The 115343-nt window shown below is 66.9% G+C and carries 102 protein-coding genes, 4 tRNA genes and 3 pseudogenes (1 of these 109 running past the window's edge); 54 read left to right on the top strand and 55 right to left on the bottom strand.

Translation table 11 applies throughout. The features are described from left to right. Positions 1 to 506: 506 nt before the first annotated feature. Both NFL01S_RS34885 and NFL01S_RS29190 read right to left on the bottom strand, forming a co-directional pair. On the bottom strand, positions 507 to 659 hold the full coding sequence (locus NFL01S_RS34885) for a transposase (protein ID WP_084493348.1): 153 nt from the start codon (positions 657 to 659) through the stop codon (positions 507 to 509). Positions 660 to 834: 175 nt separating this feature from the next. Further along, the gene (locus tag NFL01S_RS29190) at positions 835 to 2094 is read right to left on the bottom strand and encodes a hypothetical protein (RefSeq protein ID WP_245670937.1); all 1260 of its coding nucleotides are present in this window, start codon (positions 2092 to 2094) and stop codon (positions 835 to 837) included. 636 nt (positions 2095 to 2730) lie between these two features. Here NFL01S_RS29190 and NFL01S_RS29185 point away from each other — a divergent pair. Further along, positions 2731 to 3192 carry a MarR family winged helix-turn-helix transcriptional regulator gene (locus tag NFL01S_RS29185; protein WP_062979509.1) on the top strand — a complete coding sequence of 154 codons (462 nt, stop codon included), beginning with the start codon at positions 2731 to 2733 and terminating at the stop codon, positions 3190 to 3192. A 96-nt stretch (positions 3193 to 3288) separates the two neighbouring features. Here NFL01S_RS29185 and NFL01S_RS29180 read toward each other — a convergent pair whose 3' ends face one another. Continuing rightward, entirely contained in the window at positions 3289 to 5343 is a 2055-nt protein-coding gene (locus NFL01S_RS29180) for an alpha-amylase family protein (protein WP_062979508.1), read from the bottom strand. 337 nt (positions 5344 to 5680) lie between these two features. On the opposite strand from NFL01S_RS29180, the gene NFL01S_RS29175 reads away from it, so the two are divergent. Next, complete coding sequence (locus tag NFL01S_RS29175; RefSeq protein WP_084493347.1) at positions 5681 to 6475, top strand: alpha/beta fold hydrolase; 795 nt, start codon at positions 5681 to 5683, stop codon at positions 6473 to 6475. On the opposite strand, the gene NFL01S_RS29170 is transcribed toward NFL01S_RS29175, so the two are convergent. Beyond that, positions 6467 to 7483, bottom strand: a complete 1017-nt coding sequence (locus tag NFL01S_RS29170; RefSeq protein WP_062979506.1) for a LacI family DNA-binding transcriptional regulator — start codon at positions 7481 to 7483, stop codon at positions 6467 to 6469. The genes NFL01S_RS29175 and NFL01S_RS29170 overlap by 9 nt on opposite strands. A 201-nt stretch (positions 7484 to 7684) precedes the next feature. Between NFL01S_RS29170 and NFL01S_RS29165 the strand changes: the two genes are divergently transcribed. Beyond that, positions 7685 to 8623: an NAD(P)-dependent oxidoreductase gene (locus NFL01S_RS29165; RefSeq protein ID WP_280507942.1), complete on the top strand. Its 939-nt coding sequence runs from the start codon at positions 7685 to 7687 to the stop codon at positions 8621 to 8623. 103 nt (positions 8624 to 8726) lie between these two features. On the opposite strand, the gene NFL01S_RS29160 is transcribed toward NFL01S_RS29165, so the two are convergent. From NFL01S_RS29160 to NFL01S_RS29145, 4 genes are read right to left on the bottom strand one after another with little or no spacing between them, the layout of a single operon-like run. Next, entirely contained in the window at positions 8727 to 9575 is an 849-nt protein-coding gene (locus NFL01S_RS29160) for an ATP-binding cassette domain-containing protein (protein WP_062979504.1), read from the bottom strand. Between the two features lie 5 nt (positions 9576 to 9580). Further along, complete coding sequence (locus tag NFL01S_RS29155; protein WP_084493346.1) at positions 9581 to 11383, bottom strand: dipeptide/oligopeptide/nickel ABC transporter permease/ATP-binding protein; 1803 nt, start codon at positions 11381 to 11383, stop codon at positions 9581 to 9583. Then, on the bottom strand, positions 11380 to 12321 hold the full coding sequence (locus NFL01S_RS29150; RefSeq protein WP_062979503.1) for an ABC transporter permease: 942 nt from the start codon (positions 12319 to 12321) through the stop codon (positions 11380 to 11382). The genes NFL01S_RS29155 and NFL01S_RS29150 overlap by 4 nt, the downstream gene beginning before the upstream one ends. 6 nt (positions 12322 to 12327) lie before the next feature. Then, entirely contained in the window at positions 12328 to 13878 is a 1551-nt protein-coding gene (locus tag NFL01S_RS29145) for an ABC transporter substrate-binding protein (protein ID WP_062979502.1), read from the bottom strand. A gap of 467 nt (positions 13879 to 14345) precedes the next feature. Between NFL01S_RS29145 and NFL01S_RS29140 the strand changes: the two genes are divergently transcribed. Beyond that, positions 14346 to 15356, top strand: a complete 1011-nt coding sequence (locus NFL01S_RS29140) for a D-2-hydroxyacid dehydrogenase (protein ID WP_062979501.1) — start codon at positions 14346 to 14348, stop codon at positions 15354 to 15356. Next, positions 15334 to 15963: a hypothetical protein gene (locus NFL01S_RS29135; RefSeq protein ID WP_062979500.1), complete on the top strand. Its 630-nt coding sequence runs from the start codon at positions 15334 to 15336 to the stop codon at positions 15961 to 15963. Before NFL01S_RS29140 ends, NFL01S_RS29135 begins: the two co-directional genes overlap by 23 nt. A 128-nt stretch (positions 15964 to 16091) precedes the next feature. Here the strand turns inward: NFL01S_RS29135 and uidA are convergent, their stop codons facing one another. The 3 genes from uidA to NFL01S_RS29120 form a co-directional block, all read right to left on the bottom strand. After that, on the bottom strand, positions 16092 to 17894 hold the full coding sequence (gene uidA / locus NFL01S_RS29130) for a beta-glucuronidase (protein ID WP_062979499.1): 1803 nt from the start codon (positions 17892 to 17894) through the stop codon (positions 16092 to 16094). A 54-nt stretch (positions 17895 to 17948) separates the two neighbouring features. Beyond that, entirely contained in the window at positions 17949 to 19307 is a 1359-nt protein-coding gene (locus tag NFL01S_RS29125; protein ID WP_062979498.1) for an FAD-binding oxidoreductase, read from the bottom strand. A gap of 122 nt (positions 19308 to 19429) precedes the next feature. Further along, positions 19430 to 22003: a hypothetical protein gene (locus tag NFL01S_RS29120; RefSeq protein ID WP_062979497.1), complete on the bottom strand. Its 2574-nt coding sequence runs from the start codon at positions 22001 to 22003 to the stop codon at positions 19430 to 19432. Between the two features lie 319 nt (positions 22004 to 22322). Between NFL01S_RS29120 and NFL01S_RS29115 the strand changes: the two genes are divergently transcribed. Together NFL01S_RS29115 and larC are read left to right on the top strand one after the other, a co-directional pair. Continuing rightward, the gene (locus tag NFL01S_RS29115; protein ID WP_062979496.1) at positions 22323 to 22829 is read left to right on the top strand and encodes a gluconokinase; all 507 of its coding nucleotides are present in this window, start codon (positions 22323 to 22325) and stop codon (positions 22827 to 22829) included. Then, a complete protein-coding gene (gene larC / locus NFL01S_RS29110; RefSeq protein ID WP_062979495.1) occupies positions 22826 to 24058 on the top strand; it encodes a nickel pincer cofactor biosynthesis protein LarC in 1233 nt (410 codons plus the stop codon). Before NFL01S_RS29115 ends, larC begins: the two co-directional genes overlap by 4 nt. A 14-nt stretch (positions 24059 to 24072) precedes the next feature. Here larC and larB read toward each other — a convergent pair whose 3' ends face one another. From larB to NFL01S_RS29095, 3 genes are all read right to left on the bottom strand, one after another. Further along, complete coding sequence (gene larB / locus NFL01S_RS29105; RefSeq protein ID WP_062979494.1) at positions 24073 to 24747, bottom strand: nickel pincer cofactor biosynthesis protein LarB; 675 nt, start codon at positions 24745 to 24747, stop codon at positions 24073 to 24075. Further along, positions 24744 to 25592 carry an ATP-dependent sacrificial sulfur transferase LarE gene (gene larE / locus NFL01S_RS29100; protein WP_062979493.1) on the bottom strand — a complete coding sequence of 283 codons (849 nt, stop codon included), beginning with the start codon at positions 25590 to 25592 and terminating at the stop codon, positions 24744 to 24746. Before larE ends, larB begins: the two co-directional genes overlap by 4 nt. A 115-nt stretch (positions 25593 to 25707) precedes the next feature. After that, positions 25708 to 26979, bottom strand: coding sequence for an MFS transporter (locus NFL01S_RS29095; protein ID WP_063916092.1), 1272 nt, complete (start codon positions 26977 to 26979; stop codon positions 25708 to 25710). 222 nt (positions 26980 to 27201) lie between these two features. On the opposite strand from NFL01S_RS29095, the pseudogene NFL01S_RS34880 reads away from it, so the two are divergent. Beyond that, positions 27202 to 28122: pseudogene (locus NFL01S_RS34880) on the top strand (LacI family DNA-binding transcriptional regulator); the annotation flags it as partial. A 38-nt stretch (positions 28123 to 28160) separates the two neighbouring features. Here the strand turns inward: NFL01S_RS34880 and NFL01S_RS29085 are convergent. Then, positions 28161 to 29450: a lactate racemase domain-containing protein gene (locus tag NFL01S_RS29085; protein WP_062979491.1), complete on the bottom strand. Its 1290-nt coding sequence runs from the start codon at positions 29448 to 29450 to the stop codon at positions 28161 to 28163. A 123-nt stretch (positions 29451 to 29573) separates the two neighbouring features. Here NFL01S_RS29085 and uxaC point away from each other — a divergent pair, with 123 nt between their 5' ends. From uxaC to NFL01S_RS29070, 3 genes are all read left to right on the top strand, one after another. Further along, complete coding sequence (gene uxaC, locus NFL01S_RS29080) at positions 29574 to 30998, top strand: glucuronate isomerase (protein WP_062979490.1); 1425 nt, start codon at positions 29574 to 29576, stop codon at positions 30996 to 30998. Next, entirely contained in the window at positions 30995 to 32281 is a 1287-nt protein-coding gene (locus NFL01S_RS29075; RefSeq protein ID WP_157117054.1) for an MFS transporter, read from the top strand. The genes uxaC and NFL01S_RS29075 overlap by 4 nt, the downstream gene beginning before the upstream one ends. Positions 32282 to 32344: 63 nt before the next feature. After that, positions 32345 to 33700, top strand: coding sequence for a mannitol dehydrogenase family protein (locus NFL01S_RS29070; protein WP_062979489.1), 1356 nt, complete (start codon positions 32345 to 32347; stop codon positions 33698 to 33700). An 81-nt stretch (positions 33701 to 33781) separates the two neighbouring features. Here NFL01S_RS29070 and NFL01S_RS29065 read toward each other — a convergent pair whose 3' ends face one another. The 3 genes from NFL01S_RS29065 to NFL01S_RS29050 form a co-directional block, all read right to left on the bottom strand. Continuing rightward, positions 33782 to 34450 (bottom strand): MspA family porin, encoded by a 669-nt coding sequence (locus NFL01S_RS29065; protein WP_062979488.1) that lies wholly within the window; start codon positions 34448 to 34450, stop codon positions 33782 to 33784. A gap of 63 nt (positions 34451 to 34513) precedes the next feature. Continuing rightward, positions 34514 to 35197 carry an MspA family porin gene (locus tag NFL01S_RS29060; RefSeq protein ID WP_062979487.1) on the bottom strand — a complete coding sequence of 228 codons (684 nt, stop codon included), beginning with the start codon at positions 35195 to 35197 and terminating at the stop codon, positions 34514 to 34516. Between the two features lie 591 nt (positions 35198 to 35788). Further along, a complete protein-coding gene (locus NFL01S_RS29050; protein ID WP_062979485.1) occupies positions 35789 to 36718 on the bottom strand; it encodes an alpha/beta fold hydrolase in 930 nt (309 codons plus the stop codon). Positions 36719 to 37028: 310 nt separating this feature from the next. On the opposite strand from NFL01S_RS29050, the pseudogene NFL01S_RS29045 reads away from it, so the two are divergent. Together NFL01S_RS29045 and NFL01S_RS29040 are read left to right on the top strand one after the other, a co-directional pair. After that, a pseudogene (locus NFL01S_RS29045) lies at positions 37029 to 38123 on the top strand (UPF0182 family protein); the annotation flags it as partial. Positions 38124 to 38527: 404 nt separating this feature from the next. After that, on the top strand, positions 38528 to 39418 hold the full coding sequence (locus tag NFL01S_RS29040) for an alpha/beta fold hydrolase (protein WP_168433922.1): 891 nt from the start codon (positions 38528 to 38530) through the stop codon (positions 39416 to 39418). 48 nt (positions 39419 to 39466) lie between these two features. Here NFL01S_RS29040 and NFL01S_RS29035 read toward each other — a convergent pair whose 3' ends face one another. Then, the gene (locus NFL01S_RS29035; RefSeq protein WP_062979483.1) at positions 39467 to 39955 is read right to left on the bottom strand and encodes a GbsR/MarR family transcriptional regulator; all 489 of its coding nucleotides are present in this window, start codon (positions 39953 to 39955) and stop codon (positions 39467 to 39469) included. A 90-nt stretch (positions 39956 to 40045) separates the two neighbouring features. Between NFL01S_RS29035 and NFL01S_RS29030 the strand changes: the two genes are divergently transcribed. After that, entirely contained in the window at positions 40046 to 40960 is a 915-nt protein-coding gene (locus NFL01S_RS29030; RefSeq protein WP_062979482.1) for an ABC transporter ATP-binding protein, read from the top strand. After that, positions 40957 to 42627 carry an ABC transporter permease gene (locus NFL01S_RS29025; protein WP_245670936.1) on the top strand — a complete coding sequence of 557 codons (1671 nt, stop codon included), beginning with the start codon at positions 40957 to 40959 and terminating at the stop codon, positions 42625 to 42627. The genes NFL01S_RS29030 and NFL01S_RS29025 overlap by 4 nt, the downstream gene beginning before the upstream one ends. Positions 42628 to 42726: 99 nt before the next feature. Here the strand turns inward: NFL01S_RS29025 and NFL01S_RS29020 are convergent, their stop codons facing one another. The 3 genes from NFL01S_RS29020 to NFL01S_RS29010 all read right to left on the bottom strand — a co-directional run bounded on the left by NFL01S_RS29020 (position 42727) and on the right by NFL01S_RS29010 (position 46135). Further along, complete coding sequence (locus tag NFL01S_RS29020; RefSeq protein ID WP_062979557.1) at positions 42727 to 44169, bottom strand: sodium/glutamate symporter; 1443 nt, start codon at positions 44167 to 44169, stop codon at positions 42727 to 42729. Between the two features lie 282 nt (positions 44170 to 44451). Further along, the gene (locus NFL01S_RS29015) at positions 44452 to 45246 is read right to left on the bottom strand and encodes a DUF2705 family protein (protein ID WP_062979481.1); all 795 of its coding nucleotides are present in this window, start codon (positions 45244 to 45246) and stop codon (positions 44452 to 44454) included. Beyond that, positions 45236 to 46135 (bottom strand): ABC transporter ATP-binding protein, encoded by a 900-nt coding sequence (locus NFL01S_RS29010; RefSeq protein ID WP_062979480.1) that lies wholly within the window; start codon positions 46133 to 46135, stop codon positions 45236 to 45238. Before NFL01S_RS29010 ends, NFL01S_RS29015 begins: the two co-directional genes overlap by 11 nt. A 73-nt stretch (positions 46136 to 46208) precedes the next feature. On the opposite strand from NFL01S_RS29010, the gene NFL01S_RS29005 reads away from it, so the two are divergent. Further along, positions 46209 to 46760: a GbsR/MarR family transcriptional regulator gene (locus NFL01S_RS29005; RefSeq protein ID WP_063916081.1), complete on the top strand. Its 552-nt coding sequence runs from the start codon at positions 46209 to 46211 to the stop codon at positions 46758 to 46760. On the opposite strand, the gene NFL01S_RS29000 is transcribed toward NFL01S_RS29005, so the two are convergent. After that, positions 46740 to 47483, bottom strand: a complete 744-nt coding sequence (locus NFL01S_RS29000) for an MBL fold metallo-hydrolase (protein WP_062979479.1) — start codon at positions 47481 to 47483, stop codon at positions 46740 to 46742. The genes NFL01S_RS29005 and NFL01S_RS29000 overlap by 21 nt on opposite strands. Before the next feature lie 132 nt (positions 47484 to 47615). On the opposite strand from NFL01S_RS29000, the gene NFL01S_RS28995 reads away from it, so the two are divergent. Beyond that, the gene (locus NFL01S_RS28995; RefSeq protein WP_245670935.1) at positions 47616 to 48794 is read left to right on the top strand and encodes an NADH:flavin oxidoreductase; all 1179 of its coding nucleotides are present in this window, start codon (positions 47616 to 47618) and stop codon (positions 48792 to 48794) included. 47 nt (positions 48795 to 48841) lie between these two features. Next, entirely contained in the window at positions 48842 to 50014 is a 1173-nt protein-coding gene (locus NFL01S_RS28990; protein ID WP_062979478.1) for an acyl-CoA dehydrogenase family protein, read from the top strand. A 51-nt stretch (positions 50015 to 50065) separates the two neighbouring features. Here the strand turns inward: NFL01S_RS28990 and ctaD are convergent, their stop codons facing one another. Then, positions 50066 to 51799: an aa3-type cytochrome oxidase subunit I gene (gene ctaD / locus NFL01S_RS28985; RefSeq protein WP_062979477.1), complete on the bottom strand. Its 1734-nt coding sequence runs from the start codon at positions 51797 to 51799 to the stop codon at positions 50066 to 50068. Between the two features lie 309 nt (positions 51800 to 52108). Here ctaD and NFL01S_RS28980 point away from each other — a divergent pair, with 309 nt between their 5' ends. The 5 genes from NFL01S_RS28980 (at position 52109) to NFL01S_RS28960 (ending at position 58926) form a co-directional block, all read left to right on the top strand. Beyond that, the gene (locus NFL01S_RS28980) at positions 52109 to 52894 is read left to right on the top strand and encodes an enoyl-CoA hydratase/isomerase family protein (protein ID WP_062979476.1); all 786 of its coding nucleotides are present in this window, start codon (positions 52109 to 52111) and stop codon (positions 52892 to 52894) included. Between the two features lie 16 nt (positions 52895 to 52910). Next, on the top strand, positions 52911 to 53912 hold the full coding sequence (locus tag NFL01S_RS28975; protein WP_245670934.1) for an ABC transporter substrate-binding protein: 1002 nt from the start codon (positions 52911 to 52913) through the stop codon (positions 53910 to 53912). Positions 53913 to 53975: 63 nt separating this feature from the next. Then, complete coding sequence (locus NFL01S_RS28970; RefSeq protein ID WP_062979475.1) at positions 53976 to 56315, top strand: CaiB/BaiF CoA-transferase family protein; 2340 nt, start codon at positions 53976 to 53978, stop codon at positions 56313 to 56315. Positions 56316 to 56358: 43 nt separating this feature from the next. Further along, positions 56359 to 57306 (top strand): quinone oxidoreductase family protein, encoded by a 948-nt coding sequence (locus NFL01S_RS28965; RefSeq protein WP_062979474.1) that lies wholly within the window; start codon positions 56359 to 56361, stop codon positions 57304 to 57306. Positions 57307 to 57315: 9 nt separating this feature from the next. After that, complete coding sequence (locus NFL01S_RS28960; protein ID WP_371851872.1) at positions 57316 to 58926, top strand: AMP-binding protein; 1611 nt, start codon at positions 57316 to 57318, stop codon at positions 58924 to 58926. Here the strand turns inward: NFL01S_RS28960 and NFL01S_RS28955 are convergent. The 13 genes from NFL01S_RS28955 to NFL01S_RS28895 all read right to left on the bottom strand — a co-directional run bounded on the left by NFL01S_RS28955 (position 58903) and on the right by NFL01S_RS28895 (position 72776). After that, a complete protein-coding gene (locus NFL01S_RS28955; RefSeq protein ID WP_084493341.1) occupies positions 58903 to 59787 on the bottom strand; it encodes an IclR family transcriptional regulator in 885 nt (294 codons plus the stop codon). The two genes, NFL01S_RS28960 and NFL01S_RS28955, sit on opposite strands and share 24 nt — an antisense overlap. Positions 59788 to 59918: 131 nt before the next feature. Beyond that, positions 59919 to 60776 carry an alpha/beta fold hydrolase gene (locus NFL01S_RS28950; RefSeq protein WP_063916080.1) on the bottom strand — a complete coding sequence of 286 codons (858 nt, stop codon included), beginning with the start codon at positions 60774 to 60776 and terminating at the stop codon, positions 59919 to 59921. Further along, positions 60776 to 61096 carry a DUF362 domain-containing protein gene (locus NFL01S_RS28945; protein ID WP_062979473.1) on the bottom strand — a complete coding sequence of 107 codons (321 nt, stop codon included), beginning with the start codon at positions 61094 to 61096 and terminating at the stop codon, positions 60776 to 60778. Before NFL01S_RS28945 ends, NFL01S_RS28950 begins: the two co-directional genes overlap by 1 nt. 2 nt (positions 61097 to 61098) lie before the next feature. After that, entirely contained in the window at positions 61099 to 62109 is a 1011-nt protein-coding gene (locus NFL01S_RS28940) for an NAD(P)/FAD-dependent oxidoreductase (RefSeq protein WP_062979472.1), read from the bottom strand. A 145-nt stretch (positions 62110 to 62254) separates the two neighbouring features. Then, positions 62255 to 63478, bottom strand: coding sequence for a M20 family metallopeptidase (locus NFL01S_RS28935; protein WP_062979471.1), 1224 nt, complete (start codon positions 63476 to 63478; stop codon positions 62255 to 62257). Between the two features lie 29 nt (positions 63479 to 63507). Continuing rightward, on the bottom strand, positions 63508 to 65052 hold the full coding sequence (locus NFL01S_RS28930) for an AbgT family transporter (protein WP_157117052.1): 1545 nt from the start codon (positions 65050 to 65052) through the stop codon (positions 63508 to 63510). An 8-nt stretch (positions 65053 to 65060) separates the two neighbouring features. Further along, positions 65061 to 65885: an ABC transporter permease gene (locus NFL01S_RS28925; protein ID WP_062979470.1), complete on the bottom strand. Its 825-nt coding sequence runs from the start codon at positions 65883 to 65885 to the stop codon at positions 65061 to 65063. Continuing rightward, positions 65882 to 66748 carry an ABC transporter ATP-binding protein gene (locus NFL01S_RS28920; RefSeq protein WP_062979469.1) on the bottom strand — a complete coding sequence of 289 codons (867 nt, stop codon included), beginning with the start codon at positions 66746 to 66748 and terminating at the stop codon, positions 65882 to 65884. Before NFL01S_RS28920 ends, NFL01S_RS28925 begins: the two co-directional genes overlap by 4 nt. Further along, positions 66745 to 67698 carry an ABC transporter substrate-binding protein gene (locus tag NFL01S_RS28915; RefSeq protein WP_245670933.1) on the bottom strand — a complete coding sequence of 318 codons (954 nt, stop codon included), beginning with the start codon at positions 67696 to 67698 and terminating at the stop codon, positions 66745 to 66747. Before NFL01S_RS28915 ends, NFL01S_RS28920 begins: the two co-directional genes overlap by 4 nt. A 407-nt stretch (positions 67699 to 68105) precedes the next feature. Further along, positions 68106 to 68978 (bottom strand): alpha/beta fold hydrolase, encoded by an 873-nt coding sequence (locus tag NFL01S_RS28910; RefSeq protein WP_062979467.1) that lies wholly within the window; start codon positions 68976 to 68978, stop codon positions 68106 to 68108. A gap of 51 nt (positions 68979 to 69029) precedes the next feature. Further along, positions 69030 to 69983, bottom strand: a complete 954-nt coding sequence (locus NFL01S_RS28905; protein WP_062979466.1) for a DODA-type extradiol aromatic ring-opening family dioxygenase — start codon at positions 69981 to 69983, stop codon at positions 69030 to 69032. Beyond that, positions 69983 to 71323, bottom strand: coding sequence for a M20 family metallopeptidase (locus NFL01S_RS28900; RefSeq protein WP_062979465.1), 1341 nt, complete (start codon positions 71321 to 71323; stop codon positions 69983 to 69985). The genes NFL01S_RS28905 and NFL01S_RS28900 overlap by 1 nt, the downstream gene beginning before the upstream one ends. Before the next feature lie 130 nt (positions 71324 to 71453). Then, entirely contained in the window at positions 71454 to 72776 is a 1323-nt protein-coding gene (locus NFL01S_RS28895; RefSeq protein ID WP_062979464.1) for an aromatic ring-hydroxylating oxygenase subunit alpha, read from the bottom strand. Between the two features lie 387 nt (positions 72777 to 73163). Between NFL01S_RS28895 and NFL01S_RS28890 the strand changes: the two genes are divergently transcribed. The 6 genes from NFL01S_RS28890 to NFL01S_RS28870 all read left to right on the top strand — a co-directional run bounded on the left by NFL01S_RS28890 (position 73164) and on the right by NFL01S_RS28870 (position 79726). After that, on the top strand, positions 73164 to 74015 hold the full coding sequence (locus NFL01S_RS28890; RefSeq protein ID WP_174555732.1) for an alpha/beta fold hydrolase: 852 nt from the start codon (positions 73164 to 73166) through the stop codon (positions 74013 to 74015). Beyond that, positions 74012 to 75268, top strand: a complete 1257-nt coding sequence (locus tag NFL01S_RS28885) for a multidrug effflux MFS transporter (RefSeq protein WP_084493339.1) — start codon at positions 74012 to 74014, stop codon at positions 75266 to 75268. The genes NFL01S_RS28890 and NFL01S_RS28885 overlap by 4 nt, the downstream gene beginning before the upstream one ends. 201 nt (positions 75269 to 75469) lie before the next feature. Beyond that, positions 75470 to 76660 (top strand): APC family permease, encoded by a 1191-nt coding sequence (locus tag NFL01S_RS28880; RefSeq protein ID WP_371851874.1) that lies wholly within the window; start codon positions 75470 to 75472, stop codon positions 76658 to 76660. 323 nt (positions 76661 to 76983) lie between these two features. Then, on the top strand, positions 76984 to 77142 hold the full coding sequence (locus NFL01S_RS35815) for a hypothetical protein (protein WP_156052373.1): 159 nt from the start codon (positions 76984 to 76986) through the stop codon (positions 77140 to 77142). A 198-nt stretch (positions 77143 to 77340) separates the two neighbouring features. Further along, positions 77341 to 77775 carry a hypothetical protein gene (locus NFL01S_RS28875; RefSeq protein WP_062979462.1) on the top strand — a complete coding sequence of 145 codons (435 nt, stop codon included), beginning with the start codon at positions 77341 to 77343 and terminating at the stop codon, positions 77773 to 77775. Between the two features lie 310 nt (positions 77776 to 78085). Further along, on the top strand, positions 78086 to 79726 hold the full coding sequence (locus NFL01S_RS28870; RefSeq protein ID WP_062979550.1) for an ABC-F family ATP-binding cassette domain-containing protein: 1641 nt from the start codon (positions 78086 to 78088) through the stop codon (positions 79724 to 79726). Between the two features lie 71 nt (positions 79727 to 79797). Here NFL01S_RS28870 and NFL01S_RS28865 read toward each other — a convergent pair whose 3' ends face one another. Beyond that, the gene (locus tag NFL01S_RS28865) at positions 79798 to 80625 is read right to left on the bottom strand and encodes a Vgb family protein (RefSeq protein ID WP_063916079.1); all 828 of its coding nucleotides are present in this window, start codon (positions 80623 to 80625) and stop codon (positions 79798 to 79800) included. Between the two features lie 306 nt (positions 80626 to 80931). On the opposite strand from NFL01S_RS28865, the gene NFL01S_RS35810 reads away from it, so the two are divergent. From NFL01S_RS35810 to NFL01S_RS28850, 3 genes are all read left to right on the top strand, one after another. Then, positions 80932 to 81111, top strand: a complete 180-nt coding sequence (locus tag NFL01S_RS35810) for a hypothetical protein (protein WP_062979461.1) — start codon at positions 80932 to 80934, stop codon at positions 81109 to 81111. A gap of 120 nt (positions 81112 to 81231) precedes the next feature. Next, a complete protein-coding gene (locus NFL01S_RS28855; protein WP_062979460.1) occupies positions 81232 to 82398 on the top strand; it encodes a hypothetical protein in 1167 nt (388 codons plus the stop codon). Positions 82399 to 82444: 46 nt separating this feature from the next. Continuing rightward, positions 82445 to 83035 carry a TetR/AcrR family transcriptional regulator gene (locus NFL01S_RS28850; protein WP_062979459.1) on the top strand — a complete coding sequence of 197 codons (591 nt, stop codon included), beginning with the start codon at positions 82445 to 82447 and terminating at the stop codon, positions 83033 to 83035. 65 nt (positions 83036 to 83100) lie between these two features. On the opposite strand, the gene NFL01S_RS28845 is transcribed toward NFL01S_RS28850, so the two are convergent. Continuing rightward, complete coding sequence (locus tag NFL01S_RS28845) at positions 83101 to 83580, bottom strand: Dps family protein (RefSeq protein WP_062979458.1); 480 nt, start codon at positions 83578 to 83580, stop codon at positions 83101 to 83103. 224 nt (positions 83581 to 83804) lie between these two features. Between NFL01S_RS28845 and NFL01S_RS28840 the strand changes: the two genes are divergently transcribed. Both NFL01S_RS28840 and NFL01S_RS28835 read left to right on the top strand, forming a co-directional pair. Continuing rightward, entirely contained in the window at positions 83805 to 84395 is a 591-nt protein-coding gene (locus NFL01S_RS28840; RefSeq protein ID WP_062979457.1) for a type 1 glutamine amidotransferase domain-containing protein, read from the top strand. Positions 84396 to 84507: 112 nt separating this feature from the next. After that, positions 84508 to 84747: a type 2 periplasmic-binding domain-containing protein gene (locus NFL01S_RS28835; protein ID WP_157117050.1), complete on the top strand. Its 240-nt coding sequence runs from the start codon at positions 84508 to 84510 to the stop codon at positions 84745 to 84747. Between the two features lie 12 nt (positions 84748 to 84759). On the opposite strand, the gene NFL01S_RS28830 is transcribed toward NFL01S_RS28835, so the two are convergent. Together NFL01S_RS28830 and NFL01S_RS28825 are read right to left on the bottom strand one after the other, a co-directional pair. Next, positions 84760 to 85416 (bottom strand): CoA transferase subunit B, encoded by a 657-nt coding sequence (locus tag NFL01S_RS28830; protein ID WP_062979455.1) that lies wholly within the window; start codon positions 85414 to 85416, stop codon positions 84760 to 84762. Further along, positions 85413 to 86159 carry a CoA transferase subunit A gene (locus NFL01S_RS28825; protein ID WP_062979454.1) on the bottom strand — a complete coding sequence of 249 codons (747 nt, stop codon included), beginning with the start codon at positions 86157 to 86159 and terminating at the stop codon, positions 85413 to 85415. The genes NFL01S_RS28830 and NFL01S_RS28825 overlap by 4 nt, the downstream gene beginning before the upstream one ends. A 150-nt stretch (positions 86160 to 86309) precedes the next feature. Between NFL01S_RS28825 and pcaH the strand changes: the two genes are divergently transcribed. The 6 genes from pcaH (at position 86310) to NFL01S_RS28795 (ending at position 92949) form a co-directional block, all read left to right on the top strand. Next, positions 86310 to 87032 carry a protocatechuate 3,4-dioxygenase subunit beta gene (gene pcaH, locus NFL01S_RS28820; RefSeq protein WP_062979453.1) on the top strand — a complete coding sequence of 241 codons (723 nt, stop codon included), beginning with the start codon at positions 86310 to 86312 and terminating at the stop codon, positions 87030 to 87032. Further along, entirely contained in the window at positions 87025 to 87651 is a 627-nt protein-coding gene (gene pcaG, locus NFL01S_RS28815; protein ID WP_062979452.1) for a protocatechuate 3,4-dioxygenase subunit alpha, read from the top strand. The genes pcaH and pcaG overlap by 8 nt, the downstream gene beginning before the upstream one ends. Positions 87652 to 87659: 8 nt before the next feature. Beyond that, the gene (locus NFL01S_RS28810; RefSeq protein ID WP_062979548.1) at positions 87660 to 88988 is read left to right on the top strand and encodes a lyase family protein; all 1329 of its coding nucleotides are present in this window, start codon (positions 87660 to 87662) and stop codon (positions 88986 to 88988) included. 621 nt (positions 88989 to 89609) lie between these two features. Continuing rightward, a complete protein-coding gene (pcaDC, locus tag NFL01S_RS28805; protein ID WP_084493337.1) occupies positions 89610 to 90941 on the top strand; it encodes a bifunctional 3-oxoadipate enol-lactonase/4-carboxymuconolactone decarboxylase PcaDC in 1332 nt (443 codons plus the stop codon). After that, positions 90938 to 91717 (top strand): IclR family transcriptional regulator, encoded by a 780-nt coding sequence (locus tag NFL01S_RS28800; RefSeq protein ID WP_062979451.1) that lies wholly within the window; start codon positions 90938 to 90940, stop codon positions 91715 to 91717. Before pcaDC ends, NFL01S_RS28800 begins: the two co-directional genes overlap by 4 nt. 20 nt (positions 91718 to 91737) lie before the next feature. Beyond that, the gene (locus NFL01S_RS28795; RefSeq protein ID WP_062979450.1) at positions 91738 to 92949 is read left to right on the top strand and encodes an acetyl-CoA C-acetyltransferase; all 1212 of its coding nucleotides are present in this window, start codon (positions 91738 to 91740) and stop codon (positions 92947 to 92949) included. A gap of 160 nt (positions 92950 to 93109) precedes the next feature. Here the strand turns inward: NFL01S_RS28795 and NFL01S_RS28790 are convergent. The 5 genes and pseudogenes from NFL01S_RS28790 to NFL01S_RS28770 form a co-directional block, all read right to left on the bottom strand. Beyond that, positions 93110 to 93928 (bottom strand): annotated as a pseudogene (locus NFL01S_RS28790) (alpha/beta hydrolase); the annotation flags it as partial. Positions 93929 to 94230: 302 nt separating this feature from the next. Further along, the gene (locus NFL01S_RS28785) at positions 94231 to 95142 is read right to left on the bottom strand and encodes a sterol desaturase family protein (RefSeq protein WP_371851873.1); all 912 of its coding nucleotides are present in this window, start codon (positions 95140 to 95142) and stop codon (positions 94231 to 94233) included. A gap of 60 nt (positions 95143 to 95202) precedes the next feature. Continuing rightward, positions 95203 to 95868, bottom strand: coding sequence for a TetR/AcrR family transcriptional regulator (locus NFL01S_RS28780; protein ID WP_062979448.1), 666 nt, complete (start codon positions 95866 to 95868; stop codon positions 95203 to 95205). A gap of 328 nt (positions 95869 to 96196) precedes the next feature. After that, positions 96197 to 96511 (bottom strand): hypothetical protein, encoded by a 315-nt coding sequence (locus NFL01S_RS28775; protein WP_157117046.1) that lies wholly within the window; start codon positions 96509 to 96511, stop codon positions 96197 to 96199. A gap of 32 nt (positions 96512 to 96543) precedes the next feature. Beyond that, complete coding sequence (locus tag NFL01S_RS28770) at positions 96544 to 96828, bottom strand: hypothetical protein (protein ID WP_062979446.1); 285 nt, start codon at positions 96826 to 96828, stop codon at positions 96544 to 96546. Positions 96829 to 97210: 382 nt separating this feature from the next. Between NFL01S_RS28770 and NFL01S_RS28765 the strand changes: the two genes are divergently transcribed. From NFL01S_RS28765 to NFL01S_RS28755, 3 genes are all read left to right on the top strand, one after another. After that, entirely contained in the window at positions 97211 to 98092 is an 882-nt protein-coding gene (locus NFL01S_RS28765; RefSeq protein ID WP_245670932.1) for a helix-turn-helix domain-containing protein, read from the top strand. Beyond that, on the top strand, positions 98089 to 98295 hold the full coding sequence (locus NFL01S_RS28760; RefSeq protein WP_062979444.1) for a DUF397 domain-containing protein: 207 nt from the start codon (positions 98089 to 98091) through the stop codon (positions 98293 to 98295). Before NFL01S_RS28765 ends, NFL01S_RS28760 begins: the two co-directional genes overlap by 4 nt. A gap of 150 nt (positions 98296 to 98445) precedes the next feature. Further along, positions 98446 to 99099 carry a Uma2 family endonuclease gene (locus NFL01S_RS28755; protein WP_062979443.1) on the top strand — a complete coding sequence of 218 codons (654 nt, stop codon included), beginning with the start codon at positions 98446 to 98448 and terminating at the stop codon, positions 99097 to 99099. A 90-nt stretch (positions 99100 to 99189) separates the two neighbouring features. Here NFL01S_RS28755 and NFL01S_RS28750 read toward each other — a convergent pair whose 3' ends face one another. From NFL01S_RS28750 to NFL01S_RS28740, 3 genes are read right to left on the bottom strand one after another with little or no spacing between them, the layout of a single operon-like run. After that, positions 99190 to 100557: a DUF6297 family protein gene (locus tag NFL01S_RS28750; RefSeq protein WP_062979442.1), complete on the bottom strand. Its 1368-nt coding sequence runs from the start codon at positions 100555 to 100557 to the stop codon at positions 99190 to 99192. Further along, positions 100548 to 101183 (bottom strand): ABC transporter ATP-binding protein, encoded by a 636-nt coding sequence (locus NFL01S_RS28745; RefSeq protein ID WP_245670931.1) that lies wholly within the window; start codon positions 101181 to 101183, stop codon positions 100548 to 100550. The genes NFL01S_RS28750 and NFL01S_RS28745 overlap by 10 nt, the downstream gene beginning before the upstream one ends. Positions 101184 to 101239: 56 nt before the next feature. Then, positions 101240 to 101569 carry a DUF6412 domain-containing protein gene (locus NFL01S_RS28740; protein WP_063916089.1) on the bottom strand — a complete coding sequence of 110 codons (330 nt, stop codon included), beginning with the start codon at positions 101567 to 101569 and terminating at the stop codon, positions 101240 to 101242. A gap of 344 nt (positions 101570 to 101913) precedes the next feature. Between NFL01S_RS28740 and NFL01S_RS35805 the strand changes: the two genes are divergently transcribed. The 6 genes from NFL01S_RS35805 to NFL01S_RS28715 all read left to right on the top strand — a co-directional run bounded on the left by NFL01S_RS35805 (position 101914) and on the right by NFL01S_RS28715 (position 103845). Then, positions 101914 to 102453, top strand: coding sequence for a hypothetical protein (locus NFL01S_RS35805; RefSeq protein WP_062979440.1), 540 nt, complete (start codon positions 101914 to 101916; stop codon positions 102451 to 102453). A gap of 104 nt (positions 102454 to 102557) precedes the next feature. Next, positions 102558 to 102627, top strand: a tRNA-Trp gene (locus NFL01S_RS35800). Positions 102628 to 102676: 49 nt separating this feature from the next. Then, positions 102677 to 102750, top strand: a tRNA-Met gene (locus tag NFL01S_RS28730). Between the two features lie 87 nt (positions 102751 to 102837). Then, positions 102838 to 102911 (top strand) — tRNA-Leu (locus NFL01S_RS28725). Position 102912: 1 nt separating this feature from the next. Further along, a tRNA-Leu gene (locus NFL01S_RS28720) sits at positions 102913 to 102986 on the top strand. An 88-nt stretch (positions 102987 to 103074) separates the two neighbouring features. Further along, positions 103075 to 103845: a class I SAM-dependent methyltransferase gene (locus NFL01S_RS28715; RefSeq protein ID WP_168433923.1), complete on the top strand. Its 771-nt coding sequence runs from the start codon at positions 103075 to 103077 to the stop codon at positions 103843 to 103845. A gap of 135 nt (positions 103846 to 103980) precedes the next feature. Here the strand turns inward: NFL01S_RS28715 and NFL01S_RS28710 are convergent, their stop codons facing one another. The 3 genes from NFL01S_RS28710 to NFL01S_RS28700 all read right to left on the bottom strand — a co-directional run bounded on the left by NFL01S_RS28710 (position 103981) and on the right by NFL01S_RS28700 (position 108340). Next, positions 103981 to 105195, bottom strand: coding sequence for an SfnB family sulfur acquisition oxidoreductase (locus tag NFL01S_RS28710; protein WP_062979438.1), 1215 nt, complete (start codon positions 105193 to 105195; stop codon positions 103981 to 103983). Continuing rightward, complete coding sequence (gene sfnG, locus NFL01S_RS28705; RefSeq protein ID WP_062979437.1) at positions 105192 to 106310, bottom strand: dimethylsulfone monooxygenase SfnG; 1119 nt, start codon at positions 106308 to 106310, stop codon at positions 105192 to 105194. Before sfnG ends, NFL01S_RS28710 begins: the two co-directional genes overlap by 4 nt. A gap of 656 nt (positions 106311 to 106966) precedes the next feature. Continuing rightward, positions 106967 to 108340, bottom strand: coding sequence for a styrene monooxygenase/indole monooxygenase family protein (locus tag NFL01S_RS28700; protein WP_062979436.1), 1374 nt, complete (start codon positions 108338 to 108340; stop codon positions 106967 to 106969). 149 nt (positions 108341 to 108489) lie between these two features. Between NFL01S_RS28700 and msrC the strand changes: the two genes are divergently transcribed. Further along, a complete protein-coding gene (gene msrC / locus NFL01S_RS28695) occupies positions 108490 to 108981 on the top strand; it encodes a free L-methionine (R)-S-oxide reductase MsrC (protein ID WP_062979435.1) in 492 nt (163 codons plus the stop codon). Between the two features lie 306 nt (positions 108982 to 109287). Here the strand turns inward: msrC and NFL01S_RS28690 are convergent, their stop codons facing one another. After that, complete coding sequence (locus NFL01S_RS28690; RefSeq protein WP_062979434.1) at positions 109288 to 110718, bottom strand: LLM class flavin-dependent oxidoreductase; 1431 nt, start codon at positions 110716 to 110718, stop codon at positions 109288 to 109290. Then, a complete protein-coding gene (locus tag NFL01S_RS28685) occupies positions 110715 to 111932 on the bottom strand; it encodes an acyl-CoA dehydrogenase family protein (protein WP_062979433.1) in 1218 nt (405 codons plus the stop codon). Before NFL01S_RS28685 ends, NFL01S_RS28690 begins: the two co-directional genes overlap by 4 nt. Before the next feature lie 224 nt (positions 111933 to 112156). On the opposite strand from NFL01S_RS28685, the gene NFL01S_RS28680 reads away from it, so the two are divergent. The 3 genes from NFL01S_RS28680 (at position 112157) to NFL01S_RS35795 (ending at position 114748) form a co-directional block, all read left to right on the top strand. Beyond that, a complete protein-coding gene (locus NFL01S_RS28680; RefSeq protein ID WP_062979432.1) occupies positions 112157 to 113302 on the top strand; it encodes an LLM class flavin-dependent oxidoreductase in 1146 nt (381 codons plus the stop codon). A 68-nt stretch (positions 113303 to 113370) separates the two neighbouring features. After that, positions 113371 to 114237: a class I SAM-dependent methyltransferase gene (locus NFL01S_RS28675; RefSeq protein WP_062979431.1), complete on the top strand. Its 867-nt coding sequence runs from the start codon at positions 113371 to 113373 to the stop codon at positions 114235 to 114237. A gap of 325 nt (positions 114238 to 114562) precedes the next feature. Beyond that, positions 114563 to 114748, top strand: a complete 186-nt coding sequence (locus tag NFL01S_RS35795) for a hypothetical protein (protein ID WP_157117044.1) — start codon at positions 114563 to 114565, stop codon at positions 114746 to 114748. Here NFL01S_RS35795 and NFL01S_RS28665 read toward each other — a convergent pair. Next, entirely contained in the window at positions 114729 to 115079 is a 351-nt protein-coding gene (locus NFL01S_RS28665; protein WP_210744920.1) for a hypothetical protein, read from the bottom strand. The two genes, NFL01S_RS35795 and NFL01S_RS28665, sit on opposite strands and share 20 nt — an antisense overlap. A 159-nt stretch (positions 115080 to 115238) precedes the next feature. On the opposite strand from NFL01S_RS28665, the gene NFL01S_RS28660 reads away from it, so the two are divergent. Next, a protein-coding gene (locus NFL01S_RS28660; RefSeq protein ID WP_062979429.1) for a class I SAM-dependent methyltransferase crosses the window boundary here: on the top strand, positions 115239 to 115343 show its 5' end (the start). Its footprint extends 660 nt past the window's final position; the window shows 105 of its 765 coding nt (coding positions 1–105); its start codon is at positions 115239 to 115241; its stop codon lies beyond the right edge, outside the window.

The following is a 115343-nucleotide window of genomic DNA, read 5'->3' as shown; positions in this document are numbered from 1 at the left end:
TAGTCACCTGGCGACTCGGCCGGGAGCCCGACCGGCACCGGTACCACGATCTCCATGCGGGATCGGTCGTCATCACCGCGGTCCCGGCCGGACGAAGCCGGTGGGCCGCGGACGAATATGCCTTGCCGGCCAGGAACCGATCCGGCCGCGACCGGGTACTACCCACGCCCAGCCGCGACACCCGGATCTCGCCGAGCACGGTCGTGACTGCGGACAGTCGGCCCACTGACCAGGCGTCACCACCAGCGCCGGCGGCCGCCGGCACTGATCGACGGCCAGGTGCAGTTTCGTGGTGACCCCGCCTCGCGACCGCCCGAGACCGTGATCGGCAGGCTCGTCGTAGTCGACGCCGCCCGCGGGCTCGACCTGCCGGTCCGGGACGCGGCGCGCACCGGCTGCGTGCTGGTGTGCTCGAGCGATGGTGGAATCCACGCCCACCGTCCACTCGCTCTCGCCTGCCGCATCGGCGTGCGCTTGACGCGGTCAGCATCGACTCCGACACCCCGTCACGCCGGCCAGCGCCGGAACAGCCCGCACACGGTCTGCCACGGCCCATATACCGACGGGATATCGCGCCATGGGCTGCCGGTGCGGATCCGCCACCGGATCCCGTCGATCAACCCGCGTTTCGACCACCGCGACGGCCTGCCCGATTTCATACCGGCAGGTTGTGCTCGGTCGTTCAACCACCTGCCGGAGACCTCGCGCTGTCACCAACTTCTCTACCCGCACAAGGGGTTCCGCGCTCGAACCGGCCAGGCTGGTGAAACGCGGCCCAGCAGGGTCGAGAAGATCGTGAAGTCGGCACACCGTATCGCCGTGCATTCGGCTGGGTTACGCGGTTCGCTGCTTCTCGGCGATCCGGTCGGGGTCCAAGAGGACGAGTACATCTCCGTCCAATTCCGAGGTGATGGCACTGGTGGGCGTGGTGGAGCGTATTTCCCGGATGGTCTTGTCGATGGATACGTCCCCGCGTAGATAACCGGTGTGCGCTCCCGAGACGTCGAGGTCGACGATGTAGCGAATACGGGTCTCACTCGCATTCGCGCTCGTCGACTCGGTACCGTTCAGGGTCATTCCTTTCTCGTTGACGTAGTCGGTGTAGGCGACGGTGCGGAGGGTGTTGCCGTCGACCTCCGGGTCCGGGGCTTCACTCACCACCGCGGTGCCGCCGCCGGCACCGGGATACTCCCCGGGCTCCGGCAGCGGTGCCGGCTCCGGGATATAGGTACGCAGTTCCGGCGCCCAGGCCGGTTCCGGGGTGATTCGATCGCCCTCGACGGGCCCGACGCTGGTCGTATTCTTCACATTCGCGATCACCAGCCGTGTATCCGTGCGGTCGGTGGTGCTGAGCTCGAAGAACGCGACGGCCTCCCCGGTCGGGTTCCAGCTGGGCATGCTCCGGGCGACGTATCCGTCGTTGTCGACGAACAGTGGAATACCGTTCTGTCCCGAAAGGTCGTCTTCGACGGAGACCAGCCATTCTTGGTTGGTGACATTGACCGGTTTCGCGTAGGCCTCGTACACGCTCCCTTGGATGTGTGCCGCCAAGAAGGCCGGCCGTACGATTCTCGACATCGGGGTCAGCGCGTCGAGACCTCGCATGCTGCCTACCGCCATCCACTTCTGGTTGGGCGAGAGGTCCATGTCTTCGTCGTAGTCGAGATTGGCGGTCAAACGGGTCACCTCGCCGGTGGCCAGGTCCACGGCAATGTTGTCGACGTTGCCCGCCTCGTAGTGTCCGCCGATCACCACCACACCTTTTCCGTCGGGCGTCCATTGCTTGCCTTCACCCGTTCCGTAGATCACCCGGGCATCGACGACTTCGTATCCCTTGTCCGTTCGGCTCAACCTGCCTACGACGGGAACGGCGGCGATGAAGCCATTCGGAGCCACCTGGATCTGGGTGAACAAGACGTGCCCACCATCTGGTGACACCCTCATCTCGCGGGTGGCGTCCACAACGCGCGCTCCGGCCGGAGGCGCATGAACCGGCACCAACTGTCTGTCGCTGCCGTTTATTTCGAGAACAACCCACTCGTTGTCCCCGGCTTCCAGCAGAACCTGTCCGGAGCCGTCTTGGAAGGTCGTCATCTTGCCGAGATCAGCGGTGATCTCTGGTGAAACGCCACAGGTGACGCACTGAACGTTCGAGCCGTCAGTACCGATTCGGTAGATTTCCCTGCGGCCTCCATCGGCCGGCCGCGCATGGAAATATATCGTCCGCCCGTCCTCGGCGTACCGCGGATTCATCGGATTTGTGATGCCTTGGGGCATCTCCGGAATGATGCGTTCGATGGCCGGCGCCGGGGTAGATCCTCCGCCCTCGGAACAACTCGAAACAGCGATCGCCATGATCGCAGCCGTGGCGATCTGTGCATACTTCGATGCGCTTCTCATCGAGAAACCGTCCTCTCAACCTTGGTGATACGGGCCATACGCAAGCGCATGCCTGCGTAACGTGGCCGGCTTGTCGACGAGCGTGCGCAGGACCTTCGTGCGTACTGCCGAAAACGACGGCGAGACCACAGCTTCAGGCGGACGGAAGTCCACGCCGGTCCTGGTTGCGCCGGTCACCTGCCGGTTCGACAGGGTCGCGTGGTCACTCGGTTCCGCCGACTGTGGGCCCGGTGTACGGGATGTGACGGCGGGAGACGTCGGCATCCGGGATCGCACATAACACCTATATCAGATGTATCGGAAACGATGTATTGGTTTTAAGATCACAACATGGACGGAAGGCAGCTGAACAGACTCGGTCGGCGACTGATCGCACTGGCCCGCCAGGCCAACACGATTCCCGGCGACCGGATCCCGTCGTCCGGGGAGGCCGCGGTCCTGGGTGAGGTCGTCGAAAGCCCGGGCTGTTCGATCCGGCAGCTCTGTGAGCGCACGGGATTCGTGCAGAGTCACGTTTCTGCCATCGTGGCCGAGCTCGTCGGACGAGGCCTGCTGCGCACCGAAGCCGATCCCGCCGACAGGCGCCGCACTCTCGTCCATCCGGCCACACCGCTCACCTGTGGTGTCGATCGGCGGCAAAGCCCCATCGACGAGACGCTGGCCACCGCACTCGGGGACTCGGGCAAGGCCGAGGAAGCTGCCGCACTCATCGACAGGCTCGCGGCATTACTGCTGACCGATCGAAAGTCGGCAGCGCCGACCCCGGTCACCGCGCCGGCGAAGGGCTCGTAGCGCCACCGTGACGTCACCATTCGCCGGGCCCGGCCCGACGGCAAAGGTGGGAGGTAGCACTACGCCGCGCGGTGGCCGGGTGACCTCACCAGGCCCTCAACGTTCGGAAATGCAAATCACTTCGAAAAGGTCGATATCGGGCAACTCGACGATGAGCGAGGTTCCGGTGTGCCGGGTGCTCAGATCTCGGCGGGATACCAGGGCCGTTGCGTGAGTCCCGGGGTTCGCGCCGCGAATTGCCAGGCGACCGCCTGTGAGGGGAATGTGCGGGCCGAAAGATCGGCGGCGCGCTCCCGTCTGATTCAGTATGTGCGCCACGTAGCCCTTGTGGTCGCGGCCGAGGATCAACTCCGCCTGCTCGGGAAGTTCGGCGCTCACCGCGATATCGGCCATCGGGTGAAGTACGCGAAGCAGATGATCTCTGACCTCGGTTTTGCCGAATTCGCGGTATGTGCGCCCGATGGTCCAGGTGATCATCGAGTGAGTGCCGGAGCCGAACCGCATCGTGGCAACAGCCGGCTCGCTGCCGGGGCGGTGCCCGTAGGCGAGTTCCGGTGGCCCCCATGGCGCCTGGGCGAGCAGCTGACCGGCCGCAGCGGCATCCCGCTTCCAGGCGTACCGGGTGTTCGTGCCGAAAACCGGCACGATCGAACCCTCGTACCGGAAATCGCCTGCCCGGTGTTGCTCATCCAGCGTGGCGTAGGTGGACCACACGTCCGAGCCGGACTGTACCGGTCCTGTTTGCCGCAGTGCCGGACTGGAGGCCATCTCGACCGAGCCATCCGCGGTAACTCCACTATGTCCGGTGGTGAGCAGATTGCCACCGCGCCGGACGAACTCGTCGAGTACTTCGGCGATCTCCGAGCCCACAGCGCCGGCACCGGGGAGAACCACCAGCCGATAGCGGTCGATGACTCCATCGTCGGCCAAGGCCGTGACATCGTCGATCGGCAGCACATCGAAAGGGAGATGCCGCTGTTGCAGGGCCAGGTAAACGCCACGGAACTCCTCGATCGAGTCCAGATAGCCGGCGGAGACACCGCGGGCACCGGGCCGGATCAGCACTATGGACGCCGCGGGGCGTAGTGCCGCATAGAGATCGTGATGTGCGCGGTGGAATCGTGTCACCTGTTGGGCCAGCGAGACGCCGGCCATCGGGAGCCGGCCAGGTGCCCCGAGAATGTAGGTGGACGGATTCGCACCGCGTGCGATCGCCTGAATCAAATACTGGGCGACGTGCTCCGGCTGCTCGGCACCCATCCGGTAGGTCGAGTCGATATGGGCTACCGCGTTCAGGATGATCGGTGTCGCGGGCCGGGCCGTGGTCTGTGCGCTCACGTTCTCCGCGGTCGCGTGGGGCCAGAAGTCCTTGCCCGGCATATGACGGAAGGCATTGTTGCCCTCCTGGTACACGATCGGGGCGCCTCTGCGCAAGATCATCGCTAGGTCGCGATCGCGGATTGCGGTGTGCTCGCTGTATTTTCTCGCCAGCACTGCCAGCGTTGTCTCCGTGTACCGGCGCCACAACGCATAGCCGGCGGAGCGGTGGTCGTCCGGGAAGGCGCTTCCGCCGCTTGCCTCGGCGAATCCCCGTAAGCAGGACGCACAGTGGCAGATGCCGTGCACGACTTCGCTGTAGTCGCGTTCGCTGAAGTTGAACCAGTTGAAGAAGAAGCCGTCGACCGGGTAGCGGTCGAGGATCTCGTCGAGTATGTCGAGCGCTCGCTGCTGGTAGTACTGCCCGGAAGGACATGTGCTGTACAGCCCGTTGTAGATCTGCGGTTGTCCGCCGCGCGTGCTGAACAGCCAGTCGGGATGGTCGGCGGCGGCGCGCGGTGAGACCTTGGAAAGGTCGAGGCGGGCGAGAACTCGTATCCCGCGCTGGTTCGCCGCTGCCACAGCGTCGCCCAGGAAATCGCCGGAGGGGCGCTGGGCGAGGTAGGGATTGCGTGTGTGGTAGGGCAGGTCGGTTGGATAGAACGCGGCGATCCCGCCGGCATTGACCAGCCAGGTATCGGCCCCGTGCCGCTCGATGACGTCGAGAGCAGGTTCGATATCCATGGTGGCGTCGATTTCCTGCAGGTTGGTCTGGAAGACCGTGAACGGTTTCTGCCATCGACTGTGCGTACCGTGTGCGGGGCTTGCTGACATGCGGGCGATCTCCTTCGAAACCTGCTGGACGGGTGCCGGTCCGGCCGGTCGCGCAGTGGAAGCACGGTCGTTGCGGTCCGGGACGCGGTGCCGTCGCGCTACAGTCAATCAGCGGCACCATATTTTGGCAATCGGATGCCGCTACCTATATACCCATTCACCTGCGCAAATACTCGACTTTTCATCGAAAAGTCGCGATTGCAGGGAAAGCAATGGCAACCGATTGACACACCACCGGTTGCGTGTGAGCGTGGTCGGAGCAGTCGGCGATCCCGGTAGACCGGATCCCGTTCCGCGATGAATTCGCGCAACTTGTCACGAGGATGGTGTCGGTCCGATGCACAGAAGCCCTGCCGAGGGGGCCGTTCTCGAGCACGCACGCTCGGATGTGGCAGCCGGAACCATCGCGCTGCTGAACTCTCTCGGTACGACACTGGAACTGTGGGACGGCGTGGTCTCGCGCCTGCGGGAGTCCTTCGATATCGTCCGGTTCGACCAGCGCGGACACGGGCGATCCGGCATGGGAGACGGTACAGCCTCGATCGATGCCCTCGTCGACGACTTCCTCGCTGTCCTGGATCGTTTCGATATCCGGCATGCACATATCGCCGGGGTGTCGATCGGCGGAATGATCGCGATCCGGGCCGCCCGCCGTGCACCGGACCGCATTTCCTCGCTCGCTGTCTTGTGCAGTGCAGCCGTGTACGAGCCGCGGGGATGGAACGAGCGAGCGCGATCGGTCCGGCAGGCCGGCCTGGAGCCGATCGTGCCGTTCGTCATGGACCGCTGGTTCGCGCCGGAATTCCGGCAGCGGTATCCCGGGGTGGTCGCGGAATATGCCGATATGCTGCGGTCGATCGATCCGGAAGCCTACGCGGTGGGCTGCGATATTCTTGCGACCGCCGATGTACGAGGTGATCTACCTAAGGTGTCGGTGCCGGCAGTTGTTGTCGGTGGTGGTGGAGATATCGCGACGCCGCCTGAACAACAGCGTGCCATCGCCCGAACGATTCCCGGTGCGGGTCTGGAAATTCTTTCCGGGGTGGGGCATCTGGCACCCGCCGCTGCTCCTGTCGACGTCGCGCGGATCATCGCGGCGAATGCCCTCGGAGCTCGGGCGGGATCAGGATGAGGGTGCGGTCGAACCGCGCTGGACGAATGCGGTCGCGAGTGGTGTTTCGTTTCCGCCCGGTTCCTCGTCGTCGATCTCGGCGATGAGCCGCCGGACGGCCTCTTCGCCCATGGTGCCCAGCGGGGTGCGGATGGTGGTGATGGGCGGTGTGGTGAAATCGGAGCCGAAGATATCGTCGAACCCGATGATGCTCAACCGCTCCGGCACGGCGATGTCTGCGGCTTTGCTCGCTTGAAGCAAGCCGATGGCCATCAAGTCGTTGTAGGTGACGACAGCGGTCACCCCGGAGGCGAGAACTCGCCGCAGGCTCTGCCTGCCGCCTTCGGTGGTCGGTGCACCGGGTCCTATCTCGACGATCGACATCGAGCGCCGCGGAGCTTCGTCGAGCAGTATGTCCCACCGCAGGCCGCTCATCCAGGAGTCGGCGGGACCGGACAGGAAAGCCAGCGCTCGATGCCCGAGAGCGGCGAGGTGGTCCAAGGCTGCGCAAATGCCCGGGAGAACATCGGGCACGATACCGGCAACACCGGGCACCGCTCGGTTCACCATGAGCAGTGGCCGTTGCTCGTCGAGTCGCTGGACCTGATCATCGCCGAGACGTGAAGCGACCAGGACGAGTCCGTCGACCACGGGGAGCAACCGGCCGGCCGTCTCCAGCTCGAGCGCGGCGGTCTCCTGTGATTCGGCGACCACCAGGGTGTACCCCTGCCGGGCGGTGACCCGCTCGGCACCCCGTACCAGGTCGAAGAAGACCGGGTTGGTGATATCGGACAGGATCAGTGCCAGCATCCGGGTACGACCGGTGGGTAATGCGCGAGCCAAGGGGTTGATCCGGTAGCCGAGCGTCTGGGCCGTATCCCGGATATGTTGCGCGGTCGTGGCATTGATGCGGCCCGGCTTGTGCAGAGCCCGGGACACTGTGGAGGGGCTGACGCCGGCTGCCCGGGCGATATCGTAGATCGTGACACCCGCACCGCGATTGTGGCCGGCCCGCCTTCGCGAAGTCACGTGCTCTCCTTGTCGGGTTCGTCCGGCGGTCCTGTCGTGCCGACGGTCGGTCGATTATGGCAATGGGTTGACCTGGTGGTGCGCCGGCATCGCCGGATCGGTCCTCCCGCAGCCGCCAGCAGGGCAACTGGGCGCAACAGATTGCGGTCTGCCGGGCCGGGTTGATTCGGTGGAACAGGCGTTTTCGGTGATGGCCGAATCGTGGACCGAGCCGTACGCGGTCGTCGTTCGGCACCGTGGAGTTGGGAGAGCATCTCGATGACGAAGATCGGGTTCGTGGGTTTGGGGATCATGGGTGGTCCGATGGCGGTGAATCTGGTGGAGGCCGGTTTCGAAGTCACCGGATACAACCGGAGCCGTGACAAGCTGGATCGTGTCGTCGCGGCAGGTGGAAAGGCCGCGGACTCCCTCGCCGGAGCAGTGCGTGATGCCGAGGTGGTCGTCACGATGTTGCCGGACTCACCCGATGTCCGCGAGGTGGTGCTCGGCGCCGGGGGTGTCCTCGCCCATGCGGCACCCGAAACGCTGCTGATCGACTGCAGCACCATCCGGCCCGACGTGTCGCGTGAGATCGCTGCCCGGATGCGGGCGGTGGACGCGCCCGTATCCGGCGGAGAACAAGGGGCGGTCGACGGAACCTTGTCGATCATGGCCGGCGGAGCAGACGCGGACTTCGCCACTGCGAAGCCGGTGCTGGATGCCATGGGCACCACCGTCGTGCACGTGGGCGCCGCGGGCGCGGGCCAGACCGTCAAAGCGGCGAATCAGTTGATCGTGGCCGGGACGATCGAACTGGTCGCGGAGGCGCTGGTCTTTCTGCGGGCCCACCAGGTCGACACCGAGGGAGCGATTCGGGTCCTGGCCGGGGGGCTGGCGGGCAATCGGATCCTCGACCGCAAAGCGCGGGCCATGGCCGAGCGCCGGTTCGACCCCGGCTTCCGGGTCGATCTGCACCACAAGGATCTCGGAATCGTCCAATCCGCGGCACGAGACGCCGGGGTGGCGATCCCACTCGGCGCCGTGATGGCGCAACTCATGGGAGCTCTCGTCGCCCAGGGATACGGTGGCCGGGATCACGGCGCGCTGATCGACCTCGTCACCAGGCTTTCCGGAGGCGAGCCGACACCCGATGCCTGTTGAACACGAGCGCCACGCCCACCATGTCCAGTGGGCGTGGCTGCCGGGCGTCGATCGGTCCGTGATCGTGCGCCGCCCCTGTACGACGAACCGGTGAGCAGGCGGTTCAGTGCCGATTCCGGTCGGCGGAACCGATGTCGGCAAGCCGCCGGCGCTCCTCACGGCGGCGGCGCTGCTCGACCGGGTCGGTGACCGGAGCCGCCAAGAACAGACGTTGCGTGTACGGATGGGTGGGATTGCCAGTGACGGTGGCGCCCGCGCCGGTTTCCACGATATCGCCACGGTAGAGCACGGTGACCCGGTGGCTGATATGGCGGATGACAGCGAGATCGTGGGAGATGAACAGGTAGGCCACCCCGGTGTTCCGCTGGATATCGACCAACAGGTCCAGTACCCGTGCCTGTGTCGACAGATCGAGTGCGGAGACAGGTTCGTCGCAGACGATGAGCTTCGGTTCCGGGGCCAGCGCCCGCGCGATTGCGATACGTTGCCGCTGACCACCGCTGAATTCACGTGGTAGTCGCGCGGCCGAATCGGCCGGTAGGCCGACCTGATCCAGCAATTCGGCGATGCGGGCACGGGCGGCGGCCGGTCCGGTGCCCTGGACGACCAGCGGCTCGCTGAGAATATCGCCGATCGTCAGCGAAGGGTTGAGGGAACCGTAGGGGTCCTGGAAGACCACCTGCAGATCGCGGGCCAGCGCGCGCCGGGCAGCGCCGCCGAGCGAGGTGATATCCGAGCCGTCGAACCGGATACTTCCGCCACTCGGGCGCACCAACCCGAGCACCGCCCGCCCGATGGTGGTCTTTCCGGATCCGGATTCGCCTACAAGGCCCAAGGTTTCGCCGGCGGCGACCGTCAACGACACCGCATGTAGCACCTCGACCGGGCGCGGGCGGAATCCGCGGCCCGGGAACTCGACACGCAGATCGGTTACTTCGAGCAGGGGGGTCATAACACTCACTCCGCAGCGATTGTGGTCGGGCCGGATACCTCGGCATATCGGCCGGAGGGCGGATCGGTGCGCGCCGTGCTGCCGTCCAGGATGGAATCGAGAAGCATGCGGGTGTACTCGTGCCGGGGTTCGGTGAACAGTGACGCGGTGTCTCCGCATTCGACGATAGTGCCGCGGCGCATCACCGCGACGCGGTCGCACAAGTCCGCCACGACGCCGAAGTTGTGGGTTACCAGAAGTACCGCCATGCCCAGTTGCTGCTGCAGGTCGCGGAGCAGGTCCAGGATTTCGGCCTGGACCGTGACATCGAGCGCGGTGGTCGGTTCGTCGGCGATGAGTATCCGGGGCCGGGAGGCGACCGCACCGGCTATGAGAACGCGCTGCGCCATCCCCCCGGAAATCTGGTGTGGGTAGGAGGCGAAGACCCGCCGGGGGTCCTGGATGCCGACTTGGCCGAGTAGCGCGATGACTCGTTGCCGAGCCGCCCGGCGGGACATGGGGGTGGCGGCGCGTACTCCCTCGGCGAGTTGCGAACCTATGGTGACCGACGGATCGAGGTTGGTCATCGGTTCCTGCGGTACATAGGCGATATCCCGGCCGCGCACGGTGCGGAGTTGCTTCTCGCCGCGTCCGAGTAGTTCGTACCCGTCGAGGGTGATGGAACCGGCGGTGACGACCGCTTCTGGGGGAAGGACACCGAGCACAGCGAATGCGGTCTGGGTCTTGCCGGACCCGGATTCTCCCACCAGCCCCAGGGTCTCACCCGCGTCGAGATGAAATGACACATCGCTGACCACTTCCCGGAGGTTCCCGGACGGTGAGGGGTAGGCGATGGTCAGACCCTGGACCGTCAGCAATGCGGGTGAATCGGGTGAATCGCTGCAGGGAAGAGCGCGTATGCGCGTCGCGCCGGGTGCTTTCGCAGGTTTGTGGCATGGCCCTTCGAGTGTGTCGCGCAGGGCATTGCCGAACAACACCAGAGAGGCTGTCATTATCCCGAGACCGAGGCTGGGCCAGACGAATTGGAGTGGCTCGACATACAGGTTGATGAACCCGTCGGCGATCATGGCACCGAAGCTCGGGACCGTACTGGAACCGACGCCGAGGAAGGCCAGCCCGGCCTGTACTCCGATGGCGGATCCGGCGAGGAAGGCGGTGGCGATGATGATCGGTCCGCGCACGACGAACAGTACGTGCCGGGCCAGGATGCGCCGGTCCGGGAGACCGGATACCCGCGCGGCATCGACGAACAGTTCGTTCTTGACACCCAGCACCTGATTACGGGTGATGCGGTAGACCGCGGGCGACAGCAGGACGCCGAATATTGCCATGGTGAACCTGAAGTCACCGTGGGTCACCGGCATGAGAACAATCAGCAGTAGAAGCCCGGGAAAGGTCATGATCAGGTTGAACACCCATTCGGTGACCACGCGGGTGCGGGTACCGAAGTAGCCACCGGCGAGTCCGGAACCGACGCCGATCACCAGTGCGATACCGGTACCGATGAGCGCCGACACCACGCTGGTGTTGATCGAATGCAGGAGGCGAGCGAAGATATCGCGCCCGTTCTGGTCGCCGCCGAGCGGGAATCCCGGCGTTCCGATATCGGCGTTGATGGCGTCCAGGGAAGCGAAGTTCGGATCGTGGCCGGCCAGGACGGGGGCTGCCAGGCCCAGTACCACCAGGACGAGGAGGAGGCCGGCGGTGGCGACGGCCTGGGGGTCGCGGAGCAGGCGGCGCAGCGTTGCGGTGCGAACATCCGGCTCATCGGTGGTGGCCGCGCCGGTAGGAGGAAGTGCCGCGTTCAATGAATTCTCGCCTTCGGGTTGAGCCAGCCGTTCACGAGGTCCACGGTCAGGTTGATGCCCACGACCAGCATCACGGCGAACAGCGTGATCCCCATGATGACCGGCACGTCGCCCTGGACGGCCGCGGTGAAGGCATAGGAACCGAACCCGGGCATCGCAAAAACGTTTTCGATGATGAGCGCTCCGCCGAGCATGGTGATGAACTCCAGCGAGAGCACTGTCAGCGCGGGCCCGGCGGCATTGCGCAGGGCATGGCGCAGCACCACCGACCGGGTGGAGATCCCGCGAGTTCGCAGCGTGCGGATGTAGTCCTTGCGCAGTTCGTCGATCATCGCGCCGCGTACCTGCGCACTGAGATTGGCTATCCCGTTCACTACCAATACGATCACGGGGATCGTGATGGTGGCGGCCCAGCGTGCCGGGTCCTCGCGGAAATGCGTGAAGCCGGTGGCGGGCAGTAGTTTCAGTTCGATGGCGAGGACGTAGACGAGGATGATCGCCAGCAGCAGGTTCGGCAGCAGCGTCCCGGTCAGTGACACGCCCTGCGCCATACGGTCGATGGCGCCGCTGCGGGTGGCCGCCAGGACGCCGAGGGCGGCGCTGACGACGGCGGTGATGATCAGTGCGACCACCACGATGGACAAGGTCACGCCGAGGCGGGTGGAGACGGCCGGCCCGACCGGTTCGCTGGTGAAGTAGGAGACGCCGAAATCACCACGGACCGCCCGGCTCAGCCAGTCCACATACTGGACGAGCACCGGGCGGTCCAATCCCATATCCGACTTGCGTTCCGCGATTGTCTCCGGAGTCGCCGCCGGGCCGACGATGCCGTGCACGATGCTGTCGAACGAACCGCTCAGCAGCACGTAGGTGATGAGGGTGACCAGCACGGCCAGTATCGAACCGATAGCCAGTCGCCGGAGCGCGTAGAGGACCAAGGCAGATCACGTCCCGAGATCGAACTGTCGTACGGTGCTCAGCCCGCGCGCGCCGAGCGATACGTATTCGATGCCCTTGCTGGTTACCCAGTTGATCGTGACGTGCAGCAACGGCGCATCCCAGGCGTAGCGCACGGTGAACGCGTTGATCTCCGCGGCGAGTTCGCCGGCGCGCACCGGGTCGAGTTCCCGGTTGAACCGGTCGATCAGCGCGGTGAGCTCGGGTTCGGTGGTGTGGAAAGGGTTACGGGCGTGCTCCGGGGTGAACCCTTGCAGTTCGCGCGGGAACGGGGCGGCGGCGTCGATGGCGAGTACCAGTGGAAACCGTTTGGATGCCACGGCGGCGGGTGCCTGCTGCTGGGGTATCGGCTCCCAGTTCACGGTGATGCCGATAGCCGCGAGTGATTGAGTGATGGTCGGTGCGAAAGTCTTGGCATGGGTTGTCTCCGGCATGGTCACTGCGAACCCGTCGGGGTAGCCGGCCTCGGCCAGCAGCCTTTTGGCACCTTCTACGTCGAAGGGGTACTCGTTCGCCAGCGCGGGATCGTATGCCGGTCCCTGCGGGCTGAACGTCTGGACCGTAGGTTTACCGGAACCGTGATTGAGTTGTTCGACGATCTTCGTACGGTCGAAGGCCATATTGATCGCGGCGCGCACGCGCTGATCGGCCAGGGCGGGAACGAGTTCGCCCTTGCGGTCGGCGATCACCACGCTGACCAGCGAGGCGCCCTCGACCGGCGTCACCTGGAAGCCACTGGCCTCGAGCCGGCTCAGATGTGTGACTTCGACGCTGCCTGCATTGAGTTCTCCCGCCTGCAACGCGTTGAGAGCAGCCGTACGGTCTGGTATCACGCGGATCTTCACTGTGGAAAATGGGTAGGCGTCGGCATTCCAGTAGTCGTCGCGCCGTTTCAATACGTACGTCGTGCCGTGTACGGTCTGTGCGGTATCGAGGGTGTAGGGCCCGGACCCGACCGGGTTCAGCGCGGTGCGAGATTCCGCCATGGTCGCCGGGTCACCGATAACACCCGGTCCCATCGCCAGGGCAGGCAGGAGACCGGCGTCGGGCCTGGTGAGTTCGAGGACGACTGTCCGGTCGTCCGGTGTGCGGACGGTCTCGACGATATCCAGCCAGTTCTGCATCGGGCCGGCGGTCGCCTTGGTGCGTTCCATGGTCGTCTTCACCGCGGCCGCGTTCACCGGGGCGCCGGAACTGAAAGTCATACCTGGGCGCAGAGTCAGCGTGACGGTGCGGGCGTCCTCGCTGACCTGCCAGCTCTCGGCCGCGTTGGGCTGTAGCTCACCGTCGTTGTCCAGATACAACAGGGTGTCGTAGATCCCCGACCACACATACGCTTGCTGGCCTTCCATCAGCTGGGCGGGATCGAGGGAGTTCGGTGCACCTTGGACGGCGAAGGCGAGCGTTGTCTCGCCCGAGGTCGCTGACGGTCCGGTGGCTTGGTCGTAACCGCAGGCGGCGACCGCGGACCAGATGACCGCGGCGATCAGTGCGGCCAGTATGCGCGGTCGGCGCGCGCGGGGCGATTGACAAGACATATACGAACTTCCTTGTTCTGTGATGTGTGTCAATTACGCGGGTCCACGGCCGGAACCCACAAGCGGTTGCCGCGGGTTGCCGCCGTCCTCGATGGCTGCGAATCCGGCAGTTGGGTGCGCAGTCACCCGGTTTCTACCTGCGCATTGCCAGAATCTGCACATATCTTCTCCATTTAAGGAAGTTACATTCTCGAACCGGTGGATGAGACCTGTGCGCGGGAGCCGGCGAGCTGCCTTCTGGTTGCCGGTGAGCGCATGCGGTGTTGCGGGGGGAAGGGCACTTCCTCTCCGCTTCCGGCCGGCAGGTGACAGCCGGGGTATCGACCCGCGATGACCCGCGGTTTCCCGGGCTCATGCCGAGGGCGGCGATACCACTGGACAAGTCTTGGCAACCGATTGACGCCCCTGAGGTCCTATGCGACGGTGACCCGACGTAGCCGACGATCACCACGAGGAAGTGGGCACTGATGAACGACGACCGTCGCCCCCGGGAGGTGCACAGTGTGCTCGCCACCGTCATGTACACGCCGGACGAGATCGAGCAGCTCCGGCAGGCGTTCGCACCGGCGGAGTTCGCCCACCTCCACCCCGGCGACGCGGCGGGTATCGCCGCGACACTCGAACATGCGGATGTTGCGGTCCTGGTAGGAGATATCGACAAACGGCATCTCGACGCTCCGCATCTGCGCTGGGTGCACTGCGACCATTCCGGTCTCACCAGATCCGCGGTGCCCGAACTGTTCGCCCGCAACCTCGTGGTCACCGGCTCAGCGGGCAGATCGGCGCCCGCACTCGCCCAGCATGGTTTCTACTTCGCGCTTGCACTCACCTTCGACGCCCGGCGACTGTTCGAACAACAGGCCGCGCATCGGTGGCAGAGCTTCCCGGGCGCCGAACAGCAACTGGCGCTCTACGGCAAGACGCTCGGGATCGTGGGCTTCGGCCATACCGCGAAAGAGATGGCACGCCTCGGCAAGGCATTCGGGATGAATGTCATCGTCTACCGGCGCAGCGCGGCGGAACCCGCGCCGGATGTGGACGTCATGCTGTCCGCCACCCGAGGCGACAGCCTGGATCGACTACTCGACGCAGCGGATGTCGTCATGCTCGCGGCGCAGCTCACGGACGCGACCCACCACATGTTCTCCACCGCGCAGTTCGCCCGGATGAAGACATCGGCTTTCCTCGTCAACATGGCACGCGGCCAGCTCATCGATCAGGAGGCATTGGTCGAAGCGTTGCACTCGGGGCAGATCGCCGGCGCGGGCCTGGATGTCACCGATCCCGAGCCGCTGCCGCCGGAATCCGCGCTGTGGGAGGCGCCGAATGTAGTCATCACTCCGCATTCGACACCGCGCTTACCGGATCGGACGCAACGCTCGATCGATATGATCGTCGAGAACCTCCGCCGTTACCGCGCGGGCGAACCGATGCTGAACGCGCTGACGGAGCGAGATGTCTACACTCCGCGGCGCTGAAACACAGGACGAACCCGCAGTGGTACACCTCCTCGATGCCTCCCGCACCGCCGGAGAGCCGCGCGGTCCGGGTGCCGGATCGGTGACCGGCATCCGAAGGCATCCGGTACGTCCGCATCTGGTCGTGCTGGCTCCGGCGGTGGCCGGAGTCGTCCGCGCCGCGGGCGGCTGGCTGTTCGACCGGGTGGCAGCGGGATGGGAAGTGGTGGTACTCGTCGCCGATCACACCGAATCGCGGCCGCTGGACATCCTCGGAGTCCGGGTCGTCGACCTGGCGGCCGGTCTGGCCGCGAAACGGCGCGGACTGGTTCCGCACGCGCTGGCACTCGATGCCGAGCTCTGGGCAGCAGACGCCCGGGTGCAGGAGGGACTGTCCTGGGTGCTCGCGCACGATCTGGCCGACGAAGTGCGGTGGTGGGGGCCCGGCTCGTCCGCGGATTTCGGCCGTTCCGCCTGCCCGGTGCTGCACCGTGCGAGCGTGGCCGCGCAGGCGTTCAAGGCGCAGGCGCTGGCCGCGGTCGAATTGCCGGGCGTGAACAGCCCGGTCGAGTCGTTCTACAGCTGCGTGCCCGGATCCGAACAGCGCGATCTCGTCCCGGTGCCGTGATCCTGCCCGGCCGATCGGCCACAAGCGTCCGGCGGTACTGCTCCGGCGGAAGCCCTTCGGCGTAGTCGACAGCCGGGGCTTCGGCGGTGGCCCGGCCGGGCAGGCCACCGCCGAACGCACGCCTCGGATCAAGCACGCGATCGCGGCGCCTGTGGCTTGGTGCTTCCGATCTGCCGCCAGCGGCGGCGCAGCATATGCGCGGCGGCCTTCGGCAGGCGATCGCGGGTGAACACGCCCTTTTTGTTGCCGTCGACGCGGTGGATACCGTTCGAGGTGCGGAAATCCGCGAAGTTCCAGACGTGCTCACCGACCATCGCTTCGATGCGGTCGAAGACGCGATGATGCATTTCCAGGAAGGCGGTCTGGTATTCCTCCGTCCAGGGAATGTCCCAGACCGAATGCAGACCCGGCATGGTGTCGGCGCCGTACTCGCTCATGATGATCGGTTTGCCGTGCGCGGCCGCCCAGGCGGTGAGTTCGGCCTCGAGATCGGCTTCGGCGGTGGCGAGGTCGCCGTTGGCCATGTACCAGCCGTGGTAACGGTTGAGACCGAGAACATCGAAGAGATCGGCGATCCGGTCGTTGCCGGGGGTGGCGAACATGAAGCTGGCGTAGGTCACCGGTCGCGTGGGGTCGAGTTCCCTGGTGAGCGCGACGAGCGGCGCGAAATACTCGCGGGCGCCCTCCTCGATCGACGACGGCTCGTTGGATACACACCACATCACCACGCTGGGGTGGTTCTTGTCGCGGGCGATGAGTTCCCGCAACGCCTGAGCATGCGCGTTTCTCGTCTCGTCGTTCATCGTCTCGGGCGAGAACGTGGGGCGTTTGTCGCCGCGGCCGATCCCGCCTTCGATGAAGAGGTTGAGCCCGACGGCCGCCGTTTCGTCGATGACGACGATTCCGTGCCGGTCGGCGAAATCCATCACCTCCTCCGCGTACGGGTAGTGCGAGGTCCGGAACGAATTCGCGCCGATCCAGTCCATCAGCTGGAAATCGTGGACGAGGTAGGCGTTGTCATGGCCCTTTCCGCGGACGGCCGTATCCTCGTGCTTGCCGAACCCGGTGAAGTAGAAGGGTTGTCCGTTGATCAGGAACTGGGTGCCGCGTACTTCGACGGTGCGTACGCCGACCGGCATCCGATACTGGTCGAGCACGGTGTCACCGTCGTGGATCTCGACCACGAGTTCATACAGATACGCCCGCCCCGGCTGCCACAGGGTGACTTGGGGAACACGTAGTGATCCGCGCTCCCCCGGGCCGGCGGCCACTTCGTCACCGGCGGCATCCCGCAGGGACACTCGGACGGATGCGGGGGCAGTCGTGGTGACGGTGTAGTCGATGACACCGGTGCGGCCGTCCACATCGGTGACCACGGCGATATCCGAAACCCGGACCGGCGGAACACTGTACAGCCATACCGAGCGGGCCAGCCCGGAATAATTGTAGAAGTCGTGCAGGTACTTCTGCTGACGGCGCCCGTCCGGCGTGACCGTGATGGTGCCCGGCGGAATCGTTGTATTCGTGAGCTCGTTGCTCACACCGATGGTGAGCCGGAACTCGTCACCCGCGGCAACTACGTCGGTGATATCGGCCTCGAAGGGGGTGTACCCGCCCGAATGCTCGGCGACCAGCCGGTCATCGGCGTAGACCTTCCCGGCATGAGTCGCAGCATCGACCCGGACGAGGATCCGCTCGCCGGCCCAGCCGCGCGGCACGCGGACGGTGCGCTGGTACCACACCCAGCCGACGTGGTCACGGATGGCGGGATCGACGAACAGGTCGTTGTAGCTTGCCGGGACAGCGGCTTCCAGCGTGCCGTCGAATGGACCCAGCCAGGGCTGGTCACCGGCCGCTGTACCGACGGCGAAACGCCAGAGCCCGTCCAGTGATACCAGCTCACGAGTAGCTGTGGCCGTGGGTTTGAGCATGGGAATTCTCCTCGGGGGTGTCGGGTCGTCGCGGTATCGGTGCGCTGGAACGGGCTACAGCACCACACCTGGGTTGAGGATGCCGTGCGGATCGAGAGCCGCCTTGATACGCCGGGTCACGTCCATGACTTCGGGGCCGACCTGGCCGGGCAGCCAGGCCTTCTTCAGCCGTCCCACTCCGTGTTCGCCGGTGATGGTGCCGCCCAAGGCGACGGCCAGGTCCATGATCTCGCCGAATGCCTCGTGAGCGCGCGCCGTTTCGTCGGCATCGTCCGGATCGTGCACGATGAGCGGATGGGTGTTGCCGTCGCCGGCATGGGCGATGACCGAGACGACAACCTTGCGGCGTTCGGCGATCTCGGCGATTCCGGTGATCAGCTCGCCCAGCCGCGGTAGTGGCACACCCACGTCCTCGAGCAGCAGCGGACCTTTTCGTTCCACCGCGGGGATGGCGAATCGACGGGCCGCGCAGAATGCTTCGCCCTCGTCCGGATCATCGGTGCGGAAGGCCTCGGTGGCTCCCGCGTTTTCGCAGGCGGTGAGCATCCGGTCGGCCTCGCGCCCGGCGTGATCGCCAGGCGCGTCGGAGCGGGCGATCAGGAGACCGGCCGCGTCACGGTCCAGTCCCATCCGCAGCTCGTCCTCGACGGCGTTGATCGCGACTGCGTCCATGAACTCCAGCATGGAGGGCCGTAGGGCGCCGGTGATGGCGAGAATGGCGGCGGTGGCGGCGGGCAGGGTCCGGAAGGTGGCCACGACCGTGGACTGCGGGGGTTGCGGGGGCAGCAGACGCAGCGTGAGCTCGGTGATGACCCCGAGCGTCCCTTCGCTGCCGACGAACAGTTTGGTCAGCGAGAGACCGGCGGAGTCCTTGAGTCGCGGACCGCCCAGCCGTACCACGGTGCCATCGGCCAAGACCACTTCCATGCCCAGTACGTAGTCGGTGGTCACACCGTATTTCACGCAGCACAGCCCACCGGCGTTGGTGGCGGCATTGCCACCGATGGAGCAGATCTCGAAGGACGACGGGTCCGGTGGATACCACAGGCCCCGGTCGGCGGCGGCCCGTTTCACTTCGGCGTTGAGCAGGCCGGGCTGCACCACGGCCGTGCGGGTCACGGTGTCGATCGTGATCGCACGCATACGTTCGGTGCTCAGTAGCAGCGCGCCGTTCTGCGCGGTGGCGCCACCGGAGAGCCCGGTCCCGGCGCCGCGCGGCACCACGGGAACGCGGTGCTCGCCGGCCCATCGCAGGGCCGTGGCCACGTGCGCCGTGTCGGTCGGCCGAACAAGGGCGAGGGCGGTTCCGGCGGCGGGATCGAGCGCCCGGTCCTGCCGGTAGCCGGCGAGGATATCCGGATCGTTCACGACCGCGCCCGCGGGCAGCCGGGTACGGAGGTCGTCGATGTTCACAACGCGTTTCCTTCACTGGCGGAGCCCTGCCGCCGATTCGAAGTGGTTCTTCCCAACGAAACAGCCCGGTGCGGGCGGCCGCAATCGGTTGCGGTCAGTTGCCTGCCCAGGCGCCCACCCCGCTACGCGGTTTCGGCCGGGATGACGAAATAAGGTTGATTCGCCAGGGATTCGTCGAGGCCGGGCACGATCCAGGCCGTTCGGGCGGTCCGGTCCCGTGCGAGGAGGAAGAACTGGATGGCATAGGGACTGTCGGTGTACTCCGCGGGGAGCGTGGCCGTGAATCCGGCCTCGTCCTCGCGTGTCATGGGCATTTCCAGGTAGTGCTCGGATTGATCGAGGTGCCGAGCGTGCACGGTCACCTCCACGCCCGCGGGTGCGTGCGCCCGCAGGGTCAGCCGCTCACCGGGTACGAAATTGTCCGGCGGAGTGCAGCGGATCTGCGTGACCGGTGCCGAGCGCTGGTCCGGCGGTACCAGGGCGAGGATCGGCCGGTTCGCTGCTTCCGCCGCCGCGAGTTCGTCGAGGAGGTCGGCGATATCCGCGTCGATTGCGGGCAGGCGGTCGGTCCAATGGCCGTGTTCTCCCGGCCGCCTGCCGAATGCCAGATCCGTGACGTATACCTCGCGGGTCAGCGCGATGAGCTCGGTCAGCGCGGCGCGGCCGTCGTGGTACCGGTCGATACCTTCCCGCAGATGCCGGGTGTCGCCGGTGAGCCGGAACAGCGCGTATCCCACACCGGCCCGTATCTTGCCGGCGAAGAACCTGCCGAGTAACGCCTGTGCCCGTACGTCCACTTCGATACGCCGGAACTCCGCCCCGTGGCGATCGGGGGTACTTTCCCGGGCCTCGCCGATCGCGGCTTCCGCAACGTCGGCGAAATGTTCCAGCCAGGACGCCACCTGGACCGGCGTATGCCGGCCGCTCGGCCGACCGTCGATCAGGCCCCGCGCGTAATCGTCTGCGCTCTCGAACAGCGCGGGATCGAGCGGGCTGATCGTGCCCCAGGTGCGTGGGGGAAGTAGATCCCACGCGTAGATCGACCGGCGCTCCTGTCCGGCGATGGGATGGTCGGTGAACACCTCAGGCCAGAAGAAGTTGTTGGATGCGCTGGCCGGGACGGCGATCGTCACCAGCGGCAGCACCTTTCCCGCCGCGCCCAGCGCGCGCTCGACGAGTTCAGCCGCGGTACCGAACCTATCCCCCAGGTAGCGGAGCCAGGACTCGCGGTCGGCGTCCGGATCGAACAGCAACCGGCCCCACAGGCGGTACTGGTAGGAGTACTTCCGCCAATCGGCGCGGCCGAGCGACAGCGCGGGATCGGCGTAGAGATCGCGGGGCATACCCGCACGCCCGGTGTCCTTGCGGCCGCGGAAGGTCAGTGGTTCGCACAATTCGGCGCCCACCGCACCGCCGAGTGAGCTCATCCGGCCGTAGCCGGCGAAGATCTGCGGGTCCGCCCACAGCAGGAACCGCTGGGAGCCCGGCCAGATCCGGAAGAGCAGGTCGAACTGTCGATCCCGGCGCAGGAAATCGGCATATCCGTAGCGGGTGAACCGTCGGGCGTTCTGGGTGACACCGCGTAAACCGTCACCGTCACCGCGCCGGATGAACTCCATCGGGCGTATCGCCGCCTGGTGATAGGGCAGCCCCTGGTGCTCAGCCCAGTATTTGGCCGAGATGACGACCCGGCCGCCGGTGCCGGCGGCAGTCGTGAGCAGTTCCCCGTCGACGCCCTTCGCGTGCAGATCGATCTCCAGCGGCCGGCCGGTATCGCGCACACCGCCCAGGACAGTGCGCCAGAACGTGCTGCGCTCCGTTTCGGCGACACCGCCCTCGTAGTGCACGCGCAATGTCAGCCCGGCGATCGCCGGGCATTCCCGCAACAGCAGGCGCAACGCCGCCGCGCTGTACTCGGCGATATCCCGGTCGGCCAGTCCCGTGATGCGGTAGCGCAGGTTCGGGCTTTCCCCGAGCTCCGGGCGAACGGCATGATTCCACAGGCCGAGCTGGAAATGAATCCCCCGGCGCGCGGCCTCGTCACCGGCGAACCGCAGGGCCGCGAGATTGGCCGCCCGGTTCGCGTCGGAAACGCCGGTGACACGGACGTTCTCCCAGCCCGGCACCTCGAGGAGAAATGGGTACGCGAAGCACAGGTAGTTGTCGCGCACGTCGGAGTCGTGGGAAAAGTTGTATTGCATTCCCAGGGCCAGGTGCAGCCGATTGATTCGCTGGGTGGCCAGTTCGTCGAGGTACTCGGTCCAGAAATCGTGGTCGCGCAGCCAGGGCAGGTCCAGCACATCGCTCGAAAACGAGCGCAGCACACTCCGTACGGGTACCGCGGGTGACCGCAGGGCACAACGTGCCGAACGGATCGCCTCGACGGGATCCTCGCCGTACCGAACCCGGTCGGCGAGCTCGGACAAGCCATACGCTGCGCCGCGCGCTTCGGCTGCGCGGACTACTACCTCGGCCGGTGCCGGACCGGATTCGATCAGGAAGGACTCGTCCGGCCCCAGCGCTCGGTCCACACGAACACGGATGACCGCGCCGGTGATCGAGGCGGTGGAATTCCCGATATCGGTACGGACGCCCCTGCGGTTCAAATCTCCGGTCAGCGTCGCCAGTGCCCAGGGCACCGGAGCTCCGAGTCCGGTGGGAACATCGATCGATACGGCGGCTGCGGAAGCGGGCATCGGTTTCCTTATGCGGTTGCCCGGCTCATACGTTCGCTTCCCGCCAGCGTGCGATTCGCGCCGGTAACTCCTGTGCATGCGAGGTCGTGGTGGGTCTGCTGCGACGATACGGACACGGTCCTGTCGAGTCCGGCGCCGGGCGCGGGAGGAGGTTCGATCCTGACTCGGGACGACCGGTGGCGGCAACCGATTGTCATGAGTTGCCACCACCGGCACCGCGAGCTGGAGCGGGCCGCCCCGGATATGCGATTCTCGGCCCGCACGGGACCTACTGCGTCACTCCTGCTGGGACGCGGGCTCCGCGCGGTGAGGACGGGCAATGACTGTGATCGTCGTGATGGGTGTAGCGGGCTCCGGGAAGACCACGGTCGGGACGATGCTGGCCGAGCGCCTCGGGGTGGAATACGGTGAGGCGGATACTTTCCACCCGCCGGCCAATATCGCGAAAATGGATGCCGGGATTCCACTGACCGACGCGGATCGAACGCCGTGGTTACGGACCGTCGCCGAGTGGACGTCCGCACACGATCCCGGCGGCGGTGTGGTGTCGTGCTCGGCGCTGAAACGGCGATATCGCGATGTCCTGCGGGCCGCGGCCGGAATCTGGTTCCTGCATCTGCACGGGGGCCGTGATGTCATCGCCGGGCGGATATCGGCGCGCGCCGGCCATTTCATGCCGGTGTCGCTGCTGGACTCGCAATTCGCCGACCTGGAACCGCTGTCCGCGGACGAGGAGGGAATGATGCTGGAGGTGGCCGAGGCTCCGCAGCGGATCGTCGATATCGCCGCACAAGCCTTCACCTCGTATCTCGGGGGTGCACGATGAAGCCGGCATGGCTCGATGTCTCCGCCGGTGTGGCCGGGGATATGTTGCTGGGCGCACTGGTCGATGCGGGGGTACCACCACAGGTGGTCCAGGCGGCAATCGATGCGGTCGTGCCGGGATCGGTGCGAATCGAATGTTCTGAGGTCGTTCGCTGCGGTATGCGCGCGTGCAAAGTGGATCCGGTCGTTCGCGTGGACGATCCACCGCATCGGCATTGGTCCGATATCCGGGCTCTGCTCACGACGGCAGCCTTACCGGAGGCAGTGCGCACGGACACGTTGCGAGTGTTCGGCCGTCTCGCGGAGGCGGAGGCCGGTATCCACGGCGTACCGGTCGACCGGGTGCATTTCCACGAAGTCGGCGCCCTCGATTCGATCGCCGATATCGTCGGTGCCTGTGCGGCGCTGCACTATCTCGGTATCGAGCGGGTGACCGCGGGGCCGCTTTCGCTGGGTTCGGGCAGCGTGGTGGCAGCGCACGGCACAATACCTGTGCCCGTACCCGCGGTGCTGGCGATGTCCAGCGGCCGACGGGTTCGCGCCGGCGGCGACGGGGAGTTGGCCACACCGACCGGGGTGGCCTGGGTGACCGCCTTGGCGGATGAGTCCGCGGCCCTGCCGTCGATGCGGCTGGAGCGGGTCGGAATCGGCGCGGGGACAAAAGATTTCCCCGACCGCCCGAACGTCGTCAGGGTCCTGGTCGGTGCGAGCGAGGCCACCGGAGCCATCGGTAGCGACGGGACCGGAGCCGCCGCCGAGAACGTCGTCTTGGAGGCCAATGTCGACGATCTCGATCCACGGGTCTGGCCGGCCGTCCTGCAGCGGCTCCTGTCCTCCGGAGCCGATGACGCCTGGCTGACGCCCATTCTCATGAAGAAGGGCCGGCCGGCCCACACAGTTCACGCCCTGGTCGCCGTCCAGCACGTGGAGCAGGTGTCGGCGGTATTGCTGACCGAGACCAGCACGATCGGCCTGCGTCGGCTCGTGGTCGGGAAAACCGCGCTCGCGCGGGCCTGGCGGCCGGTCGAGATCACGGGGGGCCGGGTGCGGATCAAGGTGGCGCTAGACCTGGACCGCATCATCCAGGCCACGCCCGAATTCGACGATGTCGCGGAGCTGGCGCGGGCGACCGGGCGGCCGGTGCGTGTCGTTCTGGACGAGGCGGTGGCGGCCGCGGTGTCGAAGGGACTGGCGACCGGGCAGCGGCTACCGGACGAATCCGTGCCGTAGCGTCACGGCTCGGATCACGCGGGTGCGGAGGCGATTTGGGCGGCGATATGCCCGGCGCCGTAACCATTGTCGATATTGACCACCGATACCCCGGGCGCGCAGGAATTGAGCATGGTCAGCAGTGGTGCGACGCCACCGAAGGCGGCCCCGTAGCCCACCGAGGTGGGTACGGCGATCACCGGCGCGCTGATCAGCCCGGCGACCACACTGGGTAGTGCGCCGTCCATACCGGCGGCCACGACCACGACCCGGGCCGAACGCAGCAGTTCGAGCCGGCCCAGGACCCGGTGCAGGCCGGCGACACCGATATCGGCGACCAGATCGCAGTGCCGGCCGAGATGCCGGGCGGTCATCCACGCCTCTTGCGCCACCGGGAGATCGGTGGTTCCGGCCGTGGCGACGACGACCCGTCCTCCGCTGGTGGCGGGTGGGTCCGGCGGCCAGGCCAGCATCCGGGCGGCCGGTTCGTAGCGTGCCTCGGGCAGCGCCCGCCGGATGGCTCGGGCTTGCTCGGGTTCGGCACGGGTGAACAGCACCACGCCCGGGTGTTCGCGTACTTCGGCGGCGATCGCCGCCAACTGCTCGGCGGTTTTACCCGGGCAGAAGATCGCTTCGGGGTAGCCGCGCCGGGCGGTGCGATCGTGATCCAGTTCGCTGAACACCGAGGGAATCGACCAGGGCACGGTCATCGGACAGACACCAGGGGAAGGGTGAACGCACCGGACTGAATTCCGGCCAGATCGACGGCAACGAACTGGAAACCGTTTGCACGCACCACATTGCGGACCAGGTCACGCAGCGGTGGTGTCACCGCCCGGCCGATCTCGTGGGGAGGCAGTTCGATCCGCGCCACCTCGCCGTGGTGCCGGATACGCAGATCGCGAAAACCCAGCTCCCGCAGTGCTTGCTCGGCTCTTTCCACCTGACCGAGCTTCTCCGGTGTCACTTCGGCGAAATGAGGGATCCGCGACGCCAGACAGGGCGCGGCGGGTTTGTCCGCATTCGGCAGTGCGAGTGCGTGTGCCAGCCGGCGGACGAGGGCTTTGCCTACTCCCGCGTCGGCCAGTGGTCGCAGGACGGAGAAATGGGCCGCGGCGCGGGCTCCCGGCCGGTCGGTCCGGCGGGCATCGTCGGCGTTTTCGCCATAGGCGATCGCGGCCAGCCCCTCACGCTGTACCAGATCGGCGGAAATGCGTTCGAACAACTCGTATTTGCAGTGGAAACAGCGATCGGGCCCGTTGGCTCGGTATTCGGGACGGTCACCCTCGTGGGTCGACAGCGTCACGGTACGGACACCGAGCCCGGCGCTCACCGCAAGGGCAGAGTCGAGCTCGGAGCGGGGAAGGCTCGGAGATACCCCGATGATCGCGCATACGCGGCCGGTTCCCAGAGACCGGGCGGCGAGTGCGAGCAGAACTGCGGAATCCACCCCGCCCGAGTAGGCCACACCGAGCGGATCCTGTCCGTGCACGAGTGCGGCGACCTGCTCAGCCGCGAGCGCGAGTTCACCCGTCAGGGATGCGGTGGCGGTCATTGCTGTACTCCTGTCGTCGCCCTCATTCAGCCGGGTGGCCGCACCGTGTGGCAAGCGGTTGCCCTGACTTGTTTCGAGGCAGCGTCGAGCCGCGGATCGGCCGCTGGAGCTGGGTTCACCGGGCCCCCTTGACCCGGAAGCGGATCACCAGACCCCCGGCCAGCACCAGCGACCCGCCGGTCAGGTACAGGAGGGTGTAATTATGGTCGGTCCCTACGGCCAACAGGAGTGGAGCGAGCAATGGCGCGGTGGATCGGGACACGGTGTTGGCGAGACCGGCGATGGCCATGAACCGCCCCGCCTCTCGGGGGTCGGGCAGAATATCGAGCGTGATGGCATGGTCGACCGCGGTGAAGACCCCCAGTCCGAAGCCGCACAGGCAGGCAGCCACCAGGAAGAGCGGCAAATCGTGGGCGAATGCGTACGTGGCCGAACCGCCGGCATAGACTGCTGCGCCCATCACGACGAATGGCCGGCGCCGCCCGAGCCGATCGGAGAGAGAACCGGCGCCGACCGATCCGGCCACGGCTGCGGCCACTCCGGCCACGCTGATCCATGCGACCGCGTGCGCTATCCCGGCCACCGACAGGCCGAGCCGGTGGGCGAGAAAAAAGGTCTGGAACGTGGTGTTGAGCGCCAATCCGCTGTGGAAGCAGAATTTTCCGAGCCATTCCCAGGAGAAGTCGGGATAGCGGCGCGGGTTGTAGCGGTATGTGCGGACGATCGTGCGCACCGACAGCGGTTCGTCGAACACCGCCGATCGCGTATCGGTTTCCGCGGCGAACAGCACCAGCGGTAGCAAGAGGGCGACTCCCAGCAGGCCGGGCACCACCGTCAGCAGGACACCGTGCTGTGCCAGCAACCCGGCTATCACAACTCCCAGAACCGGTGCGCCCTGCTGCGCGAACCCGAGGAAGCCTGCGACCGTGCCGCGCTGATGTGCGGGTAGTTTGTCGGCCTGGAGGGCGGTGATCGAACTCATCGCCGCGCTCCAGCCGAGCACGGTGAGTACCCAGCCCACCGCCAGGACCCCGATATTCGGGGCCAGACCCACGATGATCAGTGCCGACATCCCGACTGCCGCGCCGGTGACCAGGACCGGCCGGCGGCGGCCGAAGCGAGTGCGTACGCGATCGCTGATCACCCCCACCACCGGACCCGCCAGCAGAGATACGGCGCCGCCGAGTCCGGTCAGATAGCCGAGGTATTCGGTCCGGCCGGGCGCGAGCGTATCGACCCGCACCGCCAGTGAGTAGGCGAGCACGGTGATATAGGCCATGAAGGCTCCGCAGCTGCCGAGCATGAGCATGACCACATAGGCAGGCCCTATCCGCTGCTCGCCGGGCACGGCGGCGGGGAGCTGCGTGGGCTCAGTCGCGCGGCGCACGTCCGCTGTCCACAGCACAGTCTCGGCCGGGTGCCCGTTGCGTGCGTGGCGCGTCGCGCTGCGGTCGAAGCATCTCGGATCTCCCTCCCCCGCTGCAGGTTCGCGGGCACCGACCATTCAGCCCCGGTGCCGCCGCGCCCGGCAACCTGTTGCCGTAACTTGTCCGAACGCTATGGCAAACGGTTGCCAACCGAAGCGCCCGGGGCTATTCTCGCGGCCAGAATGAACGAAGTGCCACGCCCACCCACCATCTACGACGTTGCCGAGGCGGCGGGCGTGGCACCGTCGACGGTGTCGCGGGCGTTCTCGCGGCCCGGACGGGTGAGTGCACAGACCGCCACGCATATCTTCGCAGTGGCCGCCGAACTGGGCTATCGGGCGAACCCGCTGGCCCGCGCGCTGCAGAACGGCAAGACCTCCACGATCGCGCTGGTGGTCTCCGATGTGACGAACCCGGTGTTCTTCGCCATCATCCGCGGGGTCGAGGCGGCGGCTGCCGGGGCCGGGTACGCCATGCTGCTGGCCGACACCCAGGAATCGGAGACCTTGGAACGGACGCTGCTCGACCGGCTGATACACGGTGTCGACGGTGTGGTCCTGGCCAGTTCCCGTCTCTCCGACCGGACGATCAGAACGGTGGCGACCCAACGTCCGGTGGTGGTGCTCAACCGGATCGTGTCCGGAACCCGCTGTGTGGTGCCCGATACCGAATCGGGCGTCGGCGCGGCGTTACGTCATCTGGCCGGTCTCGGCCACCGTTCGGTGACCTATATGGCGGGCCCCGAGGCCTCCTGGGTGGACGGTATGCGCTGGCGTTCGGTGGTGGCCACCGCCGCGGAGACCGGACTCAAGGTCGGCCGTGCCGGCCCGTACCTGCCCACCATGGCGGCCGGGGTGGCAGCGGCGCAAGACATACGCCGCACGGCGCCGACCGCGGTCCTCGCCTACAACGACCTACTCGCCATCGGCCTGATCCGCGGACTGACGCAGGCAGGGGTGCGGGTGCCCGAGCAGATGAGCGTCATCGGATTCGACAACGTCTTCGGTTCCGACTTCTGCACTCCCCCGCTGACAACCGTAGCGTCGCCGCTGCGCGCCATGGGCACCGCGGCTTTCCGTGAACTGCACCAGGCGATCCGCGGTGAACCGATGAATTCGCATCCGGTTGTACCGCTGACCGCTCAGCTCGTCGTACGGGGATCGGCGGGGCCACGCAGACGGAAGAGCACCTCTCCGGCATCGGGGACCACCAGGGTGTCCGGATCCGCGCGCCAGGCATCGATATCGATACCCGCCGGATCCGAATAGTCCAGGCCCGCCGCTCGGACCCGATGTTCCGGTATGCCGGTGGCCAGGGTGACCGTGACCCGGCACTGTTCCCCGGCGATATCGTCGAATGTGCCGGCGCCACGCAGATGGGTGGAGTGCGCGAGCACTCCCCAATGAAGATGCCGGAAACGGTCCCACTGCCGGACGAAGTAATCGCGTGTGTGGTAGCCGATTTCCTCGATCTCGGGATGCATCTCGGAGATGGTCGTGATGTGCGGTGCGTACACGACCACCTGGCCCCCGTCGGCAGTAACCGGCTCGACCTTGTAGAACCCCTTGGCCGCGGTCCACATATCGTCGTACTTGGCGGGGATGAGCGACAGCACTCGACGAACGGGCGCGTCCAGATATCTGATATGAACCCGCGCGGAGACGGCGGCGGCGGCCGCCCACGCCGATACGGGATCGCCGAAAGCGGCGCTGTGCAGCGCTTCGCTACCCGACCGGACCACCAGGCACAAGGCGTGCCTTTCGCCCGGCACCAGGGATGCCGCCTCGTTGATGAGCGCGCGCACCGGAGTTGTCCCGGTGGTGCCGATGATGTCGCGGCTGGTGATCAGCGCGCCGAGCCAATGCGACACATCGATCACCTCGGGGCCCGAGAGACCAGGGAAGAGGTACTTGTTCCCGCCGGAGAAGCCGACCACCTCGTGCGGGAACACCGGTCCCACGATGATCGTGACGTCGTGTTCGACCACGGCACGATTGACTCGTACGTCGACACCGGTGCGCAGTAGTCCGCCGGAGAGTTCGGCGATACGCTCGGCGGGGATATGGCCGGCTGTGAAAAAGGTTGCCGACTCCCACCATTCGTGGTTCCGCACGGTCATGCCCGGATAGCGTTCGGCAAGTGCACCGGCCGGGTATCCCAGCCGGCTCGCGAGTCGCTCCTCGCTCATGGCCGCGTGCGTGCCCAATGCGATGACGACCGTGATCCGGGTGGCGCGGCCGTGTAGTTCGCTGTGCAGGGCCGAGATCAGCAGTGGCAGCGGACAGCTGCGGGTGGCGTCGGGCACGACCAGGCATACGCTGCGCCCGTCGAGGTCGAGCGTCGCCAGTTGCCCGGCCACGAAGGCGCGCAACTGCTCCGCGCCGAGCGTCTCGTCCGGTCCACCGATGGTTGCGGCACAGCGTTCGGGCACGGGCGCTCTCCTCCGGGGTTCGTCCTCGAACCATGGCGCCGAGCGCGGGGGTACGGCAACCGGCGATGACAACTGGAGGCAACCGATTGCCCGCGAATCGGGCGAGCGCACAGCATAGCGTGCATGCTTTCTGTTTCCGCGGTGCACGCGGCGCCCCATCCCGACCGGCTGTTCCCGGCCGACCCAGGGGCGCGCGCCGTGGCGCAGCGGCTTCATCGCGCAGTGCGCAACGAGCGGATCGTCTCTCCGCACGGGCACGTCGACGCGCGCCTGCTCGCCGATGACGAACCCTTTTCCGATCCGGCCGGCCTGCTGATCACACCGGATCACTATGTGACGCGACTGCTGCACGCGAACAGGATTCCGCTGGACCGGCTCGGCGTCGGCCGCGGCGAACTGTCCGAGCCGCAGGCGCGCGCGGTCTGGCGCAGCGTATGCGCGAACTGGGAAGTTTTCCGGGGCACGCCGGTGCGGTACTGGTTCGACGTGGAGCTCGCCGAGATCTTCGGAATCACCGAACGCCCCAGCGCGCATAACGCCGATGCTCTCTACGACCGGATCGCCGACCGGCTACGGCAGCCCGATTACCGGCCGCGGCGGCTGTACGAGCGGTTCGGTATCGACGTGCTGGCCACCACGGACGACCCCTGTGACGATCTGAGCGCGCATGCCAGACTCGCCGCCGACCCGGCATGGACCGGCCGGGTCGTTCCCACCTTCCGCCCGGACCGTTACCTCGAACCGGCGTCGCCGGGATGGGACCGGTCCGTCGATCGCCTTGCTGCGGTATCGGATGTCGACACCGGCGACTACGACGGGTACATCGAGGCGCTGGAAAAACGCCGGGGGTACTTCACCGCGCACGGTGCCACCGCGACCGATCACAGCCACGAGGACGTGAACACGCATCCGCTCGGCGCGGCCGAGGCACGTCGTATCTATCGCGCCGCACGCGCGGGTTCGGTGACGGCGGCCGAGGCCGTGGCGTTCCGCCGCCATATGCTCTTCGAGATGGCCCGGATGTCCACCGAGGACGGACTGGTGATGATGTTGCATCCCGCTGTCCGCCGCAACCACCACGGCCCCACCGCCGCCACCTTCGGACCCGATACCGGGCACGACCTTCCCCTGCGCGTGGAATTCACCGATGGCCTGCGCCCACTGCTGGAGAACTTCGGCACGCATCCGAATCTCAACCTGGTCCTGTTCACTCTCGACGAAACCACGTATTCACGGGATATCGCGCCGCTGGCCGGTTTCTATCCGACGGTGTTCGCCGGCGCGCCGTGGTGGTTTCTCGACGCGCCCGACGCCATCCACCGATTCCACGGTGCGGTCACCGAAACCGCGGGCTATCGAAAACTCGCCGGATTCGTCGACGACACCCGCGCATTCTGTTCGATACCGGCACGGCACGATATGGCCCGGCGGCTCGACGCGGCGGCACTGGCCCATCTCGTCGCCGAACATCGCCTCGGCGAAGACGAAGCCGTTGTCATCGCCGGTGAGCTGGTACGGGAACAGCCGAGACGGGTCTTCAAACTATGACCATCGGCACGGGTCCGGCGACGGCGTCCGTACCGGTTGCCGTGGCCGGGCCCCGAACTCCGGTCGGCCGCGGCTTCGTCGTGAAACTGCTGCTGGCGATCGTCGGGACGGGTATCGCCTACACCGCGGCCATGGCCTACTCGCTGGCACTGCGCATCGATCAGCTCGCGCCCGGGCGCGAGGAATACCTCGGCTATCTCACCGGGGCCGGTGGCGCGTTCTCCATGCTGCTCCAACCGCTCCTCGGCGTCTACAGCGATCGGACCCGCCTGCGATTCGGCCGCCGCCGCCCGTTCCTCGCGGGTGGTGCGCTGATCGGCACGACGGGACTCGCGGTACTGGCCGCGGCGCCCGATATGACCATCCTGACCATCGGCTGGCTACTGACCGTACTCGGCTGGTCCATGGCTGCCCAGACAGCCACCAGCAGTCTGCAGGCAGACCTCGTACCGGAGGAACAGCGAGGTCGCGTTGCCGGGCTGGCCGGATTCGCCACGCTGGCAGCTCCGGCGCTGGGCGTCGGTCTCGCCTCGCTCGGCACCGGCGACCCGGTGACCCTGCTGCTGGTACCGGGGCTGATCGGGGTGCTGTTGGTCCTGCCGCTCGTCGCCACCGGTAGCGAGGACATACCCGCCACGGAGCCGCGGGAACCACTCGACCTGCGGCGCCTGTTCGGCAAGTTGCTGTTCGACCCTCGCCGTGAGCACGACTTCTCATGGAATTGGCTGGGCCGGTTCCTGTTCTATGTCGGGCTCACCTTCAATACGACCTACACCACGTACCTGTTCGCTCAGCGGCTCGGCACCGGCGTGAGCGAGGTCGCCGGCCTGGTGACCGCGGTAGCCGGTGCGGGCATGGTGGCCACGACAATCGGTGCGCTCGGTGGCGGTTACCTCTCCGACCGGTTGCGGCGGCGGCGCCTGCTGGTTCTGCTGGCCGGTATCGTGTTCGCGCTCGGCGCGGTCGTCATGGCGTTGTCCGTCGGGGTCGCGGGGCTGATCGCCGGCGCGGCCTTGTCGAATCTGGGCATGGGTGCCTTCTCGGCTGTCGATCAGGCGGTACTCCTCGACGTGCTGCCCGACCGTAAGGAAGCGGGCCGGTTCATCGGAATCATGAACTACGCCCACCAGATACCGCACGGTATCGCTCCGCTGGCGGCGTCGGTGTTGTTGACCCTGGGACCGTCCGGAGACAAGAACTACGCGGCGCTGTACCTGGCAGGCGGTGTCTTCACCGTGCTCGGCGGCGCCGTTATCCACCTGAGAGTCAAGGGAAGCCGCTGAATCCGCAGGACCGGAAGGCACCTCGTTTGTTCGACGGCTCACACACACAGAGAGTTGATTTCGATGACGGTCGGGCCCACCCCTGTCCCTTTCGCGCGCGACAACCGTCCGGCGCCGCCGGTACGTATGATCCATCTGGGTCTCGGCAACTTCTTCCGTGCCCACCAGGCGTGGTACACCGCTCATGCCGCGGACTCGGGCGAATGGGGAATCGCGGCCTTCACCGGCCGCAGCCCCGCCGTCGCGGAAACACTGTCCGCCCAGGACGGGCTGTACACCCTCGTAACCCGGGCTCATGAGCGCGACGAATTCGAAACCGTCCGGGCACTGAGTCACACCTACCCGGCCTCCGACACCGAGTCGTGGCTGGGCTTGTTCGCGACCTCGCAAGTGGCCGTGGTGACGCTCACCGTGACCGAGGCCGGTTACCTCCGCGGTGAAGACGGCGGACTCGATCACCAGGACCTCGCAGTGGCGGCAGATATCGCGGCCCTGCGCGCGGATGTACGGGCAGGTTGTTCCACAGCGGTCGGGCGGCTGGTTGCCGGCCTCGCCGCGCGCCGTGCCGCCGGTGCGGGGCCGATTGCGCTGGTGCCTTGCGACAACCTCCCCGGCAACGGTGCGGTGCTCGCCCGGCTGGTAAGGGAGTTCGCCGAGCTGACCCAACCTTCGCTTACCCGATGGATCGACTCACATGTCTGCTTCGTGACCTCCGCGGTGGACCGCATCACACCCGCAACCACCCCGGACGACTCGGCGCTTGTGGAACGCACCCTCGGCTACCGAGATGCCGCACCCGTCGTCACCGAGCCCTTCCGTGAATGGGTGTTGTGCGGTGATTTCCCGGCCGGCCGGCCGGGCTGGGAATCGTCGGGCGCGGTATTCACGTCGGATGTCACGCCGTACGAGAACCGGAAACTCTGGTTGCTCAACGGAGCTCACTCGCTGTTGGCGTACACCGCACCACTGCGGGGACATCGCACCGTGGCGTCGGCCGTGCGAGACCAGGTGTGCCGCACGTGGCTCGACCTGTGGTGGCGCGAGGCGGAACCGCATACCGGCCTGCCGGGCGCCGATCTCGGCGCGTATCGGCGGGCCCTGCTCGAGAGGTTCGCGAACCCGCGCATCCGCCATCGGCTCGAGCAGATCGCAATGGACGGTTCGAAAAAACTTCCGGTCCGGATCCTGCCGGTGCTGCACCGCGAACGGACCGCGGGCCGAATACCGGAGGGAGCTGTCCGGGCCATCGCCGGCTGGGTATGTCATCTGACCGGCCACGGTGTTCCGGTCTCCGATCCGGGCGCGGCAGGGGTTCACGATATCGATTCGGCGCTGGCGCGGTTGGACCCGTCGCTCGGGGTCGATGTCCCACTCCGGGCGGCCATATTGAACGAAATGCATCGCCTGCGGAACGGATGATCCGAAGCACCGCCGCCGCGACACGTGCGTAAGACCCACCCGGAACAAGTACGAACCGGGCGGGTCTCGGGGCGAGGACTGTCAGCCGAGGCTGAAGGGCTGCCCCCAGAGCGTCACGTCCTGCGTGGCCTTCTCGGTCTCCACCTCCACGCGTACGAACGCGCGGGCCTGCGCGTATCCGGCGCAACCGGACAGCGCGATGGTCGTATTCTTCCAGGAGACCCCGCCCCTGCCGCTGCGGAACGGGTTGAACGTGTTGTGGACGCTCTCCCCGAACGGGTCGGCGCGTTCCTGATCGAGGATGAAGAACTGCTGGGCCTCGCCGGGCCCCAGGCTCAGATTGCCGCCGAGGCTTCCACTCGGATTGGGCCGGGATCCCTCCCAGTCGGAGCTGTATCCGGCGCCACTGTTGACACCACCACCACCGATATTGACCTGGCAACCGACGACATAACCGGGCCGGATCTTTCCGAGTTTCAGGGGTTGCCCGGTGACCACGGCCTCCGCCGTGCCCGATACCCATGTGTTGCGATGCAGCGGCGTCGATCCGAGGGACGGGTTGATGGTTGCGGATTCACCGAACAATCGCACGGTGACGACCGTGCCGTCGCCCAGAGTCTGGGAGATCTCGCCACCGGGCAGGGGGACGAATGTATCGGCGTGGGCGGTGCCTGCGGCAAGCAGTCCCACGGCGGTGACGGCGGTGAGGCACGCACCGGCAGCTCGTGCGACCAATTTGGATTTGATCATGCTTCAAGACCTTCTCGGGAATGGATATCTTTTCGGCGAAAGAAATGAATTCGACCGACCGCATCAGCCGATGCTGAATGGCTGCCCATAGAGGGTGACCTTGGAATGGTATTCGCCGATGAGTTCGAGGACGGTATAGGAACGCGCCTGCGCGTAGCCGGCACAGCCTTGAATCTGGATTTCGAAATCCCGGTACCCGAGCGAATAGGTGCCCGGCTCGAGAATGCTCTTCTTGCCGACCCCTACGAACTTCACCTCGCCCGGTCCCATCTGGAGGCCACCGGAGGCGTTGACCCCGAAACCGTTGGCGCTGAGGTTTCCCGACATGCCGGCCGAGATCGCGGTATCGGAGATGCTGACCTGGCAACCGACGATATAACCGGTATTGACCTGGGAGGCACCGTGGGTCCACGAATTATCGGTACCCGGCCTGTTGCTGGGCGCGGTACCGGGCCCCGCCTTTTCGACGATCCGGGTTGCGGTGACGTCCGCGGTGATGTTTGCGGATACCCAGACCACCCGGCCTACGCCGTTGGCGGCCATGGACGATGACACGACAGCGTGTTCGCCGGTACGTGTGATGGTCGCGCCGCTGGTGGCCTCTGCTCCGTCCGGTAGGGGAACGAAGGCATCGGCATTCGCCGCGCCGGCCGACAGCAGGCCCACGGCGGCCGCGACAGCGCAACCCAGGCCCGCCAGGCGGGCCGCGGCGACCGCTCCGGTGGTCACCGGATCAGTTGAATTCATCAGATCTACCCTCATCTCGATCGAAAACGACGCAGATATCCGAGAACGCTCTTCGGGCGATTACGGATTCGCCGGAATTCGCGAGGGCGGTCGATATCGACGCTCCCGCGAAAGAGCTGTCGTGAAGGCGATTGCGCCGGTCGCCTTCGGCGGAGTACGAGTGATCGGCCTGCGGGTCGGGAGTGGTTTCGATCACAACGTGTGGTCATGGTCGATTACCGGGGGAATTCGTCGCAACCGGTTGCCTCGAGTTGTCGTAGCCCTCCGGCGCGCCGCCACCTCCGACGATCCGCTACGGACACCACGGCCGGCGAGCTCATCTGACCTGCGGTGGCGCCGGCGGAACCAGTTCACGAGAATTACATTCGCAAACTTGAGACACACATTCTGATATGTGGGAGGATGGTTACCGTGAGCTGTTCCGCCCGAGTTCGAGCGAGGCGGTGGGCACGCCTGGACCGAGCCATCAGCCGCCGCACCTACCGACCGGGTATCGACAGGAGGCCACGACTGATCATCGGCCCGGCACCCACCGGTGACAGGGTGACAGGGTGACAGGGTGACAGGGTGACAGGGTGACAGGGATTCGGATTACTGCAGATCGCGGGCGAATGCACCCGGTCTGTTGCTCCTGTCGGCGGAATCCCACTGGGCAAGAGCCGTACGCAGGGTCGCGACGAGCGGAAGTGGCTGGTCCATCATCGGGTGGTGGCCGGCTTCGGCCAATTCGACAACCGTCGCGGGTGGCTCGAACAATCCCGCTATCTCCCGTGCCCGTTTACGGTCCACCAACCCGAGCTCGCAGCGGATGTAGAGCACAGGGGCCGCTGCGGCCCGCAGTGAGCCGAGAGGTGGGATGCGCCCGCGTTCGAGGCGTTTACGCAGCATCTCGGGATCGAACTTCCAGACCCATCCCTCAGGGGTGTTCCGCACCGATTCCTCGGCCACATGCCGCGCCACATACGGGAGCAGCACGGCCTGTTCCGGCACCGTACGGAAGCGGTCGTAGATCGCGTCTTCGGTCGGGTAGGCCTTCTGACTACGGCGGAGCTGCCCGGCGACGGATTCTGCGGACGGCTCACGAAACGGCGAATCGATGACGATCAGACCCGCGACCGACTCCGGATACCGTGCGCCCGCCACAGCGGCCACCCTTCCGCCCATACTGTGCCCGACGATATACGGCCGCCCGGCGATCCCCCCGGCCTCGGCGGCGGCCAGCACCTCGTCGGCCCAGCCGTCGATCGGGTAGCGCGATCGGACGCCGCTGTCGCCGTGGCCGGACAGATCCGGCGCCACCACGCGATACGTCGTCGCCAGCAAGGGAGCGATATGGTCCCACCAGGCCGAATGCGCCGATCCGCCGTGCACCAGAACCACGCCGGGAGTTCCGGCGCGACCCCAGCAACGCAGATGAATCGCTGCCCCGTCGACCTCGACTTCACGATGTTCGGGCAACTCCGCGATCGCCTCGGCGAACCATCCCGGAGCCGCGACAGCCTGCTCGGTCGTCACTGTCATTGCCCTCTCGTTCGCCGCAGACCAACACCACGGACCATATCGCCGCCGGCTGCGATCCGATCACCGGCGCCGGTGCAGGAGCCGGCGTCCGCCGTAGCGGGACGTCGGCACCCTGCGGTCGAGTGCGGCCACCGGGCTTCGTGATCGCGGCGGCCTCCGGATACAGAACCGTACTTCCGCGAAGGGCAGTTCTGCATTCTGTCGGCGTCTCCGGTCCGGCCCTGCCCTGCGGCGGCATCGGTAGTATCGGAGCTACGGTCGGTGCCGGCCACCCACCCATCAGGCGAGCGCAGCCACGGGAGCGTGGGAGATGAGCGCACACGAGGGTCTGAGCCTGCCGCGATTGCCACGCGGTGCGCGACTGCTGCTGATGGCCTCTGTCGGGTTCCTCGTGTTCCTTCTCGTGGCCGCGCGGCTGGTCGGGGTCTATACCAGCTGGTTGTGGTTCGGTGAGGTCGGTTATCGCGAAGTCTGGCGCACTGTGCTGTTCACTCGCCTGTCGCTGTTCGCCGTGATCTCGGCGCTCGTGGGTGGTGTCCTCTTCACGGCGATGTGGCTCGCGTTCCGTTACCGTCCACTGGTCGCCCTCCCGCGGACCGAGGACTACCTGCTGCCCTACCGCATCACGGTGTTGCGGCGACCCTTGTGGTTCGGGCTGGGAATCGCCGGTGCGATCGGGGTCGTCTGCGGGCTCATCGGACAGTCGCGGTGGACGACCGTACAGCTGTTTCTGCACGGCGGATCCTTCGGTCTGCGCGATCCCGAGTTCGGGCACGATATCGGTTTCTACGTTTTCGACCTGCCGTTCTACCGGCTCGTGGTGACCTGGCTGCTCGTGCTGATCTTCCTCGGTTTCCTCGCCGGACTGGCAACGCACTACCTGTTCGGTGGACTGCGGATCGCTGCCGGGCGGCCCGGACTGAGCCACCCTGCCCGCGTCCAGCTGGTGGTGTTCGCCGGCCTCTTCGTCCTGGTGAAGGCCATCGCCTACTGGCTCGACCGGTACACGCTGCTCGCCGGGGACAGCCAGGAACCCACGTTCACCGGCGCCGGATACACCGATATCAACGCGGTGCTGCCGGCCAAGCTCATCCTGTTCGCGATCGCGTTGATCTGCGCCGCGGCCTTCTTCTCCGCCGTCGTGGTCCGGGATCTGCGTATCCCCGCGTTGGCCGCCGCGATGCTTTTGTTGTCGTCGATCCTGGTGGGCGGGGTCTGGCCGCTGGCCGTGGAGCAACTCTCGGTCCGCCCGAACGCCGCCGATAAGCAACGTGTCTACATCGAACGGAATATCGCCGCGACCCGGCAGGCGTACGGGATCGGCGACGACCGCGTCGAGTACCGGCCGTACCCGGGGATCGGAACCCGCCCGCCACGGCCGGCGTCCGCGTCGGCTACGCCCCTACCCTCGCCGAAGCGCTGGACCAGGTATTCGGCGCCGAAACCGGAGACCTCGCCACCGCCCCCGGCGGCAGCGCGGCCGCTCCCCCACCCCCTGGCCGGCCCTCACCGCCACCGGCAACCACGCCACCCGAACAGGCGCCTCCCGCACTGGACGAGGCGACGGTCGCCGAACTCAACGCCCAGATCGAGGGTATCCGCGACGCGCTCGACCGAATCCAGCAGCAGCTGAACGGCCCTGGTGGATGACCCCCGGCCGGTGCCCACGGCGGCAGGATTCCGGACTTGTCGTTTGCGCCGGCGGCGGCCCGTGCGGCATCGTTGAGAATGGAGAGCCGGGAAGCCTGGTCGGCGATCCCGGTCCAGCCGCGGGCCGGGATCGCAGCCGACGAAAGACGATCTTGCCTGATGAGTTCTCCCGGATCCGGCCGACGGATGGTTTCGGCATATATCAACCCGCCCAGCGGTGAAGTGATCCGCAGGTGGTGCAGCGAGCAGTTTCACGACTCGCGCACCGCCCACCGGCAGTCGACCATTACGACGTCGGCCGGACCCACCCACGTCCTAGCTCTCGGCGATACCCACGAGCCGGGGCCCGTCGTCGTGGTGGTCCCCGGAACGAACATGAACACCGCGGCCTTGCTTCCGTTCCTGGCCGAGCTGGCGACCCGGTACCGGGTCATCGCCGTGGATATACCGGGCCAGCCCGGGCTCAGTGCGCCGCAGCGGCCCACCAGGGACCGGACGGACTGGTATGGACGGTGGCTCGACGAGGTGCTGGAGCAGACCGTGCCCGATACCGCCGTGTTGCTCGGACATTCGCTGGGCGGCGCGATAGCCCTGGCCTGCTCATCGCCACGGGTCGGCGGCCAGGTGCTGATAGCACCGGCCGGGCTGGTTCGCCTGGCGGTGCCGCCGCGCCTGCTCGTGGCGACCCTGGCCTGGCTCGCCGCTCCGTCACGGGACCACACGAGCAGCCTTCTGCAAGCGATGACGGGCCCGGCACGAACTGTTGCACCGCATCTGGTGGATTGGATGACCCTGGTCGCCCGCTACTGCCGGTCCACCCTGGCGCCGGCGCCACTGAATCCCGGAGTACTCGAACGTTGCCGGTCGGCCCCCTGCGTGGTGGCCACCGGTTCGCACGATATCTTCCTGCCACCCCGTCGTCTGGAACCCGCCGTTCACGACCTGCTCGGGACCGAGCTGCGTGTCCTTCCGAGTTGTGGGCACCTGGCCCTCGACGACGACCCGGCCGGAGTCGTGGAACTGGTCGACGACCTGACCGGACGCCTGTGAGCCCGGCCGGATCGGCCAGCGGACATCGAGACTGTCGGGATATGCGGATCAGTCGGGGAACATCTCGCGGCGGTGCTTCTGCCAGCGGCTCATCATCTCGGGAAGTTCGGCACGCATGAACCGGTAGTACTCCAGCGTCTCGCGGACCCGGCGGCCACCGGGACGGGCGGCGTCGAGCAGTTCGACACCGTCGCTGAGGAACCGCAGGGCCCGGTCGAGCGATTCCTGACGCCGGCTGGTGATCGCGTACCAGACATCTTCGTCGTAGACCCGATAGGTGTCGGCGCGCTCCCCGGGCTCGCGTTCCCGGCCGAGCAGCCCGGCTTGGACGAGGTAGCGGACAGCGCCCGAGATCGCGGCGGGGCTGACCTGGAGCCCGGTCGAGAGTTCCTGGGCGGTGTAGCGCTCGGCATCGTCTGCGAGAACGTAGGCGAAGACTCGGGCCGCCATCCGCGGTGTGCCCGAGTCCGCGAGCAACAGCGCGAATTGCTCGACGAACCGCAGGACCGCCTGTTCCTGCTGGTCCTGCTCGTCCACCCAGACCTCCTCTACCCCTGTCGACGTATGCAGTTACATCATAGCCTTCAAACTATTCACACATTTGTGAAAGAAATGTAGGCTGAAGGTATGGATACCGCAGTCGCAATCTCTGGGTTGCGCAAGACTTTTGGCCGTACCACCGCGCTCGACGGCCTGGATCTCGACGTCCGGCGAGGTGAAGTCCACGGCTTCCTCGGCCCGAACGGTGCCGGGAAGACCACGACCATCCGGGTCCTACTCGGACTCCTACGCCCCGACAGTGGGGCGGTCGAACTACTCGGCGGGAATCCCTGGCGGGACGCGGTCGCATTGCACCGTCGCCTGGCCTACGTCCCCGGCGATGTGGAACTGTGGCCGAATCTCACCGGCGGAGAGGCGATCGACGTATTCGCCCGGCTGCGGGGCGCGGTGAACACGACCCGTCGCGAAGAGCTGATCGAACGGTTCGACCTGGACCCGACGAAGAAGGCCCGCACCTACTCCAAGGGCAACCGGCAGAAGGTCGCCCTGATCGCGGCACTGGCCTCGGATGCGGATCTGTTCCTGCTCGACGAACCCACCGCCGGACTGGATCCCCTGATGGAGGTGGTGTTCCAGGATGTGGTCGCCGAGGTGAAAGCACGGGGCGGCACTGTGCTGCTGTCCAGCCACATCCTGGCGCAGGTCGAGAAACTCGCCGACCGGGTGAGTATCATTCGCAGCGGGCGGGTCGTGCAGACCGGCACCCTCGCCGAGCTCCGGCATCTGACCCGCACCACGGTCGAAGCCGTGACCGAACGCCCGATCGAGGACCTGAGTCCGCTGGCCGGCGTCCACAATGTGAGCACCGAGGACGGCCGGGTCCGTTTCGATGTAGACATCGACGCACTCGACGCAGCGATCGCCGCGGTCAGCCGCGCCGGCGTTCGCGCGCTCACCAGCCACCCGCCCACCCTCGAAGAGCTCATGCTGCGTCATTACGGCGACGAACTCGCCGCCGCGGGCAACGGAGCAGGCAAATGACGACCACGGCAATCCATTCCGGCACACCTGCCGCGGCCCCGATCGATCCGCAGCAGACCACCTGGCGCGACACCCTGGCCGGTACCGGCGCGCTGGTACGGCTCGATCTGCGACGGGACCGGATCAAGCTCCCCGCATGGGTCCTCGGCATCACGCTGATGAGCGTCTACTACGCCTCGGCACTGCAGCAGGTATACACAACTCCCGAAGATCTGCGGGCGGTCAGCCAGTTCAGCGAAGGAGTCGTCGGCGCGCTGATCTCGGGCCCCGGATACGGCCTGACCGACCCCACCATCGAATCGGTGATCGTCGCCGTCTACGGCCTGTACTACCTGCTACTCGCCGCCCTGATGAATATTCTGCTCATCTCCCGGCACACCCGTGTCGAAGAACAGACCGGGCGTGCCGAACTCGTCCGCGCCAATGCGGTCGGGCGCCATGCCCAGCTCACCGCCGCACTCGTCCTCGCGGTCATCGCGAATCTCGCGGTGACAGTGTTGATCGCCGGTTCGTTCGCCGCGGCCGGGCTCGATACCTCCGACGCCCTGCTGTTCGGTGCCAGTGTCGGTGCGGCGGGTCTGGTCTTCGCCGCGATCACCGCGGTCACCGTGCAGATCACCGAATACTCCCGCGCCGCATCCGGACTCGCGGGGCTGGCATTGGGCATCGCCTATGTCATCCGCGCCGCCGGCGATGCCGTCCGGGAAGGCGGCAGCGCACTGTCGTGGCTGTCCCCGCTGGCCTGGTCGCAGCAGACCCGCGCCTACGCAGACGGACGCTGGTGGCCGCTGCTGCTGTCCGCCGCGCTGGTTTCGGCGGTCACCGCGATGGCCTACTTCCTCTCCTCGCGCCGCGACCTCGGTGCCGGGCTGGTGCCGCCACGCCCCGGCCACCGGGAGGCTCCGGCCTGGCTGGCCACACCGGTGGCGTTGGCGGCCCGGCTGCAGCGGGCCGGGCTCATCGGCTGGGCCTGCGCCCTGGTTGCCAGTGGAGCGCTCTACGGCGGGATAGGCAACACCATCGTCGATTCCTTCGACGACCTTCCCGGCCAGGTCATCGACGTCATGGGCGGCGACGCGAGCCGTATGCTCGACGGTTATCTCGGCACCATGGCGTTCTTCGACGCACTGCTGGTCACGGTCTTCGCGATCCTCGCCGTGCAATCCCTGCGCACCGAGGAAACCGCCGGCCGCACCGAACCGGTGCTCGCCACCGCGACCGGCCGGGTCGTCTGGTTCGCCGGATACATCGGTGTCGCGGCACTCGGGGCCTTGGCTCTACTCGCCACCACAGGTCTGGGCTTCGGGATCGCGCTGGCACTGTCGGTCGGCGACGCCGGCTACGTTGCCGACGGCCTGGTATCCCACCTCGTATTCGCGCCCGCGGTGTTGCTGGTACTCGCGATCGCCGCCCTGCTCTACGGCGTCCTCCCGCAGGCGATCGGCGCCACTTGGGCACTGTTCGGGTTCGCCCTGATTCTCGGCTTCTTCGGCCCGATCATGAACCTGCCCCAGTGGGTCCACGATCTGTCTCCGTTCCAGCACATCGCCCGTATCCCGATGGAGGAACTCCGCTGGCCGGCGGTGATCGTCCTGACCGTGCTGGCGGCCGTATCAGCCACCGTCGGCGCGTACCGCTTCCGGGAGCGCGACCTGGACACCCCCTGACCCTCGACGGCCCGCGACCACGATCGCTGTTCTCTGCCCCGACCGGAAACGTACTGCCCCGGCGCGGTTTCCGCGCCGGGGCAGGGCAAGCCCTCCTTGTCAGGGTGCGACTGTTACGGGTTCCTCGGCAGCAGCGGCGACGGGGCGCCGGCCGAAGTACAACAGCCCGGCGGCAAGCGCGCCGACGAACAACGCCAGCATGCCCGCGAACAGCCAGCCGACGCCGAAGTTGGCGATGATGGGAATCGCTCCGGCAGTGACGAGACCGCCCCCGAAGAACGGCTCCATGATCAGCTGCTTGTACCCGAATGCCTGGTATGCCGGGGTTTTGAGGTCCGGGTCGACCACCCGCAGCAGGATCAGGCCGGTGGAGGTCACGCCCATGGCCTGCCCGACATCAGCGATCCCGCGTTCGAACCAGAAGTCCGGCAGCATCCGGCGCGCCAGGAAGATGAACGCACCGGCCGTCCAGACCAGTCCGGTGACGGCCAGCAGGATGAACGGACCCATATTCGCGGCAATCGCCGTCAGCGACAAGGTGCCCAGGGCGGCGATGACCAGCACATCGAGGCTGAAGCCCTGCAGACGCTCGATCATCTGTACATCGACGATCTCCTCGCGGTCGAACGCCTGGATCAATCCCTGCACGATGATCCCGCCGATCATGGCGATCGGGAACAACGGCACGTGGGCAAACAGTTCGAAGCTGTCGGCCCACAGCTTCGACTCCACCCACTGGATCCCTTCCAGCATCAGCCAGCCGATCAGCACCGCTACCGCCAGCAGACCGAAATGCAGGGTCAGCGGCTCGATCGACGAGGGATTCACCGTCAGCGTTCCGGCGGAACGACGCCGCTCCTTCTCCACCAGCCCCGCACGCTCGGCAACCGAAGGCTCCGCGTCCACCCGCAGTTCGGTGGTTTTACCGGTGCGAACACCCCAGTTGATCAACGCGATCCCGCAGATGATGCCGGACAGTACGCCCACTGTCGCCAGGCCCAGCGCCAGATCCTGCCCCTCGGGGAAACCGAATTCCTCGAACGTGCCGGCCATACCCGCGGCGGTGCCGTGTCCGCCCTCGAACCCGATTTCGATCAGTGTGCCGGCCATCGCCGGCAGCCCGAACACCGGACCGAGCACCAGAATCGCCAGCAGCAGACCGAACACGTACTGACCACTGGCCACTGTCATGCCGAACGCGATCTGTGGCCCGGCCACCCGGAACGCCTTTCGCGGTGACGGCAGCTTGTGCCCCATCAGCAGACCGGCGAATACCAGCGAGATCAGCAGGCCCGGCAGGGTTTTCCACACCTCGATGATCTCCGGGGTCAGCAGCCCCGACTCGGCGAATCGGTCGGTCCCGAACAGCCCGGCGATCCGGCCGAAAACATCCGGCCCGACCAGCAGAGCCAGCGCCCCGCCGATGATCGAACTCGGAATGAACAACTTCTGTGCCAATCGCCATTTGACCCTGATGATCTTGGCGATCAGCATCATCACACCCAGCAACAACAGTGCGAAACCGATTGCGTTGGGAGACATATCCACCTACTTCCGTCATAGCGACACCGAACACAACCCGCAGCGCGTGCCTATGGGTGTGATGATGAACAAATCGTGCCGTTGTTTGACGGTACAATAGAGATTGGTCCGTCGATTTGTAAACCCCTTCCCGCCGGCGGCAACAGGTACCGAACCCCGCGAACGACCCACCGGCCCACTCGACCTGCCCACTTCCGGCCCGACTCCGCCAGAGTCTCCAGCCCAGCCCATACACGAAAACCCCGCAGCCGACAGAGCGGCCGCGGGATCCGGAAACGCAGGTCAGGAACGCAAGTCGCGCTGGTTGAACCGGACGAACCCCAGGCATACCAGAGCGGTACTCACCGCGAACAGGATGGCCGCATCCGCCCATTGCATACCGTTGCGCAGCGGCTCACCACCGATGTAATAATGGAACGGCGAGAGATACTTCAGCCAGTCCACACCGATCACCCCGGCGAGGTTGCCCGCGATGTAGGTGAGCACCCCGATACCCACCGAAATACCCAGTACCGGACCACGTTTGCCGAGCGCAGCGCCCAAACCGACAGCCAGCGCGCCGAAAGCGATCCCGAGCAGCGCCAGCTGCACACACTGGGCGGCGAGTTCTGCGATCCCGATCGATTCCAGCCCGGCACCGGACCGGATCGCCAGCATGCCGGCGAACACGAGGGCCGCGATGGCGACGGCGCCGGTGACCAGCCCGGCGAACCGCTCCACGGCCAGCCTGGTCCGGCCGACAGGATGGGCCAGCAAGAGGTCGAGATAGCCGGTTTCCTCGTCCCCGGCAACAGCACGGGCACCGAAGGTGACCCCGAATGCCATCACCAGCAACGGCAGCAGCAGACCGAAAACCGTCGATCCCAGATACCCCGCGGCCGAGCCGATATCCTCCATCCGCAGTGCTTCGCGCATCGCTTCGGGGTAGTTCTGGACGGTTTCGGCCAACCCGCTGCCACCACCGACCTGCGGATAGAACGCGGCGTACATCAGGCCGACCGCCGCTGTACCGATCGACCACGCCGCCAGCGCGCGGCGGTTGTCGGCGAGGGTCCGGGTGTAGATATCAGGCAGCATCGGCTTCTCCGGTGTAGTAGCTGTGGAACAGATCCTCGAGGGCGGGTTCGGTGACCAGCAGGCCCGCGACCTGGTAACCGGCCAGGACGCGAAGTAGCGCGTCCGGGCTGCCGGTGACCTGACAGCGCAGGGTCGAAGCCTCGATGCGTACATCGGCGACCCCGGCCAAACCGGTGAATGCCGCCGTATCGACGGGCCCGGTGAACGTGACTTCGACATCACGGACCGCGCCGGCGCGCAAACCGGCGACAGTATCGAGAGCGACCAGGCGGCCCTCACGAATGATGGCCACGCGGTCGGCGACGGCTTCGACCTCGCTCATGATGTGACTGGACATGAACACCGTCTGCCCGCCCGCGGCGGCCTCGGCGACCATATCGAGGAAGATCTGCTGCGCCAGAGGATCAAGGCCCGAGGTGGGCTCGTCGAGGATGAGCAGTTCGGGTTCGTGCATGAACGCCTGTACCAGACCGACCTTCTGCCGGTTACCCTTCGACAACGCCGAGATCTTTTTGCCCTGATCCAGCTCCAGCCGCTCGCACAGGGCGTCGATCCGATCGGCGCCCGCGCCCCCACGCAAGGCAGCGAGGAAGCGCAGTGCCGCCCCGACCTTCTGCCGCCCGGGCGCAACGAAATCTCCTGCGAGATAACCGATCCGCGCGTGCACGACCACCGCGTCGACGCGCGGATCCAGGCCGAGCACGCGGGCACTGCCGCCGGTCGGACGAATGAGGTCCAGCAGCAGGCGAATGGTCGTGGATTTCCCGGCCCCGTTGGGACCCAGGTAGCCGAAGACCTCGCCTCGTTCGACCGAAAGTGACAGTTCGACCAGACCTCGGGACGAGCCGTAGGTCTTCGTGAGCCCGTTCAGCTCGATCGCTTTCACCATGGAACAGAAATTATCGAACTTTCAGAGATTTGTAAACACTCAGAACACTCGCAGCTCTGATACCTTCGGAACCATGGGAACGAACGAGCGACTGCGGGAAGCCGCGGAGAAGCTGGCACTGACGCTCTCGGCCGGCGGCGGGATGCAGCGGTCGACGGCGCGTGTGCTGACAGCACTGCTCTACACCGAACAGGACACGATGACCGCCGCCGACCTGTGCACGGAACTGTCGATCAGCTCCGGCGCGGTATCGACCGCCATCAAACATCTGATGCCGGTCGGCCTGATCGAACGGGTCCCCGCGCCGGGCAGCCGCCGTGACCACTACCGTTTCCGCGCCGGCGCCTGGGCAGCGCTGATGTCGCAGCAGAACACCATGCTGGCCACCATGCGCGATTCGGCACAGGAAGGTATCGACGCCACCGGCCCGGACACCGTCACCGCACGACGCCTGCACGAAATGCAGGATTTCTACACCTTCATGCTCAACGAACTCGTCCCCCTGATCGACCGATGGCGCGAGCAATACGCCGACCACCCCCCGAGTCGACCGCGGGCGGTCCCGGAAACGCAGCGAACGACGGCGCCGCAACCGGTGCCCGGATCAGGACGGCCCGGTGCGTGACGCGATCTCTACCGCGGACCCGATGCCCTCGTACCAGGGTTCTCCATGCCCCGGTAGCACCGACCGCGCCCCGGTATTCGCCAGCTCGGCCAGCGACTGCAAGGCCATGGGGCTGTCGGCGGTGGCCGCCCCGGACACGATCCGCGGGCCCCGGCCGCCGGTGTAGGGATCCAGCGTGACCAACGCGTCGCCGGAGATCACGGCGTCCCGTTCGGGCAGGTGCAGGGCACAGTGGCCGAGGGTGTGCCCGGGCGTGAACACCACGCGGGGTCTACCGGGCACGGGAAGCCGGGTTCCGGCTTCCATGGATGTGATGTCGTTCAGCCCGCGAACGAGCAGCGCCCCCGCCAGAGCCATCTTGACCGGTACCGGCAGGGCGCGCGGGTACCTGATCGGGTAGGTCAGTGGGTTGCGTTCCCGCTTGTAGCGGTACGGATGGGCAGCCGGCGATCGATCGCCTTCGTGGGTGTAGACGGGTGTCCCCCACGTTCGGTACACCCGCCGGGCCGAGCCGGCATGGTCGAAGTGCGCGTGGGTGAGCAGTACCGCACGGACGTCGGCCGGGGTGCGGCCGAGGTCGTGCAGCGCGGCGCCGATACGGCGAAAGGTCGCCGGCAGTCCGGTATCGACCAGCGTGACACCGTCCTCGTCCTCGATCAGGTACACATTGACATCGGCGTGGGCGAGTCGATGTATCCTGTCGGCGACGTTCCGTACCAGCATGGCGCCGTCCTACCCGGCACCCCGCAGGCCAAACGCGACAGCTGTTCACCGGCCCCGCCGGTGTGTCGCCGGCCACTTCCAGTGAGCGAGAACAAGCGGTACGACGCTGCCGGGCGACCATACGCTGACAGCGTGAAAGGCATTCAGGAAAGCTCCGGGACCCCCGCAACCGATCACCATGCCGCACTGTTCCGGCCGCTGACCGTCCGTTCGCTGGACCTGGCGAACCGTATCGTCATGTCGCCGATGACTCGATCGGCTTCTCCGGGCGGGATCCCGGGCGCCGATGTCGCCCACTACTACCGGCGCCGCGCCGCCGGCGGGACGGGCCTGATCATCACGGAGGGGGTCGCCATCGACCATCCGGCCGCGGTCGACAATCCGCGCGTGCCGCGCCTGTACGGCGACGACGCGCTGGCCGGATGGCGGACCGTGGTCGACGAGGTGCACGCGGCGGGTGGCCGGATCATTCCGCAGCTGTGGCATGTGGGTCCGCTGTGGGGTGCGATGAGCAAGACCGTCGACCCGGTTGTCACGCCCATGCGACCTTCCGGGCGGTGGGGTACCGCCGGGACCACCTCCTATTCGGACGAGTACGTCGCGCGCGCCGCACAACCCACCAGGCCGATGACGGACAACGATCTCGCCGATGTCCTCTCCGCCTATGTACGCGCGGCGGTCACCGCCACCGAACTCGGTTTCGACGGTATCGCCCTGCACGGCGGCCACGGTTACCTGCTGGATTCGTTCCTGTGGCACGACACCAATACGCGCGACGACCGATGGGGCGGCGACCTCGCGGCGCGCAGCCGATTCCCCGCCGCGGTGGTCGCGGCCATCCGCGATGCCGTGGGCGCCGATATGCCGATATTCTTCCGTTTCTCCCAGCACAAACAGCAGGACTACACCGCCCGGATCGCCGAGACTCCCGACGAGCTGCAGGTGGCACTCGGCGCACTCGCCGATGCCGGCGTGGACGTTTTCGACGCCAGTATCCGGCGCTTCGACGTCCCGGCGTTCGAGGGCAGCGATCTGTCGCTGGCCGGCTGGGCCAAGAAGCTCACCGGCGCGCATGCCATGGCCGTCGGCAGTGTCGGGCTCGGGAAACCGTTGCGCGACAGCCGCGCCGCGGGCGCCGCGGAGATCGTCGACAATATCGCGGAGGTCGACCGCCGGATCGAGTCCGGCGAGTTCGACCTGATCGCCGTCGGACGCCTGCACCTGGCCGATCCCGCATTGGCGACAACCCTGCGTACCGGGGCACCGCTGACACCGTTCGATCGCGCTGCCCACGAGGGCAGCCTGCACTGACCTGCGCCTCGCACCGCGAATCGACGCATTTACCGGAAGGCACCACCATGGGCCACGTATTGGACAAGATCATGCAGCACGCCGACGAGATCCGCGCCGGAGCCGCGGAAGGGGAGTCGCTGATGCGGCTTTCCGATACCACCGCGCGGCATCTGCGCGATTCGGGTGTTATCCGCATGCTCCAGCCGAAGGAGTACGGCGGTTTCGAGGGACACCCTCGTGAGGCTGCCGAAACGACCATGGCCATCGCCGCGCTCGACGGTGCGGCGGGATGGGTCGCCGGGATCGTGGGCGTGCACCCGTGGGAACTGGCCTTCTTCGACCCCGAGGCGCAGGAGGAGGTCTGGGGCGCGGACAACGATATGTGGATGGCATCGCCGTACGCGCCGATGGGTATCGCGGTGCCGGTCGAGGGCGGCTACATCCTCAACGGGCGCTGGTCGTTCTCCTCGGGCACCGATCACTGCGGCTGGATCATGATCGGTGCCGCGGTCGGCGACAAGGACGGTAAACGCACCGGCAAGACGCTGCATGTACTGCTTCCGCGATCCGATTACGAGATCGACCACGACAGCTGGAACGTCATCGGCCTGCGCGGCACCGGCTCGAAAGATCTGATCGTCACCGAGGCGTTCCTGCCCGAATACCGCACTCTCGACGCCGACATCGTGCTGAACGGTAATGGCTGGCGCCACGCGGGCCGCGACGAAACCCTGTACAAGTTCCCGTTCTCGTGCATCTTCCCGCTGGGGATCACCTCGGCGCTGATCGGAATGACCGAAGGCGCACTGGCCTGCCATATCGCGGCGCAGAAGCAGCGGGTGCAGGTCACCGGCGTCCCCATCAAAGAAGACCCCTACGTCCTGTTCGCCATCAGCGAGGCCGCCGCGGAGATTTCCGCGGCCCGGGTATCGCTGCTGGAGACGGTGGACCGGTTCTGGGACAAAACCGATCGCGGTGAGGAGGTCGGTTTCGAAGAACGCGCGATCGGCCGGCGCACCCAGATCGCGGCGGCATGGCGCGCGGTGCGCGCGATGGACGAAGTGTTCGCCCGCGCCGGCGGCGGGGCGGTGCACTTGAAGACCCCGATGCAGCGGTTCTGGCGCGACGCCCACGTCGGCCTGACCCACGCCATCCACGTGCCCGGCACGATCTACCATTCGGCGGCCCTGACACAGCTCGGCGGCGACCCGCAGGGCCCGTACCGCGCGATGATCTGACACTCCTCGGCTTTCGCGGGCCGGCCGCCGAACAGCGGCGGCCGGCCGCGTTCATGTCGGGGGCGCGGACAGTTCGGCGCCGGCGCCGTCTTTGCTGGGTCGGCCGACATGGGATTCGGTCCGCAGACGTTCGACCATATGGGGGTAGTGCAGTTCGAAGGCGGGACGTTCGGACCGGATCGGCGGCAGTTCGTAGAAGTTGTGCCGCGGCGGTGGACAGGTCGTCGCCCATTCCAGCGAGTTGCCGGCGCCCCAGGGGTCGTCGACGGTGACCACCTCGCCGTAACGGTAGCTCTTGAACGCGTTCCACACGAAGACGATCATGGACGCGCCCAGTACAAACGAACCGATGGTCGAGACGGTGTGCAATGCGGTGAAACCGTCGTCGGGCTGGTAGTCGGCGTAGCGGCGGGGCATCCCTTCGTCACCCAGCCAGTGCTGCACCAGGAACGTGAGATGGAAGCCGATGAACGTGGTCCAGAAATGTATCCGGCCCAGGCGCTCGTCCATCAGCCTGCCGGTGAGTTTGGGGAACCAGAAGTAGATACCGGCGAAGGTCGCGAAGACGATGGTGCCGAACAGTACGTAGTGGAAGTGCGCGACCACGAAATAGCTGTCGTGCACATGCCAGTCCAGCGGCGGGCTGGCCAGGATCACCCCGGACAGGCCGCCGAGCAGGAAGGTGACCAGGAAACCGACGGCGAACAGCATCGGTGTTTCGAAGGTCAGCTGCCCCTTCCACATCGTCCCGATCCAGTTGAAGAACTTCACCCCGGTCGGGACCGCGATCAAGAAGGTCATCAGCGAGAAGAACGGCAACAGCACCGCGCCCGTGGCATACATGTGGTGCGCCCACACCGCCATCGACAGCCCCGCGATCGATATCGTCGCGAACACCAGCGCGGTGTAACCGAAGATCGGTTTACGGCTGAAGACCGGGAAGATCTCGGAAACGATGCCGAAAAACGGCAGCGCAACGATGTACACCTCGGGATGCCCGAAGAACCAGAACAGATGCTGCCACAGGATCACCCCGCCGACACCCGGGTCATAGATGTGCCCGCCGAGATGCCGATCGTAGGCGAGCGCCATCAGCGCCGCGGTGAGGATCGGGAACGCCAGCAACACCAGAATGCTGGTGATGAATACGTTCCAGGTGAAGATCGGCATCCGGAACATGGTCATCCCGGGGGCCCGCATACAGATCACCGTGGTCATCATGTTCACCGCGCCGAGGATCGTGCCCATACCCGATAACGCCAGCCCCATAATCCACAGATCCCCGCCGACTCCCGGCGAGAACTGCATCGTGCTCAGCGGTGTATAACCGGTCCACCCGAAGTCCGCGGCACCGCCGGGAGTGATGAAACCGGCGGTCGCCATGGTGGCACCGAACAGGTACAGCCAGTAGCTCAGCGCATTGAGCCGCGGAAATGCCACATCCGGAGCACCGATCTGCAACGGCAGGACAGCGTTGGCGAAACCGAACACCACCGGCGTGGCATAGAACAGCAGCATGATCGTGCCGTGCATGGTGAACAGCTGGTTGTACTGCTCCGGGGAGAGGAATTGCAGCCCGGGACGCGCCAGCTCGCCGCGGATCAACAACGCCAGCAGGCCACCGATCAGGAAGAACCCGGTCGCCGTCACCAGATACAGCACCCCGAGCACTTTCGGGTCCGTGGTGGTGACCATCTTCCACAAGTACGAACCCTTGGGTCCGACCCGAGCCGGAAACGGCCGGGCGGCAGTGAGCTCGGCCGGTGGAGATGGTGGAACTGCCATCGCACGCTCCTCTGTTCGGTCCACTCGGGCATTCGGCCCCGTTGCCCGCGGGCCTACCCCGGTCGTATCGCGCCAAACCCTGCCCGCTGCGCGGGGTGGATCGGATGAGCGACACTCCTGCTCACGAAATTTCCGGCGAAAGGGCCCGCGACCTCGGCACCCGCTGCGGTCGCGGGCCCTCGATCCGAACCCCGGATCGCCGAACCGGGCCCCTCCGGGTTCACCTACCGGACCCGGGATCGTGCCGGGCGAATCCGGATCGCCGATACTCGGAACCCCTAGTGTTCGACGAACTGCATCGGAGCCGGTATGACCGCTGTCAGCGCCCCACAACGCGTCCACGTATCCGTCAGTGCCGCCGTGGCCACCGTGACGATCGACCGTCCGCCTGTCAATGCAGTCGATCCCGCGCTGATCTCCGAGCTTCTCACCGCGCTGCCACCGCTGGTGGCGGACCCTGGAGTGCGCTGCCTGGTCGTGCGGGGCACGGGCCGGTGCTTTGTCGCGGGTGCCGATATCCGGGTGATGCGCGAGCTCACCGAGGAGACACAGCGGGCGATGCGGCCCTGGGTCGAGGTCCAGCGATTGCTGGAGACGGCGCCCAAACCTGTGCTGGCGGCAATCAATGGGCATGCCTTGGGCGGCGGTGCAGAACTCACGCTGGCCTGCGATATGCGGGTGATGTCCGCATCCGCGACCATCGGGTTCCCCGAGATCGAGCTCGGCCTGTTCCCCGGTGCGGGTGGCAGTCAGCGGTTGCCGCGGCTGCTCGGCGCGCACCGCGCGAAACTTCTGATGATGCAGGGTTCACGGCTGAACGCCGAGGAGGCCTTGCGGGTCGGGCTCGTGGACGAAGTCGTGGCGGACACCGAATTCTCGGCCCGCGTCGACGAGCTCGCCGCCGCCCTCGCTGCCAAACCGACCCGCACCGTCGGTCTGCTCAAGGATGTCGTCGAACGAGGGCTCGAGCTGCCCCTCGACGAGGCACTGGAACTGGAGTTCACCGCCGTGCTCGAGCTGATCCGCACCGGCGACGCTGCCGAAGGGTTACAGGCGTTCCTCGATAAGCGCACGCCGTCGTTCGGCGGCCGGTGATCGGCCCGAAGGAGTCATGATGGAATTCGGACGCTGGCGGCGCGGTGCCGCCGCCCTGGGCGTACTGGTCGCCCTGGTATCGGCGACGGCTGCCTGCACCCGGCCGGCCACCCAGCAGGCGACGGGCTCCGGGCCGATCCGTATCTCGGTGGGTGTGGACCCCTCCTACGCACCGTTCTTCGTCGCCGAGCAGGAGGGGATGTTCGAACGAGCCGGGCTCGATGTCCGGGTCGTCCAGACCGAGGGCGGGGCGGCGAGCGCCCAGAACGTTGTGGCCGGAACGTCCGAGCTGTCCGGTAACGCCGACTCCACGGCGCTCACCGTCATGGCCGCGAATCCGAGCCTGCGCGCCCTGGGTGTGTACGAGGAATCGGATCGGTATTTCCAGGTGGTGGTGCGCGAAGGGGTCGAGCCGAATCAGATCCGGACGGTGGGTGTCTTCCCCGGTATCGGCCTGTACTTCACTGATCTCTACCTGCGCAGTATCGGTCTGGATCCCGCCGCGGTCGAACTCGTCACCACAAGTCCGCCCGATCATCCGCCGCTGCTGGGACGCGGCGATATCGACGCCTTCGTCTCGTTCGACCCGTGGGTGAGCCAGGCCGTGGCAGGCGGTGGCCGAGTGGTCGCCACCAGCGGCGATTTCGACGCCCGGTACACGCAGTGGCTCGTCGCTACCGACGCGTGGTTGTCGGCGAACGAGGAGGTCGCGGCGCAGGTGTTCGATGTGCTCTCGGAGGCTGCCGCGATCGTCGACACCGACCCCGACCGCGCCGCCCGCGCGGTGGCGGCGGCCATCCAGCAGGATCCGGCCGAGGCCCGGCGCACCATCGACCAGATCGACTTCGGCGTGCGCGATTTCACCGACGAGGACATCGCCCGGGCGAACGATCTGGTCACCTTTTTCCAGGAGCAGGACAAGATCGGCGGCTCCGTGGATACCGGACAGGTGCTGCAACGGGGCTGGGTAGACGACCACGTCCTGGGCGCAGCCACTCCGGCACAATCCCCGCGCTAGGTCCCGGTCCGCACGGACAAGGGGCCGGAAACGACGTCACGATCGACAGAAAACGGAGAAATCATGGTCGAGCCCGCTGTCCGGGTGGTGGAACTGGCCGGCCCGCTCACCCGCTTCGCGGGCCGGGTTCTGGTCGGACTCGGCTTCGAGGTGATCCTGGTGGAGCCTGCCGGGGGCGATCCGAGCCGGAGCGAATCGGACGGACACCCCTTCGCACACTGGCACGCGGGCAAGAAGTCGGTAGCGCTGGATCTGGGCGCCGATAGCGGTCGTGGCGCCTTGGAACGGCTACTGGCCACCGCCGACATCTACCTCGACGGCAGCACGCCGGGTTCCGAACCCGTCACACCGCCTTCCAGCGCGGTGGTCCACGTACGGGTGACACCGTTCGGGCTGACCGGCCCCCGGGCGGAGTGGGCGGCGACCGATCTCACCCTCGCCGCGCAGGGCGGCATGCTGGCCCAGGTCGGCGACCCCGACGGCCCGCCGCTGGCACTACCGGAGAACCAGGCCGAACAGCTCGCCGGTATCAATGCGGCTGTCGGCGCGCTGCTCGGTATGCGGGCGCGGCGCCACGGTCCGGTCCCGGTCGTCGATATCTCCGCCCAGGAATGCGTGGCCGCGAGCCTGGAAGCCGGGGCCCTGGCCTACCTCCACGAGGATCGGGTGCCGCCGCGCCCCGGCCGGGTGCACCCACTGGTCCCGCACGGGTTGTTCCAAGCCGCCGACGGTTATGTCGGGGGCGGGCTCGGGGGCAGTCCGCGTATGTGGGACGCGCTGCTGGCGTGGCTGGTGGAGGAGAACGCTGCCGCCGACCTCACCGACCCGCGCTGGGGTGACCCGGTCGAGCGCAAACGCCACCAGGACCACATCTTCGACGTGGTCGGGCGGTTCATCGGAAAGTGGCCCAAACACGAGTTCGCGGCCGCCGCGCAGGAACGCAAACTGCCGTGGTCGGCGGTGGACCGCCCGGACGAACTGCTGGTGAACCCGCAGCTCAACGATCGGGATTTCTTCCTCGACGTCGTCCGCGACGGTGTTGCGTCGCGGGATCTCGGATTCGGATTCGCCTTCCCCGAAGGGGCCCGGATACCGGAACTACATGTGCCCGCGCCCGGGGAACATCAGCAGCTCGTCCCGGACGCGGAACCGCCGGCGGCCGGCGCGCTCACCGTGAGCGCCGGCCGTCGACCGCTGGAAGGTATCCGGGTCCTCGACCTCACCTGGGTGCTGGCCGGCCCGTATTGCACGCGTATCCTGGCCGACCACGGCGCCGATGTCGTCAAGGTCGAATCCCGGGGCCGCCCGGACCCCACCCGGTTCGCGCCGTTCATGCACCTGTCCCGGGGGCCGCACGACGACCCGGACACCAGCGGTTATTTCAACGATGTCAATCGCAACAAACGCAGTATCACCCTCGACACCCGTTCCCCCGAGGGACTGGAGGTACTGGCCGACCTTCTCGCGCACAGCGATGTGGTGGTCGAGAACTTCAGTTCCACGGTGATGACGAAAATGGGCTTCGGTTACGAGCGGCTGTGTGCACTGCGGCCGGATATCATCTACGTCTCGATGTCCGGGACGGGGCATACCGGACCGCACAGCGGATGGGTCTCGTACGCCGATATCGTCTCGGCCGCAACGGGTTTGACCGCGCTTACCGGCTGGAGCGCCGACGAGGTCGTCGGGGTCATCTATGGTCACGGCGATATCGTCGCGGGTCTGCAGGCCGCGACGGCGGTCCTCGCCGCACTCGACCATCGCGACCGCACCGGGCGCGGACAGCATATCGATCTGTCCCAGCTCGAGGCCATGGCCTCGCATATGGGCGCCGCCGTACTCCGGGCGACCGGGTCCGGCCGGCCCGGCGAACCGATCGGCAACGCCCATCCCACGATGGCGCCGCACGGCGTATTTCCGTGTCTGGGACCCGACCGCTGGTGCGCGATCGCGGCCCGCGACGACACCGATTGGCGGCAGTTGTGCGCCGTGATCGAACGTCCGGAATGGGCGGCCGATTCCCGGTTCGATTCCGTTGCGGGGCGCCGGAGGCACGCCGAACCGATCGCCGCGGCGATAACCGAGTGGACCAGGCCCCTGCCCGCGGAACTCGTCTCGGAACGGTTGCAGCGGGCCGGTGTACCGGCGGGACCGGTGCGTAACGGACGCGATCTGGTGGAGACCGACCCGCAACTGCGGGCCCGCGAATTCTATGTGCGCGGTGTGCATCCGAAGGTCGGTGCCTTTCTCCATGAGGGCTCCCCGATCCGAGTGGGCGAACCGGTTACGGTCCGCCGCGCCGCCCCCCTGCTGGGTGCCGATACCGATGCGGTCCTGCGAGATATCGCCGGCTACGGACCCGAGACCATCGAACGCCTCCGCGCCGCGGGCATCCTCACCTGACCCGCCGCGGCCACCCCACCACCACACGATCCGAGGAGTAACCATGCGCGCCGCCCGGCTGCACGAATTCGGCAGAGACCCGGTCATCGACGATATCGACGCCCTGGTACGAGGTCGCGGGCAGACACTCGTACGGGTCGACGCCGCGGCCCTCGGGCATCTCGATCTGACCATCGCGAGCGGCACCTTCGACGTCCGCCCCGAACTGCCCCATATCGGCGGCACCGACGGTGCGGGTACCGTAGTCGACTCGGATACCTTCGCGCCCGGGACCCGGGTCCTCATCCGCGGCGGGGGTATCGGGCTGTTCAAGAACGGGTGCTGGGCCGAGTATCTCGCCGCGGCCGACAAGGTGTTCACCCCCTTCGACACCGCGCTGGAGCCGACCGTCGCGGCAACCTTCTTCCTGCCGAGTACCACCGGGTACGTCGCCGTGCACGATATCGCCCGGGTGACCACGGGTGAACGGGTGATCGTCTCCGGAGCGTCGGGCGCAGTCGGTTCGATGGCGGCCCAGTTCGCTCTCGCGGCGGGCGCCGCGGAAGTGATCGGCGTGGTGCCGCGCGACGATCAGGCCGCCCTGCTGCCGGCAGGCGTTCGCCCCGTGGTGGGCCGCGGTGAACGAGTGGCGGAAGAACTGGGCAGCGATCCCGTGGCGGAGGTGCTGATCGATACGCTCGGCGGCGATCTGCTGCCGGTGCTGCTGCGGCGTATCGCACCCGGCGGGCGAGCAGCCCTCATCGGCTACACCCTGGGTACCGATCTGCACGTCGACCTGCCGAACTGGCTGCTCGCCGATGTGGCCTTGCTCCCCGTCAATATGATCCGCAAATCCGCCCGGCAGGCCGAGCTGGCACCGAAGCTGATCACCATGCTGGTGGCCGGTGAGGTCGCGCTGGCAGTGCAGTCGTTCCCGCTCGACGAGATCGCCATCGCATTGCAGGCCATGCGCGACGGGAAGGTCACCGGCCGCGCAGTGGTTGTCCCCTGAGTGTGTACCGTGCCGATTTCCGCCGCGGGCCCTTCGTTGCCGGCGGACCTGACAATTCCCGCTCTGCTGCGCGATCGAGCGGACAGCCGTGGCGATCACCTCGCGTTGCGGGCCGGCCCGGTGCGGCTGACCTATGCCGAACTCCCCGGCCGGGCCGCGGCCATGGCCGGTTCGCTGGCACGGCACGGCGTCCGCCCCGGTGATCCGGTGGCCGCGCTTTCGCGCAATCGCATCGAACTGATCGACCTGTTACTCGGCTGCGCCTGGCTGGGCGCCGTCGCCGTACCGCTGAACACCGGGTTGCGCGGAAATTCCCTGGCATATGTCTTGCTGAATTCCGGGGCCCGGCATCTGATCGTGGAGGCGGAGTTCGCCGACCGGGTCGCCGCGGCCGGGTTCGACGGCACAGTCTGGGTGATGGGCACCGGTCCGGGCCCCGGCCCGCAGGGGCCGCCGGCACCTGTCGGCCCCGTATCCGCGCTGACACCGGCGGCCGTGCTATTCACCTCCGGTACCACCGGTCTGCCCAAAGGTGTGCTCTGCCCACACGCGCAATCCCTCTGGTGGGGGCAGGCGGTGGGGGCCTCGCTCGGTCTCGGGCCCGACGACGTCCTCTATACCGGTCTACCGTTGTTCCATACGAATGCGATCAATGCCGTGTTCCACGCGCTCGTCGCGGGCGCGACCTTCGTACTCGGGGAACATTTTTCGGTGCGGGAACAGTGGCGCCGAGTGGCCGGCGCCGACGCGACCGTGATCTACCTGCTCGGCGCGATGGTCGCGATGCTCGCGGGGCAGCCGCCGGGCTCGTTCGATCGCGCGCATCGAGCTACCCGCGCACTGGCGCCGGCCACCCCCGCACATATGTACGAGCCGTTCCGGGAACGGTTCGGGATCGAGCTGATCGACGGGTTCGGCAGCACCGAAACCAATCTCGTACTCGGCAGTCTGCCGGGCGTACGGCGGGCCGGATATCTCGGCGTCGTCATGCCCGGATACGAGGCCGCGGTCATCGGCGAATCCGGTGCCCGGGTCGCCGACGGTACCCCGGGTGAGCTGGTGGTACGCACGGAATTCCCGGGCGCGTTCGCGCTCGGGTACCTCGGTGAACCGGTTCCCGGACCGCGCGCGTGGCGGCGTACGGGTGATCGGGTGATCCGGGAGCCCGACGGCTGGTTCCGTTTTGTCGACCGGATCAAGGACGTCATCCGCCGGCGCGGTGAGAACATCTCCTCCGTACAGGTGGAACAGGTGCTGGCCGGACATCCGGCGGTAGCCCAGGTGGCGGTGTTCCCCGTCCCTTCCGAGCTGGCCGAGGACGAGGTCATGGCGGCGGTCGTTCCCCGGCCCGGTGCGTCGGTGGACCCGGGCGGGCTTCGTCGCTTCGCCTCCGCCCACCTCGCCGACTTCGCGCTGCCGCGCTACATCGATGTGGTCGAGACCCTGCCGCTCACCGAAACCGGCAAGGTCCGGAAAGCCGATCTGCGTGCCCGCGGAGTGACCGCGCGAACCTGGTCGGCCGACGACCGTCGACCGAGCCGGGCGGACACCGTTCCACCCCCGGCAACGGTCGCCCCGAACCCGCCGGCTACCGACTCACCGGCCACAGCCGTTGAGTGAGCACAGCGCCGGCGTGCACATCGCGGCGCTGTCGGGTGAGCTGTGATGGCAGCGCATCGCCTGCAGGGCCCGGCTGATCCCGACGCCCGCGGTGCGCAGCGCCCCGGTGACCCGGCTGACGTTGAGTCGCGCGGTGGGACCGGTGACCGAGAGTGCTCCCGCGATCGTCTGCGGCCCGCTGAACACCGGCACCGCAACACTCATATACCCCAGCCTGGTCTCCTCGACCTCCACCGCGATCTGTTCCCTGCGCATCCGGTCGAGTTGCCGGCGCAACACCGAGACCGACATCGTCGTCCGTGAGGTGAGCGCGGTGAACCCCTGTTCGACCACCTCGGCGAATACCGATTGCGGGGAGAACGCCAGAATCATCTTGCCGGTGGCCGTGCAGTACAGCGGAAGCCGGCCCGCCACCCGGGACTGCTGTTTGAGCCCACGATGGCCGACGATTTTCTCGATGTAGAGCACGTCGATCCCGTCGCGGACCGCGAAATGCACGGTCTCCTGGGTGGCGATCAGCAGATCTTCCATATAGGGCAGCGCCGCATCGCGCAGGATCCGCTGCCGGGGTACCAGCTGACCGAGTTCGAACAGGCGTAATCCGAGCCGGTATTTCGTCCCCGACCGTTCCAGCAGGCCCCAGTCGACGAGTTCACCGGCCAGCCGGTGTACCGAAGCCTTCGCGACACCACTGCGCCGGGCCAGCTCGGTGAGGGCGAGGTCGCGGTGTTCGTTGTCGAACGCGTCCAGGATCATCCGGGCTTTGCTCAGCACCGAAGACATCTCGGTGCCCGTGGCGGGCACCGATTCGAGGGATATATCCGGAACCGGATCGGCCGGGCGGTGTGCGGCTGTCGTCATGGTGACCTCCTGACGCCTTGCAGGGCTCCGTCCCTCGAGGAGCCCGACCGGCGAACCCGCCGGACTGGTGACGCTAGCTGGCACGCCGACGATCCGCAGCACATTCGGGTCCGTTGAGCGGACCCGGTTCATCATGTCTGCTGAACGGACTCCGGTTCATCCCCGCCGCCGCGCGGCTCGAACGGCTGCCGGATCTCCCGGAGGAACCGGCGCACCGAGCCGGCGATTCGCGGTGCCTCATGTTCGATCAGCGCGACGGTGCCTTCCGCGAAGATGACCTGCTCCACAATCGCCGCGCCGGTCAGCCGGGCGCGCAGCGTCGGCAGATTTCCGATGGAGAAAGGGTCCGCGGCCGCGCCGAGCAGTAGTACCGGCGCGCGGACAGCGCCGATCCGTTCCTCCATGCGGTAACGGGCACAGGCCCGATGCCCTTCGGCAGGGTCCAGCCCATAGGTGAGCGCGTCGTGCATGAACCGGTCCAGGAGGTCGGTGCCGGGTTGTGGATAGTAGGGCCGGCGCAGCTCCCAGAGGGTGCCCAGATGCCGGCCGTCCGGAGTCCGCTCGGCACGGTCGACCGTCCCGCCGCCCGAGCGCCCGGCACGGTGGGCCTGATCCACCCACGGGCAGGACGACAGGATCACCGCCTCGACACGACCGGGGTGCGCGGCGGCCATCTCCAGTGCCACCGCGGCGCCGGTGTGATGGCCGAGCACCGCGACGCGCGGTATACCGAGCTCGTCCAGCAGCGCCCAGGCACCGGCGGCGAACATCTCGATGGTCTGCGGCGCCGGCAAGGCGGCGCTGGCCCCGAACCCGACCATATCCATCGCGATCACCCGATGGCCGGACGCGAGCAGCGGAATCAGCTCGCGGAACTCGTCCCATGAGCGCGGTGTCTGGTGCAGCAGCAACAGCACCGGCCCCGAACCTTGCTCGGCGTAGTGCAATTGGCCGAACGAGGTGTCGGCGTAACCGAACCGCACGCCCATCAGAACGCCGAGACCATCGGGGTGTCCACACCGATCACATCGACCTTCGCGGCGCCACCCGGATTGCCGAGCGGTTCGGCACGACCGGGCAGGATCTCGGTGAAGAACCGCACCGCGTCTTGTTTGAATTCGGGGTCGGCCTTGCGGTCCACCGTGATCGCCTCGACCGGGCAGGCCAGTTCACAGGCGCCACAATCGATACATTCGGCCGGATTGATGTAGAGCTTGCGATCACCCTCGTAGATGCAATCCACGGGGCATTCCTCCATACAGGAGCGGTCCGTGGTGTCGATGCACGCCTCACCGATGACGAATGGCATTGTCAATTCTCCTGTTCGGTGGAATGGCCGGGGAAGATATCGGCGCCGGGGTCCAGTTCCGTGGCGGCATTGTTCACCGCGGTGGCCGCCTCACCGAATCCCACGGCGATCAGCCGGACCTTGCCCGGATAGTCGGTGATATCGCCGGCGGCGTACACACGCGATACGCCGGTCCGCATGCGGGTGTCGACGACGATATGGCGGTTCTCGATCCGCAGGCCCCATTCGGTCAGCGGCCCGAGATCCGCGGTGAAGCCGAGCGCGGCGATCACCGACTGCGCCGGCAGCGTCGTGGTGGTCCGGTCGGGCTTGTGGTGGACGTCCACCTCGGAGATCCAGCCGTTGCCCCGCACAGCGGTGATATCCGAGTTCACCAGTATGCGCACACTGCTGTCGCGGACCTTGGCGACAGTGGCGCCGTGGGCGCGGAATTTGTCCCGCCGGTGCACGAGGGTCACCGACGAGGCGACCGGTTCCAGGTGCACCGCCCAGTCGAAGGCACTGTCACCGCCGCCGACGATGACGATGTCGCGGCCTTTGTGAGCGGAAAGGTCCGGGACGAAATAGCTGAGCCCGCGATCGAGAAAGTCCAGCCCCTTCGCCAGCGGGCGCGGAGTGAATGTCCCGATCCCACCGGTGACGACCACTGCACCGGCGGTCACCCGGCAACCCGCACCGGTGCCGACCACCACCCGGCCGTCCGCGGTGTGGGTGATCGTCTGGGCCTGCTCACCGAGCAGATAGACCGGGTCGTAGGGCGCGGCCTGGTCCAGCAACCGGTCGATCAGTTCGCGGCCCTTGACCGAAGGAAACCCCGCGATATCGAGGATTGCCTTCTCCGGGTACATCGCGCTCACCTGACCGCCCGGTTCGGACAGCGCGTCGAGCACAGCAACCCGCAGTCCACGGAAACCCGCATAGTACGCGGCGAACAGTCCGGCCGGTCCGGCGCCGACAACGAGGATATCCACCTCGAGCGCCGTACCGGCCGGCGCATTGGGCAATTCGTTCATACCGTGCACGCTAAGAGCGTTGCGGCGCAGACTGAATGAAACGGGTCCGGCCAGCAGACCCGATCCGGGAAAGCGTCCGGCCCCGGAAAACGACGAAAGGCGGGCCCCGGCACGTTGCCGGGGCCCGCCGCGTTCGGTGGCGCCGTCAGCTCACTCTGGTGCCCTCGACGAACTCCGCCCGGACCTGCTCGACAAGCTCCGGACGCGCGAAGAGTTGTGCCGCCGTCATCGCCAGCACCAGCGCGCCGTCGGTCACCGCACGGTCGCCCTCAGGGCCTGCCGCATACGCTGCGGCCTCCCGGGTGTGCATGGACAGGCCCGGCACGAATTCGATATTCGGATGGATGGAGGGAATCACCTGACTGATATTTCCCATATCGGTCGATCCCGGGAACACCTCGGCGCGCGGCGGTGCTGTCACGCGCCCGATCCGCGCGAAGTTCGCGTCGACCAGTTGCGCGAGGACCGGATTCGGTCGCAGACCGGCATAGGTCGGCGCCTGTTTCGTGATGTTCACCGTCGCCCCGGTGGCCAGCGCCGCCCCTTGCGCACACCGTTCGATCCGCGGCTGGAAATTGCTCACCAGAGCCTCGGTGTCCGCAGCCCGGATGTAGGTGCGGATCACCGCCCGCTCCGGGATCACATTCGGTACTTCCCCGCCGTCGCGTATCACGGCGTGTACCCGGACATCGTCGGGAAGCTGTTGCCGGAGCAGACCGATGGCGTTCAGCGTCAGCACCGCGGCATCGAGAGCGTTCACGCCGTCGTGCGGGGAAACCGCGGCGTGCGCGGCCTTCCCGGTGAATTCGACGTCGAGCGCGACACGGCCCAGGGTCCGCATGGCGGCGAGATTCTCCCCCGAGGGGTGCATCATCATCGCCGCATCGATTCCGTCGAGCCGGCCACTGTCGAGCAGATAGGTCTTACCGCCACCACCTTCTTCGGCAGGGCTGCCGACGGCAATGATCCGCCCGCCGGCACCGGAGCCTGCCAGCCATCGTCGCACCGCAATCGCCGCACCCAGCCCGATTGTGGCGATCACATTGTGACCGCAGGCGTGGCCGATCTCCTCCAGCGCGTCGTATTCGAGGAATATCGCGACCGTCGGCCCGGTGTCCGCCGAACCGAACTCCGCGAGGAAGGCAGTGGGCAGGCCGGCGACGCCCGTCTCGACGGTGAACCCTTCCGCGGCCAGCGTATCCGCGAGCAGCGCGCTGGCGTGGTGTTCGGTGAACCGGACCTCAGGGTTCCGGTGGATATCGTGACTCACCGACAGCAGCTTCTCCCGCAATTCGGCGATATCGTCGCGCAAAACCTTTTCCGCTTGCTCGTCCGATGCCATGTCCACCGGCCCCGATATCTCTGTCATTCCCATACTTCTTTCGATCGAATTGTGCATTAGGAGATCCCGTGAAGGGTTTGTCCCGGGCCGATCGGGATGCCCAGCAGTACCCATACCACGAAGAGAACGATCCAGATCGCGTAGTAGACGACCGCATAGGGGATCATCAATGCGAACACGGTGCCGATTCCCGCCTTCTTGTCGTAGCGCTGGATATAGCCGAGGGCTACCGCCAGGATCGGGCTGAGGGGTACCAGCATATTGGTCGACGAGTCCGCGATCCGGTACGCGAGCTGGGCGTACGCGGGGTTGATATCGTTCAGCATCATCATCGGCACGAAGACCGGTGCCATGATCGACCACAGCGCGGAACCGCTGGAGATCACCAGACTGAGAATCAGGGTGACGATACTGAGAATGACGAGGGCGACCACACCGTGCAATTCCAGATTCTGGAGCACCTCCGCGCCCTGTACCGCGATCCACAACCCGATTCTGGTCCATTCGAAGTAGGCGAGCGCCTGCGCCACCGCAAATACCAGCACCAGGATTCCGGCCAGTTCCCGTGCCGATTCGATCATCAATTTCGGCACATCGCTGCTGGACCGTATGGCGCCGGTGGCCGCACCGTAGACCACACCCACTGCGACGAAGAAGAGGAAAATAATCGGCACCAGCGAATCCATGAACGGCGAATCTATGATTCCATCGTCGTCGCCGCGCAGCAGGCCGTTCGGAGGTACGACGAGTACACCGGCGGCCACGACATAGACAATCGCCGCCAGCGATGCCCGGCGCAGACCGCGACGCTGTGCCACCGAGATCGTGAATTCCGCTGTCTCGACCGGCCCGGAACGCTCGTAGGGCCCCAGCCGCGGCTCGACGATTTTTTCCGTCACGAAAACACCCACCAGAGTGAGGATCACCGTCGACGCCGACATGAAGAACCAGTTCGCCACGGGCGTCACGACGGCTTCACTGTCGACGATTCCCGCCGCCGACGTGGTGAGCCCGGACAACAGCACATCGGTGCCGGCGATCAGGAAGTTCGCCGAGAACCCGGCCCCCACCGCCCCGAATCCGGCGGCGAGCCCGGCGATCGGATGTCGCCCCACCGCGAGGAAAAGCATCGCGGCCAGCGGTGGGATCACGATGGCGGCCGATTCCGAGGCCACATTGCTCACGATGCCGACGAAGATCACCACAAAGGTCAGCATCCGTGCCGACGCCCGCGCCACGATCGCCTTGAACGCGACCTCCAGCAAGCCCACCTGGTTGGCCAGGCCGACCCCGAGCAACATGACGATCACCAGACCCAGCGGCGGGAACGACAGGAAATTGCCGATCATCGACGTGAGCACGAACTCCAGCCCGTCGCCCGAGATCAGGCTCTGGATCGCGACCGGTTGGTTCTCCTTCGGGTCGATCACCGTTGCCCCGGCGAGCGAAGCTATAAGGGAGGCGACCGCGATCACCGCGGCGATCAGCAGGAAGAGAATGAACGGATGCGGCAGCCGATTCCCGACCCGCTCGACCCCGTTGAGAAAGTTACGCGGAATCCTGCGCGCTTGTGTGCGGATGGCATTCACCGGATCGGACACCCATCTGATTACTTGACGCCATAGCGCGCGAGGAACTTGGTGGAGGACATGCGCAGGACGCGATCGAAGAGGAAGCCCATGATGCCGAGCACGATGATGCCGACGAAGGTCCAGTCGATACGGCCGTAGTTACGGGCCTGCCAGATCATCGAGCCGAGGCCGTGCTCGGAGGCGACTATCTCCGCGGAGACAATGGTCAGGAAGCTGTTTCCCATTGCCAGACGGGCGCCGGTGACGATGCCGGGAACCGCGGACGGCAGCACCACCGTCTGCATGATCTGGAGCCGGCCGGCGCCCAGATTGGTCGCCGCCTGCAGTTTGTTCTCGCTGATCGAGACGGTGGCGGCGATCGTGCTCACCGTTACGATGAACACCGAGGTGTAGAAGATCAGCACCACCTTGGAGGTCTCACCGATACCGAACCACACCACGGCAAGCGTCACGAAGGCGATCGGTGGGATGAACCGGAAGAACTCGATATAGGGGTCGAGCAGTTGCCGGATCAAGTTGAACCGCCCCATCAAAATCCCGATCGGCGCCCCGACGATCACCCCGAGGCTCCAGCCGAGCAGAATGCGCTGCCCCGAGGCGACCACCGAGGTCCACAGGACGCCGCTCTCGGACAGTTCACCCGCCGCCTGCCACACTTCGGCAGGCGAGGCGATGGTCGTCGGGCCGTACCACCATGCCAAGAACGACCAGACCGCGAGTCCGAGCAGCGCCGAGCCGAGCCACAATGCCCCGGTGCGCAGTACCTGGTTCCCGATTCGCATTCCGGCGCTACGCGCCGGGACCGTGCCACGTGACGCACGGATTTCCGCTACGGCGGTCATACCTTTTCCTCCTCGCCCCGGACGCCCGCGAGGCCCGGTTCGCCTTCGAATCCCTGATTACGCAGGGCCGCGACGACTTCGGCCCGGATATCGTCACGCAGCTGCTCGTACAGTTCGATCACCTCGGGATTCGCCCGGTCGCGCGGACGCGGCGCGGAAACGTCGTAGACACTCTTGATCCGTGCTCTGGGGCCGGCCGTCATCACCACGACACGATCGGCGAGGGTGAGCGCCTCGTCGATATCGTGGGTGACGAAGACGACCGTGCAGCCGGTATGCCGCCAGATCTTGTCCAACTCGGTCTGCAGGACCTGGCGTGTCTGGGCGTCCAGCGCACCGAACGGTTCGTCCATCAGCACCAGCGAGGGCTGGTTGGCCAGTACCCGCGCGATCTGTACCCGCTGGCGCATCCCGCCGGAGAGCTGGGCCGGGAATTTTGCGCCGGCATGCGGCAGGCCGACCATCCCCAGGTATTCCGCCGCTATCCGCGCCTGTTCGGCTTTTTTCGCGCCGTGCATCCGCGGTCCGTAGGCGACGTTCTGTGCGACGGTCATCCAGTCGAACAGCGCCTCCGAGCTCTGGAAAACCATGCCGGCATGGCGGTTGCCACCGTCGATGTCCACGTCGTCGCAGCTGATGGCGCCGGCCGTGGGGCGGACGAACCCGGCCATGGCGGAGAGCAGCGTCGATTTACCGCAACCGCTGGGCCCGAGCAGGCAGACGAATTCGCCCGGCCGTACCGCAAGATCGATCCCCGAGACGATCTCGGCAGTTCCGAAATTGATGTCCAGGTCCCGGATGTGCACCGAGACCCCTTTGTCGGCAGTGCCCGCTCTTGTGATATCGGATGTGGTTACGGTCATTTCTTCTCTTCCTTGTACCAATCGAGCAGCATCGCCGACCGCAGGTCGGGCTGCTCGGAGAGGACGCCGATGTCCTGATAGAAATCGACGATCTGCTGCGCCGAATCCACGTCCTCGTCGGTCAGATTCGTTACCCGGAAGTCGATTTCGCGGATCGCGACCAGGGTCTGCTCGTCGTCCACGTTCACTGCGGTCCGGGTGGCGGCCGCGGCCCGGGCGGGGTCCTGTTCGACTCGTTCGCCCGCGGCCGCCAGCACCTGCGCGAACCGCTGCGCTTCGGCCGGATTCTTCGCTAGCCACGAATCGGTGGATACCGCCCAATGGTGATAGATCCAGTCGAAATCTCCGGTCACCCCGACGACCCGGCCGATTCCCTGCGTCACCGCCGCGGTCGGCCACGGCTCCCACAGCACATAACCGTCGATATCCCCACGGGCGAGCAGTGCCGGCATATCGCTGGGGGTCGCCGCGATCATCTCGACGGAATCGGCAGCGATACCGTTTGCCCGCAGATATTTATCGGTCGACACCTGCCCGAGGCCGGGTACGAATCCGATCTTCTCGATATCGGCGGCGGTCTGTATACCGTTGCGCAGGACGACCTTGATGTAATCTCCCGACGCTTCGTAGGCGAATATCGCGCGCATATCGGGGTTCTGCCGCAGCTGCGAAATGGTCGTGGTGTCCGAACTGCCGGCCAGCTGAACCTGGCCACTGGCGAGCGCGTCGACCGCTTCCCCACCGCTGCCGAACTGCACGAGTTCGATATTCAGGCCGGCCTCGCGAAACATTCCCTCCTGATCCGCGAGAAAGAACGTCGCGAACGACGAGTCGATACCCACCGCGACCCGGATCGTTCCGCCCGCACTCGCTTCCGCCTCCCGCGTCGCGGGTCTGGTGCATGCTCCCAGCGTGATCGCCAACGCCACCGCGAGTATCGCGAACGACACTCTCCTGTATCTAGATCGCCACGCCATCTCTGCACCCTCATTCTGTGATCTGCACCGCAATCGCCGCGCCTTGGACAGCGAACCTATCCGCTGTCCCCGAGCGCGCGAACGAACGCGGTCCGGGGAGCGGACCGGCATATCGGCACGGACGGCGAGCGACCCCGATGACCACGGACAGCCGGCTACCGACCGGGTCATAGGATGAATATTGGTCTATTCGATCCCGATGACCAGCACGTTTCCCATATATTTCCGGACCGTTGCCCAAATGCGCCATACGACCGGCCCGCCACTTCCACCATCGCGCGCATCCCACGAACGCCTGGCGCGCCTGACCGACGAAAGCACCGGGGCCGGTCGCGCATCCTGCACGACCGGCCCCGGACGGACTTGACAGTCGGAGTAGCCTATACGGCCGATTTCGCTCGCTCGGCGGCTTCGGCAAGGAATTCCAAGCTCAGCGGGTTGTACTCCTCGGCATGCTCGTGTTGCGGCCAATGACCGCACGCGGGATACAGCTGCAACCGCGCGCCGGGGATATCGGCCGCAAGCTTTTCGGCCTCGGGCACATCCCCAAACGGGTTCTCGTGTCCCCACACCACCAGGGTCGGCGCGGTGATCCGGGCCAGCCGATCCGGCCGCAGCAGATTGCGCCGGCGGATCTCCATATTCTGCAACGACAGCAGATTGCCGATATTCGCGACGAAATCCGGCTCGTGGTAGATCCGGTGCCGGACCTGCACCAGTTCTTCGGTGGCGTCGGCGGCATCATGCATGAGCAACCGCAACCGAGCGCGCGTCAGTTCGATATCGTCGCTCTGCACCGCTTTCGTCGTGGACATGCGGATACGCTCCATGATCTCCGGGTTCGCCACAGTGCCACCCGCCGCGAGCAGTTGTAGCGAAAGCACCCGTTCGGGGTGATCACTGGCCAGGTAGGCCGCAACCCAGCCGCCGAGCGATTCGCCGACCAGATGCGCCTTCTCCAGCCCCACCGCATCGAGGTAATCGAGCAGGTGCCGGACATAGCGCGGAATCTCGTACGGATAATCGGGCTTGCCCGTATAACCATGGCCGAGCATATCGATGGCGTGACATTCGTACCGGGCAGCATGCGGGACGATATTGCGGGCGAATGCTTCGAGATGCCCGCTGGTGCCGTGCAGGAATATCACCGCTTCGGCCCCGCTGCCCGCCTGCAACGCGCGGGTGGGAATACCGGCGGCGTCGACGGTTTTCAGCGCGAAATCCACGCCGGCCAATTCGTTCCAGATAGTCATATCGAATCCTTGTCGTAAAGGGTGAGAATCGGGTGCCCGACAGGGCATCTGTCACCGGGCGACGGGCTGCCGAGCGGGGTCCAGTACGGTGACGCCCATTCCGGTGAGCCATTCCGGGACGACTTCGTACGCGAGCCGCTCCCCCGGGATGTAGTCCAGCATCGCGGCCATCATCAGCCAGGTTCGCAATTCCTGTGCCCCGTTGCCTGCCGCGTCCTCGAGGTCGGCGGTGCCGTATCCGCCGAGTTCGGCGGCCCTGCCCAGGCTGAACAGTTCGAGGACCCGGTTGTCGAACTCCGGGGAGATCGCGGCTTCGGCAGCGCGGATTATCTGCCGCCGCCGTACGTCGTAATCGGCCCAGTTCTCCCGGCCGTCGAGCCAGGCGCGCACCATGAAGTCCTCGTCGTCACCGTGCGGATCCCGCCAGTCCGGCCAGGGGAGTCGATGTGAAAGCCCTCCGGAGGCGATCACCGCGACGCGGCTGTCCGCCGGATAGGCGGCCACCGCCTCCCGCAGGGCGACCGCGAATTCGGCACATCGTTCGAAGGTCGGCAGCGGCGGCGCGAAAACATTCACCACCAGCGGCACGATCGGGACGTCCAGCCCGGCGAGCAGGTACTGGATAGCGTGTGACTGGCCGTGATCGATCTGCAGGCGCGCCGAGAACGCCGGATCGAAACGACCGCCCTCGACCAGGGAGTCTGCCAGATGCCGGGCCATCGCGATATCGACCTGCTGCGGCCCTTCCGGGGTACCCGACTCACCACTGGCAATACATTCGCCGACCCCCAGCGTGAACGGCGGGATGAGATCGAGCCAGAAACCGCGAAAATGGTTGGATCCCAGCAAGATCACCACATCCGGGCGCGCGGCGGCGATCCGGTCCCGGGCCGCGTACAGTCCGTCGCGGAAACGTTGCGCTTCGGCCTTGTGGGTCGTCTGCTCCCAGTGGGTGTTCATCAGCGTGCTGTGCGACGCCCCTACCCCCAGCACGATATTCGCCATCAGTCGATACCTACTTCCTCGAGCGTGCGAGTCGCCGTATCCACGGCCACCCGGACCAGATACCGGGTGAACTGTTCGGCCGCCCGCAGGTCCACGGTGTTCATTCCTCGCGCGAAATCCACGTCGAACGGCGCGTCGACCACCTTCGGCATGCCCACCCGGACGGTCGGTATCCCCCTACCTCGCAGGATATTGGCGTCTGTCGCGCCGCTGGCATCGCCTACCTCGTGGTGCGGCCGGCCCGTCATCGCCTCCCAGGCGTCTATGGCACTACGGCACAGCCACATACGCGGATCGGAGGATTCGCCGGGGATGGCCAGTATCTGCCGGGCATCGATACGCGCGTCCAGTTCACCGGCGATCGCCCGCACCGCGGCCAGTAGTTCCCGTTTGGCGGCCGTCGGACTCGACCGTGGGCTCAGCCGCAGGTCGACCATCATATGCACCTGTTCCGGAGTGAACGAGGCCGTGCGCGGCCACCCGCCACGGATGTTGGCGACCATGCCCTGCGGGCACACCAGTCCGTCCTGATGCGCCTGCGAGTATCTCGGAAACCACTGCTCCAGCCGATCCGCCACAGCGCCCGCGAGCGCGACCGGATTACGGTATGGCAGCCGGTGCCGTGATCCGACGTAGGTGTGGGTGCCGTGAACGACTATCTCGAACCAGGTCAGGCCCACCTCTTCCCAGGAAACGGTCCATCCGGGCTTGGCGATGAGCGCGAAATCCGCCCATACCCCCTGCTCCAGCAGGAACGAGCAACCGACACCTTGTCCGGTGTTACGCCGCGAACCGTCGCCCTCCGGCCGGGCATTCGTGGGCATTCCACCGGCACCGAACGCGGCAATCAGGTCACCGGTCAGCGGAATTCCTGCCGTATGTACCGCTTCGGTCGCCGCCATGACGCACGCGGCGTGCCCCTTCGGGTTCGAGGCGCCGAGCCCGGTGACATAGTCGCCGTCCACGCTTGCCCGCGCCGTCATATCCGGACGCAGGTCATCGCCCGCCCAGGGCAGGTCCTCCTGGGTGTTTCCGCTCGTCACGGTGTCGATCGGCGCGTAGAACATCAGGTCCGGGCCGGTACCGGCACCGGGCACACGAGCCCATGAATTGGCCTGCCGGGCGTCGAGTTCCATCGTGTGTGCCTCGATGCCGGCGCCGGTGAACACCTCGGTGATATGCCGCGCCAGCGGTGCTTCGTCGCCCGTCGGACTGGCGATATCGACCAATCCGGTGATCCGCTCGCGCAAGCGGGCGTAGTCCACAGCAGCCCAGGCCTGTTCGGTCCAGGAGCGGCGTCGTTCGTCGAGCCCGGCGAGTGGGCCGGCCACGGCCGTCATTGCGGGGTGACCTGATGAATCTGGGTGTTGTTCCGCGCGGCCAGAAAACGCCAGGCCTTCGGCGCGGTGACGGCCAGCAGTACCCCGGCCGCGACACCGGCAACAATTCTGCGCATGGGATCGTCCTTCGCTATTCGGTCTCGGCGGTGGCCGGAGAGTCAGGCTGCGGCACACCGTTGGTTTCTGCCGGCGCGGATGCCGTTGCGGCCGTGTTCCGGCCGGCGGCCCGCCGCGCGCGTACGGGCCGTTCCGGCTTCGCCGGTTGATGAGCCACAGCTGCGGCGATTTTGTCGGCATACTCTGCTTCGGCGAGATTGCGCCATGCGGTGAGCGAGATATCGGGCCGGTAGAGCTTCTCCGGAGGCGCGTCGGTGACACGCACCATCCATTCGTCCTGGCCGGAGAACTGGCCGTGGAACAACCAGCGGATGGCACCGAGGTATTTCGCGTAGAACCCCAGCTTGCGCACGCCGGTCACGAAATTGACCATCAGCCCCACATAGTTGTGCCGTTCGTCGTCCACCGGGACGTAGAATTCGTAGTGGATGAAGTTCGGGTACGCGATGCGCAGAACACCCGGCATCGACAGTGAGGCGAAACCGGGAAAATTTTGCGCCTCGATCACCGGGTCGGTCCGCAACCCGGCTCCCACGTTGCCGATCTGCGAGATCTGTGTCTCGTCCGGCTTCTTCTTCCACCAGCGCTTGTTGGTCCATCTGCCGACACCGGGGAATTCGGCCTCCCAGTGCACCTCGTCCTGGACCCGGTAGATCCAGCGGCCCTCGGGCACGATCCGGGTGATATTCCACGTGGGCATGGGTTTGAACAACCGCCACAGCGATGTGCGGTGCAGGTATTTCGCGTGCCCCTCATCGAACCCGTTCTCGCACGCGAAACGCCAGTTGCCCCGGCGCGGCTGGATCCGGCCGCCCACGATGCCCTCGTTTTCCACCAGTTCCCGGGGGAGCTGCTCGTCGATCGGTGGCACCGGTTCGTTCCCGATCGGGATGTACACCCACACCAGTCCCAGGCGTTCGGCCACCGGATAGGTCTGCACCGCGAGCTTTCCGCACACCTTCGAATCGGGACCGTCGGTGATGACGGCGGCGAGTTCGCCGTCGGTCAGCCGGAAGGTCCAGCCGTGGTACGGGCAGCTGACGGTACCGGGGAACTGCTGATCCCCCTCCGACAGCGGCACACCACGATGCGGGCACCGGTCATGCAGGGCATAGGCGGTTCCGTTGTCACGGATCAGTGCCAGCTTCTCACCGCAGATCGTATGGCTCGTGGGCTTACCGGTGATGTGGTTCGACCACGTCACCGGATACCAATACCCGCGGTAGCCGCTGCCCGCCTGGTCGTAATAGGGCCAGGCCGTCCAGTCCTGTCGGCCCGCCGCCCGCGCGCGCTCCGGGAGCGTGGGCCGGGTGGCCGGTGCCTCGACACCAGTCATATGAGTTCAGTCCTCTCGATGCGAGATCGTCCGGTGGCACCGATCTTCGGCCCGGCGGCGGCGGCACCCAATGGATCGGGTTCGCTCAGCAGACCGGAGGGCGTCGCCCGCGGCGCGCCGCCCCGGTCTTGTCAGGTGCGCGGCATCGGGATACCGGGGGGCCTCTTCGCCGCAGGCCCGTGCGAACGCGACGGGGCTTCGCGGCCCGCAGCGGGCGGAGCTCCCGACCGTTCACGGCACCGAGCAGCGCCGTCGCTCGTGCACGGTTTCCCGATCATCTGTCATAGGCCGATGCGAAAAACTCCGGTCCCCGACGGCCGACAGTCCCGGACCGCCCAGCGGACCGCGAACCTTTGGCCCGGCGCCGGTATGCGGTCGAGTGTGTCTATGGCTTCTCGACCGAACAGCTTGTACGCCACCGCGGCCGGTGTGAAATTCCACTATCACGACATGGGGGCCGGTTCGCCCACACTCTTCCTGCACGGCGGCGGCCCCGGCTGCACCGCCTGGTCGGACTTCGGGCCGGTCGCGGAACTGTTCGCCCGGGACCGCCGGGCGCTGCTCGTGGACCTTCTGCAGTACGGCAAATCCGATAAATGCACGATCACCGGTCCGATGTGGGATTTCCATGCCGCGAAAATGGTGGCGCTGCTCGACGAACTCGGTATCGACCGCGCGGATTTCGTCTGTAATTCGTGGGGCGGCACCATCGCACTGGATCTCGCGGCCAAATACCCCGAGCGGGTCCGCAGCCTGGTGATCACGGGCAGTATGCCGGTGTTCTACGGCCCACTCGCACCGCTGCCCGAGGCCGGGCGCCGGGGCCGCAATGCCCGCGACGTCTACTACGGGGGCGAAGGGCCGACCCGGGAGAAAATGCGCCGGCTCATCACCGGACTCGAATGGTTCGACGGCAGCCGACTCCCCGAGGAAACCCTCGAGATGCGCTATCAGCAGAGCCTGGATTCCGGCGAAACCGCCCTGGCCGCCCGATCGGACAATCCGCGCGGCGACTGGCAGGATCTCACGGCCGAACTCGGGATGATCCAGGCGCCCGTACTTTTCGCATGGGGTATGCACGATGCGTTTCTCACGCCCGACTACCCGCTGATGCTCGCCCGAATGGTGCCGCGCGGTCACCTCTACGTCATGGACCGGGCCTCACACCATCTGCAGGAAGAACGCCCGTACGACTACTACAGCGTGGTCACCGGTTTCCTGAACCAGCAGCATCCGTGATCGCGGGCGGGATTCGCGAGCCCACGGACGCGCGAACGCCTATAGAACACAACCGGTTTCGACTCGTCCTGACTCTCGGCGCGCTCACCGCGCTGGGCCCGTTCACGGTGGATATGTATCTGCCCGCGCTGCCGGTGATCGCCGCCGATCTGGGGACCAGCGACGCCACGATCCAGCTCACCCTCACCGCGACCCTGATCGGGGTGGCGGTAGGGCAGCTCGTCATCGGTCCGCTGTCGGATGCATACGGCCGGCGCCGGCCGTTGATCGCCGGGTCGGCGATCCACGTCGCGGCTTCGGTCGCATGCTACTTCGCCCCCTCGGTCGCGGTCCTCGCCGGCTTACGCACCCTCCAGGGCGTCGGTGCCGCGGCCACCGCGGTGATCGCCATGGCGGTGGTCCGCGACCTGTTCACCGGCCGGGAGGCGGCGGTCGTCCTGTCACGGCTGATGCTCGTGATGGGGGTCGCGCCGGTGCTGGCTCCCTCGATCGGCGGTCTGCTCATCCCCATGGTCTCCTGGCACGGGGTGTTTCTCGCCCTGGCCGGCCTCGGGGTTGTGATGGTCGTACTCGGCTGCTGGGCACTGCCGGAAACCCTCCCGCGGGCGGCGCGGGCCCGCCATGGAACCATTTCGCTGTTCCGGAGCTACGGCGTCCTCGTCCGGGACCGCGTCTTCGTGCTGCTGGTACTGGTCTGCGGTCTGGTCAGGGCGGTCCTGTGGGCTTATATCGCCGGGTCGGCGTTCGTTCTCCAGCACCAGTTCGAGTTGAGCCCGCAGCTCTACGGTTTCGCTTTCGCGGTCGGGGCCGTGGCACTGATCGGCGCGTCGCAGCTGAATGTGTTGTTGCTCGGCCACTGGTCCCCTGACCGCATCTGCCTGGTATCACTGCTGGTGAGCGTGATCACCGGCGCAGTATTCGTCGTTGTATCCGCTACGGATACCGGTGGGCTGACGGGTTTCGCCGTACCGCTGATGGTGCTGCTGGGCGCCACCGGGCTCGCGATGCCCAACTCCGTCGCCTCGGCGTTGTCCCGGCACGGTGCAGCGGCCGGGTCCGCCGCTGCGGTGGTCGGTTTCACCCAGTTCGGTGCCGCTGCGATCGCCGCACCCGCGGTCGGTCTGCTGGGTAATTCGGCCCTGGCGATCGCGATCGCCATGACCGGCGCCGCCGCCCTCGCCCTCCTCGGCTTCCTCGCCGCGCGGCGGCACAGCCGGCGGCAGAACGACCGGGTAACGCCCGGCGGCCGGTAACGACCCACGGGTGTGCACCGGCACCGCGAAGCCTGCCCGTGCCTGTTTCGCGCTCTACCATCGGCGGCGAACCGATTCGATCGCTGCGGCCCGGCCGGGCGCGAGGGGAGCATGGTGTCCGAGACCTCCGCTGCCGGTGGACCGGGAGAACTGCGGCGCAGCCTGGGTGTGACCGATGCTGTGCTGATCGGGCTCGGTGCCATGCTCGGGGCCGGGATCTTCGCGGCCCTGGCTCCGGCGGCGCGGGCCGCGGGCTCGGGATTACTGTTCGGGCTGGCCGTGGCCGCGGTGGTGGCCTATTGCAACGCCACGTCGTCGGCCCGGCTTGCCGCGCGGTATCCGGCCTCCGGCGGCACCTACGTGTACGGACGGGAACGGCTCGGGGAGTTCTGGGGATATCTCGCGGGCTGGTGTTTCGTCGTCGGCAAAACCGCTTCGTGCGCGGCTATGGCGTTGACGGTCGGTACCTACGCCTGGCCCGGACACGCGCACGCGGTTGCCGCCGGTGCGGTGGTCGCGCTGACCGCGGTGAACTATCGCGGGGTCCAGAAATCTGCGCTGCTGACGCGGGTGATCGTGGCGATCGTACTGGCCGTGCTCGCCGCGGTGGTCGTCGCGGCGGCCCTCGGTGGCGGGGCGGGGCCGGGGCCGGGATCCCGGACGGGGTTCTCCGCGGGCGGCGTACTCCAGGCGGCGGGGTTGCTGTTCTTCGCGTTCGCCGGATACGCGCGGATCGCCACACTCGGTGAGGAAGTGCGCGACCCCGCCCGCACCATTCCCCGCGCGATACCGCTCGCCTTGGCGATAACCGTGGTCGTGTACACGCTCGTCGCCGTCGCGGCACTGCGGACGCTGGGCGCCAACGGGCTGGCGGCGGCGACGGCTCCCTTGTCGGATGTGGTGGACGCGGCGGGCGCCGGCCCGCTCACACCGGTGGTGCGCGCGGGCGCGGTCGTCGCCGCGGTGGGGTCGCTGCTGGCATTGATTCTCGGAGTTTCCCGTACCACGCTGGCCATGGCCCGGGACCGGCATCTCCCGCATGTCCTCGCGGCGGTGCATCCGCGTTTCGCGGTACCGCATCGTGCCGAACTCGCGGTCGGGGCGGTGGTGGCGGTCACCGCCGCGACCGTCGATATCACCGCGGCGATCGGTTTCTCCTCGTTCGGGGTGCTGGTCTACTACGCGATCGCCAATGTTGCGGCCTGGACGCTGCGGCCGTCCGAAGGACGGCCACGACGGTTGATTCCGGTGGTCGGCGTGGTGGGATGTCTGGTGCTGGCCTTCAGCCTGCCCGCGCAGTCGGTTGTCACGGGCGCGCTCGTCGTCGCATTCGGAGCCCTCGTGTATGCAGTCCGGCGGCGCCCGGGTCCGACGCGCGCCGGCCTCGCATAGGGGACGTCAGAAGACCGGGCGAAGGGTTTCGGCCACAGCCTCGGTCCGTCGTCGGTCACCGAGGTCCGGCGATCCCAGCCCGGACCATGCGCACGTGACCGCACTACGGGCAACCATGCAGGCGGGCACCGACGCACCGGAGCCGGCTTCTCGCGGTGTGGATTACGTGACCGTGCCGAGACCTCACACAGAGTGGGTTGCGACCTCGCTGTGACTCCGGACGCAGAAATTGATGGTTCCTTGTCTGGTATCGGGGCGCGCACCGGCGAACACTGAGTCCGTGCGCGAATGACATCAGTGTTCAGCCGACCAGAGGAAACGTTATGACAGCCAGAATCACCAAGATCTTCGCCGCGAGCACCATAGCCTTGGCTCTGGGTGTAATCGCAGCACCCGCTGCATCTGCCCAGGTTCCCGTGATCCCGGGGCTGGGATCGGTCGAAATCTGTGTTCCGGTGGGTAGCGCCGAAGTCTGTATCTGACGTGCCGGTGAGGACCACTGCGGACCTCCCCCCTTCCGAGGCACGCATGCAGTGCGAAACGAGCAGGCCGAGATTGCGCGGCCTGCTCGTTTCATGTTCCGGTCCGGGCATACAGGCATTGCCACGGCACCACGGTCATAGCTAATATCAATCGGTCCGACCGGTCGGGATCTGCCAACTCGACAGAACGGAACTTCCATGAGGCCAACAGCGCGTCTCCAGCGCGTCGGCCCCCGACTTCTCGGCGCGACCGTCGGGGCCGCCGCCCTCTTCTTCGCCGCCGCTCCCGCGGCCGCTCTCCCGGGGACTCCCGAGCGGGTCCAGGCCGACAACGGCCCGAATCCGCTGGTCGAACTGCACAGCTACTGTTCGGCACCGGGGCAGGTCGGCCATCTGGCCGACGGCACCACCGTCTACTGCTCACCCGTCTCGGGCAGCGATACATTCGCGTGGTCGTACTACACCGAAGCGCTGCCGATGGACCCGAACACCATCGACTACAACTGCGACAGCGCGAGCTGCACCTATCCCGACGGCTCCCAGGTCCCGGTAGAGCAGCGCTGCGGTATGCAATGCGGCGAGCCGCCCACACCGGGTGACGTGCAGAACCATCTGAACAACGCCCGGCGCTGACGGTCCGGTCGGCGAGGTCGCACCATCCACCGAACGGGCCCGGTCGTGGGCGAACCACGGCCGGGCCCGGCCCGGTGTCCGGAGGCAGCCGACGCTGGGCGAGTCGCCGGGGTCACGCGGCTGCTATCTTCGTGGAGTCACCCCGATACAGGAGACCGAGATGGTTGGTGAACTCGACATCTCCGGAGCCACCCGGCTCTGACGGCCACCAGTTGGGCGCATACGGGCGCCGCTGTCGTGGCCATGTCGTCGTTCATCGATCAGCTCCCGGCGCAATCCCATGCGCCGGACGAAAAACGAGGTCTCCCCCATGGCTGACGCCTTCATCGTCTGTTCGAATCTGTCGTTCTCCTGGCCGGACGACACCGCTGTCTTCACCGATCTGTCGGTCAGCGTGCCCGGCGGGCGCACCGGGCTCGTAGCCCCGAACGGTGCCGGTAAGAGCACACTGCTGCGCCTGATCGCGGGCGATCTGCGACCTTCCGCCGGTAACGTCACCGTCGATGGCGTACTCGGCTATCTCCCGCAAGATCTGCCACTCACCGGCGATATGACCGTCGCCGAACTACTCGGTATCGCCCCGCTCCTGGCGGCCCTGGAAGCCATCGAAGCCGGTGATACCGGCGAAGAGCATTTCACCACCATCGGTTCGGAGTGGGATATCGAGGAACGTACCCGTGCCCAGCTGGAACGGCTGGGTATCGGCGAACTCGAGCTCACCCGGCGGCTGCACACTCTCAGCGGCGGCCAGGTCGTTTCGCTGGGCTTGGCAGCACAACTGCTCCGGCGGCCCGACATCCTGCTGCTCGACGAACCCACCAACAACCTCGATCTGCAAGCGCGACACCGGCTCTACGATCTGCTCGGCGACTGGAGCGGCTGCCTGCTGCTGGTGAGCCACGACCGGGCACTACTGGACCGGATGGACCGGATCGCCGAACTCCACGCGGGTGAAATCAGCTATCACGGCGGGAATTTCACCGAGTACGAGCAGGTGGTACGGGCGGCGAGGGAGGTCGCGGAGAAGAATATCCGCAATGCCGAACAGGAGGTCAAACGCGAGAAAAGGGAATTGCAGCAGGCTCGTGAGCGCGCCGCCCGCCGCGCAAGCAATGCGGCCCGCAATCTCGGCAATGCCGGTTTGCCGAAGATCTTTGCGGGCACCATGAAACGTAATGCGCAGGAATCGGCGGGCCGCGCCGACGGTACGCACACCGCCCGCGTCGATACCGCCCGGGCCCGGCTCGACCAGGCCGAACGGATGTTGCGCGCCGACGAGAAAATCGCATTGCAACTCCCCGGTACCAATGTCCCGGCCGGTCGCACCGTATTCGTCGGTGAAAACATCCGCTACCGCGTCGGCGACCGGCAGATATTCGCCGAACCCGGTGTCGACCTGGTAATCCGTGGCCCCGAACGGATCGCGCTGACCGGCGCGAACGGCGCCGGGAAATCCACCCTGCTGCGAATCCTGCACGGTGTCCTGACGGCCGAATCCGGCGAGGTAACCCGCGCGGCCGGCCGAGTGGCGTACCTGTCGCAGCGGCTGGACCTCCTCGACCCCGACCGAACCGTAGCCCAGAACCTGACCGCCTTCGCCCCCGAACTCCCGGCAGCCCAGCGGATGAACCTGCTGGCCCGCTTCTTGTTCCGGGGTTCCCGCGTGCACCTGCGGGTCGGGGATCTCTCCGGCGGAGAACGATTGCGGGCGACGCTGGCCTGCATCCTGTTCGCCGAGCCGGCACCGCAGTTGCTGCTACTCGACGAGCCGACGAACAACCTGGACCTGGTGAGTGTCGGGCAGCTGGAGAACGCGCTCAACGCCTATGAGGGGGCATTCGTGGTGGTGAGCCACGACGAACGGTTCCTCGCCGAGATAGGGGTGCAACGTTGGCTCCGGCTGTCCGAAGGAAGGCTGTCGGAGGTAGCAGCCCCGGTGATCGGGGACTGAGCGTCGGAGCCACGGCACTGGCAGATCGTCGTCCGGACCACCGCCGAACCCGGACGACGTCTGCCGAACGCTCACAGTGGAATACGTTCCAGGCTGCCGGATTCCATGGCCACCCACAGTGCGCCGTCGGGCCCGACCGCCACGCCGTGCGGTTCGGCGCCGGACAGTTCCGTTTCGGTGATCTCGCCCGCCAGGGTGATTCGGCCCAGACGCGAGGTCGCCCATTCGGTGAACCACAGGGCGCCGTCGGGTGCCGCGATGATCGCATGGGGCTTGGCGGAGCGGTCGGGTAGCGGAAATTCCGTGATCTCGCCGTCGATACCGATTCGCCCGATCTGACCGGCGCCGATCTCCACGAACCAGAGGGCACCGTCCGGGCCCGGCGTTATCCCGACCGGCATGGCTTGATCGGTGGGCAACGGGTACACGGTGGCCGCACCGGCGAGATCGGTGCGGCCGATCGCATTGCCCTGGTTGAGCGTGTACCACAGTGCATTGTCGGAGCCGGTGGTGATCATCGAGGGCGTGCCGGCGGCCGGGTAGCGGGCGATGGATCCGTTCCCGGCCAGCCGGCCGATTCGGCCGGCCTGCAGTTCGGTGAACCACAGGGCACCGTCCGGCCCGGTGGTGAGGCCGTACGGGGATTCGGCCGGGAACCAGGTGATCTCACCGGCCGCGGTGATCCGGCCGATGCGATTTCCGCGGAATTCACTGAACCACATGGACTCACCGGGGCCGGGAACGATCACCGTCGGCTGCCCGCCGGGTGGATCCAGTGGGTAGGTCCGCACTGCACCGTCGCGATATCGGCCGACCGCACCGGCCTCGACCGTGGTGAACCACAGCGCATTGTCCGGACCGAGACTCACCCCGTACGGCGACCCGGAAATTCGGATCACGAGACCCTCCTGCTCGTCGCGTCTGCGGACAACGCGTCCACAGGAGTCACCCGAACCACGGCGGCGGCCGCGGACCGATGACCGGAGTTGCGAGCCTGCCACATCCGAGAGGAGGGCCGCGACCCCGCACTGTGTCACCCGGTCCGCTCGGCCCCGTTGGAATCCGGACGGTGCGAACGGCCACCGCATGCACGGGCTCCTGGACTGCCGGGTGCCGAGCTGGGGATCAGCGTCCATTAGCTACCATTGCGTAGCTACAAAAGTGCAGCTAATGTCTGGTTGTCACCTCGAGAAAGAAGCGCACCGATGACCGATGCACTGCCCGTCGCCGTGAACTGGACGACCCCGACCATCACCTCCCGCACCACCCTGACCACCCATCTGTGGACCGCGCCGCCCCTGCAGCGCAGTTCCCCCATCCACGACAAGGCCTTCGCGGCGCTACGCGCCCTCCGCACCCAGCGCACGCGATTCCTACCCTGGTAGTCCTCACCGAAACTCTCCGTCCCCGAACTCGACCCACCCACCGACGGCCGGACCTCCTGGGATTTCCGCCGGCTGGACGAATTCACCGATGATTTCCTCGCGGCCACCGAGGGCCGGCCGGTGGTCGCGAATTTCTCCACGATTCCCACCTGGATGTTCGACACCCCGGAGCCGGTGACCGTGCAGGACGATCCGGCGGCAATCCACTGGGATTACCAGCAGGGCACCGTTTTCCGCGATCCCGGCCTCACCGAGGTCGCCGAGCATTTCGAACGTATCGGCCAGTGGTACATCACCGGAGGATTCACCGACCGATTCGGGGTGCGCCACGAATCCGGCCGCAACGACCGTTTCGCCTATTGGGAAGTGCTGTGCGAACCCGATGTGGACCACAACCTCTCCCCCGAGGTCTACACCCGCCTCTACGACGCCGTGGTGGAACGACTGCGGGTCCTGGATCCGGGGATGAAATTCGTGGGCCTGTCGCTGAGCCTGATCAATTTCGACCCCGAGTACTTCTGGCACTTTCTCGATCCGCCCAACCACAAGGACGGCATCCCCCTGGACGCCTTCTCCTACCATTTCTATGCGACCCCCCAGATCTTCGACCCGGCCGCGCTGAGCGGCAACGATCCTTTCGAGGATTGGCATCATGTGTTCTTCACCCAGGCGGATGGGTTCCTGCGCCAGGTACAGCTGATCGAATCCATCAAGCGTCATCTCTCGCCCGGCACGGAGACCCATATCAACGAGATCGGGACTTTCACCCCGGATGTGCTGAACCCCGACCCGGTGGCGCCCGAGGGGTACTGGGCCCTGAGCGCGGCGCTGACTGCCTACCTGTGGTCGCGGCTGACCGAACTCGGTATCGACCTCGTCGGCGTCGCCGAATTCGTCGGATACCCGGGAATGGTCTACGGCGTTTCGCTGCTGGACTGGAACACCGGCGAACCCAACGCCCGCTATCAGGGGCTGAAACTCCTGCTCGACAATTTCGGGCCGGGTGACAAGGTGTTCCGCTCCGGCACCGCCCCCACGCTCATGTCACCGGAAACCCAGGTGCACAGCCAGGCATTCGAGTCCCCGGACGGGCGTCGCCGGATTCTGCTCGTCAACAAATACCCCGAGCCGCGCCGGGTGCGGTTCGCCGACCCGGTCCGGACGATCAGCACGATCGACGCCACCACGGGTGACGGACCGGCCGTTACCCGGCACGTCGAGAACGGGGAGGTGGAGCTCGGCCCGTTCGCCACCGCGGTGGCCACCGTCGAACCGGCCGCCGACTAATCTGCACATGAGAAGATCCCGCGCGATAACCGAAAGAGTCAGCAATATGCCCGGCACCCGTGCCCGCCGCAGCGACGCCGAAGTAGTGGCGGCGGTCCGTGCCGCGGTGGTCGAGGAACTCGCCGAAGTGGGGCTGGGCAGGCTGACGATGGACGGAATCGGTCAGCGCGCCGGTATCGCGAAAACCTCGCTGTACCGGCGCTGGGATTCCCCGCAGGCGATCCTGCTGGATGCATTGCACGCCGGTTTCCCGCAAGAGCAACCTGCGCCGTCACCGACCGATGATCTGCGCCACGATCTCATCCAATCGCTACGGCTCATGGTGGCGTGGCTGGGCACACCTGCCGCCCAGGCCACCGCCGCTGTCCTCACCGAACGCGCCCGCTACCCGGAGCTGGCCGAGGCCGTCTACACACAGGTTTTCGAACCCAAGGGCGGCCGGTTCACCGGCACGGTTCTGCGGCACTACGCGGATACCGGCCGGATCGACCCGGACCGCCTCACCCCCGTCGTCCTCGATATCGGCGAGGCGCTGGTATTGAAGTTCGCGCTCGACTCCGGTGAATTACCGGATGAACAGACCTTGGCCGATATCGTCGACCAGGCCATCCTGCCCGCCGCCGATCGGCGGGCCTGACCGCCCGGACATACGGTCACCGGCGGGCGGCCGGGTTCCGGCCGTCCGCCATCGCACCATGCGGATCAGGCGGTCGAGAGCTGCGCCTGCCACATCCAGTGCAACTGCTCCAGCCGGGCCGCGATCTCGATGAAGAGATCCTGCGTCACCGGGTCGGCCTTCTCGGTGGCGGCGATACGTTCACGGAACCGGCGGATCACGGTGGTGAGGTTGTCGACTATCGCGTTGATGACCTCGGTATCCTGCTGCCAGCCGTCGGGGAATTCCAGCCCGGCCGCTTCCTTGGCCACGGTGGCCGCGCGTCCATCGGGACTCACGCCGATGGCGGTGGCCCGTTCGGCAGCGGAATCGGTGAACTCGCGGGCCGCACTCACCAGTTCGTCGAGGGCCAGGTGCACGGAGCGGAAGTGGGTGCCGAGCACATTCCAGTGAGCCTGTTTGGCGATCAGAGACAGATCGATCAGGTCGACGACGCTCGCGCGCAGCGCGTCACCGGTGATGCGCTGCTGTTCCGGGTCGAGTGTGCTCTTGATCGGGACGTTCATCCTCGGATGCCCTTTCTCTCGTTGCGCTCGATGCGCCGGACAGATGGCGACTACCCGGCCACGCGGCCCTCAATCACGGTTGTCGGTGTTACCGAGACCACCGTCCGCGCACCCACCACACTCGGCAGACATCTCGGGGGTGGGCGGGTACTCCACGTTTCACCGGCATATGCCCGGGTAGGCCGCGGGCGGATCGCAAACCATGCACTCGGAAAGGAACAGGTATGGGCCAGCAGCACAATCTGACCGGACAGCGGATCGCGGTGCTCGCGGCGGACGGAGTAGAACAGGTCGAACTCGTGCAACCACGGTCGGCTGTGGAGGATGCCGGGGCCAGTACCGCCCTGCTGTCGCTGAAACCGGGCGAGATCCAGGCCATGAACCACGATGTGGAGAAGGGCGACACCTTCGCGGTGGACCGGGTGGTCGGCGAATGCAGCCCGGACGAATTCGACGCCCTGCTGCTGCCCGGCGGCACCACCAACCCCGACAAACTGCGCCAGGACCCGGACGCCGTCCGCTTCGTCCGCGATTTCTTCGCCACCGGTAAACCGGTCGGGGTGATCTGTCACGGACCGTGGACGCTGGTGGAGGCCGATGTGGTGCGCGGCCGCACCCTCACCTCCTACCCCAGCGTGCGCACCGATATCCGCAATGCGGGCGGGAATGTGGTGGACGAGGAAGTAGTCACCGAACACGGTCTGGTGTCCAGCCGCAACCCGGACGATCTGCCCGCTTTCTGCGCGAAGATCGTCGAGGAATTCGCCGAGGGCAAGCATCCCGTACATCCGGAAGGCGCGACTGCGGGCCGCTGACCCACGCCGAACTCGAACGGGAACGCCATGTCGTGGCCGATGGCGCGACCGGGCATACCGGCCCACGCAAGGCACTGGCCGAACATCGGCTGGAGAACCGGTCGCGGTGCGGGTGACCCGGTTCGCAACCCTCCCCTACGTGGTGCAGGACAGCGAACTGGTCGCGATCGTCCCCGAACGGGTCGCCCGGGCGCTGGCCCGGACGCACGCGGTCCGGATCTTCGCCCTGCCGTGGCCGATCGAGCCGGTCGAGGTGGCCGCCCATACGCGTCACGCGCCGGGCCGCGGCGGGCCGCAGCAGTGGTTCCTGGAGGTTATCCGGACGGCGATGACGCGTATGCCGGCACTGTGACACCGGGCCCCGTCAGCCCACCCGCGCCGATAGTTCCGCAGCGACCTCGAAATCCGCGCCGGTAGCGGCCCGCACCTCGGCGACGGAGACGCCCGGCGCGATTTCCACCAGCACCAGCCCGTTCTCGGTGACGTCGAGAACCGCGATATCGGTGATGATCCGGTTCACGCAACCCAGTCCGGTGAGCGGCAGACTGCATTCTTCGACGATCTTCGGCTGCCCCGAACGCGAGACGTGTTCCATCATCACGATCACCCGGCGCGCACCGTGCACCAGATCCATCGCCCCGCCCATCCCCTTGACCATCTTGCCGGGGATCATCCAATTGGCGAGGTCGCCACGGGCGCTGACCTGCATCGCGCCGAGGACGGCCACATCGACCTGCCCGCCGCGGATCATCCCGAACGACGCCGCCGAATCGAAGAACGAGGCGCCGGGCAGCACGGTGATGGTTTCCTTGCCCGCATTGATCAGTTCGGGATCGAGTTCCTCTTCGGCCGGATACGGGCCGACACCGAGGACACCGTTCTCCGAATGCAGGACGACGGTGATGTCGTCGGGCAGATAGTTGGGCACCAGGGTCGGCATCCCGATCCCGAGGTTGACGTACTGCCCGTCGGCGAGTTCGGCCGCGACGCGGGCCGCCATCTGTTCGCGGGTCAGTTTCATGCGCGCACCGTCCTGTTCTCGATTCCTACGTCGACCTTGCCGACCGGTACGACCCGCTGGACCTGGATACCGGGGGTGTGCACCTGGTCGGGGTCGAGTTCGCCGGGTTCCACCAGGTGTTCGACCTGGGCGATGGTGATCCGGCCCGCTGCGGCCGCGGGCGGATTGAAGTTGCGGGCGCTGGCGCGATAGACGAGGTTGCCGTGCCGGTCGCCTTTCCAGGCGTGGACCAGCGCGTAATCGGTGACGATCCCGCGTTCCAGTACATAGGTGACGCCGTCGAATTCCCGGGTTTCCTTCGGCGGGCTGGCCACCGCGACCCCGCCCGCTCCGTCGTAGCGCAGCGGCAGACCACCGTCGGCGACCTGGGTGCCCACGCCCGCGGGAGTGAAGAACGCCGAGATCCCCGCGCCACCGGCGCGCATCCGTTCCGCGAGGGTGCCCTGCGGGGTCAGTTCCACCTCGAGCTCACCGGACAGGTATTGGCGCGCGAACTCTTCGTTGGCGCCGACGTAGGAGCTGATCGTGCGGCGGATCCGGTGGGCCGCCAGCAGTACGCCGAGGCCGAAACCGTTGGTTCCGCAGTTGTTGCTGACGACTTCCAGTTCCGTGGCGCCCTGGTCGAGCAGTGCGTTGATCAGCGCTTCGGGGATGCCGACCAGCCCGAATCCGCCGACGGCCAGTGATGAAACGTCGGGGATATCGGCGACCGCTTCGGCGGCTGAGGCAAAGACTTTGTCCATCACGCGCTCCACAGTAACCACTTTTGTACGTATTGTGAACTGATGTGCGTATAGTGAACGCGTCGGACGGTGATGCTCCAGCCGCCAGGTGAGTCCTATGCTGTTCGCATCCCGTAGTAGTGTCCACATCCCGAACGCGAGGTCGCGCGCATGCTCCAACTGCCACCGCGGTACCGCGGTATCGACAAGAACGAGGAAGCTCCGCTCGACTTCGCCGAATACCGCTCCACCACCCTCCGGCACCCCAAACAACCGTTGCTCCTGCTCCCGCAGCGACTCGGCGAGCTCACCGGCCCAGTACTCGGCGAAGGCCGTATCACCGAAGCCGACGCCGATCTGACCCTGGCCCGCGGCGGCGAAGCACAAGGACAGCGGATCATCGTCCACGGCCGTGTCCTCGACAGCGACCGCACACCGGTACCCGGCACCCTCGTCGAGGTCTGGCAGGCCAATGCCGCCGGCCGCTACCGCCACCAGGGCGACCAATGGCCCGCACCGCTGGACCCGTATTTCGACGGCGTAGGCCGCGTCCTCACCGACAGCGACGGCCACTATTCGTTCACCACGATCAAGCCGGGCGCGTATCCGTGGGGCAACCACCACAACGCCTGGCGGCCCGCGCATATCCATTTCTCCCTGTTCGGGCGCGCCTTCACCCAGCGTCTGGTCACCCAGATGTACTTTCCGGACGACCCGATGTTCTTCCAGGACCCGATCTACAACTCGGTTCCCGACGGCGCCCGCCAGCGCATGGTCAGCGTGTTCGACTACAACGCCACCAAGGACAACTGGGCCCTGGGCTTCCGGTTCGACATCGTGTTGCGCGGCCGGGACGCGACCCCCTTCGAAGAGGAGGACGATCACGATGAGTGATACCGAATTCGCACCCCGCTACCCGGCAAGCACCGGAGATTTCACCGCTGCCGAATTCGGGCCGACCCCGTCGCAGACCGTGGGGCCGTTCCTCCATATCGGACTCCCCTGGCCCGACGGCCCCGAGGTGATCGCACCGGGAACCGAGGGATCGATCGCCGTCACAGTGACGGTGATCGATGGGGAACGTAACCCGGTAGCCGATGCCCTGATCGAGGTGTGGCAGGCCAACCGCGACGGCGTTTTCGAACACCCCGACGATCCACGTCCGCAGACCGACCCGGCATTTCGCGGTTTCGGCCGCTGTCCCGCCGACGCCACCGGCACCGTGCGGTTCACCACCGTCAAGCCCGGCGCCGTTGCGGTCGGCGACGGATCCGATCAGGCACCGCATCTGAATGTGTCGATCTTCGCCCGGGGCATGCTCAACCGGTCGATCACCCGCCTCTATTTCCCCGACGAGCAGGCCGCCAACGCCACCGACCCGGTACTGGCCGCGCTCCCGGACAACCAGCGGCACAAGCTTATTGCCGCCGCCACTCCGGCGGGCTACCACCTCGATATCGTGCTGCAGGACGCCGACCCGGACGGTGCCGAGACGCCGTTCTTCTACCTGTAGGAGTGCGTGTGCCGCGTGGAGAGCTGTTCGACCCGCTGTTCGGAGCCGCGGAGCTCGGCGCGGCCCTGTCCGACCGCGCCTGGATCGCCGCCCTGATCGAGGTGGAATGCGCACTCGCCCGCGCCCAGGCGGTGGCCGGCGTCCTCGATGAGGGGTACGCCGAAACCATCGCCGCCGCCGGACCGGAGCTGGCCGCCACACTTGGTCCGGCGGAACTCGGCGCGGCCGCGGTGGCCGGCGGCAACCCGGTGATCCCGCTGGTGCGCAGGCTTCGCGAAGCTTGCGCACCGGCCGGGGTCCCCGGATCCGCCGTGCACAAGGGCGCGACAAGTCAGGACATTCTCGACAACGCGCTGTTACTGCTCGCACAACGCACCGGGGCGATGATCGTCGACGATCTCCGCGCCGCCGCCGACGCCGCCGCCGAACTCGCCCACGTCCACCGCGATACCCCCATGGCCGCCCGCACCCTCGGCCAGCAGGCCCTGCCCACCACCTTCGGTGCGCTGTCGGCCGGTTGGTGCAAAGCCCTGGACCGGGCCGCCGGTTCGGTCACCGCCGCACTGGCCGATCTGCCGGTCCAATTCGGCGGTGCCGCAGGCACACTCGCCGCCCTGTACCCGCACGGCCCGGCCGTCGCCGACGCCCTGGCCGCGGAACTCGGTCTGGCGGCACAGGGCATCCCGTGGCATACCGACCGCACCCCGATCGCCGAACTCGCCACCGCGCTCGGTGTGGCCGCGGGCGCGGTCGCCAAGATCGCCACGGATATCGTGACGCTGTCCGCCACCGAGATCGGTGAGGTCAGCGAGGACGCCCCCGGCGGATCCTCCGCGATGCCGCACAAACGCAACCCGGTCGCCGCCATCACCGCCCGCGCGGCCGCCCGCCGCGTCCCAGGGCTGGTCGCGGACGCGCTCGGGGCGATGGACCACGAATTGCAGCGCGCCGCCGGCGCCTGGCATGCCGAATGGGAAACCGTCACCGATCTGCTGCGACTCACCGGCGGCGCCGCGCACCGGCTGGCGCAGAGCCTGACCGGCCTGCACGTCCATCCGGAAGCGATGGCCCGCAATCTCGCGGTCACGGGCGGACTCTTGCTCGCCGAGCGGGTGACCGCGGCCTTGTCCGAACACACCGACCGCGCCCGCGATATCGTCACCGCCGCCGCCACCGCGAACCCGCCTGCCCTGGACACCGACCCCGCCATCATCGAACATCTCGGGGCGCACCAGGTCCGGGACCTGCTGGACCCGGCCGGATACCTCGGACACGCCGCCGATCTGGTGACGCGAGTGCTCACCGAACGCGACAGCACGCACACGGACCCCGGGTGACGCCGGTGCTCACCGATCGCAACGCCCGTCGGCGAAACCAGGCCGCAGACCCTGAACCGTACGCACAGCGGCGCGGCCTCGACAGAACGCGACGGCCCACGCACGGACACCACGAGTTACCGGACAAGTTCGCATCTGCGATGTCGAACGCTCGGACCACACCGGACAGGTCCGGGCCGAGGTGCGGCCCGCAGGGCGGCCAGGCTGGGTGGCCCCGGACGCCGCCGACGACCACGGCCGGCCCACCCCACACCGGCGACCAAACGGACCGGGGCAGCACACCCGCAGTGCCCGATCAACGCTCTTTCCGGTCGCGTTCGGCGGCCCGAGGTGCCGGCGGCGGCACTGTCGAGTCCGGCAACGATCAGTGTGTCGCTGCGGCCGGCGGGGATCTGCGCGATGGCCCAGCCGATTCCGGTGGCGCGAACAGCTCGAGACCGCATTCCCGGTTCTGGCCGCCCGCCGGCAATTCGGCCCGGACAAGGCCGGGTGCCACACCCGCTGAGTCCGCTCGTCGGCCTATCGCCGGGACCTACTCCGGGCACGCCGGTCGGAAAACCCTCGACGCGTCCGAGCACCACGACGCGACAGTATCTTCGCAACCCGAACGGAGCAAAGGAAATGGGCGCACACACAGCGGATTCGATCTCGGCCGTCGAGCTCTCCTACCGAGCCGCCGGACCCGAAGCCGCGGCGTCCACCGTCGTCCTCCTCGGCTCCCTCGGCTCGAACCGGGCAATGTGGGATCCGCAGGTGGCCGCGCTTTCGGCCGACCATGAGGTGCTCGCCGTCGATCTGCGCGGTCACGGCGAATCACCCACCGGCACCGGCGATTACACCGTGGCGGACCTGGCCGCCGATGTCCTCGCACTACTGGACCGCCTCGGCCGCCACCGGGTCCACCTGGTCGGGCTCTCATTGGGCGGCGCGGTCGCCCAGTGGATCGCGGCACATCACCCGGCCCGGGTCCGGACACTGACGCTGCTGTGCACCTCCGCAAAGTTCGGCACCCCGCAGAGCTGGCTCGACCGGGCCGCCGCGGTCCGCGCCGACGGTACGGCGTCCATCGCCGAAGCCGTGGTCGGCCGGTGGTTCACCGCCGAACTCGCCGACCGAGATCCCGAACTGATCGCCCGTAGCCGCGCCATGGTCGAAACGACCACGGACGAAGGCTATGCCGCCTGCTGCGTCGCACTCGCCCATTTCGACAATCGCGCCGACCTCGCCCGGATCACCGCCCCCACCCTGGTGATCGCCGGGGCGCAGGACCCGGCCACCACCCCCGACGATATGCGCGCGCTCTCCGACGGGATCGCGAATTCCGTACTGCACGTCCTGGACCCGGCCGCGCACCTGGCCAGTGTCGAACAGGCCGGGCCGGTGACCTCGCTCATCACCGCCCATATCGGCGGCCGGCGCGAACGTAACCACGCCTTCGAACAGGGAATGCGGGTGCGCCGGGCCGTATTGGGCGAAACCCATGTCGACCGCGCCGTCGCCGGTACCACCGAATTCACCGCGCCGTTCCAGGATTTCATCACCCGCACCGCCTGGGGCTATATCTGGAGCCGGCCGGGCCTGGACCACCACACCCGGCGCCTGCTCACCCTCGCGATCCTCACCGCCGTCGGCAACACCCACGAACTGGATATGCATATCCGCGCCGCGCTGCGGGCCGGGGTCGCCCCGGACGAGCTCGCCGAGGTGTTCCTGCACACCGCGGTCTATGCCGGTGTGCCGAACAGTAACCTCGCTTTCGGACTCGGTAAGGCCGCACTCGCCGAGGGCATCGGCCCGCACGCGAACGGCAACGCCGCACCCGGACCGGACCGCACCACCGGGTCCGGCCCGGCCGACGGCACCGGGTCCCGCTCGGTCGACGGCACCGGGTCCCGCCCGGCCGACGACACCGCAACCGGACCGACAGACGCAGAGGACATACACCGACCGTGACCGAACCCTCCCCGGATTACGTGCAATCACTGGGCCGCGGCCTGGCCGTGATCCGTTCCTTCGACGCCGAGAATCCGCGGCGCACCCTCAGCGATGTCGCCAAGGCCACCGACCTCACCCGCGCCACCGCCCGCCGATTCCTGCTCACCCTGGTGGAACTCGGCTACGTGCGCACCGACGGTTCCCTGTTCTGGCTCACTCCGCGCGTGCTCGAACTCGGCTACAGCTACCTGTCCAGCCTGAGCCTGCCCGAGGTCGCGGGCCCGCACCTGGAATCGCTGGCGAATCAGGTGCACGAATCGACCTCGGTGTCCATCCTCGACGGCGAGGACATCGTCTACGTCGCCCGCGTACCGGTCAGCCGGATCATGACCGTATCGATCACCATCGGCACCCGTTTCCCCGCCTTCAGCACCTCGATGGGGCGGGTCCTGCTAGCGGGCCTGCCGGAGCAGGACTTCGAGGAATACCTGGCGAAGGTCACCTTCACTCCACTCACCGACCGCACCGTCCTCAGCGCCGACCAGCTCCGCGAGCAAGTACGGAAAACAAGGGAGGCCGGTTACTGCCTGGTCGACCAGGAACTCGAACAGGGATTGCGTTCGATGGCCGCCCCGATTCGCGACCACACCGGTGCGGTCTGTGCCGCCGTGAACATCTCCACCCACGCCGCCCGCTACACCACCGACAGCGTGCGCGCCGACCTGCTGCCGCCGCTGCTGGCCACGGCCTCGGCCATCAGCACCGACCTGGCCCGCGTCCACAACCACGCCTGATATTTCACGAAGGAATCCCCATGATCGACGCTGTCATCTGCGAACCGCTACGCACCCCGGTCGGCCGGTTCGGCGGAGTGTTCAAAGACCTCGCGCCGGAAACCCTGGCCGCGACCTTGATCACCGAGCTGATCGCCCGCACCGGTCTGCCCGCCGAGCAGATCGACGACGTCATCCTGGGCCAGGCCTCACCCAACGGTGAGGCCCCGGCGATCGGCCGGGTCGCCGCCCTCGACGCCGGTCTCGGCGTAGACGTCCCCGGGTTGCAGGTGGACCGCCGCTGCGGTTCCGGACTACAGGCCGTGCTGCAAGCATGTATGCAGGTCAGCACCGGTGGTAGCGATCTGATCCTGGCCGGCGGCACCGAATCCATGAGCCGGGCCGAGTTCTACGCCACCGGTATGCGCTGGGGCGTGAAAGGCGAAGGCATCTCTCTCGACGACCGGCTGGCCCGCGCCCGCGTCACCGCCGGCGGTAAGAATTTCCCGGTGCCCGGCGGCATGATCGAAACCGCCGAGAACCTGCGCGCCGAATTCTCGATCGGCCGCGCCGATCAGGACGCGCTCGCGGCGCAGTCGCATCAGCGCGCGGTCGCCGCGCAGCGGTCCGGCCGCTTCGCCGACGAAATCGTCGGAGTCGCTGTTCCGCAACGTAAATCGGACCCGATGATCGTCGACACCGATGAACATCCCCGCGCCGACACCTCCGTCGAATCCCTGGCGAAGCTGCGCCCGATCCGCGGCAAGGTCGATCCGGATGCCACCGTCACCGCTGGTAATGCCAGCGGCCAGAACGACGGCGCGGCCCTCTGCATCGTCACCACTGCCGACAAAGCCCGCACCCTCGGTCTGCGCCCACTGGCCCGCCTCGCGTCCTGGGCGGTCGCCGGAGTCCCGCCCCGCACCATGGGTATCGGCCCGGTCCCCGCCACCGAAAAGGCCCTCGCCCGATTGGGTTTGACGCTCGACGATATGTCGGTCATCGAACTCAACGAAGCCTTCGCCGCCCAGACCCTCGCCGTCCTGCGCACCTGGAAACTGGCACCCGACGACGAACGCCTCAACCCCAACGGTTCCGGCATCTCCCTCGGCCACCCGGTCGGCGCCACCGGCGCCCGCATCCTCGCCACCCTGCTCCGCGAACTCGACCGCCGCGAGGGCCGCTACGGCCTGGAAACCATGTGCATCGGCGGCGGCCAGGGGTTGGCAGCAGTCTTCGAACGCCTGTCCTGAACCGTACCCGGGCGCGCAATCGCGCATCGGTCACCAGGCTCCGGGTTTACCTGTTCGCCGCAGGTCAACCGTTCGAACGCAACGCCGCCAGCAGCATCGGCAACGAGCGGTGCAGTTCGCGTTCCCAGTACGGCGGGCTGTGTGTTCCGGCGGTGAAATGGGTGACCGGGTCGCCACCCAGCGCCCGCAGCCGATCCGCCACGGCGCGGCTGCTCTCGTGCATCAGCGCCTCGGTCAGATCCACCACATCCGGTGAGAATTCCGCGGCCAGCCGGTCGATTTCGGGAAACAGGGATTCCGCAGAGGTGCCGGGCGGGTCCAGGTCACCGATAGTGCCGTCACCGCTGGACAGATACACCGGCAACCCGGTCAGCGCATCGGCCAGATTGTAGAGGTCGTTCGCCTCCCAGATCCTCCGGTCGCGCACCGGGTCACCCCACAGGCTCCGGCCGTCGACGCCGACGAACCGGGCTGCCGCCAGCACCACCTCGGCACGTATCGAAGGGGACAGCCACCCGCTGTAGCTCGCCGCCGCCCGGAACATTCCGGGTCGTTGCGCCGCATAGGCCAGCGCGCCGTAACCACCTTGCGACAGCCCGGCGATCACCCGGTCCCGGCCCGCGCCGTAGCCGCGTTCGAGCAGCGGTATCAGCTCGTCGAGGTGGAAGGAGCGCACCGCGGGCGGTCCACCGCGGCCGTCGTTGTACCGGTCGCTGTAGAAGCCGAACATCGGCATGCCGGGGATCACCACCAGCACGTCCCGTAATTCCGGCAGTTCCTCGACGTCGCTGTCGCTGGTCCAGCTCATGTGGTCCCCGTCGCCGCCGGGGAGGAGGTAGAGCACCGGCCAGGTCCGGCCGGGTGCACGCTCGTCCCAGCCGTCGGGGGTGATCAGGCGGACTGCTGCGGAGCCGTCGAGTGCCGGCGAATCGACGGTGAGGTCGACCGTCCGATCGCCGGTCTGCTGTTGCTCTGTCACCTCCAGGCCCCTCAGGGCGGGGTCGGGAGGCGGCGGATCGTGACCGGTTTCCGTTCCGCATCCGGTCGCCACCAAGGCCGTCAGCACGAGGCTCGCCAGGCCTGTCCGGAGCCGGTTCCCGCGCAGTAGATCGATCACGACTCGAGGCTAAGGAAGGCCGCGGGTCTCCACATCGGGACCAACCCGGATCTGTTCCCCGATATCCGCTGCGTTTCGTTGTGCACAGAAATGCCAGCGATTCCGACGGTCGCCGAGATCGCGGGAAGTACCCGAATGGTCAGCGACCGGTAGCGCCTACGCGATTACGAGCCGGGGCCGGTAAGTGCGGGGGCCGGACTTCGGCGAGTCCTATCGTTCGCCGTCGTTGCGTCCGAGGCGGTGTCGGCGGGATTGCCACCCGCGGGAGCATCACCAGTAGCGCTGTTGCCGAACTCGGTCCACCCCGGAGGCCGTAGCAGGTACCCGACGCGCCCACGACAGGTCTCGGCATGCCGGATATCGGAAATCATGCGAGCGAACTCGTAATAGTTGGCCTTGATGGGGTTGTGTGTATCGATATTCTTGGTCAGGCCGAATCGGACGGGTTCGGTCTCCTCGGCGTAGCTGCCGAACATACGGTCCCAGATGATGAAGATCCCCCCGTAGTTCTTGTCGAGGTAGGAGTTGTTGGCGCCGTGGTGGACCCGGTGATGCGATGGCGTGTTGAAAACATACTCGATCAGCGGATGGAGGCGTCCGACGCGTTCGGTGTGGATCGGGAACTGGTACAGCAGCACGATGGCTTGGCTGAGGAAGATCATCCACGCGGGAATCCCGATGAGCGCGAGGGGAATATAGACGGCGCTGGTGATGAATGACCCGGGAATAAGCCACGGGAGCCGCAATGCTGTGGAGAAGTTGAAGTACTGGCTGGAGTGATGCACGCTGTGCGAGGCCCAGAACAACCGGATCCGGTGTTCCATACGGTGTTTGAAGTAGTAGGCGAAATCGGCGAGCACGATCGCCGCCACCCACACCCACCACTGGGACGCCGATAGAGCGACCGGCGCGAGCGCCGCGGCGATCAGTACGAGGGGTAGTTCGATGAACTTGTCGAACGATTTCGCGACCCGGCCGAGTGCGTAGATCGACAGGCTGGTCACGGTATCGCGGGTATCGACCCCCGAGTAGCTGCCGTCACGGTCGCGGTAGTGGGCGATGAATTCGACGACCATCAACAGCAGGAACGCTGGAATGGCGTAGAGGCCGATATTGGCGATCTGGGACATGGCGGATCACTTCCGGGGATCGGTGTTCTCGGAGGTCTGCGTAGCGGCGATGCCCTCGAACAACCAGGTCAGGGCGGAGCCGAACAACTCATCGGGTACGCGGTTCGGATCGATGCGGCGTTGCCGGACCAGCCCCTGGAACAGAGCGAGGACGACCGTCGCCAACGCTTCCGACTCCGCCGAGCCTCCGATATCCCGGCGCCGCAAGCTATCCTCGACCAGCGCGCGTACACCCTCGTGTGCCGGCGAGGTGCGCTCGGCGAGCAGATCCATAGTGGCTGGGTTACGCACTGCATACAGCCAGAATTCGGCCTGCAGGGGCGCGAGGTCCTGATCCTTGTCGGCGATCTCGATCAGCATGCGCCCCAGCGCGCCCATCCGTTCCTCGGCCGTTGTCTCGGTATCGGCAACGATTCGGGCCGCCTCGCCGACTCGATCCGTCACCCGGTTCGACATCAGTTCGGTGAACAGATGCTCTTTACTGCCGAAATTCGAGTACACAGCGCCTACCGAGTAACCGGCTGCTTCGGCGATCTCGTCGACCGATGCCGCGCCGTAGCCCTTGCGGGCGAACGTTCGCGCCGCCGCGTCCAGTAAACGCTGCCTGGTTCGTGCCTTCGATTCGGTGCGGGTGAGCCGACGAGGCGGCATGTCATCGTCGTTGTCGACCATATTGAGATGGTAACCATTATTCGGATAACGGTCATTATGAGAACTATGAGAATCGGGAGAGCGTTGTCTTGCCGCCGACGCACAGGCCCCTGTCACTGGGTCTAGTGTTCCGACCTGAAAGAGGTTGGTTAATCGTAGGATTCGGCGGCGCTGAGGGCCGGGCGGCCGAGATCGGGTCCGGAGTTGGTGGTGTCCCAGGCGCAGCGGCGGGAGTTGGTGCGGGATGCGGGCGGCGACATCGACACAGGCGTATACGTTGCGTTGCCGGATCACGCTGGCGTGCGCGGAGCCGGGCGAGGCGAACGGGCATGTGGCGGCAGCGGTAGGTCTAAGTAGGGACGCCGTCAGGGCAGTCCCGGCCGGGGTACGGGACACCGTACGAACCGCGCGGAACCACGCCGGCGGCCGTCACCAGTTCCGCGAGCGCGGTCACCGCATGCCATGGTTGCTCGCGCCGAATCTCTTCGGGCGTGAGGTGCGGGATCGCCATCACCTCGACACCGTGTTCCAGCACATGCTGAATCGCGATCAGTGCCCCCAGTTGCGATCCCGTGTCCGTGACCACCGTGTACACGATTTCGAGGGAATGCGTCCTGATGAGTCGTTCGAGTTCCGGCCCGTCGTATTCGGTTCTGCGCAGCATGATCGCCCGGCGTATGGCAGACCGGCCCGCGGTCACGGCCGTGCCTTCGCCGTGTAGTCGAGCGCGGCTTCGTAGCGAGGACAGCGGTGGGCGGCGTGTACGGCCATCACCTGGTGTGCGTGCGCGTATCCCCCGATCGGTTCTGCATTCGCGTAGTGCGGCGTGGGATATTCGAGCGCTCGCAGGCCATCCGCGATCTGCTGCAGAATCCTCGGATCATCGGTGACCCAAGACTTTCCGGTGTGCAGAAGCCGCAGCGTCGCGGCCATGGCCCGGCTGCCCGGGGCTCTGAACGGCAGGGCGGGGATCTCTGTCATCGGAGTACTCGGCTTTCGATAGTGAATGGGTTGCTACAGCAGGCCGCTACGTCGGCTGCCATCCGCGCCGCTCCTGGCACCGGGAATCGGACAGCAAGCCCGACAGCCGGGGCAAGGCATCGCCGTCTCCGCGTCAAGACCTGGCTGTTCGCGGTAATGTCTCGGATCAGTCGCACCTGGGATGGGGATCTTTTGGGCGGCTTGTCGGTCCGAGGTTCCCGGCTATCGGGTAAACCCAGCACACACTGGACGACAAGCCGGCACAAGAACGCTCTGCATTTGCACAGAAGCTTTTCCAAAGGGCCAGAGCGGTTGTCACAGGAGTGCGGACGCTCTTGCCGAGTGCAAACGACTATCACACCGGATGCAAGCGAGGAAAACTGTGCCAGAAGACAACTCGACCACTCTGCCGCGTCGCCAGCTCGGGCGATACCTCCGGGAAGCCCGCGAAGCGGTGAATATGAACCTCGAAGATGTCGCGCCACTCTTGCAACTGTCGGTCAGTACGCTGTCCCGGGCCGAGCGCGGACTGACGGGCATACGCGTACCCGACGTCGAAGCCCTTTGCCGCATTTACGGTATCGACGACCGCGAGGTGATCGCGGGACTGATCAACCTGGCAAAGCAGGCGACGGTCAAGAACTGGTGGCAAGAGTTCGACGATGTCATGTTCCGGGGTTTCAACGTGTACCTCGGACTCGAGTCCTCGGCCAAACAGCTGGCCATCTATCAACCGGACGTGCTGCCCGGCCTGTTCCAGATTCCCGACTACGCTCGTGTGATCGAACGCGGTTACCTGCCGGACGAGACCGAGGAGGCGCGGGACAGGCGCATCCAACTCAGGACCAAGCGGCAGGCGCTGATCACGCGCCGGACCAAACCCGCCCACGTGGACCTGGTAGTCCACGAATCGGTACTGCGCACAGTTGTGGGCGGTGCGAAGGTGATGCGAACGCAGCTGAGCCACTTGGCGAATATGCCCTCCAACGTGACGGTATCCGTGCTCCCCTTCACCGCGGGGTTCCCCGCCGGTCTCCCGACCGGCCCTTTCATAATCCTGGAGTTCGGCCGCGACGGCAGAGGGCGAGAGGTCTCACCAACGGTCGTCTACGTCGAGTCCTACGCGGGCGACATGTACCTGGAACGGGCCAAGGACGTGGGCCGGTATCGTCAGGCCTACGACGTCATTCGGCAATCTTCACTCGACGTTGCAGCCAGCAAGAGCCTGATAAGGCAGATAGCAGCCAGGGAGTACAACGCATGACCATCGACCTGTCCACGGCCCAGTGGTTCAAATCGAGCCGCAGCGGAGGCGGTAAGGAATGCGTGGAGGCCGCCTTCCTCGACGGCGGAATGGTCGGCGTCCGCGATTCGAAGAACCCGACCGGCCCCGCCCTTGTCTTCACCCCGGCCGAGTGGGACGCCTTCACCGCCACCATTCACAACGCCACACTCGACCGGTCCTGAGGAGTCGGCCCCGCCGTGGTCCCGGCATCGAACTGGAAAAGGCCTCGTCTCGCAAGTTCGAGACGAGGCCGTTCCGTTTGTGCGATCAGGCAGCCGACAGCCCTGTTCTCTCGCTGACGACCGACCACGCCCACGACCTACTATGAGTGCATGGGTGCGCCGTGGACCGAAGAGCCGGACCTTCCGGAGCACCTGACATGGGACGAGCTGGAACAGCTGCCCGAACAGATCGCCGAACAGATCGAACTGTGGAATGGCCGGGTGGTATGGGTTCCGCGTGGGCCCGCTGAGCACCAGACATTCACCTACCGGATGACCGCCGCCTTCGAACGCTGCACACGGAAAGCCGTGCAGGAACGGTTGACGACCTGTCTCCGGGTGACCCTGGAGACGAATGTATTTCTCGGAAGTACCGGTAAATCGGACTTCCTCACTCCTGATTTCCTGGTGCATCGCTGCCTCGAATCGCCCTACCAGGACATACGAGCATCGGACACTGTGCTGGTCGGCGAAGTGCTGTCACCGTCGAACACGCAGTCCGATATGGAGGCGAAGAAGGGACGCTACGCAAGTGCCGGGATCCCCTGGTATTGGGAGGTGACACTGGCCCGCCGCGAGAGCGCGATCGCCACGGTCCGCGCCTATGCGCTCGAGAGTAAACACAGCGAACTCCCGGACGGTGTGCACCCACTCCGGCCGGCGAACTATCTCTTGGCTGGCGAGTGGACGCGCGACGACGAGAGCGGAATCCACGTCGATTTCCCTTTCCCTGTCGACATCCCGTGGGCCGACCTGCAGTACTGACTCTTTTCGCAGTCGCAGACCATCGGCAACGACCTTCACGAGGATTTCCAGGAGCGCAGCGGGACGGTCGGCTCGCCTGTCACACCGGGTTCATACAACCTGGACCAGCAGCGCACCGGCCACGGAGAGGATGGGCAGACCTCGGATCAGTTGGCGAATCAGGTCGATGGGTAGCGGCCCCGTATTGGTGATCAACAGCAGACCGTCGTACGACCGGGACGGACGCGTCCGTATCCGATAGGCCGCCAGCGCGGCACCGGCCGCACTGATCACCGCCGCCACCGGCCCGGTAGCGAGAAAAGTGAGCATACCCGTGAGCCCGAGCGCCGCGGCGGGGACGATGAGCATCGGCCGGCGCAGCGCCCGGTCACCGGCGCCCAGCAGCACGCGCAGCGCCGGGTCGCCACAGATGTCCCGCAGGCCCGCGCTGAACAGCATCGCGACCCAGAAGGACCCACCGAGTCCGATGAACGCGACGAGCAGCGGGGTGCCGACGACGGTCGCGAACCATACGGCCACCACCACGGCCGCCGCGACCGTGTAAGCCGAGGGCCGGCGCCCGTACCGCAGTAGATCCGCCCGGAGCAGTGCGGCGGCCCGCCCGGCCGGCAGCCGCCGGGAGACCGACCGGCCGACCCGCCGCCACGCCCGTTCCTCCAGAATCCCGGCGAGCACCGACAGGTCCAGGCTGGTCAGGGAGGCCTGCGCCCCAGAGGTGAGGTCGCTCCCGGACCCCAGATCCGCGCGGCTCAGATACCGGCAGCTCGCGACAGCCCACATCGCGACAGCCGCCGCCGGTGCCGCCGCGACGAACACCACCGGCCAGGCGGTGAGCACCGGAACGGCCCACTGGACCACCGCCGCCACTGTCAGGCCGAGCCCTGCCGACACGAAACTCCAGCGGAGCAGCGGAAGTACCGGGTGGGGAAGCCTGCGGGACTGGACGAGTACCGCGACGGCGACGACAACCACCCCGCCCAGCGTTCCCAGCACCGTCAGCGGCCCCCACAGACTCGCCCCCGCGATATACGCGGTGAACCGCCCGGCAACAGTCCCGGCGGCCGCCCCGACAGCAAGTGCTAGACCCACCCGGACGCGCAGCAACGCGCCCCGGTCCACCGGCGTGGACAACAGCCAGAGAGCGTCCGGAGCACTCGCGCCGACCGGCCCGAACGCCCGCGCGAGCGACAGCCCACCGCTGACCGCCAGCGCGAAAAACACCCACGCGCCGGTGGCGGCCCAACCCGGTCCGGCGGTGAACAGAACCGAACCGATGACAGAGGCGGGCCGGGTCGCCGCCCACCACACAACCCCGCCGACAACGTAGGCGCTCAGCATCAGCAGCACAGTGGTACCGGTCCGGTTCTCCCGCACGGCGTTCCCACGGATGAAACCGCGGCGCACCGAAAGTATTTCGCGGGCCCCCGGAACGACAGGAACGGATTCTGTCAGCGCCACAGGTCACCGTCCACGACATCGTCGGCGACCGCCGCCACCAGATCCGGGTCGTGCGAGACCAGCAGGATCGCCGTATCCGCTTCCTTCTCCGCGACGAGTGCGCGCGCCAGCCAGGCGCGACCCGCACGGTCCAGATGCTGTTCCGGCTCGTCGAGCACGAGCAGCCGCCGCGGCCGCACGAACGCCGAAGCCAGCGCCAGCCTCCGGCGCTGACCGCTGGACAGTGTGACGGGCAGTTGGTCGGCGGCGTCGGACAAGCTCACATCGGCCAATGCCCGGCTCGCGACCCGATGCGGTTCGGCGGTGCCGTGCGCGATCGCGACGAGTTGCAGATGTTCGTGCACGGTGAGGTGGGCGAAGGTGGCGTCTTCTCCGCTCACCGCGGCCACGGTGCTCCGGAAACACGGATCTGCTTCGTCGACCTCGCGGCCGTCGACGGTGATCCGGCCGGCATCGAGCCGGTCCCGGCCCAGTACACAGCGCAACAGGGTGGATTTACCGGCACCGTTGGCGCCGATGATCGCACAGCAGCGCCCGGTGACGACGGAGAAGCCGACATCCCGGAAGACGGTCAGGTCACCGAAGCGGCGTTCGGCCGCACAGACCTGCAGAATAGGTTCGGACACAGAGGTACTCCCGTTTTTCCTCGTGAGAAATGACCAGGCGAGGAAGCGGGGACCGCTCAGAAACCGGCAGGCGGTACGGTCCCCGCACGGGGACCGGGAGCTCTGGGCCGCGGCCGGCCGGCCGCATCGGGATGGCTGTGCCGCCGGAACGCGCCACGCAGCCGCTGCTCCTCGGCGGTCGGCCCGCGCACGGTCCGGCACTGCCCGAACAGCAGGTCCTCCGCCCGGCACACCACCAGGTAGGCCACGGCGACGGTGACGACAACGACCACACCGGCCAGCAACAGGCTACGGGTATCGGGCTGGGTGAGCACCGACCCCAACGCAGCGCCCCACACCAGCAGAAACGCCACCACCGAACTGACGAGGTAGCGGCTGCTGAACATATCGCCAGAATAATCGATCCGGCGATGGGCCCGGTCGAGCATCCTGTGATAAAGGCGCTCGCCAGACCGGCATCCCTGCTGCCAGGAAACGATCAGGTAGACCGGCACCGCGCCCCTAGGACGGCATTGCTGCCGTTCCGCTAACACTCCTCGAACCCTGAGAACAGCCCGGCAATCGCCCATAGCCGGGCGAGCGCACGTAGCGCCCACAGTCGGCCGGAACAGCGTCGACACCGCAATCGACGGTCGCCTGCCGTGAAGTTGACGCCGTACCGCCTCGAATACCACGCTGACCAGCCTCTTTCTGCTAGCTTTGGGCGCATCTGACCGAAGAGGAGAGATCCATGGTGCGGTCCGGCTTCTTCCGTATCGGCATCGGCGCGGCTGTCGCTGCCTTCGTACTGGCTGTTCTCACCGCGATCTTCCCGGCCGCGGCCGCCGCCCAGGACGCCCCGCCGGCGATCGCCCTCTCCGCGACGGCCTCGGGGACCACCATCGACTACACCGTGACCAACATCCCCAACCGGCGCGACACCTTCCCCGTCATCCCCGGCGAATGCACGACCGTCCTGGTGAACACCGCCGTCGCCGCGCCCATCCTCGCCCCCGCCGCCGTCGATACCCTCAGCGGCCGCGAACCCGACGCCTTCGCCCTGTTGCAGCGCCTGATCGCCGACGGCGCCGTCACCGCCGGACCGCGCGTCCAGTTCGCCACCGCCGGTCAGGTCACCGGCTCGTTCACCGATATCCCGCGCGGGGTCTACCTGGTGGCCACGGTCTGCAATGTGAGCCCGCTCAGCGGCGAGTTCCGGCCCGAACTGCTCGATATCGTGCCCGTGGTCGTCACCGACCTCCGCTCGGGTTCGGCGGCACCCGCACAATAATCCGGTATGCGACCGCGAATCATATTCGCACAACCGTTCTTTCCCGGATATTCGGTTGACCCGTCTGCGACGATAGAAGCATCACGGAGACGAGAACTCCGCGAATATCCGAGCTGGTGGTAGCGGCCCGGTCTCCAAAACCGACGCCCGTGGGTTCGACTCCTGCCGGATATGCGATATCGCCGAACCTCGGCGAGGAAATCCCGGGATGGTCCCGGGACAAAGCGGTGTGGCGCAGTTAGGCAGCGCGGCGGGCTCATAATCCGCAGGCCGTGGGTTCGAATCCCACCACCGCAACTATCCGGTTGAGCACATGGCGTGCAGGGAGGCCGTAACCCTCCCGCCTTCGGGCATCGGTGGTTCGATTCCATCCGGCCGGACTGAGCCCTTCTACCCCAATCGGCAGAGGGACCGGATTCAAAACCCGGTGGTTGCGCGTTCGAATCGCGCGGAGGGCACGCTCCTGTAGCCCAATCGGCAGAGGCGGCGGTTTCAGGAACCGTTGGTTGGGGGTTCGAATCCCTCCAGGAGTACTACCGGCCGAATCCGGCAACGATACCGGCCGATAATCCGTGTTCCGGCGAGAATGGGAGTGCACAACAGACCGGACAAGGGGTGGTCGTGGCGGACGACGAACGGATATCGAATGCTTATTCGGCGAATGCCGAGTTCTGGATCAGGATCGTGCGCGAAGACCGCGACCCGTTCCGGACCCGGCTCACCGATCCGGCATTACTGGATCTGATCGGTGACTGCTCCGGCCGGGTGATTCTCGATGCCGGTTGCGGTGAAGGCTATTTCGCGCGTGAACTACTGCGCCGAGGTGCCCGGCGGGTACACGGTGTGGACAACTGTCCGGAGTTCGTGACCGCGGCGCGTACGCATCCCGACCACGATCCGGCCGCGGCGACCTACCACCTCGCCGATGTCGCTGAGCTCCCGTTGCTCGACGCTTCCGTGGATCTGGTGGTGGCGAACCGGCTGCCGCACGGTATCGACGAACCCGGTCGGCGGTTCCACGAGTTCGCCCGGGTCCTGAAGCCCTCGGGACGGCTGATTCTGCTCGGAATGCATCCCTGCTTCTACGTGTCCCGCGCCGAACGCTCCGCGCCGGGCGGGCTGCCCCCGGATTCCTACTTCGGCACCCGAACAGTAGAGCAGCGGTTCGAGGTCCAGGGCGAACTCTCCCCCATGCCCTCGGTACAGCAGTTCTACTCCCTGGAAACGTATTTCGACTTCCTCACCACAGCCGGATTCGCGGTGACGACCCTGCGAGAACCGCATCCGAACCGGGAAGAACGCGCTGCCGATCCGTGGTGGAACGAGAACTTCGTCCGGCCGCTGTTTCTTCTGCTCGAATGCCGGCCGTGCCGAACTCCGGGTCGATGCTGATTCGATCGGTCCTGGCGATCCATATATCGATCTCGAGACATCTCGATTGCGAATGATCGATATATGGATCGTTTCGAGTCGCGTAGGGCGGTCGCGCATACCCCGGCAGTGGTCAGTGCGTGCACGCGAAACGGTTCAGAGCACGCCGTGCAGGGGTGGCGGTGTTCCGTGCAGCAGGGTACGGCCGATGTGCTGGTACTTCCAGCGCACCGGATCGTGCAGAGTGTGTGTGCGAGCGTTGCGCCAGAAATGGCTCAGGTTCAGTTCGGTTGCCGTGCTGCGTGTTCCGCTGACTTCGAACAGCGCGGCGGATACTTCGTTGGCGGCGCGGTCGGCGAGGATTTTCGCGGTGGCTACGGCGATCGAGGCGTCCGCCACCCGGTCCGGCGCGCCGATCGCGGCGTCGACCGCTCTCCCGGCGGTGCGCAGTACGGATTCGGCGGCCGCGACGGTGACGGCGAGTTCCCCGAACCGCTGGATCAGCAGCGGGTCGTCTATCGCCCGGTCCACCTGTGCTTCGAACCAGGGCCGGCTCTTCGTCCGGACGAATCCGGTGGCGGCGGTGAGCGCACCCCGGGCGATACCGGTGTCGATGGCGGCGTGCAGCAGTTGCGCGGAAGCGCCGTAGGCGGTGGGGGCGGCTACGGCGGCGCTGCGGGGCACGAGCTGATCGCGTTCCACCGCCACCCCCTCGAACAGCACTGTCCCACTGCCGGTTGTCCGCTGCCCCAACCCCTTCCAGTCGTCGACTATCCGCACACCCGGTGCATCGGCGGGCAGGAACGCCACGTACTGGCCGGGCGGGAGACCGGTGCGGCCGCCGGGATCGTCGAGCCTGGTGAGGACGGCCAGGAGATCCGCGAACAACGATCCCGTGCAGTAGTACTTGGTGCCGTCGATCCGGAAACGCTGCCCGGCCTCGATCGGAGCGACCGTGGTCGCGATATCCGCCACGGTGGCCCCGCCGCGCTCGGATTGCGCGTTGGCGATGCGTGCGCCGTTCAGGACCGCCGTCAGATACCGGTGCTGCTGTTCGGCGGTGCCGGCCAGTTTCAGCAGATTCACGTAGACGAAATGACTGTGCGGGATCTGCGCGATATTCGGGTCGGCGGTCGCGAGCAAACGCACGATTTCGGCGACCTCGCCCGGCGGCAGGTCCGCACCGCCGAGCGCGGCGGGAACGGTCACCGCCAGCACACCGCTCACCGCGAGTTTCGCCACCTCGGCGAACGGGAGCTCGCGTGCCGCGTCGCGCCGCGCCGCGCCGGCCGCGAATTCGGCTGCCAGCTGCACGGCGACCGCACGGCCCTGTTCCGCGGAGGCTATCCGCGCGGCCCCGACGGTGGTCATCGGCTCGCCACCGCGGCGGGATGCCGCGCGGCCTCCAGTTCGCGGACCAGCGGCAGCACCTTCGCCCCGAAGTATTCGATCTCTTCCTGGAAGTGCAGGAACCCGCCCAGGATGAGGTCGACTCCCAGGTCGCGGTAGGCGACGATCCGTTCGGCGATCTGCTCCGGTGTGCCGATCAGCCGGGTGCGGAAGCCGTCGTTGTACTGGACCAGATCCGCGAAACTCGAATCCGCCCACATCCCCTTCTTGTCCTGCGTCGACGCGCCGGCCTGCCGGACGGCGTCCCGGAAACCTTCGACGGCGGGCTTGTTCGCCTTGGCGATGATCTCGCGCAAGGTGTCCTGGGCCTCTTTCTCGGTATCGCGGGCGATGATGAAACCGTTCAGCCCGAACTTCACTTCCCGGTCGTGTGCGCGGGCGACCGCGCGCAGATCGTCGAGCTGTTCGGTGACCCCGGCGAAATCCTTGCCGTTGGAGAAGTACCAGTCGGCGAAGCGACCACCGTTACGGCGGGCCGCGGAGGAATTGCCGCCCTGGAACAGTTCCGGGTTCGGCCGTTCGGGGGTGTTCAGCGGTTTCGGTTTCAGGGTGAAATCGCGGATGCGGTAGAAATCGCCGCCGTAGTTCACCTCGTCCTCGGTCCAGATCTTGCGGATAACGTCGAGGAATTCCGCACTGCGCCGGTACCGTTCGTCGTGTTCGAGCCACGGCTCGCCCAGCGCCTGGAATTCTCCGGCGAACCAGCCCGATACCACATTGATCGCGAAGCGGCCCCCGGACAGATGGTCGGCCGTCGCCCCGAATTTGGCGAGGACCGCCGGATGCCACAGCCCGGGATGTACGGCCGCGATCACTTTCAGCCGTTCGGTGGCACCCAGCAGCGCCAGACTGAACGACGTGGATTCGTGCTGGTATTCGGCACCGTAGGAGGCGGTGTAGCGGACCTGGGACAGCGCGTACTCGAACCCGTTGCGTTCGGCGGTCTGCGCGAGTTTCTTGTTGTATTCGAAATCCCAGCCGGTGCGCTGCTCGATATCGCTGGTCACCAGCCCGCCGCTGACATTGGGTACCCAATAGGCGAACCGGATCTCATCGGTGGTCTTCTCGGTGGACATCGCTGCTCCCGCTGGTGGCCGTGGGCTCTGTTCTGGACGCCGGGGGTGGCACCCCGGCGCGCCCCCAGTGCACCAGCGTGGTGCGGCGGGAACGAGGGTTTGAATCTGCCCGATCACATCCCGGTCGCGCGGCGAACCGCGGCCGGTCGCACCCAGCTTCCTATACCCGGGTTCAGCTGGATCCCTCATTTGCGACCGGCCGCGACCACGAGCCGACCGGGCCTCCGGGTCGCCCGGCAGCGGCAGCGAAGACTGCCCGGCAGTCGACCTACTGCCCAGGAGGATCGACCACGGGGATCCCCGCCCACAAAACAATGGGGGTTCACCCTGGTCTCGTATCCGTCGCTCGTTACTCCGACACGGCCTTCGCGCGGCCCCGGCGAACTTCGTCCGCACGACAGTCGCGACCGCTGTACGCGAATCGCGATCCGCGGCCGGTCACACCCAGTTCCGACTTACCTGAGCCCAGCCGGCTCCCATACTCGCGGCCGACCGCGACAACGTGCCGAACCGTGCTCGATGAGAACCCGGCGCCAGGCTCGGTATCGCCCCGCCATCGGCGGACCAGCGGTGGCGACCGACGCTCCGCCGGGCAACCTCCCCTCGGACGGCCACTACCTGCGGTGATCCGCTGCCGGCCCGCGGGCGATCGGCGATCAGGCGGTGGTCGCGGCCGGACTGTACTGCGACCGGCTGAACCGTCCCGCGGGCTGGAACCGGCCCAGCACGGTGGCCGCATCTTCCCCGGTGACCGCAGCGATGAGTGCGTACGCGTCGTCCACCGAATTCACCGAGCGCGCCGCTTGCGGACGGTGCAGTGTGCTGACGAGCGCGGAGGCGAACCGCGTGTCGGCGGCGGCCGCGGCGAAAAACTGGTTGCCGATCTCGGCGAATTCGGGGTCGCCCAGGAACAGCCGGGTCACTTTCGCGGCGTCTTCGGCGCGGAACTCCAGGAACGCCTCGTACTGTGCGGTGATCCAGGCGTCGTCGAACGGGCCTTCGTGGGCAGCGGCCGCGGTGACCAGGCGTTGGGCCTGGATGAGGCCGCTCTGCGCGCCCTGTCCGGCGATCGGGTCGTAGGCGACGGCGGTGTCCCCGAGTGCGGCGACCGGATACCCGCTCGCGGTGTGCCCCACGCCACGCCGGAACAGCGGCCGCACAGCGCCTTTCAGCCAGGAGTGCGGATCTTCGGCGATGACCTCGGTGGCGAGTACCTCGGGCAGGTCCCAGTCGAGGTAGTCGCGGTAGAGGTCGGTGACGATGCGGTGCGCCGATTCCGCGGAGTCCGCGGCGGCGAACCGCTTCGCCCAATCGCTGCCCGGCCGCGCCCAGCCGAGGAACGCCCAGCTCGGTCCGGCATCCTTGTGCAGGTACGGTCCCCACCAGCCTTCGCCCTGTTCGGCCACGATGGAGAAACCGCTACGGCCACCGCCTGCCGGGCTGCGGTGCGCGAATACCGATTCGTCGTGACCGAGCCCGGTGACGGTGACCGTCAGCAGATGGCGTTGTGGCGCGTCGTAGACGGTGCGGGTCTCGTCGATCTCGAACAAGCCGGAGAGTCCCCCGCGACCCGTTGCGACGAGGGTGAGGTCGTTATCGGCCGCGATGGGGTCGAGCCGCTCCGGTGTGACCGTGTCGACGACGAACCGGCCGCCTCGTTCGAGGAATGTGGTGAGCCGTTCGTCGGCCTTCAACCGGGTATCGACGGCGAGTCCGTGGAAACCGTCGAACGTGCCGTCGAAATCGATGAGTTCCGCGCCACCACCGACAACCCGCACGGTCAGGCCACTGTGCAGCGGTGCGCGATCGAGGTAGGTGGGCAGGCCGAGCGCTTCCTCGGCGGCCTGGGCCTCACCGAAGATCAGCGCTGTTCCGGTGGCGGGTACGGAGTCGCGGAGGGCGCGCTGATCCCGCTCGCTGTAGACGGTGACGACGAAGCCGGCGTCGAGCAGTCCGAGCGCCGCGGTGACACCGGCCTGACCGGCGCCGATCACAGCGGCTTTGCGGGTGGAGGTGTTCGAGGTAGTCATGGCGCAATGGTGGCGATCCGGGCGGCGCGGAGGCAGGGTTACGCTCACCACGAGTCGATGGCAAAGTTCCAGAGCGGTAGCACTTTTCGGTTCAGGTCAGGTGCCGGGCACGCGGGGGCACCCCGGGCGGCGGTCTACCATCGCCGACCATGACCTTCGACCTCGTCCCGCTGACAGGCGACCGCACGGACCATTACCGGCAACTCTGCGAGCAGGCCGCCGCGCTGGTCGCCGGGGAATCCGACCGCACCGCCAACGCCGCCAACCTCGGCGCCCTGCTCTACCACTCGCTCCCCTCGGTGAACTGGGCCGGTTTCTACTTCTTCGACGGTCAGGAGCTCGTGGTCGGGCCGTTCCAGGGGAAACCGGCCTGCGTCCGGATATCCCTCGGCAAGGGCGTCTGCGGCACCGCCGCCCGGACCCGCCGCACCCAAGTGGTGCCCGATGTACACGCGTTCCCAGGCCATATCGCCTGCGACGGCGACACCCGCTCGGAGATCGTGATCCCGCTGGTACACGCCGGAGAGCTGATCGGCGTCCTCGACCTGGACAGCCCGCAACCCACGCGCTTCGACGACACCGACCGCCGCGGCCTGGAATCCCTGGCCGAGATCTTCGTGCACACGCTCACGTCACACTGACCGCGAACCCCGATCACGGCACCGGCACCCGCTCCGCGAAAACCTCCGCCACGCCGCGGTCGGCGGTGTGGATGGCGGCGGTACTCGGCCGCGAACCGGACGGAAACCCGTCGGAGTCCGAGGAATCCCCGGGCACGAATCGGCCGAGTGCGCCACGCCCAACTCCGGCTGCCCGGCAACGACGACCGGCCGCGAGACCAGGCAGACGATATGCGCGCGACCGGCGGCGATCGCGGCCGGGCATAACGATCTGGAGGTGCCCGAACCTGGTGCGGCAGGGCCTACGGCCGAGCGCGCGCACACCGATCAGGTGGCCGACTCCTCGGGCACGCGCCGCGATACTGCGTCGGGTAGCACCGTCGACCCGGGGCCGCCGAGCCGGTACCGGGCACCACGATGCTCGGCGGGCAATCGATCACCCCGGCCGAACAATGCGTTGCGCAGGGTTCCCGGAACGTATTCGGCCGGGTAGGCGCCGCGTTCGGTCAGCACCGGAATCACGTACCGGACAACATCTTCGAACGTCCCCGGGGTGATCGCGTAGGCGAGGTTGAAACCGTCCACATCGGTCTCCGCAGCCCATTCCTGCAACCGGTCCGCCACCGTCTCCCCCGAACCCACGAACACCGGGCCGATCCCGCCGATACCGGCCCAGCGGCCGATATCGCGGACCGTCCATTCGCGGCCGTCGTCGTCGAATTCCTGGAACGCCGCCACCGCCGAACGGATGGCGTTGCTCTGCACCTCGCCGATCGGATCGTCGAGGTCGTAGCGGGACAGGTCGATTCCCATCCAGCCCGACATGAACACCAGCCCGCCCTCCACACTGGCGTAGGACAGGTACTCCTCGTGTTTGGCTCGGGCCGCATCATCGGTGGCGTCTGTGACGAGGGTGGCGAGGGCGTACACGCGGGCCGCGTCCCGATTGCGGCCCGCCGCCTCGAGCGCGTCGCGGATCTTCGCCACCGTCTGCGCCAGCACCCGTTTCGAGGGCGCCGCGACGAAAATCGCCTCCGCGTTCTCGGCCGCGAAACGCACCCCGCGCGGCGAAGCCCCGGCCTGGTAGATCACCGGTGTCCGCTGCGGCGACGGCTCCGACAGGTGCACGCCCGGCACGGTGAAGTGGGTGCCCGTATGCCCGATGTGGTGCACCTTGGCCGGGTCGACATAGATATTGCGGACCGGGTCGCGGACCACCGCGTCCTCGTCCCAGGATCCCTCCCACAGCTTGTAGAGGACCTCCAGGTATTCGGCGGCGTGGTCGTACCGGTCGTCGTGGTCGAGCTGATCGCCGGCGCCTAAATTCCTTGCGGCGGAGGGCAGATACCCGGTGACGACATTCCAGCCGATCCGCCCGCCGGTCAGGTGATCGAGTGTGGACAACCGCCGCGCGAACGGATACGGGTGCTCGAACCCGGTCCCGGTGGTGACCCCGAATCCGAGATGCTCGGTCACCGCCGCCATGGCGGAGACCAGTAGCAGCGGATCCGCCACCGGAATCTGCGCGCCCTGCCGCAATGCCGCGCGGTCGTCACCGCCGTATACGTCGTAGGTGCCGAGTACATCGGCGATGAACAGCCCGTCGAACCGTCCGCGTTCCAGCAGGGCCGCCAGTTCGGTCCAGTAGCTCAGCTCCTTGTATCGGTGCGATCGATCGTCCGGGTGCCGCCACAGGCCTGGGGACTGATGCGCGACGCAGTTCATATCGAAGGCGTTGAACCGGATGCGACGGGTCATCGTGCCGTTCCTTCCGTACGTTCGCCCGCGCTCCACGCGAACGGGAGGCGGGTGCCGTTGAGCAGGTGGTCGCCGATGGCGCGGGCTTTCTGGATGGCCGGGTTGTGCACCGAGACGGTGCGGGCGTTGCGCCAGTGCCGGTCCAGGCGCAACCCCTCCGCGACGATGGAGGCGCCGCCCACCTCGAACAGGTGGGTGGTGGCCGCCAGCACGGTATCGATCACGCCGAGCTGCGCGTGGGCCGCGGCCAGTTCGGCCTCGATCAGCTCGCTTTCCTCGCGGGCACCGCCGGCGAGTACCGCGTCGAGGACGTCGGCGACCGCCAGCACACTGGCGCGGGCGCTGAACGCGGCGGCCGACAGCCGGCCGATCACCTGCTGCACCAGCGGATCGTGGCGGGGCAGGTCCGCGGCGGAATGGGTGTAACCACGGCGGCGGCCGGCAACCCATTCGCGGGTGTCCTGTTCGGCCCGCTGCGCGATCCCGGCCAGCACCGCGAGCTGCACGAGCTGCAGGTAGGCCGTCGAATAGGTGGGTCCGGCGACACCGTACCCCGGCCCCAGCACCCGGTCGGCCGGGACCGCGACATCGGTGAACTCGGTGGTGCCGCTGGCCGTGAGCCGCTGCCCGAATCCGTCCCAGTCGTCGCGCTGCCGCACACCCTCTGCGGTGGCGTCGACGAGTACCGCGACCCGCTCCCCTTCGCGGTCGGCGGCCACGAGAATATGGTCGGCATACAGCGAACCGGTGCTGTAGTACTTGGTGCCGTTGAGCAGCCAGCCCGCCTCTGCGGGGGTCAGCCTGGTCCGGTAGCGGTCCACCGCGCCGGCGCCGGATTCGGTGATCGCGTTCCCCACCAGCGCGCCCTGTGCCACCGCCCGTAACCACTGCTCGCGCGCGGGGCCGGGCTCGGCCAGTAGCTGATCCTCGACGAACGCGAAATGCACCCGCAATGCCTGCGGGAGATTGGAGTCGGCGGCGGCGAGTTCGATCAGCTGCCGGAACAGTTGCCGGACGCTCACGCCGAACCCGCCGGAGTCGACCGGCACCCGCAGGGCGCCGAACCGAGCCGCGCGTAACCGGCGCACCTCGTCGTGGGCGAGCCGGCGATCGGTCTCGCGGGCGACCGCGCCCGCCGCGATATCGGCGTAGATCGGCGCGAACACGGCGTCCAGGTCGGCATCGGATGCGGCTTGCGCTGCGGTGGAGGTCATGGGCTCACGATCATCGACAACAGGCAACCGCTCACCGGTTTCGCGCAGCGGGATCGAAACCCGCCCGGCTAAAAATCCGGCCGATCCGAACCGGCGACAGCCCGCCGCCGACCGGCCAGGATCGACGGTCGGCCCGCTCTTCCTGCCGGTGCCCCGGCCGATGCCCGCCCGTCAGGGAGAGATCGACCGCGTATCCGACCGCCCGACCCTCGAAGGACTGCCGAATGAGCCTGTCGTTCCACTGGTTTCTGCCCACCTACGGAGATTCGCGCGGGCTGGTCGCCGGGGGTCACGGCACGGCCATGTCCGGCGACCGGCCCGCCTCGCTGCGCTACCTGAACCAGGTCGCGGGCGCGGCCGAGGAGAACGGGTTCGAGGCGGTACTCACCCCCACCGGCGCCTGGTGCGAGGATGCCTGGCTGGCTACCGCCATGCTCGTGGAGACCACGGACACTCTGAAATACCTGGTCGCGTTCCGGCCCGGCCTGGTGAGCCCCACCCTCGCCGCCCAGATGGCCGGCACGTTCCAGCGGCATTCCCGCGGCCGGCTACTGCTCAACGTGGTGACCGGCGGCGAACCGCACGAACAGCGGGCCTTCGGCGATTTCCTGGACAAGGAACAGCGCTACGAACGCACCGGGGAATTCCTGCACATCGTGCGCGAACTGTGGGAGTCGCGCGAACCGTTCAGCTTCGAAGGTAAACATCTGCAAGTGCAGAACGCGCTGCTGAACAATCACCCCGATCCGGTTCCGCCGGTGTTCTTCGGCGGTTCCTCGGGTCCGGCGGGCCCGGTGGCCGCCCAGTATGCCGACACCTACCTGACCTGGGGTGAACCGCTGATCGCGGTCGGACAGAAACTGGACTGGATCCGCGGCCTGGCCGCCGAACGCGGCCGCGAACTCGATTACGGTATCCGCCTCCACGTGATCACCCGCGACACCTCCGAAGCGGCCTGGGCCGAAGCCGACCGCCTGCTTCAGGGAATCGACCCCGCCGATATCGAAAGCGTCCAGAACAACTTGGCGCGCAGCGAATCCGAGGGGCAGCGCCGCATGCTCGAACTCCACGGCGGCAGCACCGACCGGCTGGAGATCGCCCCGAATCTGTGGGCAGGCGTCGGCCTGGTCCGCGGCGGGGCGGGCACCGCACTCGTCGGCTCCCACGAGGAAGTGGCCGAACGGCTCATCGAATACTCCCGGCTCGGGATCACACATTTCATCCTGTCCGGGTATCCGCACGTCGAAGAGGCGTACTGGTTCGGTGAGGGGGTGCTGCCGATCCTGGAGAAGCGCGGCCTGTGGCGCCGGTCGGCAGACCGCGCCACCGGACCCGTCGGCACCCCGTTCGCCAGCGCCTCCACCAGCTGAAACGCCCTGCCGCCCCACCCGCCGGACGTAGCTCACCGTTTTCGCCGGAAACGGGCTACGTTGGGCGGGTGGGTGAGGCGATATCGCTCGGTGAGGTCCAAGAGACCCTGTTGATTCCGCTGTACGGCCGCGCGCAAGATGCCGGGCGGCCCGACAGTATTCTCCGTGACACCAGGGCCATCGAACTGGTCGCCGCGATCGACTACGACTTCGCGAAGTTCCGCGGTCCGTCTCTGGCGGGCTCGGTGTTACGCGCGTCGATCTTCGACGGCTATCTCCGCAGTTATCTGGCCCAACACCCCGAAGCCACCGTCGTCGACCTCGGCTGCGGCCTGTCCACCCGCTTCGACCGCCTCGACAACGGCCGCCTGCACTGGTTCGACCTCGACCTGCCCGACACCATCGCCCTACGCCGCACATTCTTCGCCGACAGCGACCGGTACACGATGATCGAGGGCTCGATCCTCGACGACGACTGGTTCGAACAGGTCCGCGAACCCGGCGGCCCGGTATTCCTGCTGAGCGAAGCGGTGCTGCTGTATTTCCCCGCCGAAACCGTGCACGCCACCCTCGCGCAGCTCGCGAAGGGGTTCCCGGGCAGTCGGCTGGTACTGGACACCGGCGGCAAAGCGATGATGGGAACCCAGGATCGCAACCCGGTCTTCAAGCAGGTGTCCGCACGCATGAAATGGGTCTGCGACGACCCCGCCGCGCTGGAACCGCACGGCGTACGCCTACTCGAATCCCGGACCTTCGCCACACCCCAACCGGCCGTCGCCTACACCTGGCCGCTGCGCTACCGCCTGGGCATGAAGATCATGCGGGCTGTTTTCCCCCCGCCGGTCACCACCTACAAGCTGAATCTCTTCGAGACCACCGGCTCCTCCGCGGAAACCGGGCCGACGAATTCCCTCGGACCGGCGAACTCCGAGTAGCTCACTGTCGAACTCTGCGCGCTGCGGGACCGATGCACTCGACGGTAGCGAAAATTCAATCCACGCAGCTCTTTTCAGGAGCTATTGTGGATCATGGAGCGATTCGACTGGGTAGTCGGCGCCGTTGTCGCGCTCGGCATTGTCGTGGTCTTCACTGTTATCTGGTGGGAGGACTGGAGAGAGCGCAAGCGCCGTAGCCGGGGTCGAAACTCCGGCCCTTGGCGTGCCGGGGGGCGGGGCGGCAGTCAGTCCGGAGGCGGCGGTTGCGGCGGAGGCGGGGTCAGCTCCGGAGAAGGAGACGAGTCCGGTGCGGGCGGAATGTGCGGTGGCGGAGGCTGCAGTGGCGGGGGTGGCTGCGGCGGAGGTGGCTGCGGTGGTGGTGGGGGTGGCGGCGGTGGTGGTGGTTGAACCCACAGGCCCGTTCGACGACCTCGCTGCCGGACCATGGCGGCATCCGGACCGATACCGCGCGCCGGGTGCGTCTGCCCGGTTCAGTCCCGATAAATCGTGACGTAGGCGTTCGTCGCGGTCCCGATACTCATCGGGCCCAGGCACGAGGCCGTGCCGTGACCGGACGGCCCGAAGGAACCACTCCACGAACCCTGGTACGGGCCGATGGCCATGAGCGGAAAGGCGTTGGGCACGCCGTGCAGGCCGAAGCACTCGACGATCAGGGCGTACTCCCGGCCCGCGGGACCGGTGTCGTGGCAAGTCGCCGACGCGCCGAGGAGGTCTCGCGTGACAGTGCAGTCCTGCGGTGCGGCGTGGGCGGTCCCGGCGCCGAGCACAGTGGCGAAACCCGAAACCGCGACCGCGGCAACGAGGATTCGTGCGGCGACCATTGTCGTCCTTCTCATATGAATCCCATCTCCCGCGTTGCTTCGCTGTCGCTTGACCATCGATTTTCCACCGTGGGACGTTACGAACCGGGACGCCACACGGCGTAATGGCCGGAGATGTACCGACCCGGCTGCACCGAATCCGTACGGCATTCTGGAGTGATGCCCGAGGCGCAGCAACCACATCTGGATCGCCGGCGAGCCGAATCGTTCGGCTCGGTGGCGGAGAGCTACGACCGCTTCCGCCCACGCTATCCCCGTGCACTG

The organism is Nocardia flavorosea NBRC 108225 (assembly GCF_001613385.1).
In the GTDB taxonomy this organism is placed as follows: domain Bacteria; phylum Actinomycetota; class Actinomycetes; order Mycobacteriales; family Mycobacteriaceae; genus Nocardia; species Nocardia flavorosea.
This window is presented reverse-complemented; position numbering and strand designations above follow the sequence as displayed.

Bases quoted from the DNA above. Each gene is read 5' to 3' on its own strand.
- NFL01S_RS28925 (WP_062979470.1), bottom strand. From the start codon at position 65,885: ATGACCGCCGTAGCGGAAATCCGTGCGTCACGTGGCACGGTCCCGGCG.
- NFL01S_RS29120 (WP_062979497.1), bottom strand. From the start codon at position 22,003: ATGCCCGCTTCCGCAGCCGCCGTATCGATCGATGTTCCCACCGGACTC.
- NFL01S_RS28965 (WP_062979474.1), top strand. From the start codon at position 56,359: ATGCGCGCCGCCCGGCTGCACGAATTCGGCAGAGACCCGGTCATCGAC.
- pcaDC (WP_084493337.1), top strand. From the start codon at position 89,610: ATGGGCGCACACACAGCGGATTCGATCTCGGCCGTCGAGCTCTCCTAC.
- NFL01S_RS29005 (WP_063916081.1), top strand. From the start codon at position 46,209: ATGGGAACGAACGAGCGACTGCGGGAAGCCGCGGAGAAGCTGGCACTG.
- uidA (WP_062979499.1), bottom strand. From the start codon at position 17,894: ATGCTCAAACCCACGGCCACAGCTACTCGTGAGCTGGTATCACTGGAC.
- NFL01S_RS28685 (WP_062979433.1), bottom strand. From the start codon at position 111,932: ATGACCTCCACCGCAGCGCAAGCCGCATCCGATGCCGACCTGGACGCC.
- NFL01S_RS28850 (WP_062979459.1), top strand. From the start codon at position 82,445: ATGCCCGGCACCCGTGCCCGCCGCAGCGACGCCGAAGTAGTGGCGGCG.
- NFL01S_RS28900 (WP_062979465.1), bottom strand. From the start codon at position 71,323: ATGACGGCCGTGGCCGGCCCACTCGCCGGGCTCGACGAACGACGCCGC.
- NFL01S_RS29000 (WP_062979479.1), bottom strand. From the start codon at position 47,483: ATGCTGGTACGGAACGTCGCCGACAGGATACATCGACTCGCCCACGCC.
- NFL01S_RS28795 (WP_062979450.1), top strand. From the start codon at position 91,738: ATGATCGACGCTGTCATCTGCGAACCGCTACGCACCCCGGTCGGCCGG.
- larB (WP_062979494.1), bottom strand. From the start codon at position 24,747: ATGACCGTGCCCTGGTCGATTCCCTCGGTGTTCAGCGAACTGGATCAC.
- NFL01S_RS29020 (WP_062979557.1), bottom strand. From the start codon at position 44,169: ATGTCTCCCAACGCAATCGGTTTCGCACTGTTGTTGCTGGGTGTGATG.
- NFL01S_RS28700 (WP_062979436.1), bottom strand. From the start codon at position 108,340: ATGACTACCTCGAACACCTCCACCCGCAAAGCCGCTGTGATCGGCGCC.
- NFL01S_RS29175 (WP_084493347.1), top strand. From the start codon at position 5,681: ATGCACAGAAGCCCTGCCGAGGGGGCCGTTCTCGAGCACGCACGCTCG.
- NFL01S_RS28920 (WP_062979469.1), bottom strand. From the start codon at position 66,748: ATGACCGTAACCACATCCGATATCACAAGAGCGGGCACTGCCGACAAA.
- NFL01S_RS29040 (WP_168433922.1), top strand. From the start codon at position 38,528: ATGAGTTCTCCCGGATCCGGCCGACGGATGGTTTCGGCATATATCAAC.
- larC (WP_062979495.1), top strand. From the start codon at position 22,826: ATGAAGCCGGCATGGCTCGATGTCTCCGCCGGTGTGGCCGGGGATATG.
- NFL01S_RS28970 (WP_062979475.1), top strand. From the start codon at position 53,976: ATGGTCGAGCCCGCTGTCCGGGTGGTGGAACTGGCCGGCCCGCTCACC.
- pcaH (WP_062979453.1), top strand. From the start codon at position 86,310: ATGCTCCAACTGCCACCGCGGTACCGCGGTATCGACAAGAACGAGGAA.
- NFL01S_RS28895 (WP_062979464.1), bottom strand. From the start codon at position 72,776: ATGACTGGTGTCGAGGCACCGGCCACCCGGCCCACGCTCCCGGAGCGC.
- NFL01S_RS29015 (WP_062979481.1), bottom strand. From the start codon at position 45,246: ATGCTGCCTGATATCTACACCCGGACCCTCGCCGACAACCGCCGCGCG.
- NFL01S_RS29075 (WP_157117054.1), top strand. From the start codon at position 30,995: ATGACCATCGGCACGGGTCCGGCGACGGCGTCCGTACCGGTTGCCGTG.
- NFL01S_RS28875 (WP_062979462.1), top strand. From the start codon at position 77,341: ATGAGGCCAACAGCGCGTCTCCAGCGCGTCGGCCCCCGACTTCTCGGC.
- NFL01S_RS28690 (WP_062979434.1), bottom strand. From the start codon at position 110,718: ATGACCCGTCGCATCCGGTTCAACGCCTTCGATATGAACTGCGTCGCG.
- NFL01S_RS29180 (WP_062979508.1), bottom strand. From the start codon at position 5,343: ATGTCAGCAAGCCCCGCACACGGTACGCACAGTCGATGGCAGAAACCG.
- NFL01S_RS28775 (WP_157117046.1), bottom strand. From the start codon at position 96,511: ATGCTGCGCAGAACCGAATACGACGGGCCGGAACTCGAACGACTCATC.
- NFL01S_RS28980 (WP_062979476.1), top strand. From the start codon at position 52,109: ATGACCGCTGTCAGCGCCCCACAACGCGTCCACGTATCCGTCAGTGCC.
- NFL01S_RS28910 (WP_062979467.1), bottom strand. From the start codon at position 68,978: ATGACTATCTGGAACGAATTGGCCGGCGTGGATTTCGCGCTGAAAACC.
- NFL01S_RS29070 (WP_062979489.1), top strand. From the start codon at position 32,345: ATGACGGTCGGGCCCACCCCTGTCCCTTTCGCGCGCGACAACCGTCCG.
- NFL01S_RS28990 (WP_062979478.1), top strand. From the start codon at position 48,842: ATGGGCCACGTATTGGACAAGATCATGCAGCACGCCGACGAGATCCGC.
- NFL01S_RS29030 (WP_062979482.1), top strand. From the start codon at position 40,046: ATGGATACCGCAGTCGCAATCTCTGGGTTGCGCAAGACTTTTGGCCGT.
- larE (WP_062979493.1), bottom strand. From the start codon at position 25,592: ATGACCGCCACCGCATCCCTGACGGGTGAACTCGCGCTCGCGGCTGAG.
- NFL01S_RS28935 (WP_062979471.1), bottom strand. From the start codon at position 63,478: ATGACAGAGATATCGGGGCCGGTGGACATGGCATCGGACGAGCAAGCG.
- NFL01S_RS28845 (WP_062979458.1), bottom strand. From the start codon at position 83,580: ATGAACGTCCCGATCAAGAGCACACTCGACCCGGAACAGCAGCGCATC.
- NFL01S_RS28780 (WP_062979448.1), bottom strand. From the start codon at position 95,868: ATGGTCGACAACGACGATGACATGCCGCCTCGTCGGCTCACCCGCACC.
- ctaD (WP_062979477.1), bottom strand. From the start codon at position 51,799: ATGGCAGTTCCACCATCTCCACCGGCCGAGCTCACTGCCGCCCGGCCG.
- NFL01S_RS28975 (WP_245670934.1), top strand. From the start codon at position 52,911: ATGATGGAATTCGGACGCTGGCGGCGCGGTGCCGCCGCCCTGGGCGTA.
- NFL01S_RS28840 (WP_062979457.1), top strand. From the start codon at position 83,805: ATGGGCCAGCAGCACAATCTGACCGGACAGCGGATCGCGGTGCTCGCG.
- NFL01S_RS34885 (WP_084493348.1), bottom strand. From the start codon at position 659: ATGAAATCGGGCAGGCCGTCGCGGTGGTCGAAACGCGGGTTGATCGAC.
- NFL01S_RS28890 (WP_174555732.1), top strand. From the start codon at position 73,164: ATGGCTTCTCGACCGAACAGCTTGTACGCCACCGCGGCCGGTGTGAAA.
- sfnG (WP_062979437.1), bottom strand. From the start codon at position 106,310: ATGTCCACCGAGAAGACCACCGATGAGATCCGGTTCGCCTATTGGGTA.
- NFL01S_RS29135 (WP_062979500.1), top strand. From the start codon at position 15,334: ATGTCTACACTCCGCGGCGCTGAAACACAGGACGAACCCGCAGTGGTA.
- NFL01S_RS29115 (WP_062979496.1), top strand. From the start codon at position 22,323: ATGACTGTGATCGTCGTGATGGGTGTAGCGGGCTCCGGGAAGACCACG.
- NFL01S_RS28770 (WP_062979446.1), bottom strand. From the start codon at position 96,828: ATGACAGAGATCCCCGCCCTGCCGTTCAGAGCCCCGGGCAGCCGGGCC.
- NFL01S_RS29050 (WP_062979485.1), bottom strand. From the start codon at position 36,718: ATGACAGTGACGACCGAGCAGGCTGTCGCGGCTCCGGGATGGTTCGCC.
- NFL01S_RS28945 (WP_062979473.1), bottom strand. From the start codon at position 61,096: ATGCCATTCGTCATCGGTGAGGCGTGCATCGACACCACGGACCGCTCC.
- NFL01S_RS28740 (WP_063916089.1), bottom strand. From the start codon at position 101,569: ATGTTCAGCAGCCGCTACCTCGTCAGTTCGGTGGTGGCGTTTCTGCTG.
- NFL01S_RS29140 (WP_062979501.1), top strand. From the start codon at position 14,346: ATGAACGACGACCGTCGCCCCCGGGAGGTGCACAGTGTGCTCGCCACC.
- NFL01S_RS28880 (WP_371851874.1), top strand. From the start codon at position 75,470: ATGCTCGGGGCCGGGATCTTCGCGGCCCTGGCTCCGGCGGCGCGGGCC.
- NFL01S_RS29185 (WP_062979509.1), top strand. From the start codon at position 2,731: ATGGACGGAAGGCAGCTGAACAGACTCGGTCGGCGACTGATCGCACTG.
- NFL01S_RS28665 (WP_210744920.1), bottom strand. From the start codon at position 115,079: ATGGTCGCCGCACGAATCCTCGTTGCCGCGGTCGCGGTTTCGGGTTTC.
- NFL01S_RS29190 (WP_245670937.1), bottom strand. From the start codon at position 2,094: ATGACGACCTTCCAAGACGGCTCCGGACAGGTTCTGCTGGAAGCCGGG.
- NFL01S_RS35810 (WP_062979461.1), top strand. From the start codon at position 80,932: ATGACCGATGCACTGCCCGTCGCCGTGAACTGGACGACCCCGACCATC.
- msrC (WP_062979435.1), top strand. From the start codon at position 108,490: ATGACCTTCGACCTCGTCCCGCTGACAGGCGACCGCACGGACCATTAC.
- NFL01S_RS28955 (WP_084493341.1), bottom strand. From the start codon at position 59,787: ATGACGACAGCCGCACACCGCCCGGCCGATCCGGTTCCGGATATATCC.
- NFL01S_RS28950 (WP_063916080.1), bottom strand. From the start codon at position 60,776: ATGGGCGTGCGGTTCGGTTACGCCGACACCTCGTTCGGCCAATTGCAC.
- NFL01S_RS29025 (WP_245670936.1), top strand. From the start codon at position 40,957: ATGACGACCACGGCAATCCATTCCGGCACACCTGCCGCGGCCCCGATC.
- NFL01S_RS28785 (WP_371851873.1), bottom strand. From the start codon at position 95,142: ATGGTCGTCGAATTCATCGCCCACTACCGCGACCGTGACGGCAGCTAC.
- NFL01S_RS29145 (WP_062979502.1), bottom strand. From the start codon at position 13,878: ATGTCTTGTCAATCGCCCCGCGCGCGCCGACCGCGCATACTGGCCGCA.
- NFL01S_RS28755 (WP_062979443.1), top strand. From the start codon at position 98,446: ATGGGTGCGCCGTGGACCGAAGAGCCGGACCTTCCGGAGCACCTGACA.
- pcaG (WP_062979452.1), top strand. From the start codon at position 87,025: ATGAGTGATACCGAATTCGCACCCCGCTACCCGGCAAGCACCGGAGAT.
- NFL01S_RS35805 (WP_062979440.1), top strand. From the start codon at position 101,914: ATGGTGCGGTCCGGCTTCTTCCGTATCGGCATCGGCGCGGCTGTCGCT.
- NFL01S_RS29060 (WP_062979487.1), bottom strand. From the start codon at position 35,197: ATGAATTCAACTGATCCGGTGACCACCGGAGCGGTCGCCGCGGCCCGC.
- NFL01S_RS28680 (WP_062979432.1), top strand. From the start codon at position 112,157: ATGAGCCTGTCGTTCCACTGGTTTCTGCCCACCTACGGAGATTCGCGC.
- NFL01S_RS28825 (WP_062979454.1), bottom strand. From the start codon at position 86,159: ATGGACAAAGTCTTTGCCTCAGCCGCCGAAGCGGTCGCCGATATCCCC.
- uxaC (WP_062979490.1), top strand. From the start codon at position 29,574: ATGCTTTCTGTTTCCGCGGTGCACGCGGCGCCCCATCCCGACCGGCTG.
- NFL01S_RS35815 (WP_156052373.1), top strand. From the start codon at position 76,984: ATGACAGCCAGAATCACCAAGATCTTCGCCGCGAGCACCATAGCCTTG.
- NFL01S_RS28710 (WP_062979438.1), bottom strand. From the start codon at position 105,195: ATGACCACCGTCGGGGCCGCGCGGATAGCCTCCGCGGAACAGGGCCGT.
- NFL01S_RS29065 (WP_062979488.1), bottom strand. From the start codon at position 34,450: ATGATCAAATCCAAATTGGTCGCACGAGCTGCCGGTGCGTGCCTCACC.
- NFL01S_RS29160 (WP_062979504.1), bottom strand. From the start codon at position 9,575: ATGACCCCCCTGCTCGAAGTAACCGATCTGCGTGTCGAGTTCCCGGGC.
- NFL01S_RS28940 (WP_062979472.1), bottom strand. From the start codon at position 62,109: ATGAACGAATTGCCCAATGCGCCGGCCGGTACGGCGCTCGAGGTGGAT.
- NFL01S_RS28830 (WP_062979455.1), bottom strand. From the start codon at position 85,416: ATGAAACTGACCCGCGAACAGATGGCGGCCCGCGTCGCGGCCGAACTC.
- NFL01S_RS28870 (WP_062979550.1), top strand. From the start codon at position 78,086: ATGGCTGACGCCTTCATCGTCTGTTCGAATCTGTCGTTCTCCTGGCCG.
- NFL01S_RS29010 (WP_062979480.1), bottom strand. From the start codon at position 46,135: ATGGTGAAAGCGATCGAGCTGAACGGGCTCACGAAGACCTACGGCTCG.
- NFL01S_RS28760 (WP_062979444.1), top strand. From the start codon at position 98,089: ATGACCATCGACCTGTCCACGGCCCAGTGGTTCAAATCGAGCCGCAGC.
- NFL01S_RS28905 (WP_062979466.1), bottom strand. From the start codon at position 69,983: ATGGCGAATATCGTGCTGGGGGTAGGGGCGTCGCACAGCACGCTGATG.